At 43.0% G+C, this 115,343-nt stretch carries 107 protein-coding genes, 2 tRNA genes and 1 riboswitch (2 of these 110 running past the window's edge); of the genes, 69 read left to right on the forward strand and 40 right to left on the reverse strand.

Going from position 1 to position 115,343, the window contains the following annotated elements:
• The 3 genes from DN752_RS01470 to DN752_RS01480 form a co-directional block, all read left to right on the forward strand.
• Positions 1 to 1,044, forward strand: partial view of a Gfo/Idh/MocA family protein gene (locus DN752_RS01470; protein WP_112782327.1) — the 3' portion only. It extends 105 nt beyond the left edge of the window; 1,044 of the gene's 1,149 nt are visible here — the last part of the coding sequence; its start codon lies off the left edge, out of view; the stop codon is at positions 1,042 to 1,044.
• A 66-nt stretch (positions 1,045 to 1,110) separates the two neighbouring features.
• Positions 1,111 to 1,818 (forward strand): pseudouridine synthase, encoded by a 708-nt coding sequence (locus tag DN752_RS01475; protein WP_112782328.1) that lies wholly within the window; start codon positions 1,111 to 1,113, stop codon positions 1,816 to 1,818.
• A 179-nt stretch (positions 1,819 to 1,997) separates the two neighbouring features.
• Positions 1,998 to 3,488, forward strand: a complete 1,491-nt coding sequence (locus tag DN752_RS01480; RefSeq protein WP_112782329.1) for a M28 family peptidase — start codon at positions 1,998 to 2,000, stop codon at positions 3,486 to 3,488.
• Between the two features lie 415 nt (positions 3,489 to 3,903).
• Here the strand turns inward: DN752_RS01480 and DN752_RS01485 are convergent, their stop codons facing one another.
• The 4 genes from DN752_RS01485 to DN752_RS01500 all read right to left on the reverse strand — a co-directional run bounded on the left by DN752_RS01485 (position 3,904) and on the right by DN752_RS01500 (position 6,141).
• Positions 3,904 to 4,170, reverse strand: a complete 267-nt coding sequence (locus DN752_RS01485; protein WP_112782330.1) for a GlsB/YeaQ/YmgE family stress response membrane protein — start codon at positions 4,168 to 4,170, stop codon at positions 3,904 to 3,906.
• Positions 4,171 to 4,507: 337 nt separating this feature from the next.
• Positions 4,508 to 5,458 (reverse strand): DUF4097 family beta strand repeat-containing protein, encoded by a 951-nt coding sequence (locus DN752_RS01490; RefSeq protein WP_112782331.1) that lies wholly within the window; start codon positions 5,456 to 5,458, stop codon positions 4,508 to 4,510.
• Entirely contained in the window at positions 5,448 to 5,843 is a 396-nt protein-coding gene (locus tag DN752_RS01495; protein WP_112782332.1) for a TM2 domain-containing protein, read from the reverse strand. The genes DN752_RS01490 and DN752_RS01495 overlap by 11 nt, the downstream gene beginning before the upstream one ends.
• Entirely contained in the window at positions 5,836 to 6,141 is a 306-nt protein-coding gene (locus DN752_RS01500; RefSeq protein WP_112782333.1) for a DUF2752 domain-containing protein, read from the reverse strand. The genes DN752_RS01495 and DN752_RS01500 overlap by 8 nt, the downstream gene beginning before the upstream one ends.
• Positions 6,142 to 6,365: 224 nt before the next feature.
• Here DN752_RS01500 and DN752_RS01505 point away from each other — a divergent pair, with 224 nt between their 5' ends.
• The gene (locus DN752_RS01505) at positions 6,366 to 7,265 is read left to right on the forward strand and encodes a TolB family protein (RefSeq protein WP_317048514.1); all 900 of its coding nucleotides are present in this window, start codon (positions 6,366 to 6,368) and stop codon (positions 7,263 to 7,265) included.
• Positions 7,266 to 7,407: 142 nt separating this feature from the next.
• On the opposite strand, the gene DN752_RS01510 is transcribed toward DN752_RS01505, so the two are convergent.
• Positions 7,408 to 8,382: a GSCFA domain-containing protein gene (locus tag DN752_RS01510; RefSeq protein WP_112782334.1), complete on the reverse strand. Its 975-nt coding sequence runs from the start codon at positions 8,380 to 8,382 to the stop codon at positions 7,408 to 7,410.
• A gap of 306 nt (positions 8,383 to 8,688) precedes the next feature.
• On the opposite strand from DN752_RS01510, the gene tyrS reads away from it, so the two are divergent.
• The 3 genes from tyrS (at position 8,689) to DN752_RS01525 (ending at position 12,517) form a co-directional block, all read left to right on the forward strand.
• The gene (tyrS, locus tag DN752_RS01515; RefSeq protein ID WP_112782335.1) at positions 8,689 to 9,987 is read left to right on the forward strand and encodes a tyrosine--tRNA ligase; all 1,299 of its coding nucleotides are present in this window, start codon (positions 8,689 to 8,691) and stop codon (positions 9,985 to 9,987) included.
• Between the two features lie 288 nt (positions 9,988 to 10,275).
• Complete coding sequence (locus DN752_RS01520) at positions 10,276 to 10,977, forward strand: TetR/AcrR family transcriptional regulator (protein ID WP_112782336.1); 702 nt, start codon at positions 10,276 to 10,278, stop codon at positions 10,975 to 10,977.
• 772 nt (positions 10,978 to 11,749) lie between these two features.
• Entirely contained in the window at positions 11,750 to 12,517 is a 768-nt protein-coding gene (locus DN752_RS01525; protein WP_112782337.1) for an SDR family NAD(P)-dependent oxidoreductase, read from the forward strand.
• Here the strand turns inward: DN752_RS01525 and DN752_RS01530 are convergent.
• The 8 genes from DN752_RS01530 to DN752_RS01565 all read right to left on the reverse strand — a co-directional run bounded on the left by DN752_RS01530 (position 12,514) and on the right by DN752_RS01565 (position 19,148).
• Complete coding sequence (locus tag DN752_RS01530) at positions 12,514 to 13,437, reverse strand: YihY/virulence factor BrkB family protein (RefSeq protein ID WP_112782338.1); 924 nt, start codon at positions 13,435 to 13,437, stop codon at positions 12,514 to 12,516. The genes DN752_RS01525 and DN752_RS01530 overlap by 4 nt on opposite strands.
• Before the next feature lie 792 nt (positions 13,438 to 14,229).
• On the reverse strand, positions 14,230 to 14,790 hold the full coding sequence (locus tag DN752_RS01535; protein WP_112782339.1) for a 1-acyl-sn-glycerol-3-phosphate acyltransferase: 561 nt from the start codon (positions 14,788 to 14,790) through the stop codon (positions 14,230 to 14,232).
• 11 nt (positions 14,791 to 14,801) lie between these two features.
• Positions 14,802 to 15,590, reverse strand: coding sequence for a patatin-like phospholipase family protein (locus tag DN752_RS01540; RefSeq protein ID WP_112782340.1), 789 nt, complete (start codon positions 15,588 to 15,590; stop codon positions 14,802 to 14,804).
• Positions 15,580 to 16,422 (reverse strand): MBL fold metallo-hydrolase, encoded by an 843-nt coding sequence (locus DN752_RS01545; RefSeq protein ID WP_112782341.1) that lies wholly within the window; start codon positions 16,420 to 16,422, stop codon positions 15,580 to 15,582. The genes DN752_RS01540 and DN752_RS01545 overlap by 11 nt, the downstream gene beginning before the upstream one ends.
• 283 nt (positions 16,423 to 16,705) lie before the next feature.
• On the reverse strand, positions 16,706 to 17,653 hold the full coding sequence (locus DN752_RS01550) for an acetyl-CoA carboxylase carboxyltransferase subunit alpha (RefSeq protein ID WP_112782342.1): 948 nt from the start codon (positions 17,651 to 17,653) through the stop codon (positions 16,706 to 16,708).
• Between the two features lie 223 nt (positions 17,654 to 17,876).
• The gene (locus DN752_RS01555) at positions 17,877 to 18,473 is read right to left on the reverse strand and encodes a DUF502 domain-containing protein (RefSeq protein WP_245949417.1); all 597 of its coding nucleotides are present in this window, start codon (positions 18,471 to 18,473) and stop codon (positions 17,877 to 17,879) included.
• 421 nt (positions 18,474 to 18,894) lie between these two features.
• Positions 18,895 to 18,968 (reverse strand) — tRNA-Asp (locus DN752_RS01560).
• A gap of 106 nt (positions 18,969 to 19,074) precedes the next feature.
• Positions 19,075 to 19,148, reverse strand: a tRNA-Asp gene (locus DN752_RS01565).
• Between the two features lie 426 nt (positions 19,149 to 19,574).
• Here DN752_RS01565 and ilvA point away from each other — a divergent pair.
• On the forward strand, positions 19,575 to 20,825 hold the full coding sequence (gene ilvA / locus DN752_RS01570; protein ID WP_112782344.1) for a threonine ammonia-lyase IlvA: 1,251 nt from the start codon (positions 19,575 to 19,577) through the stop codon (positions 20,823 to 20,825).
• Here ilvA and DN752_RS01575 read toward each other — a convergent pair whose 3' ends face one another.
• A complete protein-coding gene (locus DN752_RS01575; RefSeq protein ID WP_112782345.1) occupies positions 20,826 to 23,966 on the reverse strand; it encodes a gliding motility-associated C-terminal domain-containing protein in 3,141 nt (1,046 codons plus the stop codon). It lies immediately after the preceding gene.
• 1,206 nt (positions 23,967 to 25,172) lie between these two features.
• Here DN752_RS01575 and DN752_RS01580 point away from each other — a divergent pair.
• Entirely contained in the window at positions 25,173 to 26,411 is a 1,239-nt protein-coding gene (locus tag DN752_RS01580) for a Bcr/CflA family multidrug efflux MFS transporter (protein ID WP_112782346.1), read from the forward strand.
• Between the two features lie 275 nt (positions 26,412 to 26,686).
• Here DN752_RS01580 and DN752_RS24325 read toward each other — a convergent pair whose 3' ends face one another.
• Positions 26,687 to 26,968, reverse strand: coding sequence for a hypothetical protein (locus DN752_RS24325; RefSeq protein ID WP_162633075.1), 282 nt, complete (start codon positions 26,966 to 26,968; stop codon positions 26,687 to 26,689).
• Between the two features lie 800 nt (positions 26,969 to 27,768).
• On the opposite strand from DN752_RS24325, the gene DN752_RS01585 reads away from it, so the two are divergent.
• Both DN752_RS01585 and DN752_RS01590 read left to right on the forward strand, forming a co-directional pair.
• A complete protein-coding gene (locus tag DN752_RS01585) occupies positions 27,769 to 29,388 on the forward strand; it encodes an ABC-F family ATP-binding cassette domain-containing protein (protein WP_112782347.1) in 1,620 nt (539 codons plus the stop codon).
• A gap of 82 nt (positions 29,389 to 29,470) precedes the next feature.
• Positions 29,471 to 30,652 (forward strand): class I SAM-dependent rRNA methyltransferase, encoded by a 1,182-nt coding sequence (locus DN752_RS01590; RefSeq protein ID WP_112782348.1) that lies wholly within the window; start codon positions 29,471 to 29,473, stop codon positions 30,650 to 30,652.
• A gap of 128 nt (positions 30,653 to 30,780) precedes the next feature.
• Here DN752_RS01590 and DN752_RS01595 read toward each other — a convergent pair whose 3' ends face one another.
• Positions 30,781 to 31,647 carry a formate/nitrite transporter family protein gene (locus DN752_RS01595; protein ID WP_112782349.1) on the reverse strand — a complete coding sequence of 289 codons (867 nt, stop codon included), beginning with the start codon at positions 31,645 to 31,647 and terminating at the stop codon, positions 30,781 to 30,783.
• A 519-nt stretch (positions 31,648 to 32,166) separates the two neighbouring features.
• On the opposite strand from DN752_RS01595, the gene DN752_RS01600 reads away from it, so the two are divergent.
• The 12 genes from DN752_RS01600 to DN752_RS01655 all read left to right on the forward strand — a co-directional run bounded on the left by DN752_RS01600 (position 32,167) and on the right by DN752_RS01655 (position 44,343).
• Positions 32,167 to 33,126, forward strand: coding sequence for an NADH-quinone oxidoreductase subunit B family protein (locus DN752_RS01600; RefSeq protein WP_112786389.1), 960 nt, complete (start codon positions 32,167 to 32,169; stop codon positions 33,124 to 33,126).
• Positions 33,127 to 33,140: 14 nt separating this feature from the next.
• On the forward strand, positions 33,141 to 34,736 hold the full coding sequence (locus tag DN752_RS01605; protein ID WP_112782350.1) for a nickel-dependent hydrogenase large subunit: 1,596 nt from the start codon (positions 33,141 to 33,143) through the stop codon (positions 34,734 to 34,736).
• Positions 34,737 to 34,808: 72 nt separating this feature from the next.
• Positions 34,809 to 35,285 (forward strand): hydrogenase maturation protease, encoded by a 477-nt coding sequence (locus DN752_RS01610; RefSeq protein ID WP_112782351.1) that lies wholly within the window; start codon positions 34,809 to 34,811, stop codon positions 35,283 to 35,285.
• Positions 35,286 to 35,597 (forward strand): hypothetical protein, encoded by a 312-nt coding sequence (locus tag DN752_RS01615; RefSeq protein WP_112782352.1) that lies wholly within the window; start codon positions 35,286 to 35,288, stop codon positions 35,595 to 35,597. It begins immediately after the preceding gene.
• 402 nt (positions 35,598 to 35,999) lie between these two features.
• On the forward strand, positions 36,000 to 37,481 hold the full coding sequence (locus tag DN752_RS01620; protein WP_112782353.1) for a hypothetical protein: 1,482 nt from the start codon (positions 36,000 to 36,002) through the stop codon (positions 37,479 to 37,481).
• A 1-nt stretch (position 37,482) separates the two neighbouring features.
• Positions 37,483 to 37,830: a hydrogenase maturation nickel metallochaperone HypA/HybF gene (locus DN752_RS01625; RefSeq protein WP_112782354.1), complete on the forward strand. Its 348-nt coding sequence runs from the start codon at positions 37,483 to 37,485 to the stop codon at positions 37,828 to 37,830.
• 6 nt (positions 37,831 to 37,836) lie between these two features.
• Entirely contained in the window at positions 37,837 to 38,538 is a 702-nt protein-coding gene (gene hypB / locus DN752_RS01630; protein WP_112782355.1) for a hydrogenase nickel incorporation protein HypB, read from the forward strand.
• The gene (gene hypF / locus DN752_RS01635) at positions 38,519 to 40,783 is read left to right on the forward strand and encodes a carbamoyltransferase HypF (protein WP_112782356.1); all 2,265 of its coding nucleotides are present in this window, start codon (positions 38,519 to 38,521) and stop codon (positions 40,781 to 40,783) included. The genes hypB and hypF overlap by 20 nt, the downstream gene beginning before the upstream one ends.
• A gap of 4 nt (positions 40,784 to 40,787) precedes the next feature.
• Positions 40,788 to 41,069, forward strand: coding sequence for a HypC/HybG/HupF family hydrogenase formation chaperone (locus DN752_RS01640; RefSeq protein ID WP_112782357.1), 282 nt, complete (start codon positions 40,788 to 40,790; stop codon positions 41,067 to 41,069).
• The gene (gene hypD, locus DN752_RS01645) at positions 41,066 to 42,160 is read left to right on the forward strand and encodes a hydrogenase formation protein HypD (protein ID WP_112782358.1); all 1,095 of its coding nucleotides are present in this window, start codon (positions 41,066 to 41,068) and stop codon (positions 42,158 to 42,160) included. The genes DN752_RS01640 and hypD overlap by 4 nt, the downstream gene beginning before the upstream one ends.
• Before the next feature lie 20 nt (positions 42,161 to 42,180).
• Positions 42,181 to 43,242, forward strand: coding sequence for a hydrogenase expression/formation protein HypE (hypE, locus tag DN752_RS01650; protein ID WP_245949419.1), 1,062 nt, complete (start codon positions 42,181 to 42,183; stop codon positions 43,240 to 43,242).
• Between the two features lie 3 nt (positions 43,243 to 43,245).
• The gene (locus DN752_RS01655) at positions 43,246 to 44,343 is read left to right on the forward strand and encodes an NHL repeat-containing protein (RefSeq protein ID WP_112782360.1); all 1,098 of its coding nucleotides are present in this window, start codon (positions 43,246 to 43,248) and stop codon (positions 44,341 to 44,343) included.
• On the opposite strand, the gene DN752_RS01660 is transcribed toward DN752_RS01655, so the two are convergent.
• The 3 genes from DN752_RS01660 to DN752_RS24655 all read right to left on the reverse strand — a co-directional run bounded on the left by DN752_RS01660 (position 44,332) and on the right by DN752_RS24655 (position 46,276).
• Complete coding sequence (locus DN752_RS01660) at positions 44,332 to 45,027, reverse strand: urease accessory protein UreH domain-containing protein (protein ID WP_112782361.1); 696 nt, start codon at positions 45,025 to 45,027, stop codon at positions 44,332 to 44,334. The two genes, DN752_RS01655 and DN752_RS01660, sit on opposite strands and share 12 nt — an antisense overlap.
• Positions 45,028 to 45,446: 419 nt before the next feature.
• Positions 45,447 to 46,091 carry a DUF7255 family protein gene (locus DN752_RS01665; protein WP_112782362.1) on the reverse strand — a complete coding sequence of 215 codons (645 nt, stop codon included), beginning with the start codon at positions 46,089 to 46,091 and terminating at the stop codon, positions 45,447 to 45,449.
• Positions 46,092 to 46,129: 38 nt separating this feature from the next.
• Positions 46,130 to 46,276, reverse strand: a complete 147-nt coding sequence (locus DN752_RS24655) for a hypothetical protein (protein ID WP_170134438.1) — start codon at positions 46,274 to 46,276, stop codon at positions 46,130 to 46,132.
• 174 nt (positions 46,277 to 46,450) lie between these two features.
• Between DN752_RS24655 and DN752_RS01670 the strand changes: the two genes are divergently transcribed.
• Both DN752_RS01670 and DN752_RS01675 read left to right on the forward strand, forming a co-directional pair.
• Positions 46,451 to 46,783: an Hpt domain-containing protein gene (locus tag DN752_RS01670; RefSeq protein WP_112782363.1), complete on the forward strand. Its 333-nt coding sequence runs from the start codon at positions 46,451 to 46,453 to the stop codon at positions 46,781 to 46,783.
• A 91-nt stretch (positions 46,784 to 46,874) separates the two neighbouring features.
• Positions 46,875 to 49,238: a S9 family peptidase gene (locus tag DN752_RS01675; RefSeq protein WP_112782364.1), complete on the forward strand. Its 2,364-nt coding sequence runs from the start codon at positions 46,875 to 46,877 to the stop codon at positions 49,236 to 49,238.
• A gap of 174 nt (positions 49,239 to 49,412) precedes the next feature.
• On the opposite strand, the gene DN752_RS01680 is transcribed toward DN752_RS01675, so the two are convergent.
• From DN752_RS01680 to DN752_RS01705, 6 genes are all read right to left on the reverse strand, one after another.
• Entirely contained in the window at positions 49,413 to 51,218 is a 1,806-nt protein-coding gene (locus tag DN752_RS01680) for an OmpA family protein (RefSeq protein WP_245949420.1), read from the reverse strand.
• 1 nt (position 51,219) lies between these two features.
• The gene (locus tag DN752_RS01685) at positions 51,220 to 52,191 is read right to left on the reverse strand and encodes a deoxyhypusine synthase family protein (protein ID WP_112782365.1); all 972 of its coding nucleotides are present in this window, start codon (positions 52,189 to 52,191) and stop codon (positions 51,220 to 51,222) included.
• A gap of 263 nt (positions 52,192 to 52,454) precedes the next feature.
• On the reverse strand, positions 52,455 to 53,096 hold the full coding sequence (locus DN752_RS01690; protein WP_112782366.1) for an OmpH family outer membrane protein: 642 nt from the start codon (positions 53,094 to 53,096) through the stop codon (positions 52,455 to 52,457).
• A gap of 130 nt (positions 53,097 to 53,226) precedes the next feature.
• On the reverse strand, positions 53,227 to 54,129 hold the full coding sequence (locus DN752_RS01695) for a histone deacetylase family protein (protein ID WP_112782367.1): 903 nt from the start codon (positions 54,127 to 54,129) through the stop codon (positions 53,227 to 53,229).
• A gap of 73 nt (positions 54,130 to 54,202) precedes the next feature.
• Positions 54,203 to 54,760 carry a hypothetical protein gene (locus DN752_RS01700; protein ID WP_112782368.1) on the reverse strand — a complete coding sequence of 186 codons (558 nt, stop codon included), beginning with the start codon at positions 54,758 to 54,760 and terminating at the stop codon, positions 54,203 to 54,205.
• Positions 54,761 to 54,944: 184 nt separating this feature from the next.
• Positions 54,945 to 55,316 carry a phage holin family protein gene (locus tag DN752_RS01705; protein ID WP_112782369.1) on the reverse strand — a complete coding sequence of 124 codons (372 nt, stop codon included), beginning with the start codon at positions 55,314 to 55,316 and terminating at the stop codon, positions 54,945 to 54,947.
• A 183-nt stretch (positions 55,317 to 55,499) separates the two neighbouring features.
• On the opposite strand from DN752_RS01705, the gene DN752_RS01710 reads away from it, so the two are divergent.
• The 8 genes from DN752_RS01710 to DN752_RS01745 all read left to right on the forward strand — a co-directional run bounded on the left by DN752_RS01710 (position 55,500) and on the right by DN752_RS01745 (position 64,172).
• On the forward strand, positions 55,500 to 56,249 hold the full coding sequence (locus DN752_RS01710) for an acyl-CoA desaturase (protein WP_112782370.1): 750 nt from the start codon (positions 55,500 to 55,502) through the stop codon (positions 56,247 to 56,249).
• Between the two features lie 324 nt (positions 56,250 to 56,573).
• Positions 56,574 to 56,936 carry a BlaI/MecI/CopY family transcriptional regulator gene (locus DN752_RS01715; RefSeq protein ID WP_112782371.1) on the forward strand — a complete coding sequence of 121 codons (363 nt, stop codon included), beginning with the start codon at positions 56,574 to 56,576 and terminating at the stop codon, positions 56,934 to 56,936.
• Positions 56,937 to 56,941: 5 nt separating this feature from the next.
• Positions 56,942 to 59,233 carry a M56 family metallopeptidase gene (locus DN752_RS01720; protein ID WP_112782372.1) on the forward strand — a complete coding sequence of 764 codons (2,292 nt, stop codon included), beginning with the start codon at positions 56,942 to 56,944 and terminating at the stop codon, positions 59,231 to 59,233.
• A 222-nt stretch (positions 59,234 to 59,455) separates the two neighbouring features.
• Entirely contained in the window at positions 59,456 to 59,563 is a 108-nt protein-coding gene (locus DN752_RS01725) for a 30S ribosomal protein THX (RefSeq protein ID WP_245949524.1), read from the forward strand.
• 210 nt (positions 59,564 to 59,773) lie between these two features.
• Positions 59,774 to 60,799: a hypothetical protein gene (locus DN752_RS01730; RefSeq protein ID WP_162633076.1), complete on the forward strand. Its 1,026-nt coding sequence runs from the start codon at positions 59,774 to 59,776 to the stop codon at positions 60,797 to 60,799.
• A gap of 295 nt (positions 60,800 to 61,094) precedes the next feature.
• A riboswitch (SAM riboswitch) is annotated at positions 61,095 to 61,204 on the forward strand.
• Between the two features lie 229 nt (positions 61,205 to 61,433).
• Entirely contained in the window at positions 61,434 to 62,489 is a 1,056-nt protein-coding gene (gene metX / locus DN752_RS01735) for a homoserine O-acetyltransferase MetX (RefSeq protein WP_112782375.1), read from the forward strand.
• Positions 62,482 to 63,708, forward strand: coding sequence for a homoserine dehydrogenase (locus DN752_RS01740; protein ID WP_112782376.1), 1,227 nt, complete (start codon positions 62,482 to 62,484; stop codon positions 63,706 to 63,708). Before metX ends, DN752_RS01740 begins: the two co-directional genes overlap by 8 nt.
• A gap of 74 nt (positions 63,709 to 63,782) precedes the next feature.
• Entirely contained in the window at positions 63,783 to 64,172 is a 390-nt protein-coding gene (locus tag DN752_RS01745; RefSeq protein ID WP_112782377.1) for a VOC family protein, read from the forward strand.
• A 183-nt stretch (positions 64,173 to 64,355) separates the two neighbouring features.
• Here the strand turns inward: DN752_RS01745 and DN752_RS01750 are convergent, their stop codons facing one another.
• Positions 64,356 to 65,777 (reverse strand): alanine/glycine:cation symporter family protein, encoded by a 1,422-nt coding sequence (locus tag DN752_RS01750; RefSeq protein WP_112782378.1) that lies wholly within the window; start codon positions 65,775 to 65,777, stop codon positions 64,356 to 64,358.
• Positions 65,778 to 66,039: 262 nt separating this feature from the next.
• Here DN752_RS01750 and DN752_RS01755 point away from each other — a divergent pair, with 262 nt between their 5' ends.
• From DN752_RS01755 to DN752_RS01795, 9 genes are all read left to right on the forward strand, one after another.
• Entirely contained in the window at positions 66,040 to 66,930 is an 891-nt protein-coding gene (locus DN752_RS01755) for a cell division protein FtsX (RefSeq protein WP_112782379.1), read from the forward strand.
• Position 66,931: 1 nt separating this feature from the next.
• A complete protein-coding gene (locus DN752_RS01760) occupies positions 66,932 to 67,138 on the forward strand; it encodes a DUF3098 domain-containing protein (protein WP_112782380.1) in 207 nt (68 codons plus the stop codon).
• A complete protein-coding gene (locus DN752_RS01765) occupies positions 67,139 to 67,936 on the forward strand; it encodes an undecaprenyl-diphosphate phosphatase (protein WP_112782381.1) in 798 nt (265 codons plus the stop codon). It abuts the gene before it with no gap.
• 1 nt (position 67,937) lies between these two features.
• Positions 67,938 to 68,612, forward strand: coding sequence for a tRNA pseudouridine(55) synthase TruB (gene truB, locus DN752_RS01770; RefSeq protein ID WP_112782382.1), 675 nt, complete (start codon positions 67,938 to 67,940; stop codon positions 68,610 to 68,612).
• Positions 68,609 to 69,538 carry a bifunctional riboflavin kinase/FAD synthetase gene (locus tag DN752_RS01775; protein ID WP_112782383.1) on the forward strand — a complete coding sequence of 310 codons (930 nt, stop codon included), beginning with the start codon at positions 68,609 to 68,611 and terminating at the stop codon, positions 69,536 to 69,538. Before truB ends, DN752_RS01775 begins: the two co-directional genes overlap by 4 nt.
• Before the next feature lie 47 nt (positions 69,539 to 69,585).
• Entirely contained in the window at positions 69,586 to 70,278 is a 693-nt protein-coding gene (locus tag DN752_RS01780) for a CoA transferase subunit A (RefSeq protein WP_112782384.1), read from the forward strand.
• Positions 70,279 to 70,372: 94 nt separating this feature from the next.
• Positions 70,373 to 71,029 carry a 3-oxoacid CoA-transferase subunit B gene (locus DN752_RS01785; protein WP_112782385.1) on the forward strand — a complete coding sequence of 219 codons (657 nt, stop codon included), beginning with the start codon at positions 70,373 to 70,375 and terminating at the stop codon, positions 71,027 to 71,029.
• Positions 71,030 to 71,352: 323 nt separating this feature from the next.
• Positions 71,353 to 72,492 carry an ImmA/IrrE family metallo-endopeptidase gene (locus DN752_RS01790; RefSeq protein ID WP_112782386.1) on the forward strand — a complete coding sequence of 380 codons (1,140 nt, stop codon included), beginning with the start codon at positions 71,353 to 71,355 and terminating at the stop codon, positions 72,490 to 72,492.
• The gene (locus tag DN752_RS01795; protein WP_112782387.1) at positions 72,489 to 72,986 is read left to right on the forward strand and encodes a DUF4411 family protein; all 498 of its coding nucleotides are present in this window, start codon (positions 72,489 to 72,491) and stop codon (positions 72,984 to 72,986) included. The genes DN752_RS01790 and DN752_RS01795 overlap by 4 nt, the downstream gene beginning before the upstream one ends.
• A gap of 230 nt (positions 72,987 to 73,216) precedes the next feature.
• Here DN752_RS01795 and DN752_RS01800 read toward each other — a convergent pair whose 3' ends face one another.
• Entirely contained in the window at positions 73,217 to 74,731 is a 1,515-nt protein-coding gene (locus DN752_RS01800; RefSeq protein ID WP_112782388.1) for a sulfatase family protein, read from the reverse strand.
• A gap of 276 nt (positions 74,732 to 75,007) precedes the next feature.
• On the reverse strand, positions 75,008 to 76,441 hold the full coding sequence (locus DN752_RS01805) for a sulfatase (RefSeq protein WP_112782389.1): 1,434 nt from the start codon (positions 76,439 to 76,441) through the stop codon (positions 75,008 to 75,010).
• Positions 76,442 to 76,689: 248 nt separating this feature from the next.
• On the opposite strand from DN752_RS01805, the gene DN752_RS01810 reads away from it, so the two are divergent.
• The gene (locus DN752_RS01810; protein WP_112782390.1) at positions 76,690 to 77,268 is read left to right on the forward strand and encodes a DJ-1/PfpI family protein; all 579 of its coding nucleotides are present in this window, start codon (positions 76,690 to 76,692) and stop codon (positions 77,266 to 77,268) included.
• Between the two features lie 107 nt (positions 77,269 to 77,375).
• Positions 77,376 to 78,791 carry an SDR family oxidoreductase gene (locus DN752_RS01815; protein WP_112782391.1) on the forward strand — a complete coding sequence of 472 codons (1,416 nt, stop codon included), beginning with the start codon at positions 77,376 to 77,378 and terminating at the stop codon, positions 78,789 to 78,791.
• Here the strand turns inward: DN752_RS01815 and DN752_RS01820 are convergent.
• From DN752_RS01820 to DN752_RS01850, 8 genes are all read right to left on the reverse strand, one after another.
• Entirely contained in the window at positions 78,788 to 80,059 is a 1,272-nt protein-coding gene (locus DN752_RS01820) for a hypothetical protein (RefSeq protein ID WP_112782392.1), read from the reverse strand. The genes DN752_RS01815 and DN752_RS01820 overlap by 4 nt on opposite strands.
• Positions 80,060 to 80,298: 239 nt before the next feature.
• Entirely contained in the window at positions 80,299 to 81,147 is an 849-nt protein-coding gene (locus tag DN752_RS01825; RefSeq protein ID WP_112782393.1) for an HAEPLYID family protein, read from the reverse strand.
• 57 nt (positions 81,148 to 81,204) lie between these two features.
• Positions 81,205 to 81,546 carry a hypothetical protein gene (locus DN752_RS01830; RefSeq protein ID WP_112782394.1) on the reverse strand — a complete coding sequence of 114 codons (342 nt, stop codon included), beginning with the start codon at positions 81,544 to 81,546 and terminating at the stop codon, positions 81,205 to 81,207.
• A 130-nt stretch (positions 81,547 to 81,676) separates the two neighbouring features.
• A complete protein-coding gene (locus DN752_RS01835; protein WP_112782395.1) occupies positions 81,677 to 82,633 on the reverse strand; it encodes a GNAT family N-acetyltransferase in 957 nt (318 codons plus the stop codon).
• Between the two features lie 8 nt (positions 82,634 to 82,641).
• Complete coding sequence (locus DN752_RS01840) at positions 82,642 to 83,469, reverse strand: 1-acyl-sn-glycerol-3-phosphate acyltransferase (RefSeq protein ID WP_112782396.1); 828 nt, start codon at positions 83,467 to 83,469, stop codon at positions 82,642 to 82,644.
• A gap of 195 nt (positions 83,470 to 83,664) precedes the next feature.
• Positions 83,665 to 84,486, reverse strand: a complete 822-nt coding sequence (locus DN752_RS01845) for a DUF4249 family protein (RefSeq protein WP_112786391.1) — start codon at positions 84,484 to 84,486, stop codon at positions 83,665 to 83,667.
• Between the two features lie 4 nt (positions 84,487 to 84,490).
• A complete protein-coding gene (locus DN752_RS24830) occupies positions 84,491 to 85,105 on the reverse strand; it encodes a hypothetical protein (RefSeq protein ID WP_245949422.1) in 615 nt (204 codons plus the stop codon).
• Positions 85,069 to 86,886, reverse strand: a complete 1,818-nt coding sequence (locus tag DN752_RS01850; protein WP_245949423.1) for a TonB-dependent receptor — start codon at positions 86,884 to 86,886, stop codon at positions 85,069 to 85,071. Before DN752_RS01850 ends, DN752_RS24830 begins: the two co-directional genes overlap by 37 nt.
• A gap of 420 nt (positions 86,887 to 87,306) precedes the next feature.
• Here DN752_RS01850 and DN752_RS01860 point away from each other — a divergent pair, with 420 nt between their 5' ends.
• The 15 genes from DN752_RS01860 (at position 87,307) to DN752_RS01930 (ending at position 99,841) form a co-directional block, all read left to right on the forward strand.
• Positions 87,307 to 88,272 (forward strand): VWA domain-containing protein, encoded by a 966-nt coding sequence (locus DN752_RS01860; protein ID WP_112782398.1) that lies wholly within the window; start codon positions 87,307 to 87,309, stop codon positions 88,270 to 88,272.
• A 25-nt stretch (positions 88,273 to 88,297) separates the two neighbouring features.
• A complete protein-coding gene (locus DN752_RS01865; protein WP_112782399.1) occupies positions 88,298 to 88,945 on the forward strand; it encodes a hypothetical protein in 648 nt (215 codons plus the stop codon).
• Positions 88,935 to 89,606 carry a hypothetical protein gene (locus DN752_RS01870; protein WP_245949424.1) on the forward strand — a complete coding sequence of 224 codons (672 nt, stop codon included), beginning with the start codon at positions 88,935 to 88,937 and terminating at the stop codon, positions 89,604 to 89,606. The genes DN752_RS01865 and DN752_RS01870 overlap by 11 nt, the downstream gene beginning before the upstream one ends.
• A 210-nt stretch (positions 89,607 to 89,816) precedes the next feature.
• Positions 89,817 to 90,998, forward strand: coding sequence for an acetyl-CoA C-acyltransferase (locus tag DN752_RS01875; protein ID WP_112782401.1), 1,182 nt, complete (start codon positions 89,817 to 89,819; stop codon positions 90,996 to 90,998).
• Between the two features lie 235 nt (positions 90,999 to 91,233).
• Positions 91,234 to 92,538 (forward strand): toxin-antitoxin system YwqK family antitoxin, encoded by a 1,305-nt coding sequence (locus tag DN752_RS01880; RefSeq protein ID WP_112782402.1) that lies wholly within the window; start codon positions 91,234 to 91,236, stop codon positions 92,536 to 92,538.
• Positions 92,539 to 92,665: 127 nt separating this feature from the next.
• Positions 92,666 to 93,601, forward strand: coding sequence for a phosphoribosylaminoimidazolesuccinocarboxamide synthase (locus DN752_RS01885; protein ID WP_112782403.1), 936 nt, complete (start codon positions 92,666 to 92,668; stop codon positions 93,599 to 93,601).
• A 57-nt stretch (positions 93,602 to 93,658) separates the two neighbouring features.
• A complete protein-coding gene (locus tag DN752_RS01890; protein WP_112782404.1) occupies positions 93,659 to 94,042 on the forward strand; it encodes an STAS domain-containing protein in 384 nt (127 codons plus the stop codon).
• A 2-nt stretch (positions 94,043 to 94,044) separates the two neighbouring features.
• Positions 94,045 to 94,956, forward strand: coding sequence for a ribonuclease Z (locus tag DN752_RS01895; protein WP_112782405.1), 912 nt, complete (start codon positions 94,045 to 94,047; stop codon positions 94,954 to 94,956).
• Between the two features lie 3 nt (positions 94,957 to 94,959).
• Complete coding sequence (locus DN752_RS01900) at positions 94,960 to 95,760, forward strand: queuosine precursor transporter (protein ID WP_112782406.1); 801 nt, start codon at positions 94,960 to 94,962, stop codon at positions 95,758 to 95,760.
• A 192-nt stretch (positions 95,761 to 95,952) separates the two neighbouring features.
• Positions 95,953 to 96,357 carry a hypothetical protein gene (locus tag DN752_RS01905; protein ID WP_112782407.1) on the forward strand — a complete coding sequence of 135 codons (405 nt, stop codon included), beginning with the start codon at positions 95,953 to 95,955 and terminating at the stop codon, positions 96,355 to 96,357.
• A 41-nt stretch (positions 96,358 to 96,398) separates the two neighbouring features.
• Positions 96,399 to 97,235 (forward strand): hypothetical protein, encoded by an 837-nt coding sequence (locus DN752_RS01910; RefSeq protein WP_162633077.1) that lies wholly within the window; start codon positions 96,399 to 96,401, stop codon positions 97,233 to 97,235.
• A 113-nt stretch (positions 97,236 to 97,348) separates the two neighbouring features.
• Entirely contained in the window at positions 97,349 to 97,591 is a 243-nt protein-coding gene (locus DN752_RS01915; RefSeq protein WP_112782409.1) for a type II toxin-antitoxin system ParD family antitoxin, read from the forward strand.
• On the forward strand, positions 97,588 to 97,890 hold the full coding sequence (locus DN752_RS01920) for a type II toxin-antitoxin system RelE/ParE family toxin (protein ID WP_112782410.1): 303 nt from the start codon (positions 97,588 to 97,590) through the stop codon (positions 97,888 to 97,890). The genes DN752_RS01915 and DN752_RS01920 overlap by 4 nt, the downstream gene beginning before the upstream one ends.
• A gap of 518 nt (positions 97,891 to 98,408) precedes the next feature.
• The gene (locus DN752_RS01925; protein ID WP_112782411.1) at positions 98,409 to 99,212 is read left to right on the forward strand and encodes a helix-turn-helix domain-containing protein; all 804 of its coding nucleotides are present in this window, start codon (positions 98,409 to 98,411) and stop codon (positions 99,210 to 99,212) included.
• A gap of 83 nt (positions 99,213 to 99,295) precedes the next feature.
• Complete coding sequence (locus tag DN752_RS01930; RefSeq protein WP_112782412.1) at positions 99,296 to 99,841, forward strand: cupin domain-containing protein; 546 nt, start codon at positions 99,296 to 99,298, stop codon at positions 99,839 to 99,841.
• A gap of 64 nt (positions 99,842 to 99,905) precedes the next feature.
• Here DN752_RS01930 and DN752_RS01935 read toward each other — a convergent pair whose 3' ends face one another.
• Positions 99,906 to 100,916, reverse strand: coding sequence for a bile acid:sodium symporter family protein (locus DN752_RS01935; protein WP_112782413.1), 1,011 nt, complete (start codon positions 100,914 to 100,916; stop codon positions 99,906 to 99,908).
• A gap of 131 nt (positions 100,917 to 101,047) precedes the next feature.
• Entirely contained in the window at positions 101,048 to 101,794 is a 747-nt protein-coding gene (locus tag DN752_RS01940) for a TrmH family RNA methyltransferase (protein WP_112782414.1), read from the reverse strand.
• 15 nt (positions 101,795 to 101,809) lie between these two features.
• On the opposite strand from DN752_RS01940, the gene tamL reads away from it, so the two are divergent.
• The 3 genes from tamL to DN752_RS01955 all read left to right on the forward strand — a co-directional run bounded on the left by tamL (position 101,810) and on the right by DN752_RS01955 (position 105,819).
• Positions 101,810 to 104,227, forward strand: a complete 2,418-nt coding sequence (gene tamL / locus DN752_RS01945) for a translocation and assembly module lipoprotein TamL (protein ID WP_112782415.1) — start codon at positions 101,810 to 101,812, stop codon at positions 104,225 to 104,227.
• Between the two features lie 85 nt (positions 104,228 to 104,312).
• Positions 104,313 to 105,221: an oxygen-dependent coproporphyrinogen oxidase gene (hemF, locus tag DN752_RS01950; protein WP_112782416.1), complete on the forward strand. Its 909-nt coding sequence runs from the start codon at positions 104,313 to 104,315 to the stop codon at positions 105,219 to 105,221.
• A 4-nt stretch (positions 105,222 to 105,225) separates the two neighbouring features.
• Complete coding sequence (locus DN752_RS01955; RefSeq protein ID WP_112782417.1) at positions 105,226 to 105,819, forward strand: phosphatase PAP2 family protein; 594 nt, start codon at positions 105,226 to 105,228, stop codon at positions 105,817 to 105,819.
• A 130-nt stretch (positions 105,820 to 105,949) separates the two neighbouring features.
• On the opposite strand, the gene DN752_RS01960 is transcribed toward DN752_RS01955, so the two are convergent.
• Entirely contained in the window at positions 105,950 to 106,537 is a 588-nt protein-coding gene (locus tag DN752_RS01960; RefSeq protein WP_112782418.1) for a riboflavin synthase, read from the reverse strand.
• Between the two features lie 134 nt (positions 106,538 to 106,671).
• Here DN752_RS01960 and DN752_RS01965 point away from each other — a divergent pair, with 134 nt between their 5' ends.
• The 6 genes from DN752_RS01965 (at position 106,672) to DN752_RS01990 (ending at position 111,398) form a co-directional block, all read left to right on the forward strand.
• Positions 106,672 to 107,325: a protein-L-isoaspartate(D-aspartate) O-methyltransferase gene (locus DN752_RS01965; protein WP_112782419.1), complete on the forward strand. Its 654-nt coding sequence runs from the start codon at positions 106,672 to 106,674 to the stop codon at positions 107,323 to 107,325.
• Positions 107,326 to 107,887: 562 nt separating this feature from the next.
• Positions 107,888 to 108,430 (forward strand): acyl-CoA thioesterase, encoded by a 543-nt coding sequence (locus DN752_RS01970; protein ID WP_112782420.1) that lies wholly within the window; start codon positions 107,888 to 107,890, stop codon positions 108,428 to 108,430.
• Positions 108,431 to 108,488: 58 nt separating this feature from the next.
• A complete protein-coding gene (locus DN752_RS01975) occupies positions 108,489 to 109,133 on the forward strand; it encodes a hypothetical protein (protein ID WP_245949425.1) in 645 nt (214 codons plus the stop codon).
• 2 nt (positions 109,134 to 109,135) lie between these two features.
• Positions 109,136 to 109,459 carry a DUF3817 domain-containing protein gene (locus DN752_RS01980; protein WP_112782422.1) on the forward strand — a complete coding sequence of 108 codons (324 nt, stop codon included), beginning with the start codon at positions 109,136 to 109,138 and terminating at the stop codon, positions 109,457 to 109,459.
• Positions 109,460 to 109,475: 16 nt separating this feature from the next.
• Positions 109,476 to 110,492, forward strand: a complete 1,017-nt coding sequence (locus DN752_RS01985) for a hypothetical protein (protein WP_112782423.1) — start codon at positions 109,476 to 109,478, stop codon at positions 110,490 to 110,492.
• Between the two features lie 417 nt (positions 110,493 to 110,909).
• The gene (locus DN752_RS01990) at positions 110,910 to 111,398 is read left to right on the forward strand and encodes a Dps family protein (protein ID WP_112782424.1); all 489 of its coding nucleotides are present in this window, start codon (positions 110,910 to 110,912) and stop codon (positions 111,396 to 111,398) included.
• An 89-nt stretch (positions 111,399 to 111,487) separates the two neighbouring features.
• On the opposite strand, the gene DN752_RS01995 is transcribed toward DN752_RS01990, so the two are convergent.
• The gene (locus tag DN752_RS01995; protein ID WP_112782425.1) at positions 111,488 to 114,037 is read right to left on the reverse strand and encodes a phosphoenolpyruvate carboxylase; all 2,550 of its coding nucleotides are present in this window, start codon (positions 114,035 to 114,037) and stop codon (positions 111,488 to 111,490) included.
• 273 nt (positions 114,038 to 114,310) lie between these two features.
• Between DN752_RS01995 and DN752_RS02000 the strand changes: the two genes are divergently transcribed.
• Positions 114,311 to 115,343 carry the 5' portion of a lactonase family protein gene (locus tag DN752_RS02000; RefSeq protein WP_245949426.1) on the forward strand. It continues 203 nt past the right edge of the window, so the window shows 1,033 of its 1,236 coding nt (coding positions 1-1,033); its start codon is at positions 114,311 to 114,313; its stop codon lies beyond the right edge, outside the window.

Here is a 115,343-nt window from a genome sequence, read left to right on the forward strand (position 1 = left end):
GAAGTGAACCAAGAACTGGCCGAGGAAAAGGCCAAACTTTTAGGGATTCCCCAAGCCTTTACTTTTGAGGAAATGCTCAAGCAACCAGAAATCGAAGTGGTGCACATCTGTACGCCCAACTTCCTTCACTTCAGCCAGTCTAAGGCCGTCTTGGAAGCGGGAAAACACGTCGTTTGTGAAAAACCCCTTGCGACCAAAATCGACGAGGCGGAGGAACTGGTAGCACTGGCCAAAGAAAAAGGATTGGTCAATGCCGTTCACTTTAACCTGCGCTATTACCCAATGGTCCGTCAGATGAAAACCATGAGGGAAAACGGCGAACTTGGCGATATCTATAGCATCATGGGCTCCTACCTACAGGACTGGCTTTACCTCAATACGGACTATAACTGGCGGCTGGAGCCGGACAAATCCGGCGATTCCAGGGCCATTGCGGATATCGGTTCTCACCTGCTGGACCTTACCGAATACGTTACGGGATTGAAAATCACCGAAGTGATGGCCGATTTCAGCACCGTGCACAAGACGAGGCTAAAACCGCTAAAGCCAATCGAAACGTATTCTGGCAAAATGCTCAAGGAATCCGACTATGCTGAAGTGCCCATCGATACGGAAGACCACGCCACCGTCATGCTGCGTTTTGACAACGGCAACAAAGGCTCCGTAACGGTCAGCCAAGTAAATGCTGGCCGCAAAAACAGATTGAATATCGAAATAGCTGGCGCTAAGTCCAACTTTGAGTGGTGCTCCGAGCGCCCGAACGAAATGTGGATAGGAAAGCGTCAAAGCCCCAACCAACAACTGATGAAAGATCCTGCACTCTTTACACCTGAAGCCGCTGGTCTCATCAGCTTCCCAGGTGGCCATAACGAAGGCTTCCCGGATACTTCCAAGCAGATGTTCAAGGAAGTGTATGCGGCTGTAGCAGAAGGCAAGCAACCCGAGCAGCCTTCCTTCCCCACTTTTGAGGATGGGTATAGAGAGCTATTGATCTGTGAAAGAATCATCGAAAGTCACAAAAAGCAAGCTTGGGTAAAAATCTAAGCGACATTCTTGAATTACTAAAAAAAGTGCCTTTCTTGCCGTTGCTTGGAAGGCACTTTTAGGATCATGACCGAACTCGAAATACTCTTTGAAGACGAGCACTACATAGCGGTAAACAAGCCTGCGGGTGTCATGGTACACCGCTCGAGCATCGCAAAAGATGATGATCCGGTGTATGCCATGCAAGTGCTACGTGACCAAATGGGTCATCATGTCTACCCGATTCACCGCATTGACAGGCCTACATCTGGTGTACTGTGGTTTGCCCGAAACCGAGAAGTAGTACCTGCCTTCCAAGAACGTTTTATCACCAAAGATATTCGGAAATTCTACCTCACCGTGGTCAGGGGATATACCAAGGAGCAGGAAGGGCTCATCGATTATCCCTTACGCAAAAAACTCAAGAAAGAACTCCAAGAAGCCCAAACGGCCTATCTAAGCCTGGGGCAAGTAGAAATCCCGGTCCAAAGCTCCCCGCGCCATGACTCCAGTCGCTATTCGCTGGTTCGCGCCTACCCTCTGACGGGCCGCATGCACCAAATCAGGAGGCATTTTGCCCATGAACGCAATTATATAATCGGAGACAATACGCACGGAGACAACCGTCAAAACCGTTTTTTCAGGATGCATTTTCAAATGCACCACATGCTCCTCCATGCTTGGTCCACTGCTTTTGACCATCCGATCACCGGCAAAAAGATTACCGTGACGGCTCCCCTCCCGGACCATTTTCATAAAATCATAACGGAATTTGGCTGGCAAGAATTGGTTTAGCGATTTACAATGCACAAATCGGGGCAAAGTGCCAGCGGCACGGATGATTGCTATGCCTACACGAAAAATGTTTTCTTTCAATATACTAACTGAGTTTGCCCTAAGTGCACGATCATCGTTTCCCATTCTGGTAAAAAAAAGCCTATATTTAACCCAGAATATAACTTTAGACATTGCTTATGAAAAACAGTTTTATCTACGCCGCATTGGCGGGCTTTACGCTTCTGCCCTTTACATCCACGGCTCAAAAAACAGCCATTGACCAATCCATTGAAGAAAAAGAAGCCGTATCCCATTTTAGGTACCTAGCGGCAGACGAATTAAAAGGACGGGATGCCGCCCGCCCTGAGATCAATATTGCAGGAAGGTACATTGCGGAGCAGTTTTGGAAATATGGAGCCGCTCCCATTGATGCGGAGGGTAGTTATTACCAATCGGTACCGTTGAGGCTTTCTGCACCTCCAAAAACGGGACAAGTCCAACTTGGAACCGAAAAGCTGATCCAAGGAGAAAGCATGCTTGTTTTGGACGGAAAGTCGCTGGAAGGTGACTACGAAATGGTAGTAGCTGGCTATGGTCTTGAAGAAGATTTGGAAGGAAAGGATGTGGCAGGTAAAATTTTGGTGGTACGTGTCGGAGGACCCGAAAAAATGGGCCCTTCACAGCTTTTTGCCGCAGGCAGGGAAAAGTTGGCCTTGGCCAAGGAAAAAGGAGCTATTGCGCTGATAGAAATGTACAACCTCAACAATCCACCATGGCCCCTTCTGCTAGGATACCTGAACAAGCCACAGCTCATGCTGGCAGATGACGAGGAGCCTGAGGATGCCGGGATTCCCTATATCTGGGCAAAAGACCTGGACGCAAGCCTTATCAAATCCATTGACCAAGGGGAGATTGACCAGGCAGCAGTAGCCATCAACGGAAAGGTCAATAAAGCCATTACCAGCAATAATATTGTGGCCGTGGTAGAAGGAACGGATGAAGACCTGAAGGATGAATACGTGATGCTTTCTGCCCACTATGACCACATCGGCGTGGGTAAGCCAAACGCCCAAGGAGACTCCATCTATAACGGTGCCAGGGACAATGCTGTCGGAACAGTAGCCATCATCAATGCCGCCAAGTACTTTACAGAAAACCCTCCCAAACGATCCATCTTGCTCTGTGCGTGGACAGCTGAAGAGAAAGGACTTTTGGGCTCTGCCTATTTTGCAGAAAACCCTATGGTACCACTGGATAAAATCATCTATAACCTGAACATCGATAATGGTGGCTATAATGACACCAGTATCATCACCGTCATCGGATTGGGCAGGACTACGGCAGATCACCTTATCTATGAAGCGGTCGATGAGTTTGGCTTGTCAGCCGAGGGAGATCCGTCGCCAGAGCAGGGGCTGTATGATCGCTCGGACAATGTGAATTTTGCCAAAAAGGGTATCCCAGCCCCTACTTTTAGCTTGGGCTTCACGGCTTTTGATGAAGAAATCATGAAATTTTACCACCAGGCAGCGGACCAAGTGGATAATTTTGACCTAGATTATGCCATGAAGTATTGGAAAGCCTACCTCTTAACAGCGGAGAGAATCGCCAATACCGATGAAAAACCTGCTTGGGAAAAAGGCGATAAATATGAAGAAGCAGGAAAGGCACTTTATGGGAGCGAGTAATTTAACCCGGAATATGCATTAGCCTATCTGTTGCGACCTTAAACTGTTTCAAAATCAGCCGTTTCACTTTAGTTTTCGGCATTATCGTAGCGGTGCTACGCTAATACCTCCAAACTAACTGATTTTCTTGCAATTTCAGCTCTCACTACGATTCCTAACGCATAATCCGGGTTTAATCAGGTTAAAAAAAGGCTTACAATCGAGATGGTCACATAGAAATCAAATAAAAGATATGTATATCCCCGATGACACCAGTAACCACCGAAATAGTAAATAAGTCCTCACAGAAACCACAGAAATCTCAGAAAGTCATTATTTCTTTCTGGGGGTTCTGTGCGTTCCGTGAGAAATAAAACCTACTGGCAAGAAAGCGGATAATCAGAAAAGATAAAGCCGGGATTTCTCCCGGCTTTTGTCATTTTGAGAAATTGGGTGCTATCAACTTTTTCCAGATGTAAAGAATAAGCAATGCTCCTAGAATAGCCCAGATGAGCCCCCATCCAAGTCCACTTCCTCCAGCACTTTCGAAGCCCAATGCTCGACCCACAAAGCCACCCACAAAAGCTCCTCCTATACCTATTAAGGTTGTTACAATAAAACCACCAGGATCCTTTCCTGGCATAATCCATTTTGCTAATGCACCGGCTATCAAGCCAAAAATAATCCACCAAATAAATGTCATAAGGTAATAAGGTTTAGATTGTTAATGAATAATTCAACTCTTGTAAATCCGCAATGATGCCAATAATCACAGTAATAGTAAGTAGGTCCTCACAGAAACCACGTAAATCTCAGAAAAACATTATTTCATTCTGGGTATTCTGCGCATTCTGTGAGAAATAAAATCCACTGGCAAGAAAGCGTTTATTCAAAATAACAAAAACACACAAAACAACCTATTGATTACCTATATTTAAAAAGTATAATCCACTGTCTATACTGAAATCAGCTGATGTTTCAGCAAAAAAAGCACCGTAACAGGTGCTTTTTATACATTATCGTCAGAAATTACCTAGCCTCTAATTCACTATCCTGATGGTTCCCGAACTGACAGCACCATGGACGGTCTTGCTGGCGTTATTATTAATTCTTAAACTATTTCCACTTCGCTGGTCACCGACACGGACACTTCCACTACTGGCCTTTAGATCGAAATTATAATCACCCAAGTCATCGGAGGTCTTGATCCGAATGGCTCCAGAGCTGAAGTTGATTTCAGTATTATTGCTCAAACCAGCCCCCTCCGCTTCGATCATTCCTGATGATCCTACTAATCTGCCCAGCTCACCAATATTACGAAGCTCAATTTTCCCTGAAGTTATTTTGGCATCTACTTTTCCTGTAGCATCGGCGATGGCTATTTTTCCACTGCTCCCTACTGCATCTACATTGCCATCGACTCCTCTAAGCTCCAACATCCCAGAAGAAACCTTTGCGGCTACATTTCCTATTAGGTCACTTCCCTCGAGTTTTCCAGAACTAACGGTCAAGCGGATATCAGCCACTTCCAGGTCGGTTGCGGTTACCTTACCGGATCCTGCCGATATATCAATTCGATCATGCTTCACATCTGAAACACTCACAGTTCCTGAACCTCCCTTTACTTTGAGGGATACGTCCTTGGGGCCTATGACGCTGATAAAGCCTTTATTTTTGAAATTCCCCCATCCACTAAATCCATCTCCTTGCTCCCACTCTACCATCAAGCGGTCACCGTCCACCTCATAGGTAATCTCCACTCCCTCTGGTTTATTGGATTCCAAGTAGGCATTTAACGCCACTTCACTGACGCCCTCCCTGCCTTCATAGGTAACTTCCAGCGGCCCTCCGTAAATTTCCACGGTGGTGATCCCATCAAAAACTTCCTCAATATCCGACACCACGGACATTTTAGTAGAATAGGAACAGGCTGACAAAAGAGTAGCTCCTATCAATAAAGCTACAGCTGCGTTAACAATATTATGCTTCATGGCTAGGGGCAGTATTTTGGTCTGTATCGGATGAATTGGTACTGGACATCATGGAAAGTGTCTCATGGGCTATTTTTATATTGTACTCATAAGCGAGGCTCTTATAGTTCACCAAATCGACTATCGTTCCTATCCAGCAAAGCCCAATAGTAAAGAAATAAAGGATCCCCAAACCAATTTGTCCCAACACAAAACGATGTAGCCCCGCAAAGCCAAAGAAGCCCAAGAGAGCCAATATCAGCACCATTTGGCTGTCCTTTCTCCTCGCTCTGTACACTTGTGCAAACAAGCCGGCCTGCTCATCGTCCATATTTTTAAGGATACCCTGAATATACCCCAATTCCATCCCCTCCAACTCAGGAAGGTGTTTTAATACATTAGCCATAATTACGTTTAGTTTTTAGTTGTTTTATGATTTCAAACATTCTATAAAGAATAACTGCCCAAGCAAAACCACCTAAAGGGTGCATCTGAAACGAAGCACTAATATCCCCCATGGCTAATAGCTTCATGCTTCTCCCCAATCCACAGCCAGGGCACCATTCAATTCCTGCCAAGCCCAGTGGACAGAGGGTAAAATGGTGCTCATGGGAAGGATCAATGAACATTATAGCCATTAGCGCTGCTGGCCAAAACACCAGTTCTAACGGTAATTTCATTAGTATATTCCTTATTTCTTTCATTTGCTTATTAAAATACGAAAAGGATGCCATTTGCTAAATAGCCGCTTAAAGCTTGTTAAGGCATTTCCATAATTCAAAATTGAACAAAAACGAACATAAATTGAACGATTATGAACACTTTTACCCTAATAATCCGTTCATCTAAGCAGGGAATATCCCAAGCACTTTCGTCAAAATCATTTTCCTTTTGTAATTTAGCTACAGACACGTCAAAAACTGTTGAAATGAACACAATAAAACATACCTTCTGCCTCATTATTCTTTTACTGACCTGCTTTTTTGCAAAGGCACAATCATCAAGTGATCTGATCGTATTGGACACAAAGAAGCTGTTTGGTAAATTTAGCATTATTGGCGGCAGTGCCCAATTGCTTACTGACCGGGAAGGATATGATAATCAGCCCAACTTTATCAACGACAAACAAGTGGCATTTTCCTCCATTGATGAAAATGGGAACAGTGATATCATTGTTTACAGCTTCGACACGGAAGAGTTTACGAACATGACGAGGACAACAACCAAAAGCGAGTTTTCGCCCCGGCTGACAGATTGTGGTAAGTACATTTCTGCCGTTACCGTAGAAGAAGACAGCAGCCAACGACTATGGCTCTACCCTATCAACTTCGGTGAACCTGAATTGCTCTACGATGACATTGAGCCTGTGGCCTATTACGCCTGGCACAATAATATTGCCGCAATGAACATTCTAGGTGAGCCCAACGAATTGGTTTACCCTTATAGTCGTGAGAATATAGCCCAACTCGCACAAAATGTAGGAAACTGCATCCAAAAAAGACCAAAAACCAGTGAAATCACCTATGTCGACAAAGGTACTAGCGTGGTTTTAAATGGAAAGGAAACCTTTGAGCTAAAATCCTACGACCTAGAAGAAAAAACTGCTGGAAATTACGGAGTGGCCATGGGCCAAGGTGATGATTTTGCATGGATAGACAAGAACACCCTTATCATGGCCAAAGGACAAGAGTTGTACATCAAAAAGGTCAACAAAAGCATGGAATGGGAAAAAATCGCCGTGGTTTCCATGCCCGGTTACGGTGCCATCAGTCGTCTCGCTGCCAGTCCTGCCGGAGACAAGCTAGTCTTGGTGATGGAACGAAAATAGAAAATCGGTAGGAATGTTACTTTTAGCATCAGCCTATCTTGGTCTTTCAGCATTTCTCGACATTCAATGGGACAGGCTATTGCAATTCCTAACGCATAATCCGGGTTAAACCTTTTTTCAGTCCGTCAAGTGGTGTTCACAATCATTCCCTTTTTAACCTACCTTCAAGTTCAGCAACGGCCATTTTCGGGTCTAGGTAATTATCCAATTGTTTCAGTTTGCTGATCGCTTGATTGACTTCAAAAACATAGTCCCTGCTCTGGGGATTATAGGGCAAACTGTTGATAGACTGAATGATGGTATCCATTTCTTGGGAAGCATCCAGCAGCTTGGAGTCGAAATAGGCTTCGTTGAATTTTGAGGTGATGTATTCAATGGCTTGGTCGTTGGGCTGCAACAAGTCTCGCTCATAGAACCGGTAATCACGTAGATCATTCATCTGTAATTCATATGCTGGGAAGTATTTTACTTCCGGAAATTCGTTGACGATCTGATGGATGGCCACCCTCAGCACTGATTTGCTGACACAGTTCAGCGTGATCGTGTCTTTGGTATGCATCACGGGACTGAGCACAAAAATGATGTTCTTGATATGGTTAAGTTGCGGATAAATATGCCTGAAGCTTTCTAATATCTTATCTGGCGTCAGTAGCTCTTTTTCGAACAGCTCTTGCGGTGCTTTGTGACAGTTGGCCACTACCTGCTTGGATTCAAGATGCCTGAACACATAGGCAGTACCCAAGTTGATCATCAAAAATTCCTGTTTTTTGAAATTTTCCTGCATCACCTGAACCTGGGCTTTAATATTTTCTATCAGCTCCACCTCCGAAGACTGTCTTCTGAGAAAATTGTATTGAAAGTGGTTCCAGTTGCCTTCATATTCTGTCAACAACGACTCATTCAGGGCGGCATGTTTACCCAGTAATTCAATATGGTGAAAGAGACTGATGGGATTATAAATCCGTCCAAAAGGATTGCTGGTAACGTCCAGGCCATATTGCCGGAGGTTCTGGGCCATCATGGACGAAAAACCAGATCCCAGAGACATGATTTTTGCTTCTTTATTGATTTTCGTTGGATTTTCTTCTATGATCAGTTCACTTCTAAATTTGCTCATGATAGGTTATTTACGTAAGAAAATAGGTCAAAAACTGGTGAAACTTACTTCGTCAAAAGATGTTCATTTAAGATATAAAAAAGATCAAAGAAATGGCTCGCTGCAACTGCTAAAATAAATTATTTATTTCGAATCTAAATTTATTTCCTCCTATTCAAAGCAAATACATTAGCTGCTCTAACGCATATCCTCGAATACTGACAAATGTCACAAAGGTCAGCCTTATCTGCGATCCATTAATTTACTTTCTCTCAAGAAACCTTATCTTTGCAGCTTTAAAAAAGATCAAAAATACACTAAGATACAATGAACAATTTTATAGAAGAGCTGCGTTGGCGAGGCATGGTCCAGGACATGACACCGGAATTGGAAGAGCACCTTAACAAAGGCATTACCTCAGCCTACCTGGGCTTTGACCCTACAGCAGATTCTTTGCATATAGGACATTTGGTGGGTGTGATGACCCTTCTCCACTTCCAGCGCTCTGGCCATAAACCCATCGCACTGGTCGGAGGTGCCACGGGAATGATCGGAGATCCTTCTTTCAAATCCGCCGAGCGAAACCTCCTGGACAAAGAGACATTGGATAAAAATATCGCAGGTATCCAAAAACAGCTGGGCAAATTCCTCCACTTCGAGGATGACCAAGCCAACAAAGCTGAATTGGTAAACAATTATGATTGGATGGCTGACTTTTCCTTTTTGGAATTTATCAGAGATGTGGGCAAACACATCACCGTAAACTACATGATGGCCAAAGACAGTGTAAAGCGCAGGCTTGAAGACGGTAATGGCCTGTCGTTTACAGAGTTTACTTATCAGCTTATCCAAGGGTATGATTTTTACCATTTGTGGAAAAACAACAACTGCACTATGCAGCTGGGAGGATCTGACCAATGGGGAAATATCGTCACCGGAACGGAGCTCATCAGAAGAAAAGAAAGCGGAAGTGCCTTTGCCCTCACCGTTCCTTTGATCACCAAAGCAGATGGTACTAAATTCGGAAAGACCGAAGGCGGAAGTGTTTGGCTGGATCCAGAGAAAACTTCTCCGTACGCATTCTACCAATTTTGGCTGAATGTCTCGGATGAAGACGCCTCCAAGTATATCCGCATCTTCACCACATTGGACCAGGATACTATCGGAGGACTGGAAAAAGATCATGCCGAAGCCCCTCACCTGAGGATTCTCCAAAAGGAAATCGCCAAGGAAATCACCATTATGGTTCACTCAGAGGAAGACTATGAAATGGCCGTGAAGGCTTCTTCCATTCTTTTTGGCAAATCATCCACCGAAGATCTCGCCGCCTTGGACGAGCGGACATTCCTCCAGGTATTTGAGGGAGTGCCGCAGGTGGAGTTGAACAAAACGGAGTTTGAAGCAATTGGTGGCGTTCTCGACTTACTTGGAGAAAAAGGGCAAGGCATCATCTTTAATTCCAAAGGTGAAGCCCGCAAAATGATCCAAGGAGGAGGTGTGAGTATCAATAAAATCAAACTCTCAGACCCACAAGCTACTACAGAAGGCCTGGAGCTTCTCCAAGGAAAATACCTTCTGGTACAGAAAGGCAAAAAGAATTATTTTATCATCAAAATAATCAACTAACCTTCTGATAGAGGCTGTCTCAACACGGGATCCCTATCGTGATTTCGATACGAATTGGATCTCCCACGGAGACAGTCTCTTATTACTTTTTTTAACCTCAAGTTAAATTGAATAACAATTCATTTTATTACACAAAGCACTAATTTACAAACCATTAACAACATCATCAGCCACCCTACTTTCTTATATATTTGGCCATTTTTTGGTAAATTTTATTTAAACCATTACCGATTTTAAATAAAGTTCAATACCTTTAAACCCTGTTTAACACAAACACTTTTTAATACAATGGGAGTTTACGAAAGACAAAAAAAAGAAAAAGAGATTCTAGAGGCTGCCATCGGTCTATTTGCCTCCAAAGGCTACCACACCACCAAAATGGATGAAGTAGCGAAGCAAGCCAAAATGAGTAAGGGGCTGATATATTTTTATTATAAAAACAAGGAAGACCTTTACATGGCCGTAACCAAAAAAGCCTATGAGCAGTTAAAGGAAATCTTCAGGAATACACAGAAAGCTAAAGGAAAATCAGGGATCGATCTCATCACCCTATTGATTGAACGATTTATTGAGTTTACCACAGAAAACAAAATGTACCAAGAAGCCATTCTGAACTTTATGGGATTGATGGCACAGTACAATGATCCTGAGAAAAAGAAGCTAATGGATCCCCTTGTTCTCGACAGCCCAAATTTCAATGAACTGCTGGAAATCCATCATGATCCAGCAAAAATCGGCATTCAACTGATATCTCATGGGGTACGAGACGGGTCCATGCGCCCTGATTTACAACCAGAAATCACCTTTTATACCATTTGGACCATGATGATTGGTTATGAGCGACTAATGGGGCCGATAGAATACGAAAATAAGGAAATTAAAATCAGCCAGGAAAACTGGAAAAACGGTTTCATTAAGCTGATCCATGAAATGCTGAAAGGCACCATTCAGGCACAAAGACCCAAAGCTGTCCAGGGCAGTTTATTCTAGGTCATTAAGCATACTTCTATCACCTGACATATTTCCAAAGGCCCGCTTTCACAAAGTGGGCTTTTTAACCCGGATTATGCGTTAGGAAACGTAGTGAGAGCTGAAATTGCAAGAAAATCAGTTAGTTTGGAGGCATTAGCGTAGCACCGCTACGGTTATGCCGAAAACTAAAGTGAAACGGCTGATTTTGAAGCAGTTTCAGGTCGCAACACCTGTGCGCCGTGGCGTAGATAGGCTAATGCATATTCCGGGTTTAACCCAGTTTCAATGCCATATAGTTAGAGTGTATATGGTTTCATTAGTTCTTTTTGATTTACTAATCTGATTATACACTTTATTGCCAGTAGGTTTTATTTCTCACGGAACGCACAGAACACTCAGAATGAAATAATGTTTTTCTGAGATTTCAGTGGTTTCTGTGAGGACCTACTTGCTATTGCTGTGATTACTGGTATCATTGCGGATAATCATATTACTAATAACCTAAGCTCGACTTATTTTTAGTATAAAAAACGTCATTGCAAGCCCTTTTGTAATGGATGTTGTGTAGGAAAAGGCCGTGGCTGCTTCCTCTAGGTTTACAAAGTTCGTAGTGCATGTTCCGACTACTGTACAGAGACGGGTATATAATCGAACTGAGGTGTATAATAACGGATCCAATAATCTGAATAATATCATTTTTTCTAAAATTTAACATCAAATCATCCAAACAATTACAGTAAATTTTCTATCTTAAAAAAGACAATTTTTCACGCTAAAACTCAAGGAATAAATGGATCTATCATCATTGTTTTCTCTTAACAATAAAGTGGCTCTTATTACAGGTGCAACCCGAGGGATTGGGCTGAGCATTGCGGAATTTTTTGCTGCAGCAGGGGCTAAAGTCGTCATCTGCAGCAGGGAGCAAAAAAAACTCGATGAAATAGCCAAAAAATTGTATAACAAGGGATACGATGTCACTGGAATAGCTTGTAATGTCGGGCATCCTGATCAATTAAAAAGTTTGGTAGACCAAACGGTCAATGCTTATGGCCAAATTGATATTTTAGTAAACAATGCCGGTACCAATCCATACTTCGGCCCAGTCCAAGATGCCTCACTGGAGATCTTTGATAAGGTCATGGATGTCAATGTCAAGGCTCCATTTGAGCTTTCAAAGTTATGCCTCCCCCATCTCCGCACCTCCTCTCAGGCGTCCATTATCAATATCAGCTCGATCGGTGCCCTGTCACCAGAACCTCAGTTGGGAATCTACAGTGTCAGTAAGTCCGCTTTACACTCGCTGACCAAAGTATGTGCCAAGGAATGGGGCCAACAGAAAATCCGTGTCAATGCCATCTGTCCGGGAGTAATCAAAACAGATTTCAGTAAAGCATTGTGGTCAAATGACCAGATAATGGAAGTGATCATGAAAAGACTCGCCCTCAAAAGACTGGGAAAAACGGAAGAAATCGCAGCACTCGCTCTATTTCTCGCCTCCCCTGCTGCAAGCTATATTACCGGAAGTATATTTACGGTGGATGGTGGATTTACGAGTTAGTCTTCTTCATCTGTATTAAATATTTCCTTTAATTCTATTTTCACGGCATTTTTCAATGGCCGTATTCCCTTTCCTGTATTTTCGGCAATATAGAAGGTGATCTGTGCTCCGTATAGAAAAATAATTACCGAATAATACACCCATACTAAAAAGATCACCAGTGAACCGGCAGCGCCGTAGGCGCTTCCTATATCACTGTTGCCCAAGTAAAACCCGATCAGGTATTTACCCAAGGCAAAAAGTACCATCGTACATACAGCTCCCAACCAAACTGATCGCCACTTCACCTTAGCATCTGGTAATATCTTATACATCAACCCAAATATCAAGACCATCATGGCCTGGGTGATCACAAAATTGGTAATGGCAGCCAAATAGCTGGAAAGCCCATCAAAAACCGTGGATAGCTCATTGAAAAAGATCACAATCGCCGTATCGATCACCAATGAAATCAATAGTACAAATCCAATGGAAGCCACCATCGAAAAGCTTAGCAGGCGGTTGACGATAAACTTAATCAGCCCTTTTTCTGGTTTTGGCTTTATATGCCATATATGATTAATGCTATTTTGTAAGCTCACAAAAACCGTCGTGGCACTGAAAACCAACACTCCTATAGCTATGGTACTTGCCCAAAAGCCGTCCACATCCAAGGCAGCATTATAGATAATTTCATCTAGCATCGTAGCCATCTCCATGCCGCTGAGATCGGATATTTGCGTCAGCAGCTCATCCCTTACTTCCCCCTTATTGTAAAATGTTGCTCCAATATTTAGCACTATGACCAATAAGGCCGGCATACTAAAGATCGTATAAAAGGCGATACTCGCAGCAAACGTCATTGAATCACTCTGCCCAAATGCCTTAACACTGTCAATTAATATCGTAAAAATGGTAAATTTTCTAAGCTTCTTTATCATAAGGTGTTGGTTTATAAAAATATATCAAAATGTATGCCTTCAAGAGCACATACACAACCATATTCCATAATAAAAATTATCTTCTTGATATGGAACCCCTTTCGCCGGGCAAACGCATTTAATATTAAATTTCGTGTAGGGCAGTTATCATCCGTGCCGTTGGCACTCCTTCTGGAGCTGAAGGAGACCTTAACCTCCTGCGGATGAATCCGTAGGAAACTAAATTCATCGTGCCGCTGGCACTTTACCCCAGTTTGTACATTAGAAATAGCAGCAGCCTGTCGCGGCAAATGCTGAAAGAACAAGGATACCATTTAGTTTAGAGGACGAATAAACCTCCGTTCATTTCTGCCCAAGTGGGAGAATGGTATAGATAAATTTAAGAATTTTATGTGTATCCGTAACGCAACACCTAGTCTCATAGAAACGAAGTATTCACTGTGAGTCCATTATTCGGCCTTTGGAGCATTCGGTTTTGGGACAGTTGATGGGGGCGCTAAGAAAATGAGTTAGCTCGTACAGTGGACAAGCGAGATCCACTCATTTTTAGCCCATAGCAACTGGCACAAAATCAAATTAAGGCAAACGAAATCGTACTCGTAAACACAACCACTTAATGTGAAGGATGCTCCATGGCCTAGATTTTTTGCCTACTTTTTCATCAATGGAAAAAGTAGGAAAGTCTGATAAAGCATATGAAACTAAATCCCATAGAAACGGCAGATATATATTCAAATTGAGGTACTTTTTTAAATGCGTTCAGCCTGCCCCCTCTCGCCCCGAAGTGTATGGTTACAAGATCCCTTGATCAGGGTACTTGCCTGTGACACTCCGACCAAAAGCCTTTATTTCTTCCATCTGCCCTTCCAGGTCACCATTTGGATAGATTACCGGACCTATCCCCGCATGTTTCTTTTTATAGTCCAAAAAACCAATAACAACCGGGACTCCTGCACCTTCTGCTACATGATAGAAGCCTGTTTTCCAACGTTTGGCATAACTCCTGGTTCCTTCTGGGGTCACCATCATCACCAGCTCATCACTTGTTTTGATAAGCTCGATCATTGCCTCTGTATACGTTTGTTTGCGCTTTCCTGCTATCTTTTTCCTGTCGATGGACATGCCTCCAAGACCACGTATAAACCACCCCAAAGGTCCCACCATCACTTCCTTTTTGATCGTAAATCTTACGGGTACATCCAGAATATAAAAGGCCGCACGAGAATATAGCAAATCCCAATTACTGGTATGCGGGATCGCCACCATGACAGCTTTCTTTAAACCCTTGGGGAAATTTCCCTTCACTTTCCATCCGGTCAGCCAAAAGACAAACCGAGCCAATAACTTCATCATCAAGTTGCTCTTTATTGATTTACTTCTCCCAGCTTCATCAACCCTTCATTATAGGTAATGAAACGCTGGGCAGATTCATACCCTGCTGCAAAGATATCTGCTGCTTTTTTGATATCAAAAACCCCATAGCGGGCAAGCCCCTGTGGTTCCATAAAAAAATCGCATTTATTTTTACGGGTATAGACATTATAATTCATGGACATGATCACGGTGCGCTCGATGAGCCTCTTCATATTGGAGATATTGTCCTCTTCATGAAGGTGGTTACAGTTTACACCAATGATATCCTCGCAGCGGCCTTCAAGAGGTTCTACGGGCAGGTTGTTAAGCGCTCCACCATCAATGTAAAACTTCCCGTCGATCTGTACGGGGTCAAATATCCCCGGAATACAACAAGAGGCCATCAATGGCTTGATCAATTCTCCTTCGGAAAAATACACCACTTTTCCCCGACTGATTTCGGTGGCGGTGATGCTCAAGGGGATTTCGAGGCTTTCAAATGTATTTTCCGGCAAATGCACTTCAAAAAGCTGCTCCAAGGAATCCATTTTCAGTATTCCCGTCCAACTGATGGCCGGCCGCATAAACTTGAAATAATTGGTATTGATAATAACATCAAGAATCGCATCGGGCTTCATCCCTTGGCAATAAAGCGCACCCACTATCGCCCCAGCACTGGTCCCTGACACCCTGCTCGGCTTGATGCCAATTTCTTCCAGTGCCTTCAAAATGCCCAGATGGGCAATTCCCCTTACACCACCACCCGAAAGTGCTATACCAATATTACGATTAGAGCTCACTCAATGAAAATGTTTTATCCAGTCTTACTCCTTTTTCGGTCATTTTCACTGTACAGCATTCGTGGACAGGATCATGCTCCAAAAAGAGGATATATTTATTTGTTGCTGCTTCTTCCAGAAATGTCCGCTTTTCTTCCAGCGTCAGTAATGGCCTCGTATCATAGCCCATAACGTACGGCAGTGGTATATGCCCCACCGAGGGAAGCAAATCCGCTGCAAAGATAATGGTTATTCCCTTGTATTGGATCCTTGGGATCATCTGTTTGTCGGTATGGCCATCTGCGGTAAAGAAGCTAAAACCTGAAAACAACTCTCCCTGCTCCAAATCAAGGTAATTCAATTGACCACTTTCTTGCATGGGGAGAAGATTTTCCTTCAGGAAAGAAGCCTTTTCCCGGGCATTGGGCTGTGTGGCCCAGGTCCAATGATCCTCATTACTCCAGTATTGGGCATTCTTAAAGGTCATTTCCAGCTGATCGGTTCCCGCTTTGTACCGTACACCTCCACCACAATGATCAAAATGTAAGTGCGTCAAAAAGTTATCCGTCACATCATCCAACTGAAACCCTGCCTTTTTCAACGATCCATCAAGGCTGTCATCTCCATGTAAATAATAATGGGAAAAGAATTTTTCACTCTGTTTGTTGCCGATGCCATTATCGATCAGGACAAGGCGATCTCTCTCCTCCACAAGCAAACAACGCATTGCCCAAGTACACATATTGTTCCCATCAGCAGGGTTGGTTCGTTGCCACAATGACTTGGGCACCACACCAAACATGGCTCCGCCATCCAATTTAAAAAAGCCGGTATTGATCACATGAAGTTTCATCGCCTTATTATTATTTTGGGTTCACATCAGGATTACGAAATGTATATATCCGCAAGGATGCCAGTAAAGGTTTAACTTAAGAAGAATATCTCACAGGTTGCACAGATCTTTTACCTAACGGTCAGACAGGTGAGCACGGACACCTGATTCTTTACCTGAGATAATCCGAGAAATCCGTGAGAGACTTTATTACTAACAGGAAAACAGGTACTCAGATTATAAAATACCTATAGACGAAAAAACCTCTGCGTCGACAGAGGTTTTTTCGTAAAATGATTAGAGATTATTCTTTTACGACTCCCATCGCCGAAAATTTATTAATTCGTTCTTCTATCCTCTTTTCGGGTTTGATTTTGTCGAGTTCTTTCAACGCTTTGTTAATGGCTGCTTTAAGGTTTACTGCCATGGCTTTCATGTCCTTATGCGCTCCTCCAAGCGGCTCTGGAATGATATTGTCCACTAGCTTATTACCAAGCATGTCCGATGCCGTCAGCTTCAGTGCCTCGGCTGCTTGCTCCTTATAATCCCAGCTCCTCCACAAAATGGTAGAGCAGTTTTCAGGAGAAATCACCGAATACCAGGAATTCTCCAGCATCATCACTTTATCACCAATGGCAATGCCCAATGCACCACCGGAGGCACCTTCACCGATAATGATACAGATCACGGGAACCTTCAGCATAAACATATCCCGGATATTCCGGGCAATAGCCTCTCCTTGGCCCCTTTCCTCTGCTTCTAGGCCAGGAAATGCACCAGGAGTATCGATCAAGGTAACGATAGGCTTGCCAAATTTCTCGGCCATCTTCATCAGGCGAAGAGCTTTTCTGTACCCTTCCGGATTGGCCATACCAAAATTTCGTTCTTGCCGTTGTTTGGTATTTCGTCCTTTTTGTTGCCCGATAAACATCACTGATCTTCCGTCAACGTCTCCAAGGCCACCAATCATGGCTCTATCATCATTCACGGTACGATCACCATGAAGCTCTATGAAATCATTGGTAATTTCGTATATGTAATCTAATGAATAAGGCCGATCCGCGTGCCTGGACAACTGTACGCGTTGCCATCTGGTTAAATTTTGGAATGTTTCTTTTTTCAAAGTTTGTATTTTTTCCTCCAAAGACTCAATATCGGCTGACAAATCGATTTGCTTGCCTTTAGCCAATTCCTTCATTTCTTGAAGTTTAAGCTCTAAATCAGCAATCGGCTTTTCAAATTCTAAGACCATATTAACATTTTTTTAACAGGACAAAGATAAAAAGATTATCCCGAAGTAAAATCATTGGACTATCTGTCTTTACAAATATACCCGTCGCTGATTCTGAGATTTCGCGAAATATAAGGATAATTGTTTTAAAATCAACAACTTGAATTCATTCACTATAATCACAAAAAATAAGACAAAATCAACATTTTTACTTTAATGCTTTTATCCTATTATAAAACCATTGTTATTCTACCTTGTTTTGGTAAATACTCTTAATAAACTTGTCTGTTTCACCAATACCCGTCTGTTTCAGAATTCTTAATGCTTCTGGTTGTGTCATGTTGGTAGGCTTCACTTGAGAAGATTTATAGATGATCAGATTACCAGACCACGGATCCGGTGACCCCGGTACAAACACCAACTTGTCTCCCTCGGGAAGCTCATCCACCAAAAAACCCAAAACCAAGCCATCCATCGGTACCAATACCACGGGAAGGTCTTTGTTTTCACGAATACCAGCCGCAGACTGAAAGGTGCTTTTCATCAAGCGGTAAGCAGGAAACATCGTAAGGATGTTATTTTCGATCCAAGTAACAAACGTCACTCCTACTGAAGATGATGCGACAAGTCCCAATACAAAACAAAGAATAATCACTAAAATAATGGCCATCACATAACTAAAATCCAGCACCTTCTCCTGGTCATCGTGAAGTGACTGCGAAATCTTGAAGGCCACAGGATGGATGATGCGGATCACCTTTCCCAAAAGCACATAGGTCAATATTAGCGGAATCAAAAAAAACACCCCGCCTTTTAGCGTTTTATTGATAAAATTCATCATTACCTTCATTAATAAATGGCAAAACCCATAGTGACAGAAAAATTTTACCTAAAATAGTCATATTTTGGCTGAATACCATCAAAATGGATGAAAAAGGAATAAAGCGCTGTTGGTGTAGATTGGGTTTTAGCGTGAATTTATAAGCGCTAGGAAGATGATTGCTGCTAAAGCAATGAGGTTATTTTTGATGTTTACCATAGGTGTTATCCATGGCTAAGGATGCTACGCCCTTTCCGGGCTTTTAATACTACTTAGCTCTTCCACTTGAAGAAAAAAATCAGCGCAAATCTTAACCACCTGCGTCATCAGCGTCCTACCCGAACCCTTCCCAATCTCCAACTTTTCCGCTTGACCCGCTGAGGTAAAGTCTGTATCCTAAAAACCTATAAATGCAAAAAGCCCCACTTTCGTGAGGCTTTTGCGGAATGGACGGGACTCGAACCCGCGACCTCCTGCGTGACAGGCAGGCATTCTAACCAACTGAACTACCACTCCTTTAATTTTTCTAAGTGAATTCGAATCAGCGATCTTCCCGACACGTCGGGACTTTCTAACCAACTGAACTATCACCGTTAATTGCAATAAGAATGAAATATCTAAGCGGAATGGACGGGACTCGAACCCGCGACCTCCTGCGTGACAGGCAGGCATTCTAACCAACTGAACTACCACTCCTTTAATTTTTCTAAGTGAACTCGAATCAGCGATCTTCCCGACACGTCGGGACTTTCTAACCAACTCAACTACCACTCCTTTAAATTTTCTCAACCAAAACCTTTGTTTTCTGCGAAAACTGTAGGATTTTGCTTGTTTCTATTTCAATTCTTATTCCAACTCCTCGTTTGAAGTGATGCAAAGGTAGTAGTTCTTGTTTTTATTGCAAAACCTAGGTCAAAAAAAATACCAGCATATTATTTAGTACCCTCTTTTTCAGCTTAATAATTTTTGCTGTTTACCCTGTCACAATGCTATTATCGTAAGAATGGCCATAGGTAAAACAAGAAGTTTATGTTTATCGTCCGCATTATCTGATGGAAATTTCCTCAACCTTACTGAACCCTTTATATTTGCAGTCCATTTATCCAAGTAAAAGTCCCCACCATGAACCAAGTCTCTTTTCAAGGCATTATCGAAGCAAGTGAAGCACTCAAAGAAGTACTGAACACCACCCCTCTCCAGTACAATGAGCAGTTAAGTGAGGAATACGGCTGTCACGTGTATTTGAAAAGAGAGGACCTGCAGGCAGTAAGGTCATACAAAATCAGAGGTGCCTACCACAAGATAAGCTCCCTCTCTGAAGAAGAAAAAGAACGCGGTGTGGTCTGTGCCAGCGCAGGAAACCATGCCCAAGGGGTGGCCTTTGCCTGCAAAAAGCTGGGCATCAAAGGCACCATCTTCATCCCATCCACCACTCCTGCCCAAAAGATCAACAGGATGAAATTATTTGGAAAGGAAATGGTAGAGATCGTGCTTTCGGGGGATACGTATGATGATGCTTACCTAACGGCTGCTGCTTATTGTGAAGAAAAAGGAGCGGTGTTCGTCCATCCTTTTGACGATACCAAGGTCATCGAAGGACAAGGGACTATTGCCAAGGAAATGCTGGATGATGCCGATTTTCCGATTGATTATCTTTTCCTCCCCATTGGTGGCGGTGGTATGGCTGCGGGGGTAAGCACCTATTTTAAGAAAACCAGTCCTGAGACCAAATTGATCGGTACAGAACCCAAAGGGGCACCGTCCATGCTGACTTCTATTCAAAACCTGAAAAACACTGTTTTGGATGAGATTGATGGATTTGTCGATGGGGCTGCGGTAAAAAAAGTGGGTAATATTCCCTTCGAAATTTGCCGTAAAAATCTGGACGAAATGCTACTGGTGCCAGAAGGCAGGATATGCACCACCATCCTGAACCTGTACAACAATGAAGGCATCGTGGTAGAACCAGCCGGAGCCATGACCTTGGCGGCCCTTTCACTATACGACAAGGATAAGCTCAAAGGCAAAAATGTAGTTTGCGTGGTCAGTGGTGGCAACAACGATATCATGCGAACAGCCGAGATCAAAGAAAGGTCTTTGCTCTACGAGGGGCTAAAACACTACTTTATGATCCAGTTTCCCCAGCGCCCGGGAGCACTCAAAGATTTCGTTTCCAAAATCCTCGGCCCCAATGATGACATCGCCTATTTCCAATTTGCCAAAAAGAACAATCGTGAAAACGGCCCCGCTGTAGTCGGTATTGAGCTCAAAAACCCTGATCATATCACTGGGATCTTTGACCGATTGAAAGAAAACCGGTTCAAGTACAATTACCTTAACGAAAACCTGGATCTGTTGACACTGCTTATGTGATCATTTTACTACAGTGAACATCCCTCGCTTTTGGCGGCTAATTTGATTCCCATTGATAGTATAATAATATTCCAAAAAATAGGTATAGGCATCATTGGCAGGCATTTCTCCATCTACACTCCCGTCCCACCCTTGGGATCCGGAATAAATCAGCTCTCCCCAGCGGTTGTATATTTTTAATGTAAATTCGACTGGACAGCTGGAAACAGGCCGATAAATTCTATTGACTCCCTCGCCGCTTGGGTCATAGCCCGTGGGCATTCTTACCTCTGGCGGCACTTCATGGAGCGACGCACTACCAAATCCAATACAGCCTCGATCGTCTTGGACGGTAACGGTGTACTCTCCTTTAGGAACTCCCGTGAGCTCTGCATTGGTATTTGCACCATAGTCCCAGGTAAACAGATAGGGACTTGTCCCTCCTGTAGGCACAGCAAGCAACTCTCCTCCTGATTCTCCCGGACAGCTCCTTCGAAGCACTTCTACTTCCACTTTTAACGGCGATGGCTTTGACACCTCGACTTCCATGTTGGTGTGGCAATCGTTGCTATCGAAAATAGTGAAATCATATTTTCCCGCCTCCAATGATTCCAGCCGTATTTCATCACCGGCAACCATGGCATTTTCACGGTCAATTCGATAAGGCGGCATACCTCCAATTGCCTTGATCGTCACTTCGGCATCTGCCGATTCATAGCAGCTTGTCCCTGGGTTTGACGTCACCTCAGCCCTTAGCTGGTCTGGCTCTCCCACCGGTAAATCATCATAAACGAGCTGGCACCCCAGCGCATCGGTGATGGTCACCTGATAGTTTCCCGGTTCCAGTCCTTCTGCTACAGGACTGTCCAATGCATCATCATGACGCCATGAATAGGAATAAGGCCCTCTCCCGCCAGTTACTTCTACGCTTATTTCACCTGTGCTCCCTCCATGACAGCTGACATCCTGAATAGTCTCTACCACTGAAATGGCCGCTAGCATTTCAACTTCCAACACTTCAGAAACTACCCTGCACTGTGTAACCTCTTCATGAAAGGCCTCATACCAAATTTTCCTGTTGGTCGCAGAAGCGTTCCACTTTACTTCCACTTCTTCCCCATTATTGGAGGAAATGATGTCGCCACCTTCTGTATGCCATTGGTACTGGTGTTTTTCCTCCGTATCCGTCACTTGATAATGGGACGTAGATGGGGCATCAAAGCATATTTCTGCAGGTCCATCCGGCGCAGGTGGCATCTCCGGATCCCACACGGTCACTGCTTTTGTGATCGCAAGACCTGGACATCCTTCTGCAGTAAAAGGCAACAGCGAAATAGCGGCGTTCTCGGCTACAAGATCCCAACGTACGGTAGCGGTATTCCCTTCTGACGCAATCAGTTCTCCCCCTTCCACCTCCCATTCGAAATGGTCAATATTCTCCATTTGTGACGCTTCATAAGTAATAGGCTCCATTCCTTCGCATACAAAATCCACTCCTTCTAGCGCCGCACTGGTCGCTATGACTTCTACCTCAAAACGAACCTCTTCAACATGGTCGCAAGTAGTCGGACCATCCGAGGCATAAATGGTCACCTGATAGATCCCTGGCGATTCAAAAGTGTGCTGTATTGCTTCCCCGGACTTTGCGGCATCCGAGCCTTCTATATTCCAGGTAAAATAATCAAAAGCTGGATTATCGGGGACAATCTCCCAAGTAAACTCTTCATTGAGACAAGTTACATTCTCTCCTATCACTTCAAAATCGTAATGCGTGTCAGTAGAAAAGGCTAAATTTTCCAGGTTGGCACCCACCGCATATCCATAGGACTCCAAATCCCCAAATCCATAAGCATAAGCGATAAATCCAGCGGGATTGGTCAAGCGATGTACTCCTCCCGAGACGCTAATCCTTGCATAAGAATAGTCACTATTTCCGGGCACGTGCTGAAATTCCCCGGCAATGGATTGTCCATCCAGTCTCGTATCACCGACAACGGAGGTTTTTACTGTGACATTAAGAAAATGGTGCGTGATCTGGACGATATCCATAGACTCAAACGTCACATCTTCCAAGAGACGTTCCGAGGGATTTAATGCCATCATAAATGGATCACCTAAAGCATAAAAAGGATCGCCTGATGTATTGCAGTTTCTACTTTTAGAAAATGCCGTCACCGAAATATCCTTGGAACCACGAATGGTCGCCACCTCATCTGCCCCAACATCCATTGGGATCCACTCCCCGGCATCGATCACTCCCTCTACCTGGCCATTTACAGAAATTTCCGTCCCATCTTCTGCGGCCAGCACCTTTACCAGTTCACCCGATGAGCGGGTCTTGAGCGGAATATGGGTGTATTCCTTTCCCCAAGTACTCAATGGATACATCTGCTGGAAGAGATGGTCAGGAGCAGAGCCGCATTCACCTACGCCAGTCCACTTATTTCCTCCAAAAACAGCAATGTTTTTGCAATCCGTAGACTGCGAATCCCGGACCCTTACCCGGCTTCCTGTCAAGTCTCCTTTGGCTTTTAGCTGATAACTCTCCCCTGCATCTAGCAAAATATCAAAGGAGATGCCCCCAGGTTTTCCATCTACTGTGCCCACCGAAGGGGTGATTTCCACTTTGGTATTATCCTCTACTCCTACCACCAAAAGCGTGCTTTCGTCATTGATATTCATCTCGACTCCCGGGGTGGTATTGGGCGTGATTTCGTAATGGGATGTAACAAGGTAATCTTTTCCCAAGGTTCTCTTTGGAAGCACCACCGTTCCATCTGCGCTTTTAAACCGCTCATTAAATGCAAACACTGAAACCTTTCCCGTAGAACTAATGAAAATCCCTTTGTTTTCTTTCTGGCCAGAGTCTCGGTGTAACAAATCCAAGTCATACTCCGGTATCCGCATGGTGTAGCTTTCCCCCTTCTGCAAATCAAAAGAATAAGTAAGGCCGTCCGAAATGGCACTCATATCGATCGTGCCTTGGGCAGTCTCATTGGCAGAGATAACGATTACAGCCCTACCGTTTTGACCATCAGTATTATTGTCCATAAATCCCACCCAAAATTCTTTCCCTACAGTGGTGAGTTGCGCATGGGCAGAAATGATCGGCAACAGGAATATGCACAGAAAAAAGCAATAAGAACAAATTCTCGGTTTCATGCTGACAGGGACGTTGGTTAGGGTAAAAAAATCACTTGTCTCATACAGGTCAATCTCAGATCAACTTTTAGCTTAGGCTATTTGATTTATTGTCAACCGAACGTGGGCTTTCAAGCCTCACATTTATAGAAAGATAACTGAATTGCTTCTTGCCTCTTTACTTTTTGCTGGTATTTGATAATAAAAGGTATTTTTATTCAAATCCGTTTATGGCTTTTAGGTATATCTTCAAGGATGCCAGTAATCACAGCAACAGTAAATAGGCGCTCACTGAAATCCCTGAAAAGCTTTATTTCATTCTGGGCGTTGTGCGCGTTACCTGAGAAATACAATCTATTGGCAAGAAAGCCTATAATCACAATTGCTTTTATTAAACCCGAATTCTAAGACATCGAAAATGAGTAACGTAAAGTAGCTAACTAATTAGCCAACCACATTATTAGACACATAGAAAGGGAAACAATTTTCGTGTAGCTTAGGTATCATCCGTGCCGCTGGCACTCCCCCTTTGGTACATTAGGAATTGCACTCAAGTCGGGAATGGCTGAAAGAGCAAGGACATTAGTTGATGTGGTGATCAAGCAAGCCGTTGTGCCCCTCTGCTCAAGTTGGCTTAGGTAAGGTTAACGAATTTTATGAGGCGGCAACTAAGCATTCTGTCTAATCCGCCTTTGACGGAGGCTGATATAGAAAGTGCAGGAGACAAACCTGCATCATAAGTTGTTACACAAGTAAGGGTTAGTCCCACAGGAACGATAGATATAAATGCTCTTGGAACATTTTAATCTAAATGCGTTTGTCTTGAGAAAAAAAGTTGACTAATGAAAAAATATTGAGTCAATTTTACCAGATACACACTAACTAAATGGCATTGAAACTGGGTTAAAACCAACCTATCCCTATTACTTCATTCGTGGTGACAGTTCTTAATTTCTTTTCAGTATTAATACAAGCTCTTTAAAACAATACAAAAAAAATATTTAACTCCTACAATAAGCCTTATCGAAACAATCTACTGATTAAACAAGCGTTTAACTTATTTATAATTTCAAAGAAAGTCCATTTACCTTAATTAAAACACAATTAATCATTACGATAATTAACATTAAAACAATATTTACCCATTAACTTTACGAACTAAGCAGAAGAAGTTAGTGTTTCCTATTTGACAACGTTTATTTTGATCCAATTAACTGACCGAAGGGTATGAGCAAGAAGCAGTATTTTGTAGTTATTTTGATTTTGGGTGCCTTGAGTACCATCAGCCCATTTTCCATTGACATGTATCTTCCTGGATTTCCTTCCATAGCGAAAAATCTGGGGACGAGCATTGCCAATGTACAGCTTTCGCTCACCAGTTATTTGGTTGGTATCGCCATCGGTCAGCTATTTTATGGCCCTTTACTGGATCGATTTGGAAGGAAAAAGCCACTTTATATTGGTTTATTGATCTATGTACTCGCTTCAGTGGCCTGTGCCCTGAGCAACACGGTAGAAAACCTGATCTTGATGCGCTTTGTCCAAGCCATTGGCGGATGTGCCGGAATGGTAGCAGCCCAAGCAATGGTAAGGGACATTTTCCCGGTCAATAAAACCGCACAGGCAATGGCGCTATTGATGCTGGTCATCGCCGTATCACCGATGATCGCCCCTACTGTTGGGGGATTTGTAACGGCCCATTACGATTGGCACACTGTTTTTATGATTTTGGCAGGTATTACCGTCATGATCATAATTGCTGCTTATTTCCTCCTTCCTGATGGGGCACAACCTGATCAAGAAGTATCACTAAAGCCGAAGCAGGTAGTCAAAAAATACGTAGAAGTAACTAAAAACCGCCAGTTTTTGGTTTATATGCTAGTAGGTGGCGTGGCAGGCGCAGCACCATTTGCTTACATCTCAGGATCCGCAGATGTATTTATGAACATCTATGGAGTGACCGAACAGCAATATGGGTGGATCTTTGCGCTATTGGCCTTTTCTATGATTGGTTCTACACAGCTGAACCATATCCTGCTAAAGAAATTCACCAGTCAACAGATCATTAAGGTGGCATTGACTTATCAGACCATCATTGGTTTTGTGTTGATATTGGGTGTTTGGAATGGATGGTTAAACGTGTATACGCTGATTGGAATGATGTTTGTTTTTCTTACCGGCCATGGGTTGGCCAATCCCAACGCGGCGGCATTGACCTTGGCACCCTTCAGCAGGAATGCCGGAAGTGCGGCTGCCTTGATGGGCAGTGTACGAATGGCTATGGGCGGTTTAGTTTCAGGAGCAGTCAGCATCTTCCACAATGGCACCGCTAGCCCCATGGTCATCCTGATGACCTTCTGTTCGGTAGGTGGACTATTGACATTGGTCATTGATACCAATCAAAAAAGAGTAGAAAAAAAGCGTAAAGCCGTGGAGGAAGAAAAACAACACTCCATGGCCGTATAACGTTATAAATATAGTTGATTAACAGCCGGTTTATTTTCAAGAAGCCGTTGGTTTGGTGCACAAATCAACGGCTTTTTTATTGGCAGTTGATTGGTACACACTCCTTTCTGGTATAGGAAATCCTTTATTCCACTCTTAGATCAAGTTCACCATGGGCATTGCCCATGACTAAGGATGTTAGGCACTTTCAGGGCATTCTTTATGCTACTTGGCTTTTTCAATTAAACCCGGTTTAAATACCGTTTAGTTAAGGGCATTTCCTCCTTTTCATATACCTAAAAGTCTTTTTTTTGATTGACTTTGGCTGGGGAAACCTGATCATCTTGGTGGATTTTATCCTTTTCATTTTTTCCATTGATGAAAAAAGAAAGAAAAAAATCTAGGCCGGTGGTATGCCTTTTAAAATGGAACATGGATTTACCCTGCGACCGAGATCCGTCACCCATTTTAATTTCCACCCGATGGCTACGGCCTAAAAGTGAGTGGGTCTCGCTGTTCCACGACGCGAGCCAACTCACTTTCTTAACGGCCTCCACCATCGGATGGAAAACAGGCATACCAAGGGCCGTAATAAGGAAGCGATACCTTTTTTGGCTCAGGGGGGCTTATAGTTCTCGCTCAACTTGGTTACTTAAGAAAATATACCACTACATGGAATAATGATGATAATTTATCCATAAGAAACTTATTAATCGGATCCGCCTTGCAGGTATTGGGCGTTAAGAAATTAAAAAGCGGGTGGGCAAAAAGGCAGGCTTGTTTGACGAAATACTAGTCAAAAAGAATGTTGGCTGCTAGAAAAGGAGGAGTTTGCCTGCATGAGGGGAGGTTTTAATTTTAGGCCAATAGATGCACAGCGGCGGGGTTTTTTGGTTACTTTTTTGACCTGAAGCAAAAAAGTGACAAAGGTAAAGAGATGAAAACCATCTTGGAATTTAGCAGAAAAATAATAGAACCAATATTTCCAAATACACACTAACTAAACGGCATTAAACCCGGATTATGCGTTAGGAATCGTAGTGAGAGCTGAAATTGCAAGAAAATCAGTTAGTTTGGAGGCATTAGCGTAGCACCGCTACGGTTATGCCGAAAACTAAAGTGAAACGGCTGATTTTGAAGCAGTTTCAGGTCGCAACACCTGTGCGCCGTGGCGTAGATAGGCTAATGCATATTCCGGGTTAAAGAAAAAAATCAGCGTAAATCATCATCACCAGTGTCAGCAGCGTTCTATCAGCCCCCAGCTTTTACGCTTGATCCTAAAAAATCCCATTTCCTCCCCTATCCAAGGCAAAATTCGTTTCTCCGCCCAATAAAATTTGTATCTTTGCCACTTGTAAAAACAGCAACGGAACGATCCATGATTTCAGTAGATAATCTCTCTTTAAAGTTCGGAAAACGAACCCTTTTTGATGAAGTAAGCTTAAAGTTCACCCCAGGCAATTGCTATGGTGTGATCGGTGCCAATGGGGCTGGTAAATCCACCTTCCTCAAGATCCTTTCTGGGGATCAGGACAGCACCACCGGAAGTGTCAACATCACCCCTGGCCAGCGAATGGCGGTATTGAAGCAAAACCACTTTGAGTTTGACGAGATGGAAGTGCTCAAGACGGTGATCATGGGCCATAAAAAGCTGTACTCCATCATGGAGGAAAAAGACGCCATCTACATGAAACCTGATTTTTCGGAAGAAGACGGCCTCCGCGCATCGGAACTGGAAGCTGACTTTGCTGAAATGGACGGGTGGAACGCTGAGTCGGACGCTGCTGCTATGCTTTCTGGTTTGGGGATTTCTGAAGACCTTCACCACGCCCTGATGAAAGACCTCGCTGGTAACCAAAAAGTAAGGGTCTTGCTCGCCCAAGCCTTGTTCGGTAACCCAGACATCCTTATTCTCGATGAGCCTACCAACGACCTGGATGCCGACACGATCAACTGGCTGGAGGACTTCTTGGTAAACTTCAAGAACCTCGTGATCGTCGTATCCCACGACAGGCACTTCTTGGATGCGGTATCCACGCATATTGTGGACATTGACTTTAGCAAAATCAAGATCTACAGCGGTAACTATACCTTCTGGTACGAATCTTCCCAGCTGGCCGCTAAACAAAAGACGGATCAAAACAAAAAAGCGGAGGAAAAGCGAAAGGAACTGCAGCAGTTTATCGAGCGCTTTTCTGCCAACGTGGCCAAGTCCAAGCAGGCCACTGCCAGAAAGAAAATGCTCGAAAAACTCAATGTGGAAGACATCCAACCTTCTACGCGTAAATACCCCGGCATTATCTTCAAGCCTGAAAGGGAAGCTGGTGACCAGATTTTCATGACCGAAGAGCTCGAACTGAAAGACGAAGGAACCACCTACTTCACCGATGTCAACCTGATGGTGGACAAAGGGGACAAGATCGCCTTCATATCAAAAACCAAGCAAGCGGTCAATAAATTCTTCCAAACGATCATGGAAGAAATACCCACCCAAAAAGGAGAATTCAAATGGGGAGTGACCATCAACAAGGCCTACTTGCCCAATGACAACTCTGAACACTTCAAAACCAATCTTAACCTGATCGATTGGTTGCGGCAGTATTCTTCCAATCAGGAAGAAGCCTATGTGAGGACGTTTTTGGGAAGGATGCTTTTTACGGGTGAAGAAACCCTCAAGTCAGCAACCGTACTCTCTGGAGGTGAAAAAGTAAGGTGCATGATATCCAAAATGATGCTGCAAAACCCAAATCTGCTCGTCATGGACGAACCTACCAACCACTTGGACTTGGAATCCATCACGGCATTTAACAACGCCATCATTGAATTCAATGGCACGGTATTGCTATCCTCTTATGATCACGCTTTCGTCCAGTCCACCGCCAATAGGATCGTGGAATTCACCCCTAACGGCACCATTGACCGAAGGATGAGTTATGACAACTACCTCGAAAGTGACGAAATCAAAGCGCTTAGAGAAAGCATGTATAAAAAAGGGTGATTTCACCTTATCAATCCATTAACTGATCCCTTTTTGAATGGTTTTAGAGTGTTCAAAAAGGGATTTTTTAGCTCCAAGGAATATGACCAAGTATCCGAAAATCACCCTCAAAAAGGGTAAAGAGATCTCCTTAAAAAGGCGTCACCACTGGGTGTTTTCAGGCGCTATCGCCAATGCTGCTTCAGACCTCCAAAATGGCCAACTTGTAAGCGTGTACAGCCATCGCGATGAGTTTCTGGGAACCGGTCATTACCAAAAAGGATCCATCACGGTAAGAATAATCAGTTTTGAACCAAGGGAAATCGATGCTTCTTTTTGGCAAGAGAAACTCCACGATGCCTATCAGATGCGTAACAATATCGGACTGACCGATAGTCAACATACTAATGTCTACCGGCTGATCCACGGAGAAGGGGACCAACTCCCCGGATTGATCATTGACCATTATAATGGCACCGCTGTCATACAAGCCCACAGCCTAGGCATGTACCAGCATCGAGAGGAAATCTCCAGAGCCCTTCAGTCGGTTTACGGAGAAAAGCTGAAAGCCGTGTACGATAAAAGTGCGGAAACACTGAAAGGACAGGCCAATATCGAAAACCAGTTCCTCTACGGGGAGCCCGCTACCAATATTGTCTTGGAGAATGATTGTACGTATGAGATTGATTGGGAAAAGGGCCAAAAGACCGGTTTTTTCATTGACCAACGGGAAAACAGGAAACTTCTCGGGAAATATAGCCAAGGCAAAAAGGTGCTGAATACCTTTTGTTATTCCGGTGGTTTTTCCATCGCTGCACTGGAAGCAGGTGCCTCAGAAGTACATTCGGTGGACATTTCTGCCAAAGCCATCGAGCTGACCGAAAAGAACTTGAAGCTCAATTCCCAGTTTCAAGGAAAACATGCCTCCAAGGTGGCGGACGTGGTAAAGTATATTCGTGAAATAGAGCAGGATTATGACGTCATTGTGCTGGATCCTCCGGCATTTGCCAAGAACATGAAGGCGCGTCACAATGCCGTCCAAGCCTACAAAAGACTGAATGCAGAAGCACTCAAGCATATAAAGCCGGGCGGCATCCTCTTCACCTTTAGCTGCTCCCAGGTGGTGGACAAGCAGCTTTTTGCGCATACCATCACTGCTGCGGCCATCGAAGTAGGCAGAAACGTCCGCATCCTCCAGCAACTCACCCAGCCTGCCGATCACCCGATCAATGCATTCCATACAGAAACGGAATACCTGAAAGGGCTAGTGCTGTATGTAGAGTAGAGGTTTGTGGTTGGAAGGTTCTAAGGTTGGAGGGTTTGTGGAGTTCGTTGGTGGTTTGGGATGCCTGTCCTGAGCATGGAGCGAACGATGTAGGCCCGAACCGGAATGATGAGGATGAGGTTCCCCCATCACTTCACGTCGATATTATACACAAAAGCCCGGTACTTCAGCAAAGCCACGAATACGGCTCCCCCCACTGCATTACCAAATAATGCAAAAACCTGGAAGTTCAGGTACCTACCAAAGGTGATATTGGGAGAACTTACCAACCCGGCGAAGACCTCGACATTTCCCACAATACTGTGATGCAAACCTGTAAAGGCCATCATGGAGGTAATGATAAAGATGATCACAATCCTGCTCAAGGTATCCCGAGAGGAAGACAAAAGCCAAGACAGTAGCCCCATTAGCCAACCCGCCAGCATGGCGCTGCTAAAGATCACCAAACTGGAAAAATCAGTAGCATGAAGGGCTATTTTTTCCACCACTATCATGTCAAATATGCCCAGCCGAGGCCCGATCCACAATAACAGCGAAGCGATCAGCATGCCACCAATAATATTTCCGGCAATCACCAAGCCCCATATTTTCAACAAACTGGAAACACTTCGTTTTTTATTGAGCACGGGCAAGGTCAACAAGGAAGTCTGTTCCGTAAAAAGAATGGACTGCCCAAGAATAACCATGATAAACCCCACTGGATATACCAATGCCGTCAACTTATAGCTGACGTCTTCACCAAGGAATTTGGAAAAGTAAGCGTATACAGCACAAATCAATAAGTAACTAAAACCTATCTCCAACCCCGCAGTCAAAGAACTGAGCAGCAGACTACTAGACTTTTTATCATAAGTTTCCAGCCCTTCAGTGATCTGTTCTTTAAGAATTTCTCCATGAGACTTCGTGCCGTCATTGGAAAGGGATTTGGATTTTTTTAGCTCAGAATCAATGCTCTTCTGTCTTTTTGCTTCTTCTCTATCGTGCTTATCTGCCATGGATGTTCCGCTTTAAAACCTCAATAACGTACAAAATCCGTTTCTTTCATAGTTTGGGGATTGTAAAATTTTAGGATTGGAAGGTTAATAACATTCTTCTCCCTCGCAAGGAAGTCACGTTAGTGGGCTGCCCAGAGAATGGCCAATCCCCATCAGAAACGAGCCTTGCATAAACCAGGTTAAAGCATTCATAAAACGACCATACGAATTGATAATTCCGAGGAAAAATGCTGAGGATATGCCTTCCCTTAAAAACGAAAATTTTGAAAGGCAATTAATTCATCGTACGTGCTCCCCAATAAATTGACTTTCTCTGCGCTACTTATTTCCAATTTCTCGAACTCTGGCTAAATCAAATAAGCCATTAACCTCTACCCCGCCAATCTAATATCCCTATTTACTTTTGATCGTAAAAATTACCAAAAATTTGGATAAATCAACAATTTACCCAGACAAAAACATTAATAACTTTTAATTTAAAATAAAAATATTACATTGTTTAAAATAGCACAATTTACTATGGCGAATGTTTTATGGTTACAAGGAGGGGCATGTAGTGGAAACACCATGTCGTTTCTTAATGCGGAAGAACCCACCGTTGTTGAACTCATTACTGATTTTGGTCTTAATATACTTTGGCATCCCACTACGGGATTACAAATTGGAGAGCAGGTGCAAGACCTATTAAAAGATATTATCAACGGTAAAGTTCAAATGGACATCCTGGTCTATGAAGGCTCCTTAATTCAGGGGCCAAATGGAACAGGTTCGATGAACTATTTTGCTGACCGACCGATGAAAGATTGGATTAAAGAACTGTCGGAAGTTGCCGGTTATGTAGTAGCAGTAGGTGACTGCGCTACTTGGGGAGGGATTCCAGCCGTGGCTCCAAACCCTAGTGAATCCACGGGGTTGCAATTCCACAGAAAAAATAAAGGAGGCTTTTTAGGTTCCGATTATGTTTCAAAAGGAGGCCTACCTGTCATCAACATTCCCGGCTGTCCTGCACACCCAGACTGGATCACCCAAATCTTAGTAGCAATTGCGGTAGGACGCATAGGTGATGTGCAGATTGATAAATATCATAGACCGAAAACGTTCTTTACAAATTTTGTCCAAGATGGATGTACCAATGTCACCAACTTTGCCCAAAAAGTGGATGGCAACTTCGGGAAACGTGGCGGCTGCCTCTTTTATGAAGTGGGGTGTAGAGGACCAATGACTAGGGCAAGTTGCAATAATATATTATGGAACAGGCAATCAAGTAAAACCCGCTCTAATCACCCATGCTTAGGCTGTACCGAACCGGGATTCCCACATAACGATTTAAAAAAAGGTAGTGTATTTAAAACAATGAAATACTTAGGCGTATTGCCTAAAGAGATTCCTACTGGTAGAACAAAACTAGCCTATTATATAGAAGCAGGTTTCCAAAAAGTACTGCCCAAGAACCAAAAAATAATGGAAACTTCTAAATAATTAAATATATAGAAATGTCAGTAAAAGAATTAAATATATCACCAGTAGGACGAGTGGAAGGGGATTTAGATGTGAAGGTGTACATAGATAATGGGAAAGTAACCCGGGCACATACACAAGCCGCTATGTTTAGAGGTTTTGAAAAAATCATGGAAGGTAAAGACCCTCAATCAGGCCTTATTGTTACGCCAAGAATTTGCGGTATCTGTGGGGGATCCCATTTGTATTGTGCTTCTTCTGCATTGGATACTGCATGGGGAACTGAGCTCTCCCCTAACGCTTTACTTTTAAGAGCTATAGGACAAGCAACAGAAACTATACAGAGTATTCCTCGCTGGTTTTACGCTATTTTTGCGACAGACATGGCAAATAAAAAATTTACCGATAAACCGTTATACAAAGAAGTGGTAAAACGCTGGTCTGCTTATGTAGGAGAATCTTTTCAAACAGGCTTAACTGCCAGTGCACTACCAGTCCAGGTTTATGCATTATTTGGAGGGCAATGGCCACACTCAAGTTATATGGTTCCTGGAGGGGTGATGTGCGCTCCAACACTAAAAGATATTACCAGAGCGCACGCAATAATGACACAATTCAAAAACGATTGGTTAGAACCGATTTGGCTAGGCTGTACAATAGAGCGTTATCTCGAAATCAAATCTTGGGATGATATGTTGGCTTGGATGGAAGAGAGTGAGTCGCATAAAAACAGTGATTTAGGCTTGCTGATCAGAGCAAGTCTGGAATTTGGTTTAGGCTCATTTGACAAAGGTGTCGGCAAATTTCTAGCTTTTGGAACATACTTGCATAAAGATTTATACAATAAACCAACTGTCGAAGGACGAAACAAAGCCTTAATCAGTTCCAGTGGATTTTTTGATGGAGAAAATTGGCATGAATTCGATCACTTAAAAGTTAGTGAAGACATAAAACATTCATGGTATAGCGACCAAAAAGATGGTCTTCACCCTTGGGATGAACCACTACCAACCCCCGTAAAATCCCAAACACTACACGATTCCAATTTTGATGAGCAATACAGTTGGGCAAAAGCACCACGGTATGATGGCCATGCGGTAGAGGCTGGTCCTATCGCACGCTGTTTAATGAATGGCAATCCTAACAATCTAGACCATCAAATAAAGGATCCATTTTTCATTGACGCTTATCGTAAGTTAGGTGGCGCAAGTGTATTTACCCGGGTATTGGCACGGGTCCATGAAGCACCAAGACTATATAAACTCATCGAACAGTGGCTATCTGAAATAGACCTGGATGGAGAGTTTTATATCAAGCCAGTTGAAAAAGATGGAAAAGGATTTGGAGCAACTGAGGCTGCCCGTGGTTCTTTAGCGCATTGGATTGAAATTGAAAATGGTGTAATTAAAAATTACCAAGTAATGGCTCCAACAACATGGAACGTGGGACCAAATGATGCTAAAGGCAATTCAGGACCAATAGAAGCTGCACTTGAAGGTATTGAAATAGAAGACCCCGAAGATCCAGTGGAAGTAGGTATCGTTGCTCGTTCTTTTGACTCATGTTTGGTGTGTACCGTACATGCTCATGATGAGAAAAGTGGTATTGAATTGTCAAGGTTTAAACTGTAAGGCTCTTTTTTAAAGGAAATCAAGAAATCTCGATTTTAAAAATAGTAGTAGTAATGAGCAAGGAATTGATATATGAAAACAGCCATAATGGGTTTTGGCAACCCGGTAAGAAGTGATGATGCAGTTGGAATCTATGTAATAGATCAATTAAAAACAGTCATTGGTAAAAATACAGATATAAGTATTTTTGATATGGGTACTTCCGCTTTTGAAGTTCTTTTTGGATTAAAAGGACATCAAAGGATTATTTTAGTAGATGCTGTAATTAACACTAACGAATCGATAGGTACCTTATTTAAAGTGCCCGCAGAAGAAGTAATGCGTGCTCCACAAAACGATCCCATGGTGTTTTTGCATGGTATGAAGTGGGATCAAGCTTTATCATATGCTAAAAAAATATTACAGGAAAACTACCCTAATGACATTCAAGTATATTTGATAGCTATTGAAGACACACGTCTAGAAGTGAGATTAAGTGATGCGGTGCAAAAAGCAGGAGATAAAGTGGTTCAACATATTTTAGATGATCTAAAAACGTTAAGTTCCTGAATGGTATCCTTAAAATCTTCACATATTTACATAGAAAGTGATATGGTGGAAACTGTATTTTGTGATGAAAATTATGCGTATGCGGTCTATAAAATTGAAAGTAGTTTATTATTGCTAACTCCTGTTTCAAACCAATGGTTTGCAAGAATGCATAAAAACCCTACTCCATTTTTATTAAAAAACCGCAACTTAAAAGGCGATAAAACATTGCCCATACGTGAGATCTTAATAGACAACAACCTTGACACCACTGATAGGGATTTAGCATTTGAGCTCATAAAAAAAACAAGCCTGTTAAAGGTTAAACTATGATTGAGTTTAATCTCTAATGGCTATTACATACCTAGAAACAGTGCACAATAAAGTTTGAAAAAGAAGATTGCTTGGTATCATTACTCATTAAAATGATACTAGGATTTTTTACCAAATACTCCTTAAACCCGGAATATGCATTAGCCTATCTGTTGCGACCTGAAACTGCTTCAAAATCAGCCGTTTCACTTTAGTTTTCGGCATAACCGTAGCGGTGCTACGCTAATGCCTCCAAACTAACTGATTTTCTTGCAATTTCAGCTCTCACTACGATTCCTAACGCATAATCCGGGTTAAAGAAACCGGAGATAATCAGTAGATACGATTACCAGAAATTGCCGCCTCGCTTATAAAATCACGATTTACAAAAGATGTTCGTGGCACCAAAAAAAATGACTAATCATGCTTACACTATTAACCACAATTAGCCATCAGCAAAACGTTAAAAATGCAATAGCATCGGTAGACCGATTAGGTGAATTAGTTGCAATTGTTACTATTAATAGTGACATCCAACAACCCACAAAACTCGTTGAGGTTAAAAACAACATAATTACCAAATCATTAGATTGGCATGACACCGAACCTCCCTATATTATTCCTTCGGAAACATATACGGATGAAAACCTATTGGCTATTGTATTTTATAGTTTGGGAAATTATCAAAAAGCGCTTGAGTATATTTCAGAAAACAGCACATTACACCAAAATATAGTAATTGCCAACCACATCCAATTTGAATACCCGATAAGTAAAGCACAGTATCATGCTATCGAACTATCTAAACACAACCAATGCATCATACATCACTATGGGAATTATGTAAATCGTTTGCAAATAGATGAAGTAGAGAAAAAATATCAAGAAGCTATAGAAGCGGCAGAAAATGATGAATTACGAATTTTTACAGCAAAGCATTATACCAACCTTTTAATAGACACCCAAAAGTTCGTAAAAGCTGAAACACTAATTCGATCATTACACCCTACTTCAATTTCTGAAGAAGCCAAAAACGCATTAAAAGTACAATTGGCAACGGTAATGATGCAACAACTACAACTGCCTTTTGAAAAAGAAACATTAGCAACCATTCAAAACCTATTTCAATCGAGCATTGAGTTTTACGAAAAAAATCAATTGAAGGTAAATGCCGGATTATTGCTAATAGATGCATCAGAAATAGCGAATTACCAGCAAGACTTTGCGGGTTCAAATGGCTATATCAATAAGGCCATACACTATTTTAAAGATGAAGAAGTTCCAGAATTTTATGGTGAAGCCAACTTGCATAAAGCGACCCTGTTATATCTCTGGAGTAAAAACGGACAGCCACAATATTACAAGCCAGCAATTAATGCATTTCAGGATACTTTAAAGGTGTTTAAACGTGATACGCATCCCAAAAAGTTTGCCGATATACATCATAAAATGGCCTTGATCTATTCTGAAATACCGGTGTCTCCAGAAGAAAAACCTATTTGGACGGCCTTTTGCGCATCCTCTTTTAAAGAGGCCTTGGCTTTTTATACAAAAGAAGATTACCCGTACGAAAACGCAATGATAAGCCATAACTACGCTACAGCACTTATCAACTTCCCGGAAGCCAAATTACATGACAATTTCGACAAGGCCTATAATTTATTTGAAGCGGCTTTGGAGGTAAGAACGGCGAATAAATACCCCTCCGAACGTGTATCTACGATAATCAATCAATTAGAACTATTCTGGCTTATGCATAACAATTCCGACAAGGAAGAAATAAAGCGTCTTGATGAAATGCGCAATAAAATAAACGAAGCAAAAGCATTAGTACCCGACGCTGAAATGTTAAAAAAAATAACCTTTCATGAAGTGAAGTTAGAATCGTTAAAAGCCATTTTATAAAATGCACGAAACATCAATAGTAAACAGTATAATCCGTACCCTGGAAATGGAGTTTGAAGAAGAAAAACTCCATAAAATGAAAGCTATTTACCTTAAAGTGGGTACACTGTCTAATATAGAGCCACGTCTATTACATAATGCCTACAGTGCCTATAATTATGGTGGGTCTAAATACCATAATGTAGCGTTATTTATAGAATCCACCTCTATAAAAATCAAATGCGAGGTATGTAACCATATCACAAACGTAGAGAAATACAGGTTTATTTGTGAAAACTGCAAACGACCAAGTAAAAATATAATTCAAGGAGAAGAAATGTTAATCCATAAAATAGAATTTGAAGATTAAGAAAATATGAGCGTAAATAAATCAACAAAAGCAGCGCGTGGATCCGTGCAATGTGAGAATACAAACATCAACTTGCTCAAGGCAAATGACTTTGTAGCTGACATTATCAGAAAAGAAATGGCCAACAGCAAAACCCTGTTGGTAAATATCACCTCTTCTGCTGGGAGCGGAAAGACCACTTTAATGCAAAAAACAGCCGAGAAGCTAAAGGATAAGCTAACGATGGCTGTTATGGTAGGTGATTTAGAGACCGAACGTGATGCAGATCGCATTAAGGAAACAGGAATACAAGCCTTGCAGATTGTAACAGGTGGGATTTGCCACTTGGAATCCCAAATGGTACACCAGGTGCTTGATCAATTCGATCTGGAAAATATAGACCTACTGTTTATTGAAAATGTAGGAAACCTAGTATGTCCCGCTTCTTTTGATTTGGGTGAAGATTTTCGAGTGACACTTATGGCCACAACAGAAGGAGACGACAAACCTAAAAAATATCCTCGGATGTTTTTAACAAGCGATTTAATGCTGGTATCGAAAGCGGATCTATTACCCTATTTACCATTCTCTGTGGAGGCCGTTACTAAGGATGCCCAAGAGGTAAATCACGAGCTGGAAGTAATACAAATATCATCCATAAATGGTGAAGGTATTGATGAATGGTGCGATTGGTTAGTTAAAAAGGTAGATGCCAAAAGACAGTCATAACACATATCAAATCAAGATAAGCGGGCAGGTACAAGGCGTTGGGTTTCGCCCATTTGTTTACAACCTCGCTCTTAAATATCAAATAAGAGGAACTGTCTCCAACAACGAAGACGGGGTTGCCGTATATTGCAATTCATCTAAAAAGAAAGTCGCTGATTTTTTATCTGATATACTTAACCATAAACCTGAGACAGCTATCATTACAACCTATTCAATAATTGACCTTCCGTATATTGAATATAATTCTTTTGAAATACTCCCCTCGGAAATCAATAAAAAAATAAACATTCCCTTAACCCCGGATTTTGCCATTTGTAATAATTGCAAAACCGAACTGTCAGAGGCAGCAAATAGACGTTATCATTATGCTTTTACCACCTGTGTGCATTGTGGACCACGTTATGCCATAACCAATAAATTTCCATTTGAAAGAGCCCATACCACTATGGATGATTTTATTATGTGCGATACATGTAAAATGGAATATAAAGCCCCTACAAACAAGCGCTTTCATTCGCAAACCAACTCTTGTAGCTCCTGTGGTATCCAATTACAATTAACAACGAATTCAGCTGAAGTCATCACTAAAAATCAAATAGATTGTATTGATGACGTAGCCTCATTTATTATTAAAGGAAACATTATAGCTATTAAAAACACTTCTGGATATTTATTATGCTGTGACGCCACAAATCGCGATGCCGTTATTACCCTACGAAAAAGAAAAAAAAGGCCTCATAAACCATTCGCTGTTATTTATTCTTCTTTAGAGGCTGTTAAAAAGGACTTTAATCCCTCCATCCATGAAGAACGCATGCTGCAATCTGGCGTAGCGCCAATCGTCATTCTTCAAAACACCAAAAAAACTGCCATTGCTGTAAATGCCATCGCCCCAAACATAAACCAAACCGGGGTAATGTTGCCTTCTTCTGCACTGTTGGAACTAATAATGCAGAAAGTAGGGCGGCCAATAATAGCTACAAGTGGAAACCTTCATGGCTCCCCTATCCTATCTGAAGAAAAAGAAGCTCGTAAAAAACTGGAAAAAGTTGCTGATTACTTTTTGAACCATAATTTAAACATCCAATTTCCGCAAGATGATTCTGTGGTAAAATTTGCAGATAGCCACAAGCTCGTTTTAAGACGTGCCCGGGGATTAGCTCCTAATTATATAGAAGCTAAAGCAATTTCTAAAGAACCTGTTCTCGCTATGGGAGCACATCTAAAAAGCACATTTACATTTGTTCCTAATACCCAACTCTACGTAAGTCAATATTTCGGAAACTTAGAAAATTTCGATGTATTAGAACGATACAAAACAGCTATTGATCAATATATAGAATTGTTCCAAACCAGCCCAAAAACAATCCTAATAGACCGACACGCTCAATATGAAAGTTCTATTTTAGGGGAAGAATTGGCATCCAAAATAGGTGCCAAGATATATCCAATACAGCATCATAAAGCGCATTTTGCCAGTGTATTGGGAGAAAATCAGTTATTTACTTCAAATAAAAAAATACTGGGCGTAATATGGGATGGAGTAGGCTTAGGTGATGATAACCAAGTATGGGGAGGCGAATTTTTCACCTATCATAATTCCAAAATCGAACGCTTGACGCATTTTGAATATTACGATTGGATAGCAAATGATAAAATGTCTACAGAGCCTCGATTGGCTTTATTTAGCCTGTTGAACGACAAGAATTTAGTGAAGAATAAATTTTCTGAAACCGAATGGAGCATCTACACAAAAACAATTACAAAGAATACGTTAATAACTTCATCAGTAGGAAGGCTATTTGACGCAGTCGCCTCTGCATTAGATATAGTAGATGTGAATACTTTTGAAGCAGAGGCTGCAATACAGCTTGAAAATTGCGCAAGCTCCTATGCTGGTAACCACTTCACCGATTTTTTGGATGGTTTCGATTATGATAAAATTCCTTCCCAATATATTATCGAAACAATAACTAAAACATATAGAAAGGGAGGAGCCAAAGAGCAATTAGCCTATAGTTTTATCTATACACTTGCCATGGCAATAATTAAAATCGCCCAAAAAAACCATATCGATACCATTGCTTGTAGTGGAGGTGTTTTTCAGAACTCACTATTGACTGAAATCCTGATCAAAGAAGCTGAAAAACAAACATTAATATTAAACCTGAATCGTGAATTATCTCCTAATGATGAGAATATTTCCTTTGGGCAATTTATGTACCATCAACATATAAAAAATTAGAATCATGTGCTTAGCAATTCCCGGAAAAATAAAAAGTATCGATCTACAATACAACAATAGTGTCAGAATGGCAAAAGTTGTATTTGGCGGTATTACCAAAGAGGTCAGCTTGGAAATGTTGCCTGACGCTGATATTGGAGATTATGTTTTAGTTCACGTTGGTGTAGCGATAAGCAAGGTAGATGAAGAAGAGGCATACAAAACGTTTAAATATTTAGAAGAAATAGGAGAATTAGGAGAACTTGAAGATGTAGAAGATTATCTTCCTAAAAAAGAAGGCTTATGAAGCATATGAACGAATACAGAGATCCTGAATTGGCAAAGCTTTATCTCGAAAAAATAGCTAAAACGGTTACACAGCCTTGGTCTATTATGGAAGTTTGTGGTGGCCAAACGCATAGTCTTGTAAAGAATGGGATTATAGACATGCTGCCTAAGGACATCACGATGATCCATGGCCCAGGCTGTCCAGTGTGTGTCACCTCTCTAAGCTTAATCGATAAGGCCATACATCTCGCCGTCAATGAAAATGTGATTTTATGCTCCTTTGGGGACATGCTCCGTGTTCCCGGGTCGAAAATAAGCTTGTTGGAAGCCAAGGCTAAAGGTGCAGCTATTCGCATTTTATATTCCCCATTAGAGGCTGTAAAAATTGCCGGAGATAACCCAGATAGAGAAGTCGTATTTTTCGCTGTAGGCTTCGAAACTACCGCACCAGCAAATGCCTTGTCAGTAATTCACGCACATAGAAAAGGACTATCCAATTATTCTATTTTGGCTTCACATGTATTGGTGCCACCGGCAATGGAAGCAGTGATTAACGATAAAGAGAGTAAGATTGATGGTTTTTTGGCGGCTGGGCACGTTTGCACGATCATGGGTAATGCAGAATACTACCCGTTGTCCTCTCAGTATAAAGTCCCTATAGTGGTGACAGGTTTTGAGCCAATAGACATACTTCAAGGAATACTCATGGTTGTTCGGCAATTGGAACAGAAAAAATATGTGGTTGAGAACCAATATGCCCGTATTGTACGTGAAGAAGGGAATACAGCTGCACAAAAAGTAATTTTTGAGGTTTTTGAAATCAAAGACCAAACGTGGCGAGGCATAGGCACCATTCCTAAAAGCGGTTATGCCGTTAAAGAAAAATATGCTTCTTATGATGCCAATAAAAAATTCAGCATTACAATTGACGAAGCACCGGAGCATCCAGAATGCATATCAGGAGAGATCATGAAAGGCATAAAGAAGCCATTTGAGTGTCCGCAATTTGGCAAAAAATGCAAACCCTCTTTTCCCCTTGGTGCTCCAATGGTAAGTAGTGAAGGTGCTTGTGCTGCATATTTTCATTTTTCCGGTTCGGTTGAAGTCTAATCTGTTTTAAATCATTAGAAATGCCTGATTCAAATAAATTACGAATGCAATTAACCTGCCCAATGCCAAAATTGGACTTTGATATCATAACGCTTGGACATGGCAGTGGAGGTGTGTTAACCAATAAATTACTTGATAGTGGTGTTTTTGATCTGCTGACCAATGATATACTTGAAGAAAGACATGATGGTGCGATAATAAATATGAATGAAAAAATAGCTTTCTCCACGGATAGCTTTTTGGTTTCTCCTATTTTTTTTCCTGGCGGTAACATTGGGGAGTTGGCGGTAAATGGCACCGTAAATGACCTAGCGATGTGCGGTGCAGTTCCCAAATATTTATCCTTGAGCTTTATCCTTGAAGAGGGATTAAAAATGACTGAATTTTGGGAGGTTTTGGTCGCTATTAAATTCGCATGTGAAAATGCCAATGTAAAAGTGGTCACAGGCGACACTAAAGTAGTGGAAAAAGGAAAAGGGGATAAAATATTCATCAATACCTCTGGGATCGGCAATGTGCATCCTAAGGCCAATATTGGCAAAACCCGAATACAAATAGGCGATAAAATAATAGTGAGCGGAAATATTGCAACACATGGTATGGCTATTATGTCTATCCGAGAAGGATTAGAGTTTGAGTCCACTATCCAAAGTGATACCACCAACCTAAACCACACCATTATAAATTTAATAGAACAATTTGGCAACGATATTCACCTATTAACAGATCCGACAAGAGGAGGTATTGCAACGGTATTAAAGGAAATTGCTTTGACTTCGGATTTTGGAGTTGATATTTTCCAAAGAGACCTACCTATGGATGATCAAGTAGCAAGTGCCTGCGAATTACTGGGAATAGACCCGCTGTATGTGGCCAATGAAGGGCTATTTTTAAGCTTTGTAGATGCCTCGATAGCTAATTCATTTTTAGAAGTACTACAAAATGATAAGAATGGCAAGAATGCAAAAATCATTGGCTCGGTGGTAGATACGCACCCTAACCAGGTTATTTTAGAAAGCTCTATCGGCGGCAAACGTGTGGTGAGTATGCTGCCCGGAGAACAACTACCTAGAATTTGTTGATATATGGATTATTCTACTTTAGGCGATAACATTGCTAATGCCTATGTTTTCAGAGGGGCTAAGCAAAAGTCATTTTTAGCTCCAAGAGGGGTTTTCGTTGCCAACAATAAGCTATTTGTGGCTGATACTGGCCAAAACCGTGTTTTCATTTGGAATAGCATTCCTTCATCAGAATTTCAAGAACCCGATGTTATTTTAGGGCAACTATCTATTGAAGATGCTGGCAGAAACGCTAATTCTAAAGTCACTTCTAAAACATTGCATTACCCTTCTGGAGTATGGAGCAATGGCGAGAAATTGGTAGTTGCAGATGCTTGGAATCACCGGGTGTTGATATGGCATACCATGCCAACAAAAAATGCACAGCCTGCCGACACTGTTTTAGGCCAACCAGATTTTGAGAGTAATCATCCAAATGTAGAAGGTCAAGCAGCAGATCCTAAAGCCAATACACTAAATTGGCCTTATGGTGTTTTTTCAGACGGAAAGAGCCTTTGGGTTGCTGATACTGGAAATAGGCGTGTTTTGTTTTTTAATGAAATCCCGCATAAAAATTTTGCGCAAGCTGATAAAGTAATTGGCAAACCAACTTTCACTACTAGGGATTACGAAAGTGGAAACGACCCGGTTTGGCCATATTCTGTTAAAGTGAATAGAAAGGGAAATCTAGCCATTGCCGATACCCAGCTCTATCGAACTTTGATCTGGAACGATAAAAACGATGCTTACAAGCAACCAGCAGATGCCATCATAGGACAGCGTGACTTTGATAGTGCGGGTCAAAATCAATTTAGACTTACACCTGAAGCCAACACGTTAAATTGGACGTATGATGCTTGTTTTTACAAAGAAGGGATTTTAGTATGCGATACAGGCAACAGTAGAATATTGGCATTTGATACTATCCCTAAAGAAAACGACATGAGAGCAAACGCCCTCATCGGCAGACCGGATTTCAATACTAGCAGCGAATACAAAGACAATCTCCTTGGCACCAACGCTGCTATTTATTGGCCCTTTTCCATCACTACACATGGTGACAAACTATTTATTGCAGACACGGGAAACCATCGGTTAGTGATAGGTGATTTAAAAACTTAAATACAACCAATAAATCCCCACAACAACCGCAAATCCCCCACCCAGAAAGCGAACTCCTGTAAAAAAATGCTCATTGTATTGGTGTTTGGTATGAGTCACAATTTTGCCTAAAATCAATGCATATACTGACATCGCTAAAACAGTACCGATTGCAAAACCAATAATATATTGTCCCCCTTCAAAATTGCTTTCAAAACCTAATACAGGCAACAATAATATAAAGTGAGCAACGCCAGCCAAGCCATGTAAAAGACCTATGCCTAGAGAAGAAAAATAATTTTGTCTTACAGTTTTGTCGCTTACCTGCTCCTCCTCTCCTACTTCACGTTTATAAAGGTGTACATGTGTATCAGCATTATGCTCTCTACGCAAGAGCAGGAGGCCATTTTTCTTGTTAAAAATACGGAACAATGCCCAGAGACCTACTCCAATTAAAACAAAGGCAACCAATTGCTCGCTATATGCTGAAATAGCTTCTATAGGAATCACATCTTTAAATAAGAGGAAAAGAACGCCGATGAAAAGCATCCCCATCAAATGCCCAAATCCCCAAAACAGTCCTATTTTCCATTTCTTCTTTTTGGTTTCTACAACCAAAGGTGTCACGGCTGCCAAATGGTCTGGGCCAGAAATAACATGAAGTACTGACGCTATAGTACCAGCAATTAGAGGGCTGATTATCATATTTCTTTCAAAAATTTATTTTTAATGATCAGCACCGTCCAGTCTGATATCAAAAAAAGTAGTTAACTAACTAGTATTTAAATTCGGATAATTTGATTATTCGCTTTCTCACCAGTGGATTTTATTTCTCACGTAACGCGCAGAACACCCAGAATAAAATAAGGCTTTTCTCGGATTTCCTTGGTTTCTATGAGCACCTATTTACTATCCCTGTGATTACTGGTGTCATCGCGGATATACCTATCGGCTAATATACTAAATTCCATAATATGAGTACAGGCAAATAAATTTTACTGGCCTAATAAACAAAATAAACGAGCACCTTACGTAAATATTCTAAACCGGAGAACCATTCTATGGGATTTAATATTCTGTGGAAAAGTATAGGTGATTTATGAATTTGTACACTTAACATCCAATCAAACGGCTTTTCGTTGCAGCCAGTTTAAGATCGCATTATAATTTTCCTGTTTTGGATTCATCAGCAGCTGATCGATTTTTTTGAGACTGCCTCCCGTCATGATATTTTCATACATCGGAATACGGATGATCTTATAGCCGTGTAGCCTACTCAACAGGTCGTACTGGGCATCGTTATAAGCATTTAGCTTCCACCCTGCTGCGCCATTCCCTGTAAGATCTCCCGGATCCATGGACTCTCCAAAGCATTTCGCAGCGATGGGTGGACCATTCCAAATTCTGTCGTGCAGCCCAGCCTTATGACATTCCCGTTCAAAAGTCCTGCACAACCGTTTATAACTGTCCAGCCAAGAAAATGTAAACACTTCATAAACCGCTGTCTTTAAAGTAGCCATTCTATAGCGGTTAAAATGTACAGCATCATCATAGAGAAACAAAAATCGATCTATTCTGAAATCAAAGCGTAAACGGTCCAGCAAAATGGGCTCACCTATTCCTCCAAGGCTCTCAAAAAGGGCCATTTGTAAAGAACGTGCTTTTTCATCCAGTAATTTCCCATTGACCTCCAACCGAAAGTCCTCTTCCAGTTCCACTTGGTTTTCCAACAATACGTTAATGAGATTTTGAACCTTTAATTGATGCAATGTAAGAAGTGATTTTTGCGAATGATGAACATATCAGTTTATTCCTTGTCATTGGTGATTCGCTCTTTTAGGTTGCCCTTAGAGCCTGGAAAGGTCGTCTTTGACGATATATCCAAACCAATCAAAATCATGATGATCAAGAAAATGATGCTAACAATAAGAAATATTTTTTTCTTTTTTTTCATATTGAAATCTTTTCGGCTATTTTTCCAATATAAATTCCGCCAAAATTACTTTAAACTTTACGTTTAAAAAAACATAAATTGCCTCTTGCTACATTTGATGGTGACAATCTATGACAAATTAAGCTTAAAGCAACTTTGAAAACCAATAACTCATAATCTATTATTCAACTACTCATGTACGATCTAATCAATAAGGACGTCATTTTCCAGTTTTTAGGGGATGATCCTGAGCTCATCCGTCCTATGCTCGAAATGGTCCTCAACAACAGCCTTCCCGAGCTCGATCAATTGGATGCGCTTTACCAAAAGTGCGATTATGAGGAAGTCAGGATAAAAGTGCACAAAGCAAAATCCGCCATAGGATACGTGGGTGCCACCTCCACCAGAAAACTCCTTCAAGAAATCGAAAAAGATGTACCCAATGTCTATCCGAAAAATATCCACTCCCTAAAACAAGATATCGAAATCATTAAAAAGGAAATCACCCATTTTTTAGCAGAAATTTAGTTTTAATTTATTCAACATCTTTCACAACCATTTAAACTTTTTGACTTGCAGGATTTGGACTTCTTGATCATATTGGAAAAAAATCCCGAATATGAGAAAAGTCTATCTACTGTTTTTAATCGTTTTTGGCACCATTTTAACTTCCAGTGGCCAAGAGTCTCCCCTTTCTGTGGAACAAATAATGCAAGACCCCAAATGGATGGGAACTTTCCCGTCAGACATCCGCTGGGGAAAGGACAGCCAAACGATCTATTTCAATTATAATCCCGACAAAAATCCTGCTGACTCGCTTTACAAAATCAACCTTTCTTCCCCAGAAAAAATCCTTAAGGTGAGCAATGAAGAAAAAAAAGCCCTCATCCCTTCTCATGGGGATTTTAATAAAGAGAAAAACCTCAAGGTCTACACACGAAACGGAACATTGTATCGCTACGACTTTCAGAAAAACAAAGAAGAGCGTCTCCTTGACCTCGGAAGTAGAATATCACAGCCTGAGTTTCTAAAAGATGAGGATTTGATTGCCTTTCAGCTATCTAACAACATCTTCACCTACCAACTATCTACTGGCAAAATCAATAAACTCACCAATATTACCGATAAAGAAAAACCAAAGGACCAGCAGAAAAAACTATCCGAAAAAGACAATTGGTTAAAGAAAGAAAACCAGGAACTCCTCCAAGTAATCCAAGAACGCGAAAACAAAAAGGAAAAGAGCAAAGCCTATCGAGAAGCTACAAAAGATGTAGAAAAATTCACTTTCTATACCGAAAAGAAACGGCTGACAAACCTCAGGATTTCTCCCGACGCAAAATTCGTCACCTTTAATTTAATCACCCCTTCAGAAGAACGGAAAAACACCTTTGTCCCTGATTACACAGACGTCACAGGATATACCACGGATCTTGACACCCGCCCAAAGGTAGGCGATGAAGCCTCCAAGGTGGAAATGGCCATTTATAACCTAGTAAAGGACACGGTCTATTATGTCCAAACGGACAAGCTCCCCGGCATCAAAGACCTTCCAGACTATGTGGTAGATTATCCAGAAAAAGAATGGGAAGAAACCATTCGTCCGATCATTCCTTCAGGCCCCTATTTCTCTTCTGAGAGCAAAGCAGTGGTCAATATCCGTTCTACAGACAATAAAGACCGCTGGATCGCCCTGCTCCACTTGGAAGACGGGACGTTAAAATCGCTTGACAGACAGCGCGACGAGGCATGGATAGCGGGCCCTGGCATAGGTTACAGTTTTGGAGGAGGTACTTTGGGCTGGCTTCCTGATGACAAGCATATTTACTTCCAGTCAGAAGCTACGGGATATTCCCACCTTTATCTATACAATATCGAAAACGACCGTAAAATTGCCCTAACTGAAGGTGACTTTGAGGTCTTTTCTCCAGCGCTTTCACAGGATGCCAGGCATTGGTACCTGACCACCTCGGCTGTTCACCCTGGCGAGCGCCATTTTTACAAAATGCCCGTAATGGGTGGGGATTTGGAACAGCTTACCGCTAAAGAGGGCAATAACAAGGTCAGTCTATCACCTGATGAAAAACACTTGGCCATCTTGCACAGCTACAGTAACCAGCCTTGGGAACTATACCTTAAACCAAACAGGGATAAGACCATGGCGACCCAGCTTACCACAGGACAAAGTGATGCGTTCAAAACCTATGATTGGAAGGATCCTGAATTGATTCATTTTAAGGCGCAGGACGGTACAGAGGTGCCAGCTCGGCTCTATAAACCAAGTGGTACTGCTAAGAATGGTGCCGCGGTGATATTTGTCCACGGAGCAGGATACCTCCAAAATGCCCATAAATGGTGGTCCAGTTATTTTCGTGAATACATGTTTCACAATTTACTGGCCGACTTGGGCTATACCGTTCTAGATATAGATTACCGAGGAAGTGCCGGATACGGCCGGGATTGGCGAACGGGCATCTACCGTCACATGGGCGGCAAAGACCTTTCTGACCAAGTGGATGGAGCCCAATACTTGATCAATGAACTCAATATTGATTCGGAAAAAATCGGCATTTATGGCGGCAGCTATGGTGGGTTCATCACACTGATGGCCTTATTTAACGAAGCTGACACCTTCACTTCAGGAGCTGCCTTGCGCTCAGTAACGGACTGGGCACATTATAACCACGGCTACACGTCCAATATCCTCAACGAACCGACCAATGACCCCATTGCCTATCGCAGGAGTTCGCCGATCTATTTTGCAGAAGGCTTGGAAGGTCACCTGCTTATCGCCCATGGCATGGTCGATGTGAATGTGCACTTTCAGGATGTAGTACGTCTTTCCCAGCGCTTGATCGAATTGGGAAAGGACAATTGGGAAATGGCCGTCTATCCAGTGGAAGATCATGGTTTTGTAGAGCCCAGCAGCTGGACAGATGAATACAAGCGTATCCTCAAACTGTTTAATGACACACTATTGGATTAGTCAGACAAGGAAATCCTTGCCGAAGGAGGTCGGTGCTTGAGGGGGTATGGAAAGGTGCGATTTTTCACCTTAACCCTAGCCTGCAGCGTCGCCCTCCTTACCTAGCTGTCGAGCTACTTTATATTCACCCTATTCCTGATTTGTAAGCCGCCTGCATTTTTCCCAATTCACAACTTAATCGATCACCACCATTTCCACTCGTCTGTTCTTCCCTCTTCCTTCAGAGGTATCATTATCCGCGATTGGCTCACTCCCGCCCAATCCACGAAGCATGATCCGCTCAAACTGGACACCATTATCCACCATATAATCCCTGATAGTAGCTGCACGTTCCATCGAAAGCTGTTTGTTAAGGGCAGCATTGCCGACATTATCAGTATGGCCTTCCAATCTGATTTTCTTGGATGGGTTCTCCTTCATAAAATCCACTAATTGATCGATATAGGTCAAGGAATTTTGATCGGCCAGTTCGGCTGTTCCTTTCATAAACAAAACCTCTTGTAAAACCAAGCTCGTTCCCTTATCAGCGGGAGTAAGCATCACCAATTCCTTTTCTCGCAAATCAGCCACTAAAATCGTCTCTGGAAGGTAGTTTTCGGATGAGATGGTTACTTTAGCGGTGTTTTCCCGCAAAGGAAGTTCTTGGGCTCCTTTTAAGCCTTCTTCGACTCCTACTTTATCCCCGTTTATCTTCTTAAAAGTCACTTTAAAGGGAATTTCAGCATTGGTGTTTTTATCCAAGGCACTGACCTTGATCAGCGTATTGAGCTGGGGCGCTTCTGTCACCGCTTCCTGGACTTCCGCCCCTTCCTTCACCAATTCTTCTTCCGCTATCCTTTCTTCTGCCAGCTCTTCTTGAGCCCTTTCCTGAACCACTTCTGCTACCTGCTCTTGCGCCTCTTCAGTAGCAAAAGGTACATTTTCTTCCTCTTCCGGCAAGGCGGTCACTTCTGAGACCGTTTCTTCCACAGAAGCCTCTCTGGTCACATCGGCCGTGCTGGCTGGACTAGAGGTGTTATCACTTAAGGGAAAACTGGCTGCCAGGAAGCGTTCATCTTCTGCAGGGATGACTTCCTCCAAAACGATTTCTTCCTTCCTTCTCATCAAAATATCACCATAGCCCTCACTGTTTTGGGTAGTGGTCACAAATGCTGTATAGGGGCTGTTGGGATCGATAAAATAGGAGAGTTCTACCCCTCTGGAGTTAATATCATCTTTTAGTATTTTGGGCTGGCTCCATCGCTCCCAAGAATCATCGAGTCGCTGTGAATAATAGATGTCCCTGCCTTCGCCTGTGCCGTGTCCATTGGAAGAAAAATAGAGCACTTGTTTGTCATTGGATAAAAAAGGCGTCATTTCCTGCTCATAGCTATTGACATCCGCACCGATGTTCTTTGGCACTGACCACTTCCCCTCAGATTGCTTAAAACTCACATAAATATCTTCATTCCCAAAGGTCCCATACGTATTCATGGACATGATCAGTATCTCTCCTGAGGGATGGAGCCGGGCGCTAAAACTTTTACCATTATTTTTAAAACTGCCAAAATCCAGCTGGTATTCGTATTTCCAGTCTGTCTCGCCCGTGCGGCGGTAAAGGTGGATGCCATGGGGTTTCTTCTTACCATCATGATACACCAACGCCGTATTATCATCTGGAAACCCAATGAACAGGTCGTAGCCCGTGGTGCTCAAACTGGCCACGGGTTTAGCTTCTTGCCATTGGTTAAAATCATCTTTTTTGCTGTACCACACATCCCCATAGTCCCTACTTCCTCCAGTATTGTCCGGATGAAAGGCCACGCTGAGGAACAGTTCTTCCCGCGAGGAAAGCACAGGCTGCTGCTCATCATAGGGGGTATTGACCTGCTTGAGGGCATAGACCCCTTGAGCAAAAGATGGTGTAAATGCACAAAAAGCAAGCACTGGAACCGTGCTTGCTTTTAGAAATGTTGATGTAAGTTTTTCTACTAAGTTCATTTTATTGGTCTAATACAATCGCAAATACTAATGGCGCCACAATGGTCGCATCAGATTCGATGATGTATTTTGGTGTGTCGATCCCCAGTTTTCCCCAAGTGATTTTCTCATTGGGCACGGCTCCTGAATAAGAACCATACGAGGTAGTCGAGTCAGAAATCTGGCAGAAATAGCCCCAAAGCGGGACATTATTTCGCTGCAAATCCTGATGAAGCATCGGCACCACACAGATCGGAAAATCTCCTGCGATACCTCCTCCTACTTGGAAGAAGCCAACAGTGCTGTCTTCCTTGGCATTTTCAGTATACCACTCCGCCAAATACATCATGTACTGAATACCGGTCTTAACGGTATGGAAATTTTTCACATCACCAGTGATCACATGCCCTGCAAACATATTGCCCAGTGTAGAATCTTCCCATCCCGGTACGATAATCGGAAGGTTCTTTTTGGCTGCTTCAAGCAACCAACTGTTTTTAGGATCGATCTGATAATGTTCTTCCAGCTTGCCAGAAAGCAGGATCTTGTAGAAAAACTCATGGGGGAAATAGCTTTCGCCAGCACGGTCGGCTTTCACCCATTCCTCCAAAATGACATCTTCTATCCTCCTCATCGCTTCCATTTCTGGAATACAGGTATCAGTCACCCTGTTCATGTGTCTGTCTAGCAAATCCTGTTCCTCTTCTGGAGAAAGCTGGCGATAATGCGGCACTCTTTCATAATAATCGTGCGCCACCAGGTTAAAAACGTCTTCTTCGAGGTTTGCTCCAGTACAGGTGATGATCTGCACCTTGTCCTGACGGATCATCTCGGCAAGTGAAATCCCCAATTCCGCAGTGGACATGGCACCGGCCAGGGTCACCATCATTTTTCCGTTATTGTCCAAATGGGCCTTGTAGCCTTCTGCTGCATCGATCAAAGCGGCAGCGTTAAAATGTCTGTAGTGATGTTTGAGAAATGCTGTTATTTTCATCAAGAATAATGTTTACGTCCTCACTAAAATTACTGATATTATCTGATACAAAAAAAGCCCGGAACGCCCGGGCTTTTGATATTTGTCAACACGGTTTATGCATTAGGAGACGTCATCACCTGTCCCTATAGCTACGCCCACATCTCCATACTAAAACGAAGTGGCTGACTCTATCCACCGCGACAGATCAGGTCGCAATACCTGTGCTCCGTGGCGTAGATAGGCTAATGCATATTCCGGGTTCAATGTCCCCTTAGGGTTGATCATTCACCTTCCACAGCAGTACTGTCATTTTTTGACTGGGTAGAAGCTGCTGTATCTCCTGCCTTATAGGCTTCATTTAGGCCTTTGGTTACATCTTCTGTCACGTCCAAGGCTTCATGGGCATACCATACGCCACCACCCCGAGTATAGCTCAAGACAACTTCCAAGCCATTTTCGTCAGCATAGCCTTTCATAAATTCCTGAATCTTATCGTATACCTTATTGTACAGATTGGTTTCATCAGCCGAAAGTTCCTGCATAAGGTTATTCCTGTACGTGCGTAGGTTTTGTTCCTTTTTCATCAGATCTTCCTGCTTTGCCCTGGACTGATTGGGTGTCATGTTTTGCGCAGATTGCTGAAAATTGGCCACTTCCTGCTCGAAACCCTGTGCCCTATTCGCCAATTCACCTTCATAGCGCTTACCTTTTTCGGAAATTTCTTCAGACTTATCTTTAAAAAACTGATAGTTGTTGATCACGCTATCGGTATTGACATAAGCAATTTTCACTTCGCTCATGTCGATCGTGCTACCGCTTGATTGGCCAGTAGTGGTTGAAGTAGATTGGTTCCCTTGATTACAGCTGGTCAGTACCACCGCTGCCATTCCTAAAATGCCTAATGCTTTGCTAAATTTTCTCACTTTTCTTGTTTATTATTTCAACTTGCCGCAAATATAAACAAAGTTCGCATTCTACAAATTGTTATTTCGGTTATTGATTATTTGTTCATCTTGTATATTGCAAATGACCATAACATTATAGGTATGGGGATCAAAAGAATAGCTCCTGCGCCAATCGGTAGGTATTGGCATGCGCTTCGATGATATGGCTGATCTTTTCGGAGTATCCTCCTCCCATACAGCACATCAAGGGAATTTGGTTTTGATGTGCCAATTCCAAGACAATCCGGTCGCGCTCCTTGCATCCCTCAATGGATAAGCCCAACCTTCCCAGCTTGTCAGTAGCCAATACATCCACACCGCATTGATAAATAATAAAATCCGGCGCTACCTGGTCTATCAAGGGAAGTAAGTTTTTTTTCAAGGTTGTCATGTAGAACTCATCCCCCACTTTGTCGGGCAAAGGAACATCCAAATCCGAGTTTTCTTTTTGCAAGGGGTAGTTGGCAGCTCCATGCATGCTAAAGGTAAAGACCTCTCCTACCTCTTGGAAGATTTCTGCGGTGCCATTGCCTTGATGAACATCCAGGTCCACGACAAGCACTTTTTGGGCAAGTTGGTTTTTTATCAGGTAATTAGCTGAAATACCTATATCGTTCAGCAAACAAAACCCCTCCCCTCTGTCCGAAAATGCGTGGTGGGTTCCTCCAGCGATGTTCATGGCTATTCCATGCTCTAATGCAAACAAGCACGCCTTCACAGAACCATCCATGATGTGGACTTCCCTTTCTACCAGAGAAGAGCTCAAGGGAAAGCCTGTTTTCCTTATCTCGGATTTGGTAAGTGATAGCTGGGTAAGCTTGTCCAGGTAACTGCCATGGTGAGGACCACGGATCCAGTCCATTTCCAAAAAACTGGGCTCAAACAGGTTTTCGGACAAAATGGTACCTTCATAAAGCAGCTGCTCGGGCAATAAATCATACTTTTCCATGGGAAAGCGATGTCCAGCAGGTAATGGGTGGGCGTATTTGGAAGACCAAGCTATCTTTAACATAGCGGACAAAATAAAACCGTTTGCTGGGTTTCAACAAACGGTTTGGTCAAATAGTTTTCTAAAATCGCAAAGATCATTCTTCAATATCCTCTGACTGAAACGAATACATCGTATCATCCAGCTTGATAGTATCATCGTTAAATTCCTTTATAAACTTACTGATCACGGTATCATCGATATGGTCCACATGCAGGGCCACATCCACGCCCATCCCAAAGTCGTGATTGGTATCGATATCGATAAACTCCTGCACTTTCACGGCCTCTTCTTCTTCCAGATCCATGATGATCTCTGTAATAAACCACCCAATTTCCTCTTCATCATTATCCAACGGTTTGAGGTTTCCGTTTTCGTCCTCCTCATAATGAATCCCCTTAAAATCAGGAAATTTCTGTGCGGCCTTATGCTCGGCCAACTCATAAATTTCGCTGGAATGATGGAGTCGTAGTGTATAGAGTGCTGCATCATATATTACCTCTCTACCCTCAAACATTCCTATAAAGTAAAAGTTAACAAACTCGTCGTTATTTCCATCTGATGGAATCACTTTATAAGCCTTTCCAGAAGCTCTCAACTCTTCTTTTAGGGCCTTGATCGTCTCGGGTTTAAACCCATCATTTTTGTATAACATATCTATTTCAAAAGGGTGTATTAACTAATAATCTCATTAAAATGATATAAAAATGCACATCCTGAACTGTACCTATTTGCAACCAACCTTTTATAAGTAATTAAATTACAATTAATTACAATAAAAAAAAATGATTGCACAAAAAATTCAGAATATCATCTTATACCTACAATTACCTACCGGATCACCTGTCATTATCCAATAATGACACGCCAAAAATGGCATTGATAATGGACAGAATAAAGCTAAACAGCAACGCCCACCAAAAACCTTCCACCACAAATCCAGGTATGATCTCTGCTGCAAATAAAATGATGAGCGCATTGATCACTAACAAAAACAAGCCCAAAGTGACAATGGTTATTGGAATGGTCAGGATGATCAAGATAGGCTTAATCGTATAGTTTAATAAGCTGATGACCACAGCGATCAGCACCCCTATCCAAAAATCCTCTACATAGACTCCGGGAAGCAGATAACCTGTGATAAGCACGGCTAAACCCGCCACTATCAGCTGGATAAGTATCCTACCCCAATTATTGCCTTCTTTGCTCATAGTTCAATGATTTATGATTAAACATAAATGTTTGTGCATAATACCAGTTTAAAAAGGTTTATACAATAAAAATTTAATCAAAAACCATGAATTATATCATGTTTAACAAAATTTATCGACACATGCACAAATTTTACGATTTAAGAAATTATCTTTGTATTCTTCAATCAACAAAAAATTCAAGTGATATTAATAGTATTCTTCCTTCTTCACTGGTATTTCTCGCTGTTTTGCCAGAGTTTCTTTCTGCACAGATACGCAGCACATCAGATGTTCATCATGAACAAATTCTGGGAAAAGTTCTTCTACTTTTTCACGTGGGCATGTCAAGGCAGTTCATACCTGTCCCCCAGGGCTTACGCCATTCTTCATAGAATGCACCACGCCTATAGTGACACGCCAAAAGACCCACACAGTCCCCATCATACAGAAAACCTCTTCACCATGATGTGGAAAACCAAAAACATCTACAACGAATATTTCAGCTTTAGGTTAAAACCTGAAGAAAGGTTCTCCAAAGATGTACCTGATTGGAATAAGTTTGACCTTATGGCTGACAGTATGTTTGTCCGAGTGGCTTGGGGCCTGCTATATGTCGCCATCTATGTTCTTAGTATCACCGTATTCGAATTGCCAGGCACACATTGGTGGATGTACTTCCTGTTACCTATCCACTTCCTGATGGGCCCCGTTCATGGGGCTATCGTCAACTGGAGCGGACACAAATACGGTTATGCTAACTTCGACAATAACGACCAATCCAAAAATAGCTTGCTAATGGATGTGCTTATGCTTGGTGAATTGTTCCAAAACAACCACCACAAGCTACCAAACCGGCCAAACTTTGCGGTAAAATGGTATGAGTTTGACCCTACCTATCCTGTGGTAAAGCTCCTTCATTTTACACGAATTATAAAGCTGAGAACTACCTAATAATAGTCAAGACATTTTAATTTATTTGAAAAGGACTGCTCTGATAAAGCAGTCCTTTTTTTGTTATCCATAAAATGGAAACCATAATTATCACAATGGCCGATCCGTATTGGATAATCTCTTTAACCCGGATTTTAGGGCTTTCGGTGACTTACTTCTATCTATAGTATTCCATATAGGTCTAAACAACTCAGTTAACTATACAAATAGTTGTTAAACTAAATCTTTATTAGTAAATTAACCCTTGCCAATAAGAAGACAGTCCCTTACTTGTTATTTTCAAACTAAATGATTAAGTTGACACAAAAAACATATTAGACCATAATGAGAGAGTTAACAAGAGCAGAAGAACAAGTCATGCAGATTTTGTGGGATATCGAGAAAGGCTTCGTCAAGGATATCCTCGCAAAGATGTCCTCGCCCAAGCCCGCTTACAACACGGTATCTACCATCATCCGAATTTTGGAGAAAAAGGGATTTGTAAAACATAAGGCCTACGGGAAATCCCACGAGTACTTCCCTATCGTCTCCAAAGACCAATACCGAAGCTTCTCCATCAAAAATTTACTGACAGGCTATTTTGGCGGTTCATTTTCTAAACTGGCTTCTTTCTTTGCCAAGGATGAAAAATTGGATCTTAATGAGTTAGAGAAATTAATGAATGAAGTAAAAGACGATGTAAAATAAACTAGATGGCACATCTAATCGACTATATATGGCAGAGTTCCTTCTGCCTGTTATTTTTTTTCGGGATATATTGGTGTTTTCTGAGAAGGGAAAAGGTATTTGGCTTTACACGGGTATTTTTATTGGTCACACCTGTTTTGGCCTTGCTGTTTCCCCTAATCGAAATCCCTGTGGAGTTTTCAAAACCTACCATATCACTGGAAAACACAGACTTTTTGCAGTATTTAACGGCACAAGAGGCCAAGGATGACATCGTAGCAAGTTATGGACTCCCTGAAGTAACCGTAGAAAGCACCAAACTCCCCATTCTTTTGGAATGGAAAGACTATTTGTTCCTGGGGTATTTGGCGATTGCACTTTTGCTCACCTGTAGGCTTTTATGGCAATTCCTACAACTGAGGCTACTCACCGAAAAAGGCTGGTACCAAACGGTATTCAATTTGAAAAGCAGTTATTTTTTGATACCTACCTTTGGTCTGGCACCGGTATTTTCGTTCTTTAACAGGCTCTTTTGGGACGATAGCCAACAGCTAAGACCCGAAGAAAAAGAGCATATCATCAAACACGAAATTGAACATATCCGTCAGGGACATTCCTGGGATATGATGTATTATCAAGTATTGAGTATTTTGTTTTGGTTTAACCCTGGTATCCATTTGATGCGGAGTGCTTTGATCGACACCCACGAATATTCGGCAGATGCCAATGTCGTCAAGCAAACCGCAAACAAGGACACCTATACTAATCTCATTGTCAAAATAGCATTTAAGGGACTGGATCTTCCTGTTGGCAACTATTTCATTAGATCGACAACCTTAAAACGCATTATGATGATGAAAAACAACAAAAAGACCAATTGGTTTAAATTACTGATGGTGGTGCCCCTGACGGCTATGTTATTGGCACTGGTCTCTATGAAGACCATTTCTACTTCCAGTTTCTTTGACACAGGGTCCAGCATGAGCTTGGCCAATATGAAAGAACTGATCGAGCAAGCCCAGGACACCATCAACGTGAGCACAAGAGTGGTGCATATCCCCAATCCAGTGCATTACGAATATGTTTCATCCCTAAAAGATGGCAAAGTCACTGCCCAGCTGGGAAACCTACAGTATGAAATTGGTGACATTTCAGATGACGAGGAATATGCTGATGTGATGGAAATGATCAATATTTTCAAACAGCACAGCAGCTTTATCAAAAACTACAACACACCCGATCTCCAGAAGACAGCGGATGAAATGCCCGAGGCAAAAGGCGGAATGGAAGCGTGGAACACGTTTCTAGCCAAAAACCTCAAGTACCCAACAGAAGCAAGAAAACTGGGAATGACCGGTGATATTTACATCGAGTTTGTGGTAAGCAAAGAAGGCAAAGTCCTACAGCCCACTCTTAAACGATCTTTGGGCATGGGCTTGGATGATGAGATTTTGAGAATTTTCTCCTTGGAAAGTATGCCTGAATGGAACCCAGGCATCATCGATGGGAAACCCGTCAACACGCTCATGGTCCTTCCGATCAGGTTTAAGCTTCATGGGGAAGTAGCCAAGTCGAAGTCATTCTTTGGCACTCCCTCCTACTCATCTGACAAAGAGGTGTTTGACATAGTAGAAAAAATGCCCGCGCCACAAGGAGGCAAAGACGGCTGGACAGACTATATCTCCAGAAACCTAGAATATCCTAAAAAGGCCATGGAGAATGGCGTCGAAGGGACAGTTTATATCACCTTTATCGTGGACAAAGACGGCAGCACTCGGGATCCTCAGATTTTGAGGGGTATAGGCAGTGGTGCTGACGAAGAAGCCATGCGTTTGGTAATGAACTCCCCCAAATGGTTTCCCGGTGAACAAAATGGTTCCAATGTCCCTGTAAAAATGAGGCTTCCGGTCAAGTTTGAACTGGACGACCGAAACAAACCCGTCAAATCAAACAAACTGGATGAGGTCGTCGTAGTGGGATATGGAACGGTCTCAAAAAACAAAAACCCCTCCCCTCAATTGAACTTTAATAAATTTGATGAGGGCAAAGAGCCTTTATTAGTGATCGCTGGTGTGAAATATCAAAAAGAAGAACTTTCCAACCTATCACCTGAAGACATCAAAAGCATCAATGTACTTAAAGAGAAGCCTGCCCTTGAAAAGTATAAGGAAGAAGGAAAATACGGCGTAATCGAAATAACACTAAAAGAAGGAGTGGAATTGCCTTTAAAGAAAAAAGAACCTGCTAGCAATACCCTATCCCCCGCCCAAGACCAGCCTAAATTGGCCATTTGGCAGGGATCCGATCTTTATGATTGAAAGCCCATACACTCCATAATAAGCACTTAATCCTGGTTTATGCATTAGCCTATCTATTGCGGCTGTAACGATTTGTAATGCATAAACCGGGTTAAAAATAAAGTTCTTTTAAAAATGCGTAACGACCTGCCTTGGTCATCTCCCGCAAGCCCATTAACTTAGTGTTAATTCATTAATAAATTCTTAAACCGTAAAAACAAAAACGATATGGGAAAAGGAGATATGAAATCCAAAAGAGGTAAAACCCACAGAGGGACCTTTGGCAAGAGCAGACCTCGCAAGAATCAAAACAAAGCTACCCAAAAAGAACAGTCACAAGTCACTAAATAATGCTTTCACAACATCCATTTTAATAAAAATCCGGCCTGGGCAATCCCCGGGCCTTTTTTAATTACTCAGGTTTCCAGGTATTTTTCGTTTATATTTCCAACCATCTTGTATACATATTACCCTATTTAATATACCATTTGTAATAATTCAACAATCCAATTCATCCACTAGCATCGTAAATTGTTTTCATAAATCACAACTCACTATCTTATGAAAGCATTAACGAAAACAATTTTAAGGACAACGCTTATCGCCCTGCCTACTTTGGGCTTTTATTCTTGTGACAATGATGAGGGCATGGACGTGCCCGAAAAAGAGATAGCCTCTTTATTCGTATCCAGCAACACAAGTGGGGAGATCAGCATAATGGATTTCACATCCATGGATGATATAAGCACTAATACAGTAGCTTCTGCTGGAACAGATGCAGATGGGATCCATTACGATCCCCAAAACGATGAAATCATCCAGCTGGTACGATCAGATAATTCGCTGAATGTCTATTCGAATATTATGACTTCCATGATGGACAATAGCCTCTCCATTTCTCTCGGCATCAATGCCTCTGGTGATTTTGTAAGTGGTCGCGAAATCGCGGTCAAAGATGACATGGTCATCGTAGCAGAATCTCCTGTAGAAGCCAATGGTAACCAAAGCAGCCTTTATGTTTACCAAAAATCAGGAGATACCTTCTCCCTCCAAAACACCTATATGGTAGATTTTGCCTTATGGGGGATTCATATAGAGGGGAATACGTTGTACGCCATTGTCGACAAAACTTCAGACCTCGCCGTATTTAACAACTTCTTTTCCAACACCAACGGCATGGTCAGTCCTGATAAACAGGTCACGATAGAAGGACTGGTCAGGACACACGGACTCACCTACTCTATGGAAGATGACTTAATGGTACTTACCGACATCGGAGACGCCTCTTCTGACAGTGATGGAGGGCTTGTAATTATTCCTGAGTTTACCTCTACGCTCAATGCCACGGCAGACGGCGGCACCATTTCCCTAGCTGATCAAGCGAGAATAGAAGGCAGTAACACCATGCTGGGCAACCCTGTAGATGTCGCTTACAGTGAAGATAGCCAAATGGTATTTGTAGCAGAACGAGCTAATGGAGGAGGAAGAGTTCTGGTCTACGAATATTTCTCCTCGAATGGTAATCCCTCTCCTAAAATTAACCAAGAAGTAGCGGGAGCATCGGCTGTTTACTACTACGAAGACTAACAAGGATACTACACTCTCCTCTATTCCAAAAGGTGTCCTGAGCGATCAGGCACCTTTTCATTTTCACACCAATTTACACCAATAACCAACCTTTCATTTCCTTTCGATAAAGACGATCATTCATTATTGATTTTTTCTTGGCCACACCTGTACAAGAGCTAAAAACTCATTTCTCTATCGATTTAATAGGGTTTATAAAGGTGATTATTTTTTAAAAACTCTTTTTCGAATACTTGCAAATTAAAAAATTCGATTGTTACTTTGTGGCATCCTTTTACTTTTTAGTAAGTCGAAGGATTTATACAGAAGAGGTGAGAGACAGGCTCGTAGACCCTCTGGCAACCTGGAAAATCCAAGGTGCCAATTCCTGCCGAATGTGAATATCCGCATTTGGAAATATAAATTCTTAAATAATGAATTTTATAAAAAGGATACACACAGCAATACAACTTCATACACCAATCATCATCGAGTTTCTTTTTGTCAAAAGGGATAATTTCATACATCGCCGAATGTGCATGTGTATGTGCAACTAAGCACCCTTCTCTTGTCCTTACCGGACACTATACTTCTTTTATCCCCATTATTGATGATCCCAGTTGACTGAAGTCAACGCTAAATTAAGAGTAAGAAAATGAATCTAACATCACCGTATCTGATTACCGATATGACCCAAGAAATTTTCCACTGCGAAGAGGAACTACCACTTGAATCAGGTGAATCATTGCCAGGATTCGATATTAGTTATACTACTCAAGGGCACTTGACCCCACAAAAAGACAATGTCATCTGGGTACTGCATGCCCTTACCGGAGATGCGAATGTACACGAATGGTGGAGCGGTCTTGTAGGGGAAGACAAATTCTTCGATCCCACCAAGTACTTTATCGTCTGTGCCAACTTGCTCGGATCATGCTATGGCTCTACCCAACCGCTCAGCAAAAACCCAAAAACTGAAAAACCATATTATTATGATTTCCCCAATCTGTCCACACGCGACATGGCCAAGGCCTTCGACCAACTACGACAGCATTTGGGAATTCAGAAAATTGATACCATAATAGGCGGATCTCTTGGTGGTCAAGTAGCTCTTGAATGGTCCTATAACTTACAAGAACAGGTAAGAAAGACAATCATCGTGGCATCCAACGCCAAGACATCCCCTTGGACGATCGGCTTCAATGAAGCCCAAAGAATGGCCATCGAATCAGACAATACTTGGGGGCAAAACTCTCCTGATGCAGGCAAAAAAGGACTGGAAGCGGCACGCGCCATCGGTATGCTCAGCTATCGTCACCAGGAAATTTTCCATACCAGCCAAGCCGAAACAGAGGAAAAAACGGATCACTTCCGAGTGAGTTCATACTTGCGATACCAAGGCCAAAAACTCTCCAATCGATTTAACGCCCTCTCCTACTGGGTGCTCACCAAAGCCATGGACAGCCATGACCTGGGCAGAGGCAGAGGAGGAACAGCCAAGGCGCTTTCGGAAATCAAATCCAAGGTACTTTCCATTGGGATCAATACCGACTTGCTCTTTACCAAAGAAGAGTCGCAGTTTATCAGTAAAAATGTCCCCAACGGCACTTATCGAGAGATTTCTTCCATCTATGGCCATGACGCATTTTTGGTGGAAAACGAACAATTAAATTATATTTTAACCTCTTTTTACCTAGAAAACAATGACTAACCGCATTGGTTTGTTTGGCTTTGGAGTGGTCGGCCAAGGATATTATGAAATCGCTAAAAATGACCGCCCCGAGCTTTTACCTGAAACGATTGTCGTACAAAATAAAAACAAAGAACGAGATCATTCACTACAATTTTCTTTTGACCCAACGGACATTTTGGATGCCCCTTGTGACATTGGAATAGAGCTCATATCTGATCCTGTGCAGGCTTATGATTATGTCAATAGCCTTTTAAAATCAGGAAAGAAAGTCATTTCAGCAAACAAAAAAATGCTTGCTGCCCATCTACCAGAGCTTTTGGAACTGGAAAAAGCCTACGGTGGAAGCCTTCTCTATGAAGCATCTGCTGCAGCAGGCATCCCCATCATCACTTGCTTGGATTGTCACTTTGCGGGCGATCACATTAGCAAGCTCCAAGGCATTCTCAATGGGTCTTCCAACTACATTCTATCCCGATTATTTCAGGATGATCTTAGCTTACAAGAGGCCGTAAAACTGGCCCAAGAAAATGGGTTTGCGGAAGCAGATCCCACCTTGGACATCAATGGAAGCGATGTCAGCAGCAAGTTGACCATTCTTGGCCTACATGCTTTTGGAAAGTATATTCCTGAAGGAGAAATCTTGACCATTGGGGTGCAGCATGTGCATGCCGCAGACGTGACGCTGGCCAAGTCCCTGGGCTTAAAGATCAAGCTGATCGCCACAGCCCAAAAGGATAAAGACGGCCTAAGCCTACACATCCTTCCTACCTTGGTCAGCGCCAATGATCCGTTGTTCTTGGTAGAAAATGAATACAATGCTGCTAAAGTGACTTCCCAAAACCTTGGTGAACAATTCTTCCAAGGGAAAGGCGCTGGAAGCTTACCGACCGGGGCTTCCGTATACGCAGACTTGACCAAGGCGGAAAAAGGCTATGGCTACAGCTATGATAAGCTCAATGGTAAAAAAGTCACTCCCGAACAACCACAATCCGCTTCCTTGGAAGTAATCATCAGCGCAGACAGTCAAGAAGCCCTGAAACCGATGACAGACGGAATCTCCATCCATCAAGCCAATGGAAAATACTGGGCCATCAGTACTGTTTCTACTGCAGAGCTGATCAAACAGCTCCCCGTCATAGAAACCAATAAGCTCTCAATCATAGCGCTCAATAATACCGTTAGTAAAGAAAATGTCCTTGCCCAAATCCAACAGCAGGAAACCGTTAATATAAATTAGTCATCACAAAACCTTTAGGCCACTTAAAGAGCAGGGACATGTGTTTTTTCCATTGTTTTAGCTAACTTAAAGACATGGGTTACTCGCAGATCAAAGAAACATGTCTCTATATCCCTGACTTGGATCAGGCGGAGGAGTTTTATCACAACAAACTAGGTATGCCGGTAATTTCCAAAGAGGAAGACCGGCATATTTTTTTTAGGTGCGGCAGTTCAGTACTGTTGTGTTTCATCCCCGAAGCTACCAAAAACGAAAAGAACCTCCCTCCTCACTATGCCAAAGGCAAGCAGCACATCGCCTTTGAAGTAGCAGCAAGTGCCTATCCAAATAGTAAAGCGGAGCTGATCGAAAAGGGTATTGTTATCACCCATGAACAAGAGTGGAAAGACGGGTTGGAAAGCTGCTATTTCGAAGACCCTTTTGGTCATGTGCTGGAGATCGTGCCCAAGGGGATCTGGGAGTAGCGTGTTTTTTTAAAATTCCGGCGGGAATAGCTTCCTTGAGTCCATCAGTGTGTAGAAAATTGATAACGGTTTCATTCACCTCATTACAAACCAAGCGACAGCTGAATGAAAGTGGGTAACCTCTTTTCCATTTGACTAGATCACTTCGTCGCTTACTCCTCACGATGAACGGATCGGGCGCTATTACTTCCAGAAGTCTGCATTGTCCACTCCTGCTTCTTTGGCTTTAAAAACAGGGTCTTTACCAGCTTTAAGTTGTCTTCTATAATCCTCAAAAGTCTTCATGGCCGGTTTTCTGAGCAGTAATATTGCGATCACATTTAGCCAAGCCATTAAGCCTACGCCAATATCCCCAAGCATCCATGCCACCTTGGCCGTCTTGATCGTACCATAAAATGTCGCTCCCAGGATCATGATCCTTAATGCCCAGAGACTCCAAGGCCGATCTTGGAGACGGTTGAGATAACTTAAATTGGTTTCAGCAATATAGTAATAAGCCATAATGGTCGTAAAGGCAAAAAACAAGAGAGAAACAGCTACAAAACCGCTTCCTAAATCCGGAAAATGTGTAGCCACTGCATATTGGGTATACTCTGGACCTACTGCCACTCCCGGAAGGTGCTCTACGATAAAGCCTCCTTCTGGATTGATGACATTATACTGACCGGTAAATAGAATCATCAAAGCGGTGGCCGTGCACACAAATAAGGTATCCACATACACCGAAAACGCCTGAACCAATCCTTGCTTGGCGGGATGACTCACCTCTGCTGCTGCGGCTGCATGGGGAGCAGTACCCTGTCCGGCCTCATTGGAATAAATGCCACGCTTCACCCCCCAAGCAATCGCCATCCCAAACACACCACTGAATGCTGCCTCAAGGTTAAATGCCGATTTTATAATCACCATTAACACACCTGGGACCTCAGCGATATTAGCCCCAATGATCACAAGCGCCATCAAAATATATGCTGCCGCCATAAAAGGCACCACCACCTCTGCCACTTTGGAGATTCGCTTCACCCCTCCAATGATGATCAAAGCCAGAAAAAAGGTGATGATAAGCCCAGTATATTCTACCGGTACACCAAAGGCATTCTGCACACTAAGCGCAATGCTATTGCTCTGTACGCCTGGCATGAGGAGGGTCATGCTGATGATGGTCGCAAAAGCAAAAAGCATCGCATACCATCTTACGCCCAGGCCCTTTTCGATGTAATATGCCGGGCCACCACGATATTGCCCATTATTCACTTCCTTAAAGACTTGGCCCAAGGTAGATTCCACAAAAGCAGAAGCTCCACCCAAAAAAGCAATCACCCACATCCAAAAGACCGCACCAGGACCTCCCATCGCTATGGCCATCGCCACTCCGGCTATATTTCCTGTGCCTACCCTGCCAGAAATGGCAATGGCAAACGCCTGAAAAGACGACACCCCCTTTTCGGAAGATTCTCCCTTAAAGAGTAATTTGAACATTTCCTTCAGGTAAGTCACCTGCAAAAACCGGGTTCTGACAGAGAAATACACTCCAGCAGCCAGACAAAGCCCAATCAGGGCATAACTCCATACGATATTATTGACGACTTCTACAATCTCTTTCATAACGGGGGACTAAACTTCGCTTTCCGATTAAGCTTTTATAAATGGGTTATTATAAATCAAGGTTCCAAATAAAAGAAAAAAATCTCACTTTAATCGAAATAATATTCCATACAATCAGTTAATTTGTGTAAGTGGTAAAAATCACATAAAATTTACGCCACCGTCGTTCGTTATACAGGCATGTTTTCAGTGGTTTCATTTTAATCCAATATCATTGGTTTAATACAGATACCTGATTAATTTTGGAGGAATTCATAGCAGCATGGGCAAATCTTCAAGAAAAAAGAAAAGATTAGGGAATTTTAAATTTATGAGTGTGCTCTTCAGCACTACTCTCTCGCTTTTTATAGTGGGGCTTTTTGGTGTGATCGTCATTCAGGCAAAAACCCTGACATCCATCATTCGTGAAAACATAGAAGTTCAGGTGTTTTTACATAAAAACCTGTCCGATTCTGATCAAGCAAAGATTGGAAAAGCCCTGGAAAACAAACCCTACCTTTTGAAAAAAGATGATGGTGCGCAATTGTCCTTTATCTCTGCAGACGAAGCTGCCGAAACCTTCCTGAAAGACACAGGTGAGGATTTCGGTAAGTTCCTTGATGACAACCCCTTGCGTGATAGCTATGTTCTCTCTATCAATGAGGAATACCAAACCTCAGATAAAATGGAAAACATCGTGGCAGAGATCCAAAAGATAAACGGGGTATTTGAAGTGACTTACATGAACGACCTCGTCGAATCCATCAATAAAAACCTAATGAAAGTCAGTATTGTTCTTGGGGCTTTTATCCTAATATTGGTCATTACTGTAATTATTTTGATCAATAACACCATCCGCCTCGCTCTCTTCAGTCAGCGGTTCCTGATCAGAAGCATGCAGCTAGTGGGTGCCACCAGAGGTTTTATCAGGAAGCCCTTTCTCAATCGATCCTTTCTTTTCGGGACATTGGCAGGCATCATTTCCTCTGCCATGCTCTACGGCCTTATTCAATATACCAAAGCCAACATAGATGGATTTGCATTGCTCCAAAATAACCGAATGCAGCTGATACTCTTTGGAGGTCTGGTGCTACTTGGCGCCATACTTTCCTTTTTCAGCACCCTCAGGGCAGTTAATAAATATTTACGAATGTCTTTAGACGAACTTTATTAAGATGAACAACTTACCTTTTTCAAAAAAAAATTACCTACTCATGCTTATTGGTATAGCCATAATCGTAGTGGGATTTATCATTATTGGTCTGGACAGCGCGCCACACGGATTCGGTTTTATGGGACTTACATTGGGGCCATTGGTTACCCTTTTCGGTTTCATATTTGAGTTTTATGCCATTTTTTACAAATCAAAATCGGAAGAATAAATGACCATCATAGAAGCGATTATCCTGGGCATCATTCAGGGATTAACTGAGTTTTTGCCTGTTTCCAGTAGTGGCCATATCGAGCTAGGGTCCTTTTTACTGAACGTCCAAGCAGCCGACAACCTACTCTTTACAGTAGTAGTCCATGCTGCCACAGCACTTAGTACGATTGTGGTATTCCGAAAAGACATCGCTGCCATCATCAAGGACCTTTTCAAATTCCAATGGAATGACGGCACCCAATTCATCGCCAAGATCCTTCTTTCCATGATTCCGATTGGTGTGATCGGGGTCATGTTTGAAGACCAGATCGAGATGCTCTTTGGTGGAAAGATCGTATTCGTGGGAGCTATGCTTTTGGTGACAGCTGCTTTGCTTGCCTTTTCGCATTTTGCCTCCAAGAGAGATGGGAACGTTACTTTTCCAAAAGCACTGGTCATTGGCATTGCCCAGACCATTGCCATTATGCCAGGCATTAGCCGGTCCGGCTCTACCATTGCCACGGCTTTGCTCATCGGGGTAGAAAAAGAAAGGGCTACACGATTTTCTTTTTTGATGGTGCTATTGCCTATATTGGGAGCATCAGGCATCAAACTGCTCAAATACCTGGAAGACCCCAGTTTAGCTGCCGGGATCTCTATGCCCGTTTTATCTGCTGGTTTTATCGCTGCTTTTGTGGCAGGATTGGCAGCATGTATTTGGATGATCAATATAGTAAAGAAAGGCAAACTCATTTATTTTGCCGTGTATTGTGCCATTGTCGGCTTGATCGCTGTCATTGGCGGACTAACGATGTAAAATGGAAACACCTTACGGAGAAGTATTTCTGGTCAACAAACCTTATCGCTGGACCTCTTTTGATGTGGTCAAAAAAATCAGAAACACCCTCAAAATCAAAAAAGTAGGCCATGCGGGCACCTTGGATCCGCTGGCAACGGGATTATTGATCATTTGTGCTGGCAAAAAGACCAAAAGTATCAATGATTTCATGGGACAGGAAAAAGAATACACGGGGACCTTTGTCCTTGGAAAAACCACGGCTTCCTTCGACTTGGAACAGGAAGTAGAAGATGTAGCAGATCCTTCCCATCTTACATTGGAAATGATCCAAGAAGCATGCAAAACACTTACAGGAGATATCATGCAGGTGCCTCCCACCCACTCTGCCATCAAAAAAGACGGTAAACGTGTGTACGAATCTGCCAGAAAGGGAATAGATGTCAAGCTGGACCCTAGGCCCGTAACCGTTTCAATATTTGACATTACACGATGCGAACTTCCGGAAATAGATTTTCGTATTGTTTGTTCCAAGGGAACATACATCAGAAGCCTCGCCAGAGACCTGGGTGAAGCGCTCCATGTAGGTGCTTATATGTCCGCATTGACACGGACCAGAATTGGTGATTTTCACCTGTCTGACGCTGATGAAGTCAATGCTATTGTAGAAAAAATCAAAGGAGAAGCCAATTCATGAAAATTTACGAAGGACTGGATCATTTTCATCCCGTAAAAAATGCGGTGGTCACCAGTGGCACTTTTGACGGTGTCCACCTAGGCCATCAAAAAATCCTCGACCGTATACAAAACATCGCAGAAAAAATGCATGGAGAGACGGTATTGATTACTTTTTGGCCTCACCCACGACTTGTGCTCTACCCAGAAGACCACAACCTACGATTGCTTACCACTTTTGAGGAAAAAGCCCGGCTGCTGGAAATGTTTGGCATAGATCATTTGATCACCATCCCTTTTACCAAAGGTTTTTCCCAACTTACCAGTGAGGATTTTATCCGCAAGATCCTGATCGACAAAATCCAGACACAGAAATTGGTAATTGGCTACGACCATCGTTTTGGAAAGAACCGGGAAGGAAGTTTCGAACACCTGATGGAAAACAAAAGTCAATATGGATTTGAAATGGAAGAAATCTCTCGGGAAGACATCGACCATGTAGGCATCTCCAGCACCAAAATCCGTGAGGCCCTGGTTTCAGGCAAGGTATCCGAAGCCAATGAATTTTTGGGAAGGGAATATGAACTGAACGGCATCGTGATCAAAGGCCAACAGATCGGTCGCTCCATTGATTTTCCCACAGCCAATATCCATGTTCCCAATAACTACAAGCTGATCCCCGGCGACGGAGCCTATGCTGTGCGCGTGGGCGTAGGACAAGAAATGTATTTTGGCATGCTCAATATCGGTAACCGCCCCACCGTAGATGGCATAGAAAAAACCGTCGAAGCCCATCTTTTTGACTATGACGACAATTTGTACGGTAAACAAATCACAGTTTATTTCACGGAATTTTTGAGGTCGGAAAGAAAATTTGCAAATTTAGAAGAGCTAAAGGCCCAATTGGAAAGAGACAAGCAAAAAGCCCGGGAAATCCTTGGCCTATAGAAATTGGGATTATTACCATAGCAAGGTTTTCCTTAAACAACAACATCATGATCAATAAGACCATAAGTGGTGCCGAAGAAGCGGTCAAGGACATTACCAGCAATTCCGTGCTGATGTTAGGCGGCTTTGGACTGTGTGGCATTCCGGAAAACTGTATCAATGCGCTGCTACAAATGGAAATTTCAGGATTGACCTGTATTTCCAATAATGCTGGCGTGGATGATTTCGGCATTGGCCTGATGCTTAAAAAAAGGATGGTCAAAAAGATGATTTCCAGCTATGTGGGTGAAAATGAGGAATTTGAACGGCAACTGCTCAATGGAGAGCTTGAGGTAGAACTTATCCCACAGGGCTCACTGGCAGAACGTACCCGCGCCGGAGGCGCTGGTATCCCGGCTTTTTTTACCCCTGCCGGCGTGGGAACTGAAGTAGCCGAAGGCAAAGAAATGCGGGAATTTGATGGTAAGCTTTATATCTTGGAACGATGGCTAAGAGCTGACTTTGCTCTGGTCAAAGCATGGAAGGGGGATACTGCGGGTAACTTGGTATTTAAAGGAACTGCGAGGAATTTCAATCCAATGATGGCCACGGCAGGAAATATCACCATTGCCGAAGTAGAAGAACTGGTGCCAGCGGGAGAGCTAGATCCTAACCAAATCCACACCCCAGGGATATTTGTCCAGCGCATCTTTCAGGGAAGTAATTATGAAAAACGAATTGAAAAGCGAACAATAAGATAGAACGCAAATAGAGCGGATTTTCACTGATTTTTTATAAAGTGGATTACACACTAAAGAAAACCTCCCAAACCTCTGAAACCCAACAACGACAACCATGCTCAACAAAGAACAAATCGCCCAACGCATCGCCAAGGAAATCAAAAATGGACAGTACATCAACTTGGGCATTGGTATTCCCACCTTGGTAGCCAATTACATTCCTGATAAACTGGAGGTGGTACTGCAGTCAGAAAATGGCCTACTGGGCATCGGTCCCTTCCCTTCAGAGGAGCAAGTAGATGCCGACCTGATCAATGCGGGCAAGCAAACGGTAAGTATGATCAAAGGTTCTTCACTTTTTAATTCTGCCGATTCCTTTGTGATGATCCGGGGCGGACATGTGGACCTGACCATCTTAGGAGCCATGGAGGTTTCTGAAAGTGGAGATATCGCCAACTGGAAGATCCCAGGAAAAATGGTCAAGGGAATGGGTGGCGCCATGGACTTGGTAGCTTCGGCCGAAAACATCATCGTGGCCATGCAGCACTGCAGCAAAGACGGAAAACCCAAACTACTAAAACGCTGCACACTCCCCATCACCGGCATCAAGTGTGTCAAAAAAATCGTCACCGACCTGGCCTTCCTTAAGGTACTCCCCGAAGGAGGTTTTAAGCTTATAGAGCGAGCACCCGGTGTCAGTGTCGAAGAAATCAAAGCCAAAACTGAGGGAAGATTGGTAGTGGGCAAGGAAGTACCGGAGATGGTTTTATAGCACTGTCAAACAGAAGCCACTCAGGCCTAGGTATGGCCACAAAGCCTAAGATGCTGCTCCTGCCCTCCCGACACTAGGGGACACGTCCTTCTAGGAGCGCATTCACCCGTTGGAACGGTCAACTTTTTGACCTATATTCACCATTCAAGGCACACACAACCTATGCACAATATGGGCTGAAGGGATAACCGAAATGTCGGTGCTTTTAGCCCGCCAAAGCTCCGCTTTGGCGTTTTTGTTGGATAAATTTAAAAGCACAAAACCAAAACGTTGTAGGTAATACTAGGGAACAATCTTAAATAAATATCGATTATATTTACATTATGGCAACAAGAATAGAAAATATTAACTCTGACATTATAAACTGGGCGATAACTCGTGCAGGTAATAATTTGGAGGAATTCTATCAAAAAAACCCTAATGTTAAAGAGTGGATTAACGGAAATAAAAAACCAACTATAAAACAACTTGAAGATTTCACTCACAAGGTTCATGTTCCTTTTGGGTACATGTTTCTTAACAAACCTCCAAAAGAAGATATTCCGATACCATTTTTTCGAACAGGGAAAACAAAGAACAATAAAGTATCTCTCAATGTTTACCACACCATTCAACTCATTGGTGAAAGACAAAACTGGTTGACAAATTACCTAAAAGAAAGTGAGTATCCTGATTTAGAATATGTAGGTAAATACACTGAAAGATCCAACTATTTTGAAATAGTAAAAGACATAAGAGCCAGTCTGAAATTACCCACTAACTGGGCTAGTAAAATGGGGACCTGGGAAGAGGCCTTAGATTACTTGACACTACAGATTGAAGAAATAGGGATTATTGTAAATTTCAATGGAATTGTTGGAAATAATACTAGAAGAAAAATTCCTGTAGAAGAATGTAGGGGTTTTGTTTTAGTAAATAAAAAAGCACCATTTCTGTTTATAAACTCCGCTGATGCAAAAGCTGCTCAAATGTTCACTCTTATACATGAACTTGCGCATATTTGGCTAGGAGAAAGTGCAGGATTTGACAATCAACAAATGTTACCTGCTGATGATCCAGTTGAAAAACTTTGTGACCAAGTAGCCGCGGAATTCCTAGTTCCAGAATTATTTTTAAAGGAAAAATGGAAAGATTCTAAGGATATTAAATATCTAAGTAGAGTTTTTAAAGTAAGTCCCATCGTTATAGCGCGAAGGTGCATGGATTTAAATTTAATTACTAAAACTACTTTTTTTGACTTCTATAATAATTATATAGAGGAATATCAATTAAAAAAGGGGAATCAAACGTCTGGGGGGAATTTTTATGCTACTGCTAAAAAGAGAATCAGTTTAAGATTTGCAAGTTTTGTAAACAATGCGGTAAACGAAAATAATTTATTGTATAGAGATGCATATAAACTAACAAGCCTAAAAGGAAATACATATGAAAAGTTCATCAATGAATATTTATATCAAGCATGAGCAAATTCATTGTAGACTCAAACTTTTTCATTCAAGCTCATAGAGCTATATATCCAATTGACGTGGTACACAGCTTCTGGCTAAAAGTCAAAAAGCTTGCTGATTCTGGCACTATTATCAGTATTGATAAAGTCAAATTAGAAATTTTTGATAATTCTGCCCATGAGGATGAATTAAAAGATTGGTGCCAAAATAATTTATCAGATTCCTTCTTTTACAACACTGATTCAGTTTTGCAGAACTACATAGCAATTGTTAATTGGGCATCATCATCTAATTACACTGACCGAGCTAAGCAAGAATTCTTAGAAACAGATTTAGCAGACCCTTGGTTAGTAGCATATGCAATGAGTACTGGAGACACTATTGTCACTTATGAGAAAAGCGAACCAAACATTAAAAGAAGAATTAAGATCCCTGAAGTTTGTAAAGGGTTTAATGTACGGAATGTTAATACAATTGAAATGCTCCGAGAGTTAAATGAAAGTTTCTAAACACTACCTACAATCGAATAGCCCGAACTGAGTCAATCGGCTCAGGTTGAGCCGCTCACAGCTCTATTGAGTTTATCGAAGTACCACCGTACCTCGTACCTGTCCGACGACAAGGTCATAAATTTAGGATTCCCAAAAATACAATTAAAAGGATTTTCATTTAAGCTAACACTCCCCAAGGCGCTACAAAACATGCCCAAATGGACACGTTTCATAGCGGAGCCTATATCTTAATGGAATAGCTTTTCGGCCTCAGCATCTTCATACTTTTTGATAGTGGCCAGCAGCTTGGCTTTCATCTCTTCCTGTACTTTTTGGTAGCGTTCATCACCATATACATTATGCATCTCTGAAGGGTCTTTTTCCATATCGAAAAGCTCCCAAGATTCCACTTGGTTATAATAGCGGATAAGCTTATACCTATCGGTTTTTATACCAAAATGAGGAGAAACATTGTGCTCACCAACTTCATAATAATGGTAATAGAGCACTTCCCTACCCTGCTCAGCCTCACCGGTCAGCACTGGCAGCATGGATTCACCCTGAATATCTCCGGGAATCTCCACCTGTGCAGCATCCAGCATCGTCGGAGCAATGTCCAGATTCATGACCATAGCATCTGATCGGGTACCGGGCTTGAGCACGCCAGGGTATTTGATGATCATCGGTGTACTGAATGACTCCTCGTACATAAAACGCTTGTCAAACCACCCATGCTCTCCCAAGTAAAACCCTTGGTCGGAAGTATAGATCACAATGGTATTTTCATCCAGTCCATGTGCTTTGAGATAATCGAGCGTCCGACCGATATTCCTATCCATCGACTCGGCAGTGGCCAAGTAATCCCGCATGTATTGTTGGTATTTCCACTCCACCAATTCTTTGCCTGATAGATCCAGTGAGTCCAACTCCCGATGGACGGCTTTATAGTGCGCATCAAAAACGGCTCGCTGCTCGGGAGTCATTCGGGTGATATTGCGGTCCTTGGAGTCATCGGGGTACATCTTAAGGTCATAGGCCATTATCATGGTTTTGTCTATGGTCATGTCCTGTTCCATGGCCGCTTGGCGTCCTTCGTAATTATCATAAAAATTATCCGGCAAGGGGAAAGTAACTTCGTCATACTTGTCCATATCCTGCAAATCAGGCATCCATGTACGATGGGTCGCTTTATGGCCAATGACCAAACAAAATGGCTTCTCTTCGTCTCTGCTGTCCAGCCAGTTTTCTGCAGCATCCTCCACGAGGTCACTGACGTATCCCGTCCGATTGACCTTTCCGCTATCTTTGACCAAGAAATCAGGGTTATAATAATATCCTTGACCGGGCAAAATCTCATAATGATCAAATCCCTGTGGATCTTCACCAAGATGGTATTTGCCGATCCAAGCGGTCTGATAGCCGGCTGCCTGCAAGTGCTTCACAAACTGATCCTGATCACTTTCAAATTTACTGTCTGAATTCCTCCTAAAACCGTTCTTGTGGCTATACTTCCCCGTCAGCAACACCGCTCGGCTAGGCCCACAGATGGAATTGGTCACATAGGCATTGGTAAGCAACACCCCTTCTTCCGCAATACGGTCGATATTGGGAGTTTGGGTGATGGTACTTCCATAAGCACTGATCGCTTGGCGGGTGTGGTCATCCGAAACAATGATCACGATATTCGGCGGTTTTTGCTCCTTGGGCTTACTGCAAGAAGTCATGCCCATGATCACGGCTATCAAAAGTAGAAACTTATTCATTGCTATTTAGTTATTGGTATACTGGTTATTTGATTATACGCTTTATTGCCAGTAGGCTGTATTTCTCACGGAACACACAGAACTCCCAGAATGAAATAAGGCTTTTCTGAGATTTCCATGTTTTCTGTGAGCACCTATTTAATTTCCCTGTGATTACTGGTATCATTGCGGATAATCATAACTGGTTATTAAGTTACTGATTTACAACACCCATCACTGGTTACACAGATTATTGAACACTTTTTGCCATGCTCATGTCTTTCTAATCACTACTAATTATAAGTCATTATCCCTTACCTCTGCCAGCCTCTCCTCTATCCGCTCCTGAAACATCGCCACTTGATCGGAAAATTGCGGGTTAGTCGCCAGGTTATTAAACTGCTGTGGGTCATTGACCATATCAAACAGCTCCTGACCTCCGGCTCCATCTTCCCCATATTGGATATAGGCCCAGCGGTCACTCCTCAGTAGAAAAGCCTCCACCCCTCTGTATTTGGAGACTGTAAACGCCATGTCCCTCACTTCATAATTGGGATCATCCAAGGTCTTGGCCAAACTTTTACCTTGTATTTCATTGGGCAATTCCAGCCCAGCCAGTTCAGCCACCGTCGGGTACAGGTCGATCAATTCCGCAAAGGAACGGCACACGGCCGGTGCTTTACCGGGGACTTTTATGATCAAGGGCACCTTGGCAGATTCTTCGTGAAGGCTCACTTTCATCCAAAACTCATGTTCACCCAAGTGAAATCCATGGTCAGAGGTAAATATGACGATCGTATTATCTTCTAGCCCCTCTTCTTTAAGGGTTTTCAGCACTTTTCCTACTTGGGCATCCATATAGGCCACGGACGCATAGTAGCCGGAGATAGCCTTTCTCTCCTGGTCTTCTGACATCTCCGCATTGACCGTAGTGACGTAGTTAATGCCGTTGGCGGGGATATCGTCCCAATCGCCAATGACCTTAGGCGGGAGCACCATTTCCCGATAGGGATATGCTTCAAAATAGTTCCTTGGCGCCACAAAAGGCACATGGGGCCGTACAAAGCCCACCCCAAAAAAGAAAGGACCTTCTTTATGTGCACGAAGTAATTCGGAGGCCTTTTCGGCAGTTTTCCCATCCGAATGTGCCAAATCATCCCCGGAAGCCTTGACGATGGTCATCACATTGCCACCTTTCCGTTCCAGTTCATTATAGGGATTGTTTTGCACCAGCTCGGCGTCTCCTTCGGCTTTCCATTCTGGCCCTTGGCTGTTGAATCGCTCCTGCCAAGAGGCAGCATCATCAGCTCCATTACTGCCTTTTTCGATATCTCCAGGCACCCCCATATGATATATTTTGCTCACCCGGGCGGTATAATAACCATTATTCTTGAAAAGCTGTGACCAAGTGACCTTATCGGGGCCTATGTTTTCCCTGCCGCTGGTATAGCCAAATGTCTCTGTGGCATGCGGATAATATCCGGACATGAAGGAAGCCCGCGAAGGGCCACAAACGGGAAATTGGCAATATGCCCGCTCATAGCGTGTGCCTTCGGCTGCCAGTTGGTCTATATTCGGGGTGATTTTCAAGGGATTGCCGTAACAGGACACGGCATTGGCCGTCAGGTCATCGGCAATGATAAACAGTACATTGGGCTTTTCCTTCTCTTGGGCCAAGGTCTGGCCACCAATGATCAGAAGTACCAAGGAAAGCAATCTTTTTACTATCATATTTAATCTATTCTCATAATGCTATCATCAAAAATTAAGGCAAATGCCTCAAACAAATCTAACAAAATGAATCGTAACTTTTACATATTTTTACAGTAATATAACGATAGTATATCTATTTTTTTTCAAAACTTCTAGCGTCAATTTTAGGTAAACCTTTCTTAACGCCACTTACTTTTTAATCACCTGAATAATCCCTAAATTCTCAACAAAACAGATCATCAACGCTAAAAACCACTTTTAAAGTTATGGCAAAAAGAATATTAATGATCGCTGGGGACTATGTCGAAGATTATGAAATCATGGTTCCTTTTCAGGCAATGCTTTCTGTAGGGCTGGAGGTGGATGTAGTAGCTCCCGGCCGGAAAAGCGGAGACACCATTCCCACTGCTATCCACGATTTTGTAGGCGACCAGACCTACAAGGAATTGACAGGACATCAGTTTGCCATTAATGCAGACATCGATGCCATCAATTTAGCGGATTACGATGGACTTTATGTCCCCGGGGGAAGAGCGCCCGAGTACCTAAGGCTAGAGCAAAAAGTACTGGATATCGTGAAGCACTTCTTTGAGGCTGATAAGCCGGTGGCCGCCATCTGCCATGGGATCCAAATCCTGACCGTAGCGCGCGTGCTGGAGGGCAGGACACTTACCGCTTATGTGGCTGTAGGCCCTGATATCGAACTGGTCGGTGGTACATGGAAAAACATCCCTGTCGATGAAGCCATTGTGGATGGCAACTTGGTCACTTCACCCGCTTGGCCCGGTCACCCGGCAATATTGAAGGAGTTTTACCAATTGCTGGGAATGACGATTTCACATTGATCAGGCCTTATGCCATTCAATAAAACCTTGGAATGGTCTACAATCATTCCAAGGTTGTTTTAAACTATTTTGGCACCAGTGAGTTGAATGCATAAAAGACAATTGCTGTGAAAATTCTGCTTACTGGAGCCACTGGCTATATCGGCAAAAGATTACTTCCCTCCCTTGTCAGAATGGGCCATGATGTAGTCTGTTGTGTAAGGGACAAAAACCGCTTTGAACCTCCTCCATCCATTCGCCAGCATATTCAAGTAGTGGAAGTGGATTTTTTGGAAGAAAAGACCCTATCCAGTGTCCCCAAAGACATCAACGCCGCCTATTATTTGATCCATTCGATGTCCAGTGCAGATGATTTTGCTGAACTGGAAAAAACATCAGCTCAAAATTTCTGCAAAAGTCTTGAAGAAAGCCACGTTGAGCAGGTAATTTATCTTGGGGGCATTGTCAATACCGAGGTCCTGTCCAAGCACTTGCTCAGCAGAAAAGCTGTAGAGGACGAGCTTAGCAAAGGAAATTACCGTTTTACCGCCCTGCGTGCAGGCATCATCATTGGATCGGGCAGTGCCTCCTTTGAGATTATCAGGGATTTGGTAGAAAAGCTGCCTATAATGATCGCTCCTCGCTGGCTCAAGACCCACTGTCAACCCATTGCTATTCGTGATGTCATCAGCTTCCTCAGCCAATCGCTTTTGGAGCCGAAGACGTTTGACAATGCCTTTGATATTGGCGGCCCGGATATCCTTACGTACAGACAAATGCTGCTTCGTTATGCCAAAAACCGCGGTCTGGGTAGAAGGATCTGGACCGTACCGGTGATGACACCTCGCCTCTCCTCCTACTGGCTATTTTTTGTGACCAGCACTTCCTACAAACTGGCTGTTGCATTGGTGGACAGCATGAAAATAGAAGTCGTCTGCCAACCCAATAAGCTGGCCCAAAACCTCGGTATCCAGCCAATGAATTATCAGGAAGCCCTCAACGCAGCATTTACCAAAATAGAATCCAATGAGGTCATTTCCAGCTGGAAGGATTCCCTGATCAGTGGCCGCTTTGAAAACAACCTTTCCGAATTTATTCAAATCCCCACGCATGGATGTTTTGTGGACAAACGAAGCGTCCCCATTCGTGACGAAAGCAAAACGCTCGACCGTATTTTTGCCATCGGTGGAGATACGGGCTGGTATTATGGCAACTGGCTGTGGCAGCTTCGAGGCTTTATGGACAAGATGGCTGGCGGGGTCGGACTCCGCCGTGGCCGCACCCATCCCACCACCATCCATTCCGGTGATGCTGTGGACTTTTGGCGAGTCCTCTATGCCAAAAAAGCGGAGAAGCGGCTCCTGCTCTATGCCGAAATGAAAGTCCCCGGAGACGCTTGGTTGGAATTCAAAATAGAAAGTGGCTGCCTTATCCAGACAGCCACTTTCCGCCCAAAAGGGCTTTGGGGAAGAGTTTATTGGTATGCGGTCTATCCCTTCCACGAGCCTATTTTTGGCGGGATGGCCAGAAAGTTGGTGGGTTAATCTGTTGGTTTACATTCTCCGTGCTTTATTTCATTAAAAGAAGGATTATAACCATTCCCACTAATTTCTCCTTTTATTTCAGGGCTTTCATAAAAGAGCTTTGAAATTGGGCAGTAATCAATCAATTTGTTATTATTCTTTATAATCAACTCCTTACCTAATTCTCTGAAACTATCTAACCCTGTCAACCCGTCAATTTTATTGTTCTCTATAAATATGAAGTTTCCGGCAACCTTCTTTAGGCTCATTCCACCCATTGTTATTAATTCATGATTACCAATAATTTCAAAATCTCCCATTACACTGTCAAGCTGTTGCAGTTGCCTTAAATTCCAAATGGAGGTTCCCCCTTTGTCTTTAGTTTCATCTGTGATCGTTAAATTCCCTATGATACCATCATATCGCTTGTAGCCAAATTCATCTACTTCTTCTTGATTGTTTAAAACAACATCCCCCTGATAGATCCTTCCATTTATCCTTCGTAGTGGTATTCTGTTTGGTACGGTTTCAAATGCCTTTAGCCTATCCAACCCGATGGAAAATGTTTTCTGTAGCGCAACAAAATCTGGAACATCTACTTGGAATGTAACCGCTTCCCCAATCACATATTCCGGTTTAACGAAGATCTTTGTAATAGAATCTACTTCAATTCGATATTCCTGATTTTCCCCAAATAATAAATGACCACTCAAATAACCCTCTTCTAAACCATCCCATACTTGAAGACACACTAAAAAATAATCTACTTCCTCAAACACAATCTCCTCCGGATCAAACCCAAATTCCTCCGGCGTAAATCCTAGGGTGGACAGTACCTCCAGTACTACGGTCTTCATGGTGCTGCTTCTCTCTACGGTAAAAGGAATGGGCAATTGTTGGTCGATATGCTCTTGGAGTTTTCCTGCTTCGGGGATGGCAAAAAGCGTCGTTCCTTCGCCATCCATCAGATAAATCTCAGTCACCACATAATCCCCCAAAGGCAACAACACCTCTTCTGCGTAAAATGTACCATCGGATTCATATAGCTCAAGTTCGACATTGGTGTAATCTGTCGCAGTACCATCAGCCTTGGTGATGGTGACCCTGGCCTCGACTACGAGGCTAAAGTCATTCGTTTGCGTTCTGGCTTGGGCATCGGTAGTGGGAGCAGAAAAGCCAAAGCTGACCGGATTTTTTACCGCTGTTACTTCTGGCAAGTCCCGCTGGCAACTGTTAATAATTACGATGACGAATGCCCAAAGCATTAGTCGGAGTGAGTAGTTCTTCATGATGTAGTTTCTTTTGCTAAAAATTCACAATCCATATTTGGGGTTTAACCTGACTCTTACTGCTATCCCCAAATCGAAAAGGATTATAAAATTACAAAAAATTAATTTTAAATATATTAAAAATCATTTTAAATACATTTAAAATTACTTCGTGACAAAAAAACCACCTCACCATGACGATCTCCACTCGAAGGTGGGAAACAGAAATAATGAGGCAGCTTTATAGATTAAAAGAAACGTCAGTGTGATGGCTCCCATATCAACCGGACAAATGAACTGAACCTTTCATTTTCCCTTTGGACGGGAATTCCTGCCACAATGCCCACCAGTAAATTATCCGCGACTCCCACACGCATCTGAGGCCTCAATGTCATATCAAAATCCCCATGATCAATCACCTGATCACATTCTATACCTATAAAATTCTTCGTGCCAGGTATCATATAATGAAAGCTGGGGTTAATGGCATAAGAAGTGTGTGTTTGGTGAAACTCAAAATCACGCTCAATGATAGGGCCCGTATAGATTAAGGAGTGAAAATTACTTCCCCATCGCTTGGCAATAATGTAAAATGGATTGAAACCATTGCCAATTATAAGTGGCTTCCCAAAACTCCCAAAGTCAGCCAGCTGAAACTCATTGATATAGCCAATGGCCATAGAGGTGCCCATGTCCTTGTTTACAAAAAAGGTCCATTGGGCTGCTACCTTAAGGCTGTTCAGACGGTTTGCAGGAACTTCCGTTTTGGGGGTTCCTCCCAAGGGCGAATAAAAGGTAAATGGCAATTCCACTTCCAGCCCCAAACGGTCAATGGGCGCCCATTCGTATTCAATCAGGGCTTCGTAGGAATCAAAACGGGCATTGTCGGTCAATCCCAAACCAAGGTTCCATTCTTTTTCTCCTTTTCTTGCCCCAAGGTCTCTGATCAAATCAATATAAAGTGGCTCCGCATGGAATACTTTATCGGGGACATTTGCTTCTTTGGAATTTATAAACAAACTGTCTTCAGTAGAATCAGTCAATTGGGCATAGCAATGCTTGGATGCCGATGCAAATAGCAGCAGCACCACTGAAATTTTTAAATTCATTGGATTAACTTTTGGTCGATTAAAATATCGGGGCAAATAAGCCCTGGAATTACAGCGCTAAAAAAACAAGTACCCCTTAGGGGGAGGGCCTTCCAATTGACCAAAGCCTCGAACAAGGGCCTTGGAGATATAAAAACTTCTTCTTCGAATTAGTTCTAAAAACGGCTCAACCAACGCATTGCTTTGCTCGAAAACCACAAACACACTTAAATCAAATGTGCTGCCTTCATCATCTGTATCAGGGTCATCATATTCCGCAAAAACACCTTCAAACCCTAATATCGTTTCCATTATCAACTCCACAATACTTTCCTGGTCATTGATCGTCAGATCTTCTGGCATATAAAAAGGTCGCAAATCAGGAGCATCCGCACTGATATTAAAAAGGTACAATGCCATAATACCCCAAAGCCACTTATACGTACGGTTATTTCTAATTTGACAGATCAATGAGGATATTGTTTCATCATGGACTATATAACATCATACTAAAATAAACGCTGGATGGATACGCTCATTTTCTACAGTCCTACTCTTCTACTTTTTTATCGTAAAACTTATCCCTTTCGAATGTCTCGATATGTCGGTGTTTTTTACTGTCATAGATATCGGCAAGTGTGATCATGATCCCTGTCTCTTCCACGGCGCCAAATTCATTGTTCATCGCCGTTCCAAAAGTCTTCATCGTTGGCGAGAGGTTCATGTAGGTATTGATCAGTGGTGGGATATTTTCACCTAATGCGCGTACTTTGGTGTTCAGCTCCTTATAGCCCTCTTTATAATCCAACCCATCAAAAAGCCCTTCAAACTTGGACACATCTGTTTTGTAAGAAAGTGGATTTAGTGGCTCCACTAGGTGCTCATTGTCAGGGAAATAATAATTCATAAAATAAAGCAGTAAGTCCCGTGCTTCAGCATTGAAATGAGGATACATGGTCACCTTGCCAAAGAGGTATTTTACCTCGGGATGAAGGGCCACCACGGCTCCCAGACCGTCCCAGAGATTGTCCAAGGAAAATATCCCTTTGCGGTTATCTTTTCTGGGCTGGTATTTTGGCTGCACAAAAGAACGTCCCAGCTCAATGGTACACGGCAAGTAATCAGACTTAAACTTCTCGGTAAATTTAAACAAATGTGCCGTGGAAAGATTGACCTCTCCATGACTGTTTAGCCCTGCCTTGTTACAGTCGATCAGCCGATAACCAGCAATGATCTCCTCTTCCACCGGATTCCAAGCCACCAGTTGCTCGTAGCAATTTTCACAGGTATCATTCTCATCGATATCCAATGGCAGCCCAGTACCACCTCCTGCTCCCCTGAAAGTCAGTTCTCGGAGCCTTCCGATTTCCCTCATGATATTGGGGGAGTTATGGTGGTTGACCAAGTATACCTGGTTGTCCCCATTATTGGTGTGGCGTAGAAAACGCTCAGGCGTCAACTCTTTTTTTAAAAGTTCCCTATCTACAGGCGCTATGATCTCTTGCATAAAAACGGTTAACTTTCTGTGGCTAAGGAATAAACTATTGCTTTCACTTCCTCGGCCCAGTCTTTTTCACTTTTTGTATCATCAAAATACTTGTAAGAAATTGGTTTTCCTACATGTATGGTCACTTTTTTGTTCTTTTGGCCAAACATCTCGTCTCCCAAATACATCATTTCAATATTCGCTTTGACACCAATTTTTTTTCTTAGCCGAGCCAAATTATAAAAAAAAGGAGAGTTTCTCCCATCAATATACACTGGCACGACGTCCTTTTGGTACTTTTTTGCCTTGGCAATAAAACTCTTCTTCCATTCCAAGTCACTGATGCCATGTTTTTGCTTCCGGGAAACCAAGCCTGCAGGAAACACCAATATAGCCTTGTCACCAGCATAGGTTTCCTCGATCAGCCTAGCCGCTTTTCTGCCGTGGCTCCCATGCTTGTTTACAGGGACAAACAAGGGGTCAAAATTCTTTATATTCGTCAAAATATCATTGACCAGAAACCGTATATCCTGACGGTATCTCCCAATAGCGTGTATAAAGGCTATCCCATCAAAACCGCCCATTGGATGATTTGAAGCAAAGATCACCGGCTCGGTTTTCGGGATATGTTCAGCTCCCTTAAGCACAATATCCACCCCAAAATCTTCGATGAGCACATGCACAAAGTCCATCCCGTAAAGATGGCCATAGTCCGCCATCATCCTGTTTATCTCATCTTCATGGGTGATTTTCCGGATATAGTTGAGCACAAACCCGGGAATCCATTTCAGCAAGGCAGGATTCTTCTCCCGGATCACCTCCTTGATTTCAATAAATTTTTCTTTCGACTCCTCCAATGACCGATTTATTTAGGTAATATGCCCCCCTACTGCAGCACATGTGCACATTAATAGTTTGATTAACAGTATCATGCTGCCGACCGGGTGTTTTCGGCGATTAATTCCAAGACTGTACAAACAGCTTGAAAGGCTAAAAATACAAAAAAATTTATAAAGCAACCGCTAAATCCGCCAGCGTCATCTCCACTTATTCTACTCAATGGTCACTGACTCCGTCAAAACCGGCGCAACCAAAAAGTACCCCAGCACAGGCATGTCACCTTCCACTAGCTCAAAATTACTTGGTGGATTTTGGGGAGGTGGGCTGAACAGGCCTCCATCATTATACATCAATTCCACAATGCCTTCCATATAATTGTAGGCACTTTCATTGAGTCGATAAAGGGCAATCCTCGCCTCATCTCCCTCTTGGTATGGAATGGTCTCTATCTCAAAACCATCCTCCAATGCTGCCGTACCAAACGTATCGTCAAACAACAAATAATCATTTCTTGAAACCAATAAGGTATCATTTCTTACGGCTTTTACCCGGTAATAATTATTTTCATCAAAAGAAATCTTGCCATGTAGGGTAAGGTAATAGCCAGCTGGTCTTAGCAGTCTTTTTTCTTTGTAGCGATAGCTTATACTGTCCAGTTTTGGGGCTTCCAACAGTACACCGGATGAGCGATAGTGATTTCCTTTGATGTGGACGTGGAGAGTATAGTGCTGGGCTTCAAGGCCACGTTGATTATAGACAGGCAAGTAAGACAAGGTCTGTTCAGAGTATTCAAATTCAATCCGGTGATTGCGTTCCTCATGGACGATGTACACCTCTGCATTGGTAACGGGACGGTAGGACGCCGAATCATAGTAGGTTTTGCTCATGGATATTTTTACTTGGTTTAGGTTACTGTTATCGGTCCAGGAAGCCTCGATCACTGGGTAGTTTTCACTTTCCCTCAACTCCAAGACAACTTCTTCCTGACATGAAAAAAGCACTATCATCAACCCAAGTAGTAATGTATATCTCATGGTATCAAAATTCAAAATTATAAGAAATGGAAGGCAGGAAGGTAAACAGGTAGGTCATCACCACTCCAGGCCTCCTGGAATATATCGGCTCACCCGAAGAGGATTCATAATGGATATCATTGTTCACGATATCTTTAAACTGATAGGAATAGGGATTTTTCCTGCCATAGACATTATACACACTGAAGTTCCAGCTTCCTCGCCAATTCTTCCCTTTGTCTTTGTTTTTCCAAGTCACGGCCACATCCATCCTGTGATAGTCCGGAAATCGATCTTCATTTCTCCGTATATCGTATAGCGGCATTTCCTGGTTGTCCATAGAATAGGTACCTACGGGAAAGCTTACCGCTTGGCCTGTGGAATAGACGAAGGTCATATTGGCGGTAAGCCGCTCATTAAACTCGTGCTGCACTACGAGGGATACATCATGTGGCCGATCATACCGTGGATTATAGGCCCTTCCCTCACTGATTCCTGCTATCTGCCTGTACGTCCTCGAATAGGTGTATCCCAGCCAGCCAGTGGTGCTGCCCACGTTTTTCTTCAGCAATAATTCGGCCCCGTAAGACCAGCCTCGCCCCTCTAGGACTTCCGTCTCCAGATGATCCGTGAACAGCACATCTGCCCCTGCTTCACATCGATGATGCGGTCATACTCTTTATAATACCCCTCCACAGAAAACTCCCAATCCCCTTCGTTCACAGTCTTGTACACCCCTGCCGAATACTGGTCGGCCATAATAGGGTGAATGTATTCATTGGCCAATGCCCAACGATCTATTGGTAGTCCAGCAGAGCTGTTGGAAGCCACCTGCAGGTATTGAAAATTGCGGTTATAGGCACTTTTAAAGGACAGGTCCTTGGTGATTTTGTACCTTAGGGCAATGCGGGGCTCTTTCCCTTGGTAAAACGCCATCGGACGCAACCTATCGTAATAGACCGTGTCAATGATGGCGGCATTATCCTGCGCCGGACCTTCATTGTAGATGTATTCTGCGCCCTTGCCGATCTGGGCGTACATGCTCCACCGAAGCCCTCCTTCCACCTTCAGTTTGGGAGAAATGTCCAACTCTCCGGAAACGAAAAAATCCTGCTGCACAGCATTCCCAGGATGGGTGGTGATAGGCGTTATCTGGCTTTCTGGACTGGTGGTCATATCCACCGGTGAAAAATGATAATACCGACTGTGAGCCCCTACTTCAAAAACCGCCTTGTCACTTGGTGCTAATGTAAAAAACCAACGAAGCCCTCCTTCAGAAATCAGGTTACTCCAGCTGAAGCCATTGTCATCATCCATTATATCTATTTGATAGTCATACTGGGAATAATACCCGTTGACATTCAGAAAGGTCTTTTCACTGAAAGTCTTGTCCCACAAAATGGAATTGACCCAGTTTTTCCACCCAAAACCAAACATGTCACCCGCTTGTAAGTAATCTTGCCCATAGTAACTGGAAATGGCTATTTTGTCCCGATCGGATGGACGAAAGGTCATCTTGGCTCCCAAATCATAGAAATACAATTGGTTGCTATTGATCTCTTCGTTATTGGACAGCTTGAGAAAAAGGTCGGCATAGGTCCGTCTGCCCGTGACCACAAAGGAAGACTTTTCGGAAAAAAGCGGGCCGTCCACCGTGATTTTAGAACTGATATTTCCAATTCCGCCAGATCCGTGAATCCTGTCGGTACGCCCATCTTTCATGGAAATGTCCACAACAGACGAGAGCCTTCCCCCAAAGGTCGCAGGAATATTCCCCTTGTACAGATCCACCTGATCCAATGCATCAGGATTAAAGACAGAGAAAAAACCAAAGAAATGGGACGGGTTGTAGACCGGTGCCCCGTCCAGCTGAATGAGGTTTTGATCCGAAGATCCACCACGGACAAATAACCCCGTGGTTCCCTCTCCTGCCGTTTGGATTCCTGGCAGGAGCTGCAGCCCCCGGAGTACGTCCACTTCGCCAAACAAACTAGGAATAGACTTTAGTGTTGCTACGGGGACTATATTACGTCCCATGTCCACACTTTGAGTAATGACCTCTTCACTCTGTCCCTCGACCACGACTTCCTCCAGACCAGCCGCAGTGGGGTTTAAGCTTACGTTCACCACTTCATCCAAGTGCCGATGATCAATGTGAATTCTCACCGTTTCATACCCCAAATACTTCACGACCAAGGTATCCGGCAAGGAGACTACAGGCAGTTCAAACTCCCCTACCTCATCACTGGTAACTCCCTTGGCTGCTGCTGATTTCCAATAAACAGATGCGCCCACCAGTGTTTCCCCGCTGTCTTTATCCAAGACCACTCCTTGGAGGCTAGTTGATACCTGCCCATTTGCCAGCTGTGGGCATCCCAGTGCGGTCATTACCATTATCCAGAAGGATATAAGCTTTTTCATGTGTTATAATATGCTCACTATCATTGGAGCGTCTCTTAATTTTAGGTGAACATGATGAGCAATTTGCTTGCCTAATGTTGATCGCATTCATTAAGGTAAATAAAATTATGGGAATTGTTCCGTTCGCCATGGTTAGCTTTATCTCTTTCCTCTTAATCCTAGATTTTGCCCTTCGACACGCTCAGTACAGGAACCGGGAACAGAAAGGGCACCTGAGCGAAGCCAAAGGCCACCCACGGCTACGCCATTCTTGCCAGCACTGGAGCAGAGAAGCAGCACAACCCAATTACGGTACTTTTTCTCAAGTCTCACTACTTAATACTCCACCTTTCAGCTTCCGATAATTTCAGCCTTTAGTAAAGTGTGCGATAATTTATCCGCTGTTCTTTCGTTTTGAATTAAAATTCCTAATTTCAAGGCATGATTTGGGCATATCCTGACTTAACATTAATTGGTATCTTGGCCGCCGTTTTTGGCGTGCTGTATAGTATTTACCTTATACGCTTCTGGCGTATCAATAAAAGGCTGAAGGTCAAAAAGCATCGACTGTTGATGAAAATGGGGCTGCGCATTGCCTACTTTTTGCTTTTCCTCGTAGCGCTGGCTGGTCCATCCGTGGGCAATGCCACCAAAGAGATCAAGCAAGAGGGCAAAGACCTGTTTATCGCCATCGACCTTTCACAGTCCATGAATGCAACAGACATCAGTCCTTCGCGGCTTCAGCGGGTGAAATACGAACTTAAAAACCTGATCAAGAATTTCAGCTCCGACCGTATTGGGCTGATCATTTTCAGTTCGGAGGCTTTTATCCAGTGTCCACTGACATTTGACCAAAACGTCCTTCAGCTGCACCTTGACGGATTGCACTCGCAGCTAGTCCCTAATTTTGGTACGGATATCGGAGCGCCACTGGCACTGGCTGTCAAAAAATTCAGCACTGACGAAAACCAAGACCCCAAATCCAAATCCATCGTACTGATCAGTGATGGGGAAAACTTTGGGGACAACCTGAACAGCACCCTTGGCCAGCTGAAGGAACAGGGAATCAAAGTCTTTAGTCTCGGAATAGGTACCGAGGCAGGCAGCACCATCCCCAAAGGCAATGGAGTGATCATGGACGAGTCCACCAATTCCCCTGCCGTCAGCAAGCTAAGCACCAATACCTTAAAAAGAATTGCCAGTGAAACCAATGGTCAATATTTTGAGATCAGTGATGATGTACAGGAAATCCCCCAGCTGATCACTTCCATCGAAAAACTGGAGGGTGCCGTCACAGGTTCCAGAACAGTAGAAGCCTCCGCCAATAAGTACTTCTACTTCCTTCTGGCCGCACTCGGCTTGGCCATCTTGGATATGATCTTGCCACTTCGTACCATAAGCATGTAATCTGAAAATGCCCTAAAGAGGAATTATGAACAAGATATTTCTGGCTACCTTACTATTGATCCCATCTTCCTGGACACAGATTTCGGAGAGAAACAAGGCCATTGACTTAGCAGCAGAAAAATACGCCACGGCCGAATACGAGGAATCCGTACGCCAGCACCTCGCGCTGCTGAACGAACATGGCATCACTTCGTCTGAAGCTAATTTTGACTTGGCCCTGAGCTATCAGCTGAATGGACAGGAAGAAGACGCCAAGAAAAAATACCTGGAACTGGCCGGTGCGCCCAAAACCAATATCGCTTCCTCCGCCTCCAACCAAAACGGTGTGCTCCTAGGCAGGGAAAAGAAATACGAAGAAGCCCTTGCCGCCTTCAAAACAGCACTGATCAAAGATCCCGCCAATGAGATAGCCCGTTATAATTATGAACTGCTGGCACGATGGCTAGACAAAAACCAAGATGAACAAGAGCAGGAAAACCAGGACGACAACAAGCAAGAACCATCCAACTACGCCAAAAGGATGAAAGCGGAAGCAGATAAGCTAGTAGAGCAGTTTAAGTTTAACGAAGCCCTTGACGTGATGGGCAAAGCATTGGAGATCGATGAAACTGTTTCTCACTATCAGGAGTTTATAAAGAACCTAGGAGATATCAATGAAATCAATGAAAATTAACATACCGTCCTTTCTGGGCCTTTTTGCCGTGATGTGGGCAGTGACCTTTTCCGCATCCGCCCAAACGGCCGACACCTATTTTAACCAAGCAGCAAAAAACTATGTCAATGCTGATTACCCTGGCGTTGGCCAAACCTTGGCCGAAGGCTTGCAGAAATTCCCTGACGATCCCAAACTGAATGCTCTTAAAGAAAAACTCAAAGACGAGCAAGAAAAGCAGGACCAAGAGCAAAAGGAGCAACAAGATCAACAGGACCAGCAGCAACAAGAGCAGCAAAAACAAAACGAGGACCAGCAACAGCAAGGAGACGAAAACCAGCAGCAGGAAGATCAGGGGCAGCAGGAAAAGGAATCCAAAGACGGTCAAGGTGAAGAGCAAACCGAAGAAGATGGCGCCCAAGAATCCGATAAAATGGATGAAAAACGGGGAGAAAAGTCCAACCAGCAAGAACCATCCGATGAATCTTCCGATATGGAAAGTGACCTGAGCGAACGCGAAAAAGCCATGGAAGAACTGCGGCAAAAACTGCAGCAAATGAACATTTCGCCAGAACAAGCCCAACAAATCCTGGATGCCATGGACAATGCCGAGATGCGCTATATCCAACAGACCAAAAAGAAAGCCAGCAAACGGCCTGATAAGAATTTGCCTGATTGGTGAGATAGGAGTCTTTAGTCCGGAGTTTTGAGTATGCCGTTTCTCTTGCAGGAGAAGTCAGGTGGGGTGCTGAGTCCTCGTCATAGCCAACTAACACATAACAACTCTCGGGAAACAAAAGCTGAAATGGAAACATGAAACCCATCATTGTACCAATAAACTTTCAGCCTTGCAACTTTCAAACATTTTAACCTTAACAACCCATAAACCCAAATGAAAGAAGTATATATCATCTCAGCAGTAAGGACTCCCTTGGGGAGTTTTGGAGGTAAGCTCTCAAGTCTCACCGCAGTGGAACTGGGGAGCCAAGCTATCAAAGGCGCAATGGAGCGGGCACAGGTCACATCGGACCAAGTCGAGGAAGTGATCATGGGAAATGTCCTGTCCGCAAACTTGGGACAAGCCCCCGCTCGACAAGCAGCCATTGGTGCAGGCATCGGTCATCATGTCCCCTGCACCACCGTCAACAAGGTCTGTGCATCGGGAATGAAATCCGTTATGTTTGCGGCCCAATCCATCATGACCGGCCAGAGTGACGTCATCGTAGTTGGGGGCATGGAAAGCATGTCCAACGTCCCCTATTATATCCCCAAAGCCCGATTTGGCTATAAATTTGGCAACGGGGAGTTCATCGATGGCCTCGCCAAAGACGGCCTGCATGAAGTGTATTATAACTTCCCCATGGGCAACTGTGCCGATAATACCGCAAAAGAACTGAACATTAGCCGTGAGGCTCAAGATGAATATGCCATCCAGTCCTACCAACGTGCTGCCGAAGCATGGAAAGGAAATGTCTTCAAGGACGAAGTAATTCCCGTCTCTTACAAAGGGCGAAAGGGCGAAACCATCACCGTGGACGAAGACGAAGAATATAAAAATGTCATTTTCGAAAAAATACCGTCACTACGACCCGTCTTTGATAAAGAAGGCACCGTAACCGCTGCGAATGCGTCCACCATGAATGATGGCGCATCAGCGCTGGTACTGGTGAGCAAGGAAAAAGCAACAGCACTTGGGCTAAAACCCATCGCTAAAATCCTCGGCTTTGCCGATGCGGCTACTGACCCGATCTGGTTTACCACCGCTCCGGCACTGGCTATCCCCAAAGCCCTCAACAATGCCAATATAAAGTCAGAAGAGGTGGATTACTACGAAATCAATGAAGCCTTCTCAGCAGTGGCCTTGGCCAACCAACATCAATTAAAAATCGACAATGACCGGCTCAATGTCTTTGGAGGGGCTGTAGCACTGGGCCATCCACTGGGTGCTTCAGGGGCAAGAATCGTGGCTACTTTGACCTCAGTGCTTCAACAAAAAGCGGGCAAAATAGGCGTAGCCGGTATCTGTAACGGTGGCGGTGGCGCATCGGCCATGGTCATCGAAAGTCTAAAGTAAACACCGTTACGGCAAACCCTGTCTAGCTGCCAAATAGAACCGAAAGCTAAAGTGAAGCGGCTGATTTTGTCCGCAGCGGGTCTGACTGCAATACCTGTGGCCGTGGCGTAGATAGGCTAATGCATATTCCGGGTTTAATAGCGATTTCCCCTAAGTAGATAGTATGTACCCTACTCGTCAAAACAATAGCCAACTACTCAATTAATACTAGCACTTGACCGTTTCTCAAAACGACATGTTTTTAAAACCCGCATCCATCCTCTTTCTTCTGTTGCTATGCCATTACAGCAAAGCCCAGGACACTGTACGAACGTATTATGATGAGAAGAAATCGATATTAATGGAAGTCTATCCCACCCAAAATGAAAGGATAAACGGAAGGTACCAGCGGTATTTTGAAGATGGATCACTTCAGCTTCAGGGAGATTTTGTCATGGGCAAAAGAGAAGGTCTATTTGTTCATTTCTATCCAGAAAGTAACGATACACTCAAGACCGTTGGCTATCAAGATGGCCTCAGGCAAGGTCCCGCATTGTCCTTTGATGAAAAGGGCAACCTGATCCAGAAAGTGGAATTCCAGAATGACCGGATGGAAGGAACATTGGAAAGTTATTTTCCTGAAGGGGCCTTAAAAATGAAGGGAACCTTCACCAATAGCCAACCTCATGGTAAGCATACCGTCTATTATCCTGACGGAACCGTCCGCTCAGCATCCACTTATGAAGAAGGTATGCTGGAAGGCTCCTTGAAAAGCTATTATGAAAGTGGCCAGCTACAGTCTGAAGAGCACTACTCTGCAGGGCAGCTGGACGGAAAAGTCACTGCTTACTATCCCAACGGACAATTAAAAGAGCAATCGGTTTATGAAGAGGGTGTCCAGGACGGCGTTTTTACGGGCTATTTTGAAAATGGACAAATCGCCAAAAAGGGCACCTATAAAAATGGCCGGCCAAATGGGCTTTTCAAAACATTCCATCTCTCAGGAACTACCAAAGAGATCATTGAGTACAAAAAGGGAAAACCAATAGACAAACAACTGCTGTACTATCCATCAGGAAAAAAATCCGAAGTCATCTCCTATGACCGTGATGGGGTCAAACAACAACATACTTTTTACCATGAAAACGGCCAAGTCCAAAAGAGGGTTCAGCTGGTTGGAGGTCTTCCCCAGGGCCAAGTCGTTAGCTATGATATAAACGGCAACAAGCAAGAGGTAATTCCGTATCAAAACGGAAAATGGAATGGTCATTACAGACGTTTTGATGAAACAGGGAACTTGATATTGGAACAGGGCTTCAAAAATGGAAAACAACACGGAGAAGAAAAAACCTACTACCCCAATGGCCAACTCAAGACATTGACGACTTATGATTTTGGTTGGAAGCATGGCCCTTACCAATCACAGAGCCCTACAGGGGATATTCTGGTAGAAGGAAGTTTTTGGTTCAATAAAAAATCATCTGTATGGAAGTACTATGATAAAAAAGGAACCCACATAAAAACAGAAAATTATGATAAAAAGGGTAAATTAGTTGAATAATTTTTCATCAATTGAAAGGTTAAAATCAGCCTAACTCCTATTTTTGCTATTTAAAATTTATACGTTAACCTTAGGCAGCATCCGGTAGAAAATATCAGGCAGTTGCCCCAAAGCAAGTGACAGCATCATGAATACGGCCATTAAAGAAACCCAATTTGAATTCCCGAATCAAACAGGTTTTTACAAAGGAAAAGTCCGGGATGTCTACATGTTTGAGGACAAGATCGCAGTAGTCGCCTCCGACAGGATCTCCGCGTTTGATGTGGTACTCCCACTGCCCATTCCTTTTAAAGGTCAGGTGCTCAACCAAATAGCGGCCAAGTTCTTGGCGGCCACAGCAGATATCGTCCCCAACTGGGTGATCTCTACTCCTGATCCCAATGTCACCATCGGTAAAAAATGTGAGCCTTTTAAGGTAGAAATGGTCATCAGGGGATACCTCGCCGGACACGCCTGGCGTGAATACCGAGAGGGAAAAAGGAGCATTTGTGGTGTCAGCCTTCCAGAAGGATTGAAGGAAAACGACAAACTCCCAGAGCCTATCATCACACCTACCACCAAGGCAGATGAAGGGCATGATGAAGACATCAGCAGGGAAGATATCCTGGCAAATGGTATTGTCAGTGCAGAAGATTATGCCATCCTCGAAAAATACACTAGGGCGCTCTTCTTGAGAGGAACCGAAATGGCCGCCGACAAAGGCCTGATCCTGGTAGATACCAAATACGAATTTGGGAAATACAACGGTGAGATCTTGCTGATCGATGAAATACATACGCCAGACTCCAGTCGCTACTTTTATGCAGCAGGCTATGAGGAAAACCAAGAAGCCAACCAGCCCCAAAAACAACTCTCCAAGGAGTTTGTAAGACAATGGCTGATCGCCAATAACTTCCAGGGCAAGGACGGACAGAGCGTCCCTAATATGCCCAATAAAATTGTAAATGATATTTCCGACCGTTATATTGAGCTTTATGAGAAAATCACCGGTGAGGAATTTGATAAAGCCGACAACACCAATATGATGGAAAGGATAAAGAAATCCATCGAAGAAATCATTTAACTTCCCTAATCCCCAAACACAATGGCCTGAAAACGGCCAAAATAAAACCCATTAAAAATGAAGTACGCAGTAGATAAAAAAGAACAATACGTAATATTCACCTTGCAGGAAGAGAAGTTGGACTCTCCGCTTTCTCCTGAACTGAAGTCAGAGCTGTTGACGGTACATGCAGAAGGATACAGCAACCTGATCTTGGACATGAGCCACGTAAAATATGCCGACTCCAGTGGACTGAGTGCACTATTGGTAGGCCACCGTGCCTTCAGTGAAGATGGCGGTATCTTCGTCATCTCCTCTCCTCAAGACCATGTCACCAAGCTTATCAAAATATCCATGCTCGACAAGGTCCTTAATGTAGCTGATTCCATTGAAAATGCGGCTGACAAGATCTTCATGCATGAGATCGACGGAAACAAGGAAGAGGAAGAAGAGGAAAACTAAGCTTGGAATTTTCGGTTACCATTTTAGGCTCCAACTCTGCTGTCCCTGCCCATAACAGGAACCAGACATCCCAGATCGTCACCCTTGGTAGTAAATTACTGATGGTCGACTGTGGAGAAGCCACCCAAATCCAGTTACAGCGCTACAAAATCAGGTCGTTTAAGATCGACCATATCTTTATATCGCATTTGCATGGAGATCACTACCTCGGACTGATGGGCGTGATCTCCACTTTTCACCTCAACAAACGCAAGACTCCCCTCACCATCTACGGCCCCCGTGGACTGGATGAGATCATCACCACCCAGCTTAAGTACGGCAATACCAAATTGAACTATCCACTTCATTTTGTCCGGACAGACCCGGACGAGAAGCAACTGTTGGTAGATACCAAAAAGTTCATGGTGTATAGCTTTCCGCTAAAGCACCGCTTGCCATGTACGGGATTTCTGATCGTGGAAAAACCCGGTCTTCGCCACCTCATCAAAGAAAAACTCCAAGAACAGCCACTGAGCATCCCTGCGATCAATGTTCTCAAACACGGCAAGGATTTTATGGATAAAGACGGTAATGTATTTACCGTCGAGGAATTTACCAGTCCCCCAGACCCTATCCGCAAATATGCCTTCTGCTCTGATACGATCTTTGATGAAACACTCGTAACTTACCTGAAGGAAGCGGACCTGCTGTACCATGAATCCACCTTTATGGAATCGGAATGTGAAAGGGCTGCGGAAACCTATCATTGTACGGCCAGTCAAGCGGCCACCATTGCCAAAAAAGCCAATGTCAAACAGTTGCTGCTGGGGCATTATTCCACACGGTACGTTGAGCTGGAACCTTTGCTGGAGGAAGCAAGCAGCGTTTTTGACCGCTGTCAGCTCAGTATCGAAGGAGAAACGTATCACCTCTAGCCTATGTCCAACACCGCCGACCAAAACTTCCAAAACAAAAAGACTACCCTGTTCATCGTCCTTAGCGGGATCTTCCTGACCAACGCTATCCTCGCCGAGCTCATTGGGGTCAAAATATTTTCCGGTGAGGCCACTTTGGGGCTGGAGCCTGCCAACTGGACGTTTTTTGGGGATTATGTACTGGACTTTAACCTTACCGCTGGCGCGGTGATCTGGCCGGTGGTCTTTATCACCACGGACATCATCAATGAGTATTTTGGCAAAAAAGGAGTACGCAAAATCAGTTTCCTCACGGCGGGCTTTATTGCTTATGCATTTATTTTCATTGTCATCGTTACCGCCTTGCCTCCGGCAGCATTCTGGCTGGATGTCAACAGCACCGATCCCAATGGCAACCCGTTCAACATAGAATATGCCTTTGATGTCATCTTCCGGCAAGGTTTGGGAATCATCATCGGCTCCTTGACTGCATTCTTGTTGGGGCAGCTGATTGACGTGTTTATCTTCCAAAAACTCCGCAAAATCACCGGTGCCAAAATGATCTGGCTACGTGCCACCGGCTCCACCTTGGTCTCCCAGCTGATCGACTCTTTCGTGGTACTGGGCATCGCTTTTTATGTCTTTGGCAACTGGTCCATCGAGCAGCTGATCTCCGTGGGCATCATCAACTACATTTACAAATTTACCGTCGCCATCATCCTCACGCCCCTACTCTACCTCGGACACAATATCATCGACAACTACCTCGGCAAAGAATACGCCGAACGAATGGCTGAAGAAGCCGCTGGGAACACTTCTTTTTGAGGTATGTCGTCGCTCGTATTGATTCTATTTGATATATAGCACGCATTTGAAATGCGGGCTTCTGAGATAGGCATTTGCAATGCAACTCCTAAACCAACTGAGTAAGGGGGATTTTGATTTGGCTTGTTATAAAACCGATTCAATACACACCTTCTAAACAAACAAAAAAATCAGATTAGCGTAACTATTATCATGAGAAGCTTCATCCTATTATCATTTTTGATTTCATTGGCTCACTTTTCTTGGGCCCAGCAGGAAAAGACAATTCCTGAAGATAACAACAAAATCCCCAGGTCCAATATCATTTGTAGAGTAACCGTTTCACTTCAGCCCACAGACCATTTTCTGGCAGACAGTATTCCCAAAACAGACTTTTATGAGAAAATGGTCACAGAAATCGATGAAACGCTTAACATCAATGGGAAAACGAACACCGTACCGTTAATTATAATCGATGGTGTACCTTCTAACATCGCAGATCTAAACAAGTATACGGAAACAGAAATTGGACAGTACCAAATACTATCCCACCCAAGTAGTACAGCAATCTTCGGAAGCAGAGGAGACGACGGCGTGGTCTTGATCAAAACAAAATAAGAATGATGGAATTTTATTTTATTATCCTCTATATTACTAACATGAAATCTATAGCCACACTTTTCATTATTTTCATCCTCCTTTTTGGCTGTAGATCTGCTCCCCGTAAACTCCCACAACTGATCCAAGAAAAGGAAAACCTCTGTAAAACTACATTTACTGAACAGCAAGAACGGCAATTGCGCAAAGAATTGGGCGGCCTTGAAGCTTACTTTATACGTAAAGGACTGCTGAAGGACAGTACAGGAGCAAGTTATCGTGCGGTATATAAAAAAATTGCCCGTCAAGGTGACCTTTACTTTAAGATTGACACCTCCTTTCAACTATTGGACAGCTTGGACTGGATAGTGACCAGTCATTGCTTTTACCAAGTTTTTACTTCAGAAGAACTATCACAAATCCGTCCACGACACTACCGCGCTGCCAAAAAAATCAATGCCGCTTCCCAAAAGGCCCCTACTCCTGGAAAAACAGCCAAGCAAATTCTGCATCAGCTCAAGAAGGAAGATTTTGGCTTTGCCTATTATAAAACCTCTTCCCTTGTTCTCTTTTACCAAATTGCCTGGCCATATTCGGACGAACATATCGAGCCTCTCGTTTATCCCTCCGGTCTTGAAACCATGGTAATCCAGCTGAACAAAAACAGTCAAATCACCATCGACCACGCCATAATGGACATGGGTGATGTCCGACAAAAAGTGTATAATTTCCTTAAAACCCATCCCGAAACCAAAGGTATTGAAATCAGCTCTAACAGAAACACAAGCTATAAAAGCTATCTCCAAGTAAAGGAGGTGGTGAAGGAGGTCTATGCAGAACTGTCCACTACAATGGGGCGTCCACTACCTAAATATATTATCATTCATGAACCGAAATAACCAGCTTGCTAAGGTTAATCGCTAAACCATGCAACAACTCCTAGCCGTGACCGTTTTGTGCAATTTGGCTGCAATACCAATATTTGGTATATTCGAGTAAAATCATAGTCAAAATGGGAAAAAACACATCAATATCACTCGGAAATCATTTTGAGGAGTTTATCAGAGAAGAAGTAAATTCTGGTAGGTATGGTTCAGTTAGCGAAGTTATTCGTTCCGCATTACGTTTGTTAGAACGTGAAGAAAAAAAGGAAAGAGAATTGATTAAAGCTCTCGAAGTTGGAGAAAATAGCGGGTTTGTTGAAGATTTCGATCCAAAACAGAATCTGGCTGAATTACATCGTCGACACTTATGAGTAAAAACAAGTATCGAATAAGTAAACAAGCGATTGAAGATTTAAATTATATTTGGGTTTATACTTTTCACAATTGGTCTAAAGAACAGGCAGATAGGTACTACGACTTAATAATCGGAGAGATTGAATTTATAGCGGACAACTATTTGAGTGGAAAATCCGCGGATCAAACTCGAAAAAATTATCGAGTGACAAATATCAAGTCACATTTGATTTTTTACAGAAAAGTGGAAAATGAGATTGTTGAAATCACTAGAATTTTACATCAAAGAATGGACATTAAAAAACAACTGAAATAAAAACACAGTGAACAACAACCAAACTTTCGTTACGTGCGAAGAACAAACAATGAATGTGATACACACGTAACCGGTGAGGTTCTTAAGGGGATTAAGTTGGGAATTTGTAGGGGCTGGAGGTTGGAAAAATCAAAATTGCAGAATCCCGTCCCGATAATACTTTTTCTTTAGAGAATCATTTTGACACGGAGCAACTACTTCCCCACACAAGGAAGCCCGATAGGGACAATCACAGACTTTTTGCCATGACCAAAGACCTTCATTTTTACTTGGGAACCACACAGAAAAACCATTACGTTTCGCACAATCCCTTTATGATTATTGGAACTTTTCATCCGAAAATTGAGACTCAAATGAAGCTGTTCTAATACCGACGCTTCACAGCCATACTCGGACGGAAGAAGAGATCACGACAAAATCCGCTATTCTATTCCCGCCAAACCTCTCCTTTTAGGTTTTTGTTGATTAAATTTAGAAATACTAAACGCAGCTTTAGCGGCCGTGGGAAATAATATGGAATGAAACCGGATTCTGTTCACATAACGCAAATAATTAAAGGAAATACTTTAAAGCAACATGTGGATGATTTTGCTGTTTGTTGGATCAAAAACGAGGTATCTGGAATTGAAATAGACCATGTTTTATATAAAAAAGTCTCAAATTCCATTTTTTTTCTTCATCCCAAAACACACTGGAAGATTCTGAAAAAAGACGGTACCACTTCTTCTGGTTATGTTTTGTACTTAACTAGTGAGGTGCTAAACAATCCTATATTAAGTAACCTCCATATTAATAAAGTAAGACTTTTCAATTCGGGAGAAATCCCATTATTTAAATTAAGTCCAGGAATAGAAAAAAGAACACAGGCTATTCTGGAAATGATCGATGAGCTTTTAGGGTCACACCTTGACCATAAGGATGATGCTATACTTTCACTATTGAACACATTTTTTATCTACTGCGACGGACAATGCAATATTAAATCCGTTGTTTCGAACAGTAACTCCAGAACAAATATCGTCTATAAATTCAAAAGGCTTGTCGATAAGCATATATATGAATATCACGAAGTAGCTGAGTATGCAGACCTACTTAACCTTTCTCCAAAACACCTAAATGATTGTGTAAAAGAAGTACTGGGGGTAAGCTCAAAAAGTATCATCATCGAACAATTACTTATGAGATCTCGGCACGCATTGAAATTTTCAAACATGACCATAAAGGAAATCAGCTTTGAATTAGGTTTTACGTCCCCTGACTATTTTAGCTACTTTTTCAAAACCCACACTGGCATCACGCCCTCAGCGCTAAGAAAAAGTTAACTGTTCCCAAAATCCATGGATTTACGGTGATTTTCACATTGCCACACTACCATTATCAACATAAATTGTAGAAAAAATAAATCATGGACAGAAAAAAATTCATACAAACCTCTGGACTTGGATTAGGCTTGGCTATCATCCCTGGAATGATAAAAAGCCAATCAGGCCACCCAAAAAGAAATCTCACAGTCAACACAAAATCTAAAATAGTTAAAGATGCTGACGGTGATGTTTTGAACGTAATCGGTGATATCCAAACCCACAAACTAGTTGGTAGCGATACAGGAAACCAAATCGTTGAATGGATGGATAATGTTGATCCGGGTGTTGGAATTCCTCCACATATTCACACCAAAGAAGATGAGATATTCAGGATCATAAAGGGGCAAATTGAAATAATGATCGATGGCAAAACCACTGTTTTAAAAGAAGGCGACATCGCTTTTGCCCCAAAAGGAATAGCACACTCGTGGAAAGTGGTCGGAACAGAAAAAGCTAAAATGATCACTTCAGCTTTCCCCGCTGGCATAGAGCACATGTTCAAGGAATTAGCAGCTCTTTCTGCTGGCCCCCCAGATTTTGAAAAAATAGCTGAAATTTGCGGGAAACATGGTGTTAACTTTGTCTAAAGGCCAAAATCACTATACAGTATGAAAGCTATAGTGCATAGCAAATAAAGCTTTTGGTCAAACCTTAGCCCAGGCCATTTTCTCCCCCCTTCTTACCCCTCTCTGCCAGTTGCTGGGCTATGATGCTGCCAGTCACCAACTGCAAAGCGTGGTAAAGCATCAGGGGAAGTAAGACCACTCCAAAAGTAACAGGGTCAGGAAAGAGCACTTTGCCCATGGCAGCACCTTGGACGAGGGACTTTTTGGAGCCGCAGAAGAGCACGGTGATCTGATCGGCTCGCTCAAAGCCCAACAGCCTGCCCATGCCGTACATCAAGGCCGCCATCATCAAAAACAGCAGCAACATCATTCCTCCCAATCCTACCAAAAACGCCCAGCTTCTCCCCTCAAACATCCCCCTGCCCACTGCGGCAGAGAAAGCCGAAAAAACAATCATCAAGATGATAGACTGGTCAAGGTTTTTGAGGGCGGTGCTGTGTCTATTGACCCAAGGCCCCAAGACGCGATGCAAAAGAAAACCTCCCATCACCGGAAACAGCACCTGCAAGCTCAACTGCCAAAAGGTATTCAGCAAATCAAAGCTCATCTCACTTCCTTCCAAGAACAACTCCATCCATATCGGGGTAATAAAAATCCCCACAATACTCGAAATACTGGCATTGAAGATCGCGGCGGGGACGTTGCCACCTGCAATGGACACCATCACTACAGAAGCGGAAACCGTAGATGGCAGCGCGGAAAGATACAACGCTCCTAGCCACATCGGATCATCACCTCCTCCCGCCAGGGCCTTTACCAGCGTCACCACTGCCGGAAACACCAAAAACGTTGTGCTCTGGATAAGGAGATGCAGCTTCCAATTGCCCAGTCCTGATTTTAATTTGACAGGATCCATTTTTACCCCATAAATGAAAAAGATCACCGATACCCCGTAATGGGTGATCTCCTTAAACGGAATAATGCTGTCCTCTGCCCCCAACTCTGGGAATATATTGGCCAGGACAATTGTCCCTATCAAGGCCAGAAAAAAACCGTTGAGACCGGCTTTGGTGAGGATCTTTTTAAGTTGACTCATTCCTTTACTGGTTAATGGTTACTAGCTTTACTGGTACACATTGCATACTGGTTACTCCTAACTGATCACTGGTTACTTGTATTGGGGCCGGCCCTGCTTACTTCCTTTAAAGCGCCGAAGCCGCTTAAGACTCAATGCCCACCTCTCCTAAAATTATCACAAATTACAGCAGTGGCAATGGCCACATTAAGGGATTCGGCATGGCCAAATGATGGAATGGTCAGCTTCTGGCTAACCAATTTCTCCAGCCGGGGACTGATTCCTTTGGCCTCATTGCCCATCAGGATGATTCCCGCTGGTACCAACGTGCTCCTATGGATGTCCTCTCCCTCCAAAAACGCCCCATAAATGGGTAGTGCCTGCTGGGGCAGGTAGGCTTCAAGGTCGGTATAAAAAAAAGACACCCGCGTAAAAGAACCCATGCTGGAATGAAGCACTTTGGGATTATAAAAATCGGCCGTTTGTGAAGAAAGCACCAGCTTATGGATACCATACCAGTCGGCGATCCGGATGATGGTGCCTAGATTTCCTGGGTCACGCACATCGTCCAGTGCTATGGCCAGTTCCCCTTCTCCGATATCAAATGGTGTATTTTTCTTAAGTTTGGCTACTGCCAAGGCTGCGTCGTTGGTTTGAAAAGAGCCTGCAGACTCCAAGGTCTTTGGGGACACTTCATAGCTCGCCGCATTGCAGGAACTGATCAGCTGGGAATGTTCTTCATGGTATTTGGCAGTATAAAGAAGATGCGTAACTTCAAAATCCGAAAGCAGTAATTCCGTTACATTTTTGGCGCCTTCCACAAAAAAAGCGTCCTCCTGTTTACGGAATTTTTTCTGTTGCAAGGATTTAATAAACTTAAGCGTATTTTTGCTGATCATTAAGGTCGATTAGTTGTGAATAAAACCAAATATATAAACTTTATTCTTGCCTTGCTGTTGCTTTCATCATGTTCTTTGACCAAGGGGCTCGAAGAGGATGAGTACCTGATCTATGATGTAAACCTGAAAGGCATCAAAAATGCCAACGAAGTAAAGGTAAAACAACTGATCAAACAAAACCCCAATACCAGGATCCCCATCCTGAACTTCTCCCCAGGAGTCTTTATCTACAATATAGGAGAAGCCAATTATGACAGCATAAAAGTAGGCGAAAAAATAGCTTCTTTACAAGCCAAACAGCGTGACATCGAAACCCAACTAGAAACCGATCCCAACAACAACAAACTAGAAAAAAAGTACTACAAATACGCCAATAGAATAGACGACCTTAAGAAAAAGCTGAATTATGGTAACTGGTTCATGCGAACAGGAAATCCCAAAACCATCTATGACAGTGCCCAAACAGCTGAATCAGAAAAGGAAATCAAAAATTACCTGATCAATCATGGTTTTTTTGAGGCGGAAGTAAGCACCCAGATAGAACGTAGAAAGAAAAAAATATACCTCACCTATCTAGCAGAAGAAAACAGCCCCTACCTGATAGACAGCTCCTACACCAAAACCGGCGATGAAAACATCTCTTCCCTCCTCGACCGGGATGCTGAAAACAGCCTGGTGAATGCAGGACAACGGTACAATCAGGACAACCTCACCAAAGAACGTCAACAAGTGGAAGACCTGCTGAAAAACAATGGCTACTATACCTTCTCAAAATCCTATATCGAATATAATGTCTATAAGGACACCGTAGATAAGGATGTAGTTATCGAACAGATCATCAGAAAGCCAACTTATGCAGCGCAGCACAAAGTCTACACGATCGATTCGGTGATCTTTGAGATCTCTACGCCCACTGAAGTCATTACAGACCAAGAGGTGCAAAGGGAGTATGATGACATCTCCTATATCATGTACCGCGACCGCTATTCGGAAAAGATCATTGACTCCAGGGTCTTTATAGACAAAGGAGCACGCTACAACAAGGCCGAAGTACTGGAAACCCAGCGGCAACTGGCCAATTTGGACATCTTCCGCTATATCAATATTTCTTTTGATACACTGGGCAATCATATTACGACACGTATCCAGACCCAGCCCAATGAAAAATACCAAATCACCAACCAGCTGGGAGCCAGTATTACGGAGCAGTTGCCTGGGCCGTTTTTCAGTCACTCATTGCGAAACAGGAACCTCTTTCGGGGGCTGGAGATATTTGAGTTTAACTTCCGTGCCGGACTGGAGGGGGTGGCATCAGCGACGGCAGAAGGAGGCGTTTATCGCAGCCGGGAGCTCAGCACCTCTGCATCGGTGATATTCCCCCAGTTTTTGCTCCCTTTTAGCAAAAAAGGCCTCAAACGATATGGCCGGTATAATCCCCGCACAAGGACCTTGATCGGATACAACTATGTCAATCGTCCCGAGTATATCCGTGAAGGCTTTAACACCATCTTTGCGTACAACTGGGCTACCAGAAACCAGCGACAACAGTACACGATAAATGTATTGGATGCCAACTTGATCAGGTCTAATCTGGACCCGGATTTTGAGGAGCGACTCATCGAGCTCCAGGAGCAAGGAAACAACTTGATCAATTCCTTTCAGTCTTCTTACGTCAGCAGTATTTCCGGTCAGGTCATCATCAACTTCAACCAGTATGGCCTCTGGCAAAGAAACCGATCATCCTTATGGCGACTAAACTTCGAAAGTGGTGGCACCACTATTAACTTCCTGAACAAGGAACATTTCCAAAACCGCAACCTACAGTACTTTCAATTCTTAAAATTTCAATCCGATTTCAGAAGATATATTCCTATCAGCCGCAAAAGCACCTTTGCCTACCGCATCAATGCAGGGCTGGCCATTCCCTACGGAATTAGTAATGGGGTATTACCCTATGAAAAATACTTCTTTGCAGGTGGCAGTACCAGTATTCGGGCTTGGTCACCTAGGCGTTTGGGACCAGGGTCATTCACTCCCCAGACAGATGAAGAGGGCTATTTTGACTACCGCTATGAGCAGCCTGGAGATATTTTACTGGAGGGGATGTTTGAGATCCGGCGTGAGCTTTTTGGGTATTTTGATGGAGTGTTTTTCGTAGATGCAGGGAACACTTGGACGCTAAAAGAAGACCCCACCCGGGAAGGTTCCCAGTTCAAGCCAAGAACCTTCGTCAAGGAGATTGCCGTGGGCACGGGAATCGGGCTGCGGATGGATTTTGATTTTCTCGTGCTCAGGCTGGACATGGGGATCAAGGCCATCGATCCTGCCCAGCCTGAGGGTGAACGCTTTGTCCTGGACAACCTTTCATTTAAGAAACCATTGGGAGAAAAAGGACAGACCGTATTTAACATTGGTATTGGATATCCTTTCTAATGGGTTAATTTTGGAACATCGTCGCTGCCGAATCGTTTAACCATAGAAATTTCTAATTGCAGCATTATCCTTAAGTATTCTATTAATGTCAAATAGCATCAGCAAAGAGCAGATTTCCGAAGAGTTCAAAGCCATACAAGACCACATTTGCCAAGAACTGGAAGCTGGCGATGGCAAAGCCAAATTTCACGAAGACCTTTGGAAAAGGGACGCAGGTGGTGGTGGCCGTACCAGGATCATCAAAGACGGAAATATCATTGCCAAAGGCGGTGTGGCTTTTTCGGCCGTCCACGGTCCCACTCCTGAAAAAATCCTCAAAAAACTACAACTTGAAAAGGCTGATTTCTACGCTACGGGTGTCTCCATCGTGATCCACCCCAGCAGCCCTATGGTGCCGATCATCCATATGAACATACGGTATTTTGAGATGAGCAATGGCACCTATTGGTTTGGCGGTGGCATAGACCTTACCCCCCACTATGTGGACAAGGACGATGCCCGTTATTTTCATCAGCAAATCAAAGCCACCTGTGACCAGTTTGACACGGAAGCTTACCCGAAATATAAAAAATGGGCAGATGATTATTTTTACCTTCCTCACCGCGAAGAAACCAGGGGCATTGGAGGCATTTTCTTTGATCGCCTGACGGCCACGGAAACCAATTCGTTTGAGTCAACCTATGATTTTGTAAAATCCATTGGCTACCTCTTCCCTGAAATTTACCGTCACTTTATGGCCAAAAATGCCGCTTTGCCATTTGGCGAAAATGAGCAAAAGTGGCAGGCACTCAGGAGGGGAAGATACGTAGAGTTCAACTTGGTCTGGGATGCGGGGACGAAGTTTGGTCTCGACACCAATGGCCGGACAGAAAGCATTCTTATGAGCATGCCACCCGTGGCGGAGTGGGAGTACATGAACATCCCGGAAGACGGCAGCAAAGAAGCAGAGACGCTTGGATTGCTAAGAAAAGATATTGACTGGATTAACCTATAGACTTGTGATAGAAACACTGAAACATTGGGACGAAGAGCTCTTCATCTTTCTAAATGCCCAACACTTGGACTGGTTAGACCCCATCATGTTCGGGATTTCAGGGAAGCTGATCTGGCTTCCATTTTACGCCTTGTTGGTTTTTTTGATAATCAAAAATTTGGGAAAAGGCAGCATTTGGGTGTTTATTGGAATTGCCTTGGCCATACTATTCAGTGACCAGGCCACTTCCGGATTTATGAAACCATTCTTCGAGCGCCCCCGGCCCTGCCATGACCCACGCTGGGAAGGCATTATGTTTAACTACAAACACTGTGGGGGCATGTATGGTTTTGCTTCCTCACATGCCTCCAATACCTTTTCACTCGCTACCTACCTCTTGCTCACCTTCCATCGAAAGGTCAAGGGCTTCGGGTGGATGTTTCTATGGGCGGCCCTCGTTTCCTATTCCAGAATTTACCTAGGTGTACACTATCCGGCAGATGTAGTCGTAGGGGCAATCGTAGGAATACTTGCTGGGTTTATCGCTTGGTGGCTGGTCATTAAGATCAAAATGACCACCATCCGCAAAGTAGAAGAAATGGATAAGCAAGAGGAGTAAACTGCTATCTTTGGGGATTACAAATCCCCTCTGCCTGACATCCCGATTACCAATCAGGGTGAGCAGTTTCTTCTTTCTTTGCGCCTTACTATTGGTTCTTTCCTCTAAACCTGTTTGATACTAATAAAAGTCAATACCCTTTCACCATCCGCTGGATGTATTTTCCCACTATATCAAACTCCAAATTGACCTTATCCCCTACTTTCAGCTGGTGAAAATTGGTGTGCTCATAGGTATAGGGAATAATGGCTACTGAAAAGCCTCCCGGTTTGGAATTGAAGCAGGTCAGACTGGTGCCGTTTATGGTAATGGAGCCTTTTTCTACTGTTACATTGCCGACCGTCTCTTCAAAGGAAAAATCAAAGCGCCAACTTCCATCCTGGTTTTCTACCCGTTCCACTTTACCGATCTGATCCACATGCCCCTGCACGATATGCCCATCAAAACGGCCATTGGCCGGCATGCATCTTTCCAAGTTCACCCTAGTTCCTTCCTTCCACTCCTGAAGACTGGTCTTTTGGAGTGTCTCATCAATGGCCGTCACCCTGTAAATATCGCCGTCCACCTTTACCACCGTCAAGCACACGCCATTATGCGCCACAGACTGATCTATCTTCAGTTCACTCGTAATGGGTGATTTGATATCAAAATGGATATTTGTACCTTCTCGGGAAATGGCCACTATTTTGCCCATGGTTTCTACAATACCGGTAAACATCTTCTGACTAAAATTTAACGTTCATAAAATCAGGCAATAAGTAAAATTGCCCATTCAGGATTAAAATTAAGCGATTTAATCCATTAACTTAGCATTAAAAAGAAGTTTCAACGCAAATAAGTTCACTTATCATTATGATAAAATTGGAGGATAGCTATTCTCACAAAGGCCAGCGAAAAGCACTGGTAAAGACACTGGAAAGAAAGGGCATCATGGACAAGAAAGTGCTGGAAGCCATTGGCACGATTCCCCGTCATTTCTTCTTCGACAGTGCCCTGCACTCCCATGCCTATGAGGACAAAGCTTTCCCCATCGGTGAAGGGCAGACCATCTCCCAGCCATTTACCGTTGCCTTCCAAAGTGAACTGTTGGCGCTCCGTCCCGGGGACAAGGTACTGGAGATAGGCACGGGGTCAGGATATCAGGCCGCCATTCTCTATCTTTTGGGTGCAGAAGTACATACCATAGAATATAACAAAAGCCTGTATCAAAGAACCAAAAAGTTCCTTCCCAGGCTCGGTATCAAAGCTTATTTCTACCAAGGAGACGGCTCTCTTGGAATACCTGAAAAAGCACCTTTTGACAAGATAATCGTCACAGCAGGCGCGCCTGTAGTGCCCAAAAGCCTACTGAAGCAATTGAAGGTTGGCGGGGTTCTGGTCATCCCAGTGGGCGACCGAAAAACCCAAAAAATGATGAAATTGACCAAGAAAACCGCCAAGCAAATTACGCAGGAAGAATACGACAGTTTTGCTTTTGTGCCCCTGCTCGGGCATGAAGGATGGTAAGTAGCGCTATCAAGTAGTTTATAAGTATTTGGTCTATAGTACGAAGTACGAAGTATCAGTTTCTGAATGGTGACTGAGTTGTGCGGGGTCTCTGCCCCAGCACAGGCAAGAATGAAGTAGCCGTGGATAGCCTCCTTCGGCTACGCTAAGGCACCCTTAACTGTTCCTGACTTGAAATCCTTGACATCATTAGACAATTGGCGAGGGGCAATTTAACCCGGATTATGCGTTAGGAATCGTAGTGAGAGCTGAAATTGCAAGAAAATCAGTTAGTTTGGAGGCATTAGCGTAGCACCGCTACGGTTATGCCGAAAACTAAAGTGAAACGGCTGATTTTGAAGCAGTTTAAGGTCGCAACAGATAGGCTAATGCATATTCCGGGTTTAAACTGATCCTGACCCCTGTGCTGAGCATGTCGAAGGCTGCAATCCGGAAATGGAAATCGCGAACCGGCCACCTTGAGTACAAAACAAATATTTTCAGAATTTTATTTCATAATACACACTTAAATACTTGATATATAGAATAAATATTTTGTATTTTCGTGAAAAATATAATTAAAATGGGAAAAGCAAAGCGAGTACAGGAATCTGAAGTAATCATGACCGAGATGGTCCTGCCCAACGACACCAATACGCTCAACAACCTCATGGGAGGAAAATTGATGCATTGGCTGGATGTCGTGGGTGCTATCGCTGCACAGAAGCACTCCAACAGGATCGTAGTCACTGCTTCAGCAGACAGTATTTCTTTCCAGCATCCCATTGCCCTTGGCAATGTCGTCACACTAAAAGCCCAAGTAACACGCTCCTTCAATAGCTCCATGGAAGTCTATATTGAAGTATGGGCTGAGGACATCCCAGCCAATAAGAAAACCAAGACACACCGGGCATTTTTCACCTTTGTCGCCGTGGACCAAAACGGCCGTCCCATCGAGGTCCCCAAACTAGAGCCTGGCACTGATGAAGAAAAAGAACTCTTTGATGGAGCACTTCGCAGACGGCAGTTACGATTGGTGCTTTCCAAAAGAATGGATCCAAAAGATGCCGTGGAACTTAAATCCATCTTTGGTCTAGAAGAGGCATTGGGCGCAAAGAAGGAGTAGTTTTAAGGTCGATCCTCACAGATCTCAAAAGCTCCGAATCCAAAAACTCATTGAATCTGTGAGAAATCAAACAAAAGTTGTTTTCAGGAGATTTTTTGATCATTTTAGCCGTATGGAAGAAATGGACATCGACAAACTTGGATTCTTTATAGAGGAAGACATCTTCCTGATCCCAGAAGACGCCAAAGAGATACTATTGGCCGATAAATTCAAGGATTATTCGGACGATTTACCTGAGGATCATTCCACAGCAAGTGAGTCTTTGAGCGATGGATCTTCACCTGAACAGGCACAGCCCAATGAGGAATCCGGTGCATCAGTAGCCTTGACCTATGAAGGAGACTTTGAAAAAAGCCTACTGGTAATCCATCAGGACAGTCCTCTAAGTGAAGAGCTAAAAGGCTTTTTGCTAAAAATACTCAGGGCAGTATCCTATTCCCTAAAAGATATTGCGTTGGTATCTGCTTCCCAAGTGAGTAGCTTGCCTGTCAATACTGTCCAGCAACTCAACCCCCACAAAATCCTGGTATTTGGCAGCTTGAACCATCCTATCATCCAACAAAAAGAAAACAATTATGAAATCAGCAGTGATGGTGAGGTAGAATACCTATTTGCAGATAGCCTACCTGTCATCTTTGAAGACCAAAACCTCAAGAAAAATCTATGGAACAGTCTTCAGGCATTTTTCAATATCAATAAGTAAAAATGGATAACGAACACCAATTACAACTACTCAAAAGATTCAGGATCATAAGTTACGCAGAAGGCATTTCCTATCTGCTCCTGCTTTTTATAGCGATGCCGCTCAAGTACACAATGGATATGCCTTTGGCTGTCAAATACACGGGCTGGGTGCATGGCATCCTTTTTATTGTTTACGTTTATCTGGTATTTCCTACCAGAAGAGGCCTTAACTGGACATTTCGTCGGACGCTATTTGCATTGATTGCATCTGTTTTGCCTTTTGGTCCTTTTCTATTTGACAGGAAATTGCGACAACAAGGTCATAAGATAGAAGACCAAGCCTAAAAAACCATAAAGTACCATGATCGAGAAAAAGAAACACATCTATCCGATCAGCAGTGGCCTACGAAAGTACCTTATCAAATACGGAAGAGAAGTCGATATTCCGGTACATTACCAGGAGTTGCTTCGGTTCATGAGCTCCATTTCCCTTTATGACTCCAAAGGGAACGATACACTTTGGGAAACGGTATTTTATAATGAACAAGACCGTGAGGACATTCATTATAATCTAAAAAAAATCTATGCCATCCTCAAAGCTGAAGGTGACATGAGCGTCATGCAACACCTCTACGTGGACAGGGTGGACCTGTGTATGTACGGCAACACCAAACCTTTCCGCGTGCGGATCGTCAATCGCATCAATGATAATTTCGACTATTTTTATGTAAAAACAGCAGATGCTTCACGGGTATATGGGCTGGAGCTCGAACACCTCCTCTCCCCCAACCGGATAAGCTACTTGGTCTATCAGAATACATTGATAGAAGAACATATCGCTGGCATCCCTGGGGAACAGTTTATGAGGCAGTACACCAACGATCCCTTGCTGAACCCAATCCGTATTTCAAAAGAATTTGTAAAATTCAATGAGCGGTGTTTTGTTCGCCTTTTGGGTGACATGCATTCCTCAAACTTTGTGGTAGACGTAACGCCCGATTTTGAAGAAATCCACTATCGCATCAGGGCCATTGATTTTGATCAACAGTCCTATGAGGGGCGAAAAACCGTCTACCTTCCCCAATATTACAAGCAAAACAATACACTTATCCAGATGGGCATCAAACACATCACTCCTGAGTCGATGGCCCAATACCAGCGCGAAGAGCGTGCATTGATCGCTTTTAGGCTGAAGACCTCTACCATGGAAATCGAAGATATCCTTTACAGTATGGAAAGGGATATCATTGCGCCCGCCGAAAATGTGGAGAGCTTGAAAGAAGACCTTGCCAAACACTATAAAACCTCTGTTTTTTTGGGCTGTAACAACATGGGTGAAATCCTTCGTCTTAGCTTGAGGCAGGTTCTTCATAAATAGGAAAAGCCTATTGATTTTTGAAATATTGGGGGACTTGAATTCCCTTATGCCCTATGTGAATAGCACAGACATTATTAAGGATAATCCGGGGTAAACTAAAAAGTGGGGAAGAAAGAAGACTGGCAAGTCTATCTGAGGGATTTGGACAGCAACTCATCCAGACAAGTTATTTTTACCAATATCAATTCCAAATTGATATTAAATCAAAACAATACCGCATCCCTGCTGGTTGAATTACGTATAAAATAAGTAATACTTGGCACAGAATATGTTTTAAAATAAGCAGCTAAGACAAGATGAAATCAGAAGGATTTTCACCTGTTTTACATTGCTAGCCATTTTCATTTCGAAACTGGCCAATGACACAAATTTTAGTTTAGTTAATCATTAACGTTTAATTTTAAAACCATCACAACTATGATTACTTCAGAAAAAAGAGTTTTTAAGAAATTAGGTTATAACGCCGAAGAATCGGAAAAAATCGTAAAATCCCTTAATAAATTACTGGCCAATTATCACGTACACTACCAAAAGCTCAGGAACTTCCACTGGAATGTTACCGGAGGGGACTTCTTTGACCTGCACGAGAAATTTGAGGAACTGTACACGGAGTCTTTCGAGAATATCGACTTGATCGCCGAGAGAATCAGGATCTTCGGCATGACGCCACTCAGTTTGATCAAAGACTACTTGGAGCATTCCGATATTACTGAAGTGGGCACAGACTTACCATCTGATGAAATGGTAAAAGAAGTCCTCAAAGACTTCGAAGTATTAGCAGAAAACATGAATGAATGTGCAGAAAGTGTAGCAGAGCTAGGTGATTCCGCTACAGAGGACATGCTGATTGCCATGATCAAGAGCATTGAGCTGCACCACTGGATGCTGACATCATTTCTTAAGTAATTAACAAAACAGCGTAGAATTAACACCATAAAAAAATCCCCGATCTAAACTGATCGGGGATTTTTTTATGTATCGGTCATTGATAAATCTTACGCCGCATTCCTTGCTGCGTTGATAATACCAAACATGGTTCTTAGAACCAGTTTCTGCAAGACCGTATCTTCCTTACCCGTTTCCAGCATTTCTTGAATAGCATACTGTTGGATGGTGATGAGTGGCAATACTATCTTTTCCCGAATCTCTATAGACTGGCTACTTACTGCATTGTCTTCCAGTAACTCATTCATCCCTGAGATCTCCAGTATCTTCTTGAATGACTGCTGATATTCTGAATGCATCAGCTCCCAGAAACCGCCATATTCCTTATCGTCTTTTAGATAAGCCGTGGCTGGATAGTAGGATTTAGCGAGTGACTGCATGGAGTTGCCCATCAGCGAACGGAAGAAAAGGGAATCTTGGTAAAGCTTGGTCACCTGATCCTTTTTGCCTCTTTTTTCCATTTCCGTGATGGCCTTGCCCACTCCGTAAAAACCTGGAATATTTTGCTTCATCTGTGCCCATGATCCTACAAAAGGAATGGCTCTCAGGTCTTCAAACTTCATGGCCTCCCCTTTGCTTCTCTTCAGTGGTCTCGAACCGATATTGGTCTTACCAAAGAACTTGAGCGGGGTTACTTTTTCTAAGTAGGACACAAACTGTGGATGGCTCTTAAACTCCTTATACGCCTGATAACTGATATCGGCCATTTCATCGATCAACGCCCTCTGGTCATCAGTCAGCCTGTTTTCTTCGGTTGGGTACAAGTGATTCTCCAATCCAGCACTGAGCAATTGCTCCAAGTTATAGGTACAAGAAACCGGCTTGCCATAGTTGGCGCTAATGGTTTGTCCCTGAATGGTCACTTGGATTTCTTCATTTTCTACTTGGTCACCCAGCGAAGCGTAGAAGTTGTGCATGTTTCCGCCACCTCTGGCAGGAGGTCCACCCCTACCATCAAAGAACACCACGCTCACTTCATACTTTCTGGAAGCGTTGGTAAGCTCTTCCTTGGCACGCAAAATAGACCAGTTGGCTCGGATATAGCCACCGTCTTTGGTACCATCGGAGAAGCCTAACATAATGCTTTGCTTTTTGCCTCTTGCCTTCAGGTGTGCAGCATATACTTTGTTGGAATAAAGTCGCTCCATGATTTCCGGCGCTGCTGCCAAGTCATCGATGGTTTCAAAAAGCGGTACGATATCCAACTTCAGGTCTCCCTTCGGAGCCAGTGTAAGCTTATTCAACTGGTACACTTGAAGTATGTGTAGCTCTGATTGGCAATTGGAAATAATATATCGATGTAGCCCTTCGCTACCATTATTATCCTGCACATAGCTGATAGAGGCTATACTTTCGAGCATTTCCTGATGAAACTCATCCTTCAGTGACTTCGGATTTGGCAATTCCTTGAAAGAAAGAATCGTATTGATCTGCTCCTCCTCATTACCTTCCTGGTATTTTTTCAACGCATCTTTTCCTTGGGTCACTTCGATGATTTCTTCCCATAGCGCTGCGTGTTTTCTACTGTCTTGGCGCATGTCCATGGATGCAAAATAAAATCCAAACACATTCACCTTCAGGATAAACTCATCCAGAATATCCAAGAACAGTCCATCATGCGATTCGATAATGATCTCTCTGGCTTTCAAAAGAATCTTCAACAAGTCCTCTTTTGACTTCAATACTTTTTCTCCTCCATAAAGGGTTTTGTAAATACCGTTTTCGGCCTCCAGCATCAGGGACTCTACCCCTTTGAAGGTCATTCTCCTTCTCACCTTCCTGACATCCCGGTACAGACACCTAAGAATAGTTTCCTGCAACTTATCAGCCACATCCATGGTGATTTGATGTGTCACGAACGGGTTACCGTCACGGTCGCCACCTGGCCAAAAGCCGACCTTGAGCAGGTCAGGGTTATCCCATTCATGAAGAGGGATGTCAAGCCTTCTAAGCACCCTGGCCATGATATCCGGGATACTCTTGTAGAATACATGCTCTAAAAACCAGCACAAGCTGACTGCTTCCTCATAAGGAGACGGTTTTTCTTTATTGATAAAGGCCGTCTTGCCCAACTGCCTCAGCAAAGCATCGATGCTGCCCAAATCATCCTTACGGATAGCCGATTCCAGATCAGTAATGATGGCCAATACATTGCCAGGATAAAACTGCGTAGGGTGGGCCGTCAGGGTAAGACGAATGGAGAAAGTCCTTAACTTCTCGATCAGCTCTGCCTTCTTCTTATCTGTTTCCACCCTGGAAATCAACGCGTTCATGGTACCTTTACCTTTCACATCGTTGATTTTTTCAAATGCAGCATCTTCAATAGAGTCAAAAAGAACAACCTGTCTTTCTACATATTGAACCAGCTGAAACAGTAAATTGTGTTTTTCCTTGGATGAATCAGAGGCCAACATGCCTTCAAAAAATGAATTGATAATCTCTTTTGGGGTTTTCCCCTCAGTGAAGCCTTTCTTGCATTCAGAAGACAAGATCGGGAGCAAAGTCCCTGTCCTATAAATGTCATCAAATGGCAGGTCTAGAAATAAACTGTTGTAAATGGTAAACCGTTTGGCTACTTCAGTCTGGTAGGTATTTGACATGGTCTAAGGTTACTTTTTTTGAAAATTTTAATTTAATCAAAATATCTGTAAATAAAAACATTTTAATCAAAAACATCCCTAATTTACAATGAATAATTCACAAAAACACGATCTTTATTGATTATTTTATAAAAAAAAGCAGGTTTTACCGATGAATCAACAAAACATTGCTTGTTTTATTTTATTATTCAAATCAGCCTAGAAATTCCTTCCTTGCATGCCGAGCCACCAACACACAGATTATCAATCCTATGCAAATTAGCATAAAAACCTATGGAATCATTAATAAATAATATTTACCTTCATCAAACAAAAAACACTTTACAAATCGTGAAATCACCCTCCTATATCTTGCTTTTGTGTATTATGGTCACACTCTATTCATGTGGGTCCACCACCCATGAAAACGCCAAGCAATCAGCTACGGAAACTCAGCCCACTCCTATCTCCTTCTGGCTGGGCACTTACACTTCAAAACCGGATGAAGGCTTTCATCTGATCAATTTTTATCCTGAAAGCCACACTTTTGATTCTGTGCTGATACAAAGCGACATTAACAACCCTTCCTTTGTGATCTCCAATCAAAAAAGGGATTTGGTTTTTGCCGTGCAGGAAGAAGGAGGGGAAAAAGGAGGCAGTGTATCTTCTTTCAGGTTTGACCAAGCAGCCAATACCCTCAAAAAACTCAGCACCAGCTCCACTAAAGGAAGTGGCCCCTGCTATATAACCTTGTCCCCAGATGAAAAATACATTTTCGCTGGCAACTACGGGAGTGGCGACTTGGCTGTCTTACCCATCCAAGATGATGGGATGCTGGGCGAAGCTATTCAAACCATTAGTCATTCAGGATCCAGTATCAATCAAGACCGACAAACTTCCCCGCATGTGCACAGCCTCGTTTTTCACCCTAATGGAAAACAGCTCTTTGTGTCAGACCTAGGAACGGACAAGGTCTATGTCTATGATTTTGACCCTAGCAGGGAGCAGCCATTGTCTACTTCTGACCCAAGGCACTTCAGTGTAAAGGCAGGATCAGGCCCTCGTCATTTGATCTTTAATCATACAGGTGACAAAATCTACCTCATCCACGAAATGACGTCAGAAGTAGGCCTGTATGATTATAACTTGGATGAAAAAAAGGTCACTTTCTTGGACAGTTATGCGCTTACACCTCAAGGCTTTAATGGTGAGAAAGGCGCCGCTGAGATAAGGATTTCCAAGGACGGCCAATACCTATACGCCTCTAACCGTGGCGACTCCAATGAGATCATTGTTTTTAGAATCAACGAACAAACCGGAACACTTG

Source organism: Echinicola strongylocentroti, assembly GCF_003260975.1.
GTDB lineage: Bacteria > Bacteroidota > Bacteroidia > Cytophagales > Cyclobacteriaceae > Echinicola > Echinicola strongylocentroti.

Coding starts and splice junctions, on each gene's coding strand:
- DN752_RS01925 (WP_112782411.1), top strand. CDS start 98,409: ATGAAACCGGATTCTGTTCACATAACGCAAATAATTAAAGGAAATACT.
- DN752_RS01805 (WP_112782389.1), bottom strand. CDS start 76,441: ATGATAGTAAAAAGATTGCTTTCCTTGGTACTTCTGATCATTGGTGGC.
- DN752_RS01655 (WP_112782360.1), top strand. CDS start 43,246: ATGGATTATTCTACTTTAGGCGATAACATTGCTAATGCCTATGTTTTC.
- DN752_RS01835 (WP_112782395.1), bottom strand. CDS start 82,633: ATGCAAGAGATCATAGCGCCTGTAGATAGGGAACTTTTAAAAAAAGAG.
- DN752_RS01730 (WP_162633076.1), top strand. CDS start 59,774: ATGAAAGCATTAACGAAAACAATTTTAAGGACAACGCTTATCGCCCTG.
- DN752_RS01905 (WP_112782407.1), top strand. CDS start 95,953: ATGAGAAGCTTCATCCTATTATCATTTTTGATTTCATTGGCTCACTTT.
- DN752_RS01670 (WP_112782363.1), top strand. CDS start 46,451: ATGTACGATCTAATCAATAAGGACGTCATTTTCCAGTTTTTAGGGGAT.
- DN752_RS01820 (WP_112782392.1), bottom strand. CDS start 80,059: ATGAAGAACTACTCACTCCGACTAATGCTTTGGGCATTCGTCATCGTA.
- DN752_RS01865 (WP_112782399.1), top strand. CDS start 88,298: ATGAACAAGATATTTCTGGCTACCTTACTATTGATCCCATCTTCCTGG.
- metX (WP_112782375.1), top strand. CDS start 61,434: ATGAATCTAACATCACCGTATCTGATTACCGATATGACCCAAGAAATT.
- DN752_RS01505 (WP_317048514.1), top strand. CDS start 6,366: ATGAACACAATAAAACATACCTTCTGCCTCATTATTCTTTTACTGACC.
- DN752_RS01740 (WP_112782376.1), top strand. CDS start 62,482: ATGACTAACCGCATTGGTTTGTTTGGCTTTGGAGTGGTCGGCCAAGGA.
- DN752_RS01495 (WP_112782332.1), bottom strand. CDS start 5,843: ATGGCTAATGTATTAAAACACCTTCCTGAGTTGGAGGGGATGGAATTG.
- DN752_RS01475 (WP_112782328.1), top strand. CDS start 1,111: ATGACCGAACTCGAAATACTCTTTGAAGACGAGCACTACATAGCGGTA.
- DN752_RS01705 (WP_112782369.1), bottom strand. CDS start 55,316: ATGAGCAAAGAAGGCAATAATTGGGGTAGGATACTTATCCAGCTGATA.
- DN752_RS01910 (WP_162633077.1), top strand. CDS start 96,399: ATGAAATCTATAGCCACACTTTTCATTATTTTCATCCTCCTTTTTGGC.
- DN752_RS01535 (WP_112782339.1), bottom strand. CDS start 14,790: ATGATGAAGTTATTGGCTCGGTTTGTCTTTTGGCTGACCGGATGGAAA.
- truB (WP_112782382.1), top strand. CDS start 67,938: ATGGAAACACCTTACGGAGAAGTATTTCTGGTCAACAAACCTTATCGC.
- DN752_RS01845 (WP_112786391.1), bottom strand. CDS start 84,486: ATGAGATATACATTACTACTTGGGTTGATGATAGTGCTTTTTTCATGT.
- DN752_RS01800 (WP_112782388.1), bottom strand. CDS start 74,731: ATGAATAAGTTTCTACTTTTGATAGCCGTGATCATGGGCATGACTTCT.
- DN752_RS01900 (WP_112782406.1), top strand. CDS start 94,960: ATGTCCAACACCGCCGACCAAAACTTCCAAAACAAAAAGACTACCCTG.
- DN752_RS01760 (WP_112782380.1), top strand. CDS start 66,932: ATGAACAACTTACCTTTTTCAAAAAAAAATTACCTACTCATGCTTATT.
- DN752_RS01920 (WP_112782410.1), top strand. CDS start 97,588: ATGAGTAAAAACAAGTATCGAATAAGTAAACAAGCGATTGAAGATTTA.
- DN752_RS01695 (WP_112782367.1), bottom strand. CDS start 54,129: ATGTTAAAGATAGCTTGGTCTTCCAAATACGCCCACCCATTACCTGCT.
- DN752_RS01575 (WP_112782345.1), bottom strand. CDS start 23,966: ATGAAACCGAGAATTTGTTCTTATTGCTTTTTTCTGTGCATATTCCTG.
- hemF (WP_112782416.1), top strand. CDS start 104,313: ATGTCAAATAGCATCAGCAAAGAGCAGATTTCCGAAGAGTTCAAAGCC.
- DN752_RS01880 (WP_112782402.1), top strand. CDS start 91,234: ATGTTTTTAAAACCCGCATCCATCCTCTTTCTTCTGTTGCTATGCCAT.
- DN752_RS01860 (WP_112782398.1), top strand. CDS start 87,307: ATGATTTGGGCATATCCTGACTTAACATTAATTGGTATCTTGGCCGCC.
- ilvA (WP_112782344.1), top strand. CDS start 19,575: ATGAACCAAGTCTCTTTTCAAGGCATTATCGAAGCAAGTGAAGCACTC.
- DN752_RS01525 (WP_112782337.1), top strand. CDS start 11,750: ATGGATCTATCATCATTGTTTTCTCTTAACAATAAAGTGGCTCTTATT.
- DN752_RS01620 (WP_112782353.1), top strand. CDS start 36,000: ATGCTTACACTATTAACCACAATTAGCCATCAGCAAAACGTTAAAAAT.
- DN752_RS01965 (WP_112782419.1), top strand. CDS start 106,672: ATGATAAAATTGGAGGATAGCTATTCTCACAAAGGCCAGCGAAAAGCA.
- DN752_RS01995 (WP_112782425.1), bottom strand. CDS start 114,037: ATGTCAAATACCTACCAGACTGAAGTAGCCAAACGGTTTACCATTTAC.
- DN752_RS01790 (WP_112782386.1), top strand. CDS start 71,353: ATGGCAACAAGAATAGAAAATATTAACTCTGACATTATAAACTGGGCG.
- DN752_RS01795 (WP_112782387.1), top strand. CDS start 72,489: ATGAGCAAATTCATTGTAGACTCAAACTTTTTCATTCAAGCTCATAGA.
- DN752_RS01755 (WP_112782379.1), top strand. CDS start 66,040: ATGGGCAAATCTTCAAGAAAAAAGAAAAGATTAGGGAATTTTAAATTT.
- DN752_RS01960 (WP_112782418.1), bottom strand. CDS start 106,537: ATGTTTACCGGTATTGTAGAAACCATGGGCAAAATAGTGGCCATTTCC.
- DN752_RS01530 (WP_112782338.1), bottom strand. CDS start 13,437: ATGATAAAGAAGCTTAGAAAATTTACCATTTTTACGATATTAATTGAC.
- DN752_RS01480 (WP_112782329.1), top strand. CDS start 1,998: ATGAAAAACAGTTTTATCTACGCCGCATTGGCGGGCTTTACGCTTCTG.
- DN752_RS01605 (WP_112782350.1), top strand. CDS start 33,141: ATGTCAGTAAAAGAATTAAATATATCACCAGTAGGACGAGTGGAAGGG.
- DN752_RS01615 (WP_112782352.1), top strand. CDS start 35,286: ATGGTATCCTTAAAATCTTCACATATTTACATAGAAAGTGATATGGTG.
- DN752_RS01675 (WP_112782364.1), top strand. CDS start 46,875: ATGAGAAAAGTCTATCTACTGTTTTTAATCGTTTTTGGCACCATTTTA.
- hypB (WP_112782355.1), top strand. CDS start 37,837: ATGAGCGTAAATAAATCAACAAAAGCAGCGCGTGGATCCGTGCAATGT.
- DN752_RS01640 (WP_112782357.1), top strand. CDS start 40,788: ATGTGCTTAGCAATTCCCGGAAAAATAAAAAGTATCGATCTACAATAC.
- DN752_RS01980 (WP_112782422.1), top strand. CDS start 109,136: ATGGATAACGAACACCAATTACAACTACTCAAAAGATTCAGGATCATA.
- DN752_RS01930 (WP_112782412.1), top strand. CDS start 99,296: ATGGACAGAAAAAAATTCATACAAACCTCTGGACTTGGATTAGGCTTG.
- DN752_RS24655 (WP_170134438.1), bottom strand. CDS start 46,276: ATGAAAAAAAAGAAAAAAATATTTCTTATTGTTAGCATCATTTTCTTG.
- DN752_RS01485 (WP_112782330.1), bottom strand. CDS start 4,170: ATGACATTTATTTGGTGGATTATTTTTGGCTTGATAGCCGGTGCATTA.
- DN752_RS01935 (WP_112782413.1), bottom strand. CDS start 100,916: ATGAGTCAACTTAAAAAGATCCTCACCAAAGCCGGTCTCAACGGTTTT.
- DN752_RS01520 (WP_112782336.1), top strand. CDS start 10,276: ATGGGAGTTTACGAAAGACAAAAAAAAGAAAAAGAGATTCTAGAGGCT.
- hypE (WP_245949419.1), top strand. CDS start 42,181: ATGCCTGATTCAAATAAATTACGAATGCAATTAACCTGCCCAATGCCA.
- DN752_RS01810 (WP_112782390.1), top strand. CDS start 76,690: ATGGCAAAAAGAATATTAATGATCGCTGGGGACTATGTCGAAGATTAT.
- DN752_RS01490 (WP_112782331.1), bottom strand. CDS start 5,458: ATGAAGCATAATATTGTTAACGCAGCTGTAGCTTTATTGATAGGAGCT.
- DN752_RS01595 (WP_112782349.1), bottom strand. CDS start 31,647: ATGGCAGATAAGCACGATAGAGAAGAAGCAAAAAGACAGAAGAGCATT.
- DN752_RS01875 (WP_112782401.1), top strand. CDS start 89,817: ATGAAAGAAGTATATATCATCTCAGCAGTAAGGACTCCCTTGGGGAGT.
- DN752_RS01940 (WP_112782414.1), bottom strand. CDS start 101,794: ATGATCAGCAAAAATACGCTTAAGTTTATTAAATCCTTGCAACAGAAA.
- DN752_RS01775 (WP_112782383.1), top strand. CDS start 68,609: ATGAAAATTTACGAAGGACTGGATCATTTTCATCCCGTAAAAAATGCG.
- DN752_RS01890 (WP_112782404.1), top strand. CDS start 93,659: ATGAAGTACGCAGTAGATAAAAAAGAACAATACGTAATATTCACCTTG.
- DN752_RS01680 (WP_245949420.1), bottom strand. CDS start 51,218: ATGAACTTAGTAGAAAAACTTACATCAACATTTCTAAAAGCAAGCACG.
- DN752_RS01555 (WP_245949417.1), bottom strand. CDS start 18,473: ATGATGAATTTTATCAATAAAACGCTAAAAGGCGGGGTGTTTTTTTTG.
- hypD (WP_112782358.1), top strand. CDS start 41,066: ATGAAGCATATGAACGAATACAGAGATCCTGAATTGGCAAAGCTTTAT.
- DN752_RS01510 (WP_112782334.1), bottom strand. CDS start 8,382: ATGAGCAAATTTAGAAGTGAACTGATCATAGAAGAAAATCCAACGAAA.
- DN752_RS01745 (WP_112782377.1), top strand. CDS start 63,783: ATGGGTTACTCGCAGATCAAAGAAACATGTCTCTATATCCCTGACTTG.
- DN752_RS01750 (WP_112782378.1), bottom strand. CDS start 65,777: ATGAAAGAGATTGTAGAAGTCGTCAATAATATCGTATGGAGTTATGCC.
- DN752_RS01685 (WP_112782365.1), bottom strand. CDS start 52,191: ATGAAAATAACAGCATTTCTCAAACATCACTACAGACATTTTAACGCT.
- DN752_RS01720 (WP_112782372.1), top strand. CDS start 56,942: ATGGCACATCTAATCGACTATATATGGCAGAGTTCCTTCTGCCTGTTA.
- DN752_RS01785 (WP_112782385.1), top strand. CDS start 70,373: ATGCTCAACAAAGAACAAATCGCCCAACGCATCGCCAAGGAAATCAAA.
- DN752_RS01830 (WP_112782394.1), bottom strand. CDS start 81,546: ATGGCATTGTACCTTTTTAATATCAGTGCGGATGCTCCTGATTTGCGA.
- DN752_RS01545 (WP_112782341.1), bottom strand. CDS start 16,422: ATGAAACTTCATGTGATCAATACCGGCTTTTTTAAATTGGATGGCGGA.
- DN752_RS24325 (WP_162633075.1), bottom strand. CDS start 26,968: ATGCCTGTTTTCCATCCGATGGTGGAGGCCGTTAAGAAAGTGAGTTGG.
- DN752_RS01500 (WP_112782333.1), bottom strand. CDS start 6,141: ATGAAAGAAATAAGGAATATACTAATGAAATTACCGTTAGAACTGGTG.
- DN752_RS01580 (WP_112782346.1), top strand. CDS start 25,173: ATGAGCAAGAAGCAGTATTTTGTAGTTATTTTGATTTTGGGTGCCTTG.
- DN752_RS01700 (WP_112782368.1), bottom strand. CDS start 54,760: ATGTTATACAAAAATGATGGGTTTAAACCCGAGACGATCAAGGCCCTA.
- DN752_RS01780 (WP_112782384.1), top strand. CDS start 69,586: ATGATCAATAAGACCATAAGTGGTGCCGAAGAAGCGGTCAAGGACATT.
- tyrS (WP_112782335.1), top strand. CDS start 8,689: ATGAACAATTTTATAGAAGAGCTGCGTTGGCGAGGCATGGTCCAGGAC.
- hypF (WP_112782356.1), top strand. CDS start 38,519: ATGCCAAAAGACAGTCATAACACATATCAAATCAAGATAAGCGGGCAG.
- DN752_RS01825 (WP_112782393.1), bottom strand. CDS start 81,147: ATGAATTTAAAAATTTCAGTGGTGCTGCTGCTATTTGCATCGGCATCC.
- DN752_RS01610 (WP_112782351.1), top strand. CDS start 34,809: ATGAAAACAGCCATAATGGGTTTTGGCAACCCGGTAAGAAGTGATGAT.
- DN752_RS01600 (WP_112786389.1), top strand. CDS start 32,167: ATGGCGAATGTTTTATGGTTACAAGGAGGGGCATGTAGTGGAAACACC.
- DN752_RS01915 (WP_112782409.1), top strand. CDS start 97,349: ATGGGAAAAAACACATCAATATCACTCGGAAATCATTTTGAGGAGTTT.
- DN752_RS01990 (WP_112782424.1), top strand. CDS start 110,910: ATGATTACTTCAGAAAAAAGAGTTTTTAAGAAATTAGGTTATAACGCC.
- DN752_RS01585 (WP_112782347.1), top strand. CDS start 27,769: ATGATTTCAGTAGATAATCTCTCTTTAAAGTTCGGAAAACGAACCCTT.
- DN752_RS01985 (WP_112782423.1), top strand. CDS start 109,476: ATGATCGAGAAAAAGAAACACATCTATCCGATCAGCAGTGGCCTACGA.
- DN752_RS01870 (WP_245949424.1), top strand. CDS start 88,935: ATGAAAATTAACATACCGTCCTTTCTGGGCCTTTTTGCCGTGATGTGG.
- DN752_RS01765 (WP_112782381.1), top strand. CDS start 67,139: ATGACCATCATAGAAGCGATTATCCTGGGCATCATTCAGGGATTAACT.
- DN752_RS01970 (WP_112782420.1), top strand. CDS start 107,888: ATGGGAAAAGCAAAGCGAGTACAGGAATCTGAAGTAATCATGACCGAG.
- DN752_RS01660 (WP_112782361.1), bottom strand. CDS start 45,027: ATGATAATCAGCCCTCTAATTGCTGGTACTATAGCGTCAGTACTTCAT.
- DN752_RS01725 (WP_245949524.1), top strand. CDS start 59,456: ATGAAATCCAAAAGAGGTAAAACCCACAGAGGGACCTTTGGCAAGAGC.
- DN752_RS01885 (WP_112782403.1), top strand. CDS start 92,666: ATGAATACGGCCATTAAAGAAACCCAATTTGAATTCCCGAATCAAACA.
- DN752_RS01715 (WP_112782371.1), top strand. CDS start 56,574: ATGAGAGAGTTAACAAGAGCAGAAGAACAAGTCATGCAGATTTTGTGG.
- DN752_RS01625 (WP_112782354.1), top strand. CDS start 37,483: ATGCACGAAACATCAATAGTAAACAGTATAATCCGTACCCTGGAAATG.
- DN752_RS01850 (WP_245949423.1), bottom strand. CDS start 86,886: ATGAAAAAGCTTATATCCTTCTGGATAATGGTAATGACCGCACTGGGA.
- DN752_RS01550 (WP_112782342.1), bottom strand. CDS start 17,653: ATGGTCTTAGAATTTGAAAAGCCGATTGCTGATTTAGAGCTTAAACTT.
- DN752_RS01590 (WP_112782348.1), top strand. CDS start 29,471: ATGACCAAGTATCCGAAAATCACCCTCAAAAAGGGTAAAGAGATCTCC.